At 41.0% G+C, this 115,343-nt stretch carries 104 protein-coding genes and 6 tRNA genes (1 of these 110 cut by a window edge); 71 read left to right on the forward strand and 39 right to left on the reverse strand.

Features of this window, described 5'->3' with window-relative positions:
* Positions 1 to 135: 135 nt before the first annotated feature.
* Positions 136 to 2,214, forward strand: a complete 2,079-nt coding sequence (locus HKX39_RS02730) for an AAA family ATPase (protein WP_171679764.1) — start codon at positions 136 to 138, stop codon at positions 2,212 to 2,214.
* On the opposite strand, the gene folK (HKX39_RS02735) is transcribed toward HKX39_RS02730, so the two are convergent.
* Entirely contained in the window at positions 2,207 to 2,722 is a 516-nt protein-coding gene (folK, locus tag HKX39_RS02735) for a 2-amino-4-hydroxy-6-hydroxymethyldihydropteridine diphosphokinase (protein ID WP_171679765.1), read from the reverse strand. The two genes, HKX39_RS02730 and folK (HKX39_RS02735), sit on opposite strands and share 8 nt — an antisense overlap.
* A 128-nt stretch (positions 2,723 to 2,850) precedes the next feature.
* Here folK (HKX39_RS02735) and HKX39_RS02740 point away from each other — a divergent pair, with 128 nt between their 5' ends.
* Together HKX39_RS02740 and HKX39_RS02745 are read left to right on the forward strand one after the other, a co-directional pair.
* Positions 2,851 to 3,111, forward strand: a complete 261-nt coding sequence (locus HKX39_RS02740) for a helix-turn-helix domain-containing protein (RefSeq protein WP_171679766.1) — start codon at positions 2,851 to 2,853, stop codon at positions 3,109 to 3,111.
* Positions 3,111 to 3,314: a HipA N-terminal domain-containing protein gene (locus HKX39_RS02745; RefSeq protein ID WP_246226003.1), complete on the forward strand. Its 204-nt coding sequence runs from the start codon at positions 3,111 to 3,113 to the stop codon at positions 3,312 to 3,314. Before HKX39_RS02740 ends, HKX39_RS02745 begins: the two co-directional genes overlap by 1 nt.
* Here the strand turns inward: HKX39_RS02745 and HKX39_RS10720 are convergent.
* A complete protein-coding gene (locus tag HKX39_RS10720) occupies positions 3,311 to 3,442 on the reverse strand; it encodes a hypothetical protein (protein WP_281356425.1) in 132 nt (43 codons plus the stop codon). The two genes, HKX39_RS02745 and HKX39_RS10720, sit on opposite strands and share 4 nt — an antisense overlap.
* A gap of 59 nt (positions 3,443 to 3,501) precedes the next feature.
* Here HKX39_RS10720 and HKX39_RS02750 point away from each other — a divergent pair, with 59 nt between their 5' ends.
* From HKX39_RS02750 to HKX39_RS02770, 5 genes are all read left to right on the forward strand, one after another.
* Positions 3,502 to 4,101 (forward strand): type IV secretion protein Rhs, encoded by a 600-nt coding sequence (locus tag HKX39_RS02750; RefSeq protein ID WP_171679768.1) that lies wholly within the window; start codon positions 3,502 to 3,504, stop codon positions 4,099 to 4,101.
* Entirely contained in the window at positions 4,094 to 4,600 is a 507-nt protein-coding gene (locus tag HKX39_RS02755; RefSeq protein ID WP_171679769.1) for a hypothetical protein, read from the forward strand. The genes HKX39_RS02750 and HKX39_RS02755 overlap by 8 nt, the downstream gene beginning before the upstream one ends.
* On the forward strand, positions 4,597 to 4,779 hold the full coding sequence (locus HKX39_RS02760; RefSeq protein ID WP_171679770.1) for a hypothetical protein: 183 nt from the start codon (positions 4,597 to 4,599) through the stop codon (positions 4,777 to 4,779). The genes HKX39_RS02755 and HKX39_RS02760 overlap by 4 nt, the downstream gene beginning before the upstream one ends.
* Positions 4,769 to 5,158, forward strand: a complete 390-nt coding sequence (locus tag HKX39_RS02765) for a hypothetical protein (RefSeq protein ID WP_171679771.1) — start codon at positions 4,769 to 4,771, stop codon at positions 5,156 to 5,158. The genes HKX39_RS02760 and HKX39_RS02765 overlap by 11 nt, the downstream gene beginning before the upstream one ends.
* 69 nt (positions 5,159 to 5,227) lie before the next feature.
* Complete coding sequence (locus HKX39_RS02770; RefSeq protein WP_171679772.1) at positions 5,228 to 5,704, forward strand: hypothetical protein; 477 nt, start codon at positions 5,228 to 5,230, stop codon at positions 5,702 to 5,704.
* Between the two features lie 170 nt (positions 5,705 to 5,874).
* On the opposite strand, the gene HKX39_RS02775 is transcribed toward HKX39_RS02770, so the two are convergent.
* A complete protein-coding gene (locus HKX39_RS02775) occupies positions 5,875 to 6,342 on the reverse strand; it encodes a hypothetical protein (protein WP_171679773.1) in 468 nt (155 codons plus the stop codon).
* Positions 6,343 to 6,353: 11 nt separating this feature from the next.
* Entirely contained in the window at positions 6,354 to 6,989 is a 636-nt protein-coding gene (locus tag HKX39_RS02780; protein WP_171679774.1) for a hypothetical protein, read from the reverse strand.
* Between HKX39_RS02780 and HKX39_RS02785 the strand changes: the two genes are divergently transcribed.
* Positions 6,989 to 7,129 (forward strand): hypothetical protein, encoded by a 141-nt coding sequence (locus tag HKX39_RS02785; RefSeq protein WP_171679775.1) that lies wholly within the window; start codon positions 6,989 to 6,991, stop codon positions 7,127 to 7,129. The genes HKX39_RS02780 and HKX39_RS02785 overlap by 1 nt on opposite strands.
* A 17-nt stretch (positions 7,130 to 7,146) precedes the next feature.
* Here the strand turns inward: HKX39_RS02785 and folK (HKX39_RS02790) are convergent, their stop codons facing one another.
* Positions 7,147 to 7,662 (reverse strand): 2-amino-4-hydroxy-6-hydroxymethyldihydropteridine diphosphokinase, encoded by a 516-nt coding sequence (folK, locus tag HKX39_RS02790; RefSeq protein WP_216605018.1) that lies wholly within the window; start codon positions 7,660 to 7,662, stop codon positions 7,147 to 7,149.
* Positions 7,663 to 7,791: 129 nt separating this feature from the next.
* On the opposite strand from folK (HKX39_RS02790), the gene HKX39_RS02795 reads away from it, so the two are divergent.
* Positions 7,792 to 8,769 (forward strand): 5'-nucleotidase, encoded by a 978-nt coding sequence (locus HKX39_RS02795; protein ID WP_171679776.1) that lies wholly within the window; start codon positions 7,792 to 7,794, stop codon positions 8,767 to 8,769.
* 83 nt (positions 8,770 to 8,852) lie between these two features.
* Here HKX39_RS02795 and pcnB read toward each other — a convergent pair whose 3' ends face one another.
* From pcnB to HKX39_RS02810, 3 genes are read right to left on the reverse strand one after another with little or no spacing between them, the layout of a single operon-like run.
* Positions 8,853 to 10,274 carry a polynucleotide adenylyltransferase PcnB gene (pcnB, locus tag HKX39_RS02800; protein WP_171679777.1) on the reverse strand — a complete coding sequence of 474 codons (1,422 nt, stop codon included), beginning with the start codon at positions 10,272 to 10,274 and terminating at the stop codon, positions 8,853 to 8,855.
* Positions 10,275 to 10,283: 9 nt separating this feature from the next.
* Entirely contained in the window at positions 10,284 to 10,958 is a 675-nt protein-coding gene (locus tag HKX39_RS02805) for an HAD family hydrolase (RefSeq protein WP_171679778.1), read from the reverse strand.
* Entirely contained in the window at positions 10,955 to 11,638 is a 684-nt protein-coding gene (locus HKX39_RS02810) for an HdaA/DnaA family protein (RefSeq protein WP_171679779.1), read from the reverse strand. The genes HKX39_RS02805 and HKX39_RS02810 overlap by 4 nt, the downstream gene beginning before the upstream one ends.
* Before the next feature lie 137 nt (positions 11,639 to 11,775).
* On the opposite strand from HKX39_RS02810, the gene purM reads away from it, so the two are divergent.
* Both purM and HKX39_RS02820 read left to right on the forward strand, forming a co-directional pair.
* The gene (gene purM, locus HKX39_RS02815) at positions 11,776 to 12,825 is read left to right on the forward strand and encodes a phosphoribosylformylglycinamidine cyclo-ligase (RefSeq protein ID WP_171679780.1); all 1,050 of its coding nucleotides are present in this window, start codon (positions 11,776 to 11,778) and stop codon (positions 12,823 to 12,825) included.
* 195 nt (positions 12,826 to 13,020) lie between these two features.
* Complete coding sequence (locus tag HKX39_RS02820; RefSeq protein ID WP_171679781.1) at positions 13,021 to 13,197, forward strand: antitoxin VbhA family protein; 177 nt, start codon at positions 13,021 to 13,023, stop codon at positions 13,195 to 13,197.
* Positions 13,198 to 13,681: 484 nt separating this feature from the next.
* On the opposite strand, the gene miaA is transcribed toward HKX39_RS02820, so the two are convergent.
* From miaA to HKX39_RS02845, 5 genes are all read right to left on the reverse strand, one after another.
* Entirely contained in the window at positions 13,682 to 14,638 is a 957-nt protein-coding gene (miaA, locus tag HKX39_RS02825; RefSeq protein ID WP_171679782.1) for a tRNA (adenosine(37)-N6)-dimethylallyltransferase MiaA, read from the reverse strand.
* Positions 14,638 to 16,554, reverse strand: a complete 1,917-nt coding sequence (gene mutL, locus HKX39_RS02830; RefSeq protein ID WP_171679783.1) for a DNA mismatch repair endonuclease MutL — start codon at positions 16,552 to 16,554, stop codon at positions 14,638 to 14,640. Before mutL ends, miaA begins: the two co-directional genes overlap by 1 nt.
* Positions 16,555 to 16,751: 197 nt before the next feature.
* Positions 16,752 to 18,086 carry an N-acetylmuramoyl-L-alanine amidase gene (locus HKX39_RS02835; RefSeq protein ID WP_171679784.1) on the reverse strand — a complete coding sequence of 445 codons (1,335 nt, stop codon included), beginning with the start codon at positions 18,084 to 18,086 and terminating at the stop codon, positions 16,752 to 16,754.
* Positions 18,038 to 18,613 carry a tRNA (adenosine(37)-N6)-threonylcarbamoyltransferase complex ATPase subunit type 1 TsaE gene (tsaE, locus tag HKX39_RS02840; protein ID WP_246225975.1) on the reverse strand — a complete coding sequence of 192 codons (576 nt, stop codon included), beginning with the start codon at positions 18,611 to 18,613 and terminating at the stop codon, positions 18,038 to 18,040. The genes HKX39_RS02835 and tsaE overlap by 49 nt, the downstream gene beginning before the upstream one ends.
* A gap of 110 nt (positions 18,614 to 18,723) precedes the next feature.
* Positions 18,724 to 19,641 carry an AEC family transporter gene (locus tag HKX39_RS02845; protein ID WP_171679785.1) on the reverse strand — a complete coding sequence of 306 codons (918 nt, stop codon included), beginning with the start codon at positions 19,639 to 19,641 and terminating at the stop codon, positions 18,724 to 18,726.
* Between the two features lie 62 nt (positions 19,642 to 19,703).
* On the opposite strand from HKX39_RS02845, the gene xerD reads away from it, so the two are divergent.
* The 3 genes from xerD (at position 19,704) to HKX39_RS02860 (ending at position 21,245) form a co-directional block, all read left to right on the forward strand.
* Positions 19,704 to 20,597, forward strand: coding sequence for a site-specific tyrosine recombinase XerD (gene xerD, locus HKX39_RS02850; protein ID WP_171679786.1), 894 nt, complete (start codon positions 19,704 to 19,706; stop codon positions 20,595 to 20,597).
* A gap of 27 nt (positions 20,598 to 20,624) precedes the next feature.
* On the forward strand, positions 20,625 to 21,116 hold the full coding sequence (gene ybaK / locus HKX39_RS02855) for a Cys-tRNA(Pro) deacylase (protein ID WP_171679787.1): 492 nt from the start codon (positions 20,625 to 20,627) through the stop codon (positions 21,114 to 21,116).
* A gap of 54 nt (positions 21,117 to 21,170) precedes the next feature.
* Positions 21,171 to 21,245, forward strand: a tRNA-Arg gene (locus tag HKX39_RS02860).
* 46 nt (positions 21,246 to 21,291) lie between these two features.
* Here the strand turns inward: HKX39_RS02860 and HKX39_RS02865 are convergent.
* Positions 21,292 to 22,134 carry a glycosyltransferase family A protein gene (locus tag HKX39_RS02865; RefSeq protein ID WP_216605019.1) on the reverse strand — a complete coding sequence of 281 codons (843 nt, stop codon included), beginning with the start codon at positions 22,132 to 22,134 and terminating at the stop codon, positions 21,292 to 21,294.
* A gap of 73 nt (positions 22,135 to 22,207) precedes the next feature.
* On the opposite strand from HKX39_RS02865, the gene HKX39_RS02870 reads away from it, so the two are divergent.
* The 6 genes from HKX39_RS02870 to HKX39_RS02895 all read left to right on the forward strand — a co-directional run bounded on the left by HKX39_RS02870 (position 22,208) and on the right by HKX39_RS02895 (position 27,881).
* Entirely contained in the window at positions 22,208 to 23,149 is a 942-nt protein-coding gene (locus HKX39_RS02870) for a CysB family HTH-type transcriptional regulator (protein WP_171679788.1), read from the forward strand.
* A 141-nt stretch (positions 23,150 to 23,290) separates the two neighbouring features.
* The gene (azu, locus tag HKX39_RS02875; RefSeq protein WP_171679789.1) at positions 23,291 to 23,743 is read left to right on the forward strand and encodes an azurin; all 453 of its coding nucleotides are present in this window, start codon (positions 23,291 to 23,293) and stop codon (positions 23,741 to 23,743) included.
* A gap of 252 nt (positions 23,744 to 23,995) precedes the next feature.
* Entirely contained in the window at positions 23,996 to 24,244 is a 249-nt protein-coding gene (locus tag HKX39_RS02880; protein WP_216605020.1) for an antitoxin, read from the forward strand.
* Positions 24,245 to 24,254: 10 nt separating this feature from the next.
* Positions 24,255 to 24,653: a PIN domain-containing protein gene (locus HKX39_RS02885; RefSeq protein WP_216605021.1), complete on the forward strand. Its 399-nt coding sequence runs from the start codon at positions 24,255 to 24,257 to the stop codon at positions 24,651 to 24,653.
* A 418-nt stretch (positions 24,654 to 25,071) separates the two neighbouring features.
* The gene (locus tag HKX39_RS02890; protein WP_171679792.1) at positions 25,072 to 26,307 is read left to right on the forward strand and encodes a porin; all 1,236 of its coding nucleotides are present in this window, start codon (positions 25,072 to 25,074) and stop codon (positions 26,305 to 26,307) included.
* 383 nt (positions 26,308 to 26,690) lie between these two features.
* Positions 26,691 to 27,881 (forward strand): porin, encoded by a 1,191-nt coding sequence (locus tag HKX39_RS02895; RefSeq protein ID WP_171679793.1) that lies wholly within the window; start codon positions 26,691 to 26,693, stop codon positions 27,879 to 27,881.
* A gap of 176 nt (positions 27,882 to 28,057) precedes the next feature.
* On the opposite strand, the gene HKX39_RS02900 is transcribed toward HKX39_RS02895, so the two are convergent.
* Positions 28,058 to 28,351 (reverse strand): addiction module antidote protein, encoded by a 294-nt coding sequence (locus HKX39_RS02900; protein WP_171679794.1) that lies wholly within the window; start codon positions 28,349 to 28,351, stop codon positions 28,058 to 28,060.
* 281 nt (positions 28,352 to 28,632) lie between these two features.
* On the opposite strand from HKX39_RS02900, the gene HKX39_RS02905 reads away from it, so the two are divergent.
* The 15 genes from HKX39_RS02905 to HKX39_RS02975 all read left to right on the forward strand — a co-directional run bounded on the left by HKX39_RS02905 (position 28,633) and on the right by HKX39_RS02975 (position 40,898).
* Complete coding sequence (locus HKX39_RS02905) at positions 28,633 to 29,955, forward strand: AAA family ATPase (RefSeq protein WP_171679795.1); 1,323 nt, start codon at positions 28,633 to 28,635, stop codon at positions 29,953 to 29,955.
* A 6-nt stretch (positions 29,956 to 29,961) separates the two neighbouring features.
* A complete protein-coding gene (locus HKX39_RS02910) occupies positions 29,962 to 30,600 on the forward strand; it encodes an RloB family protein (RefSeq protein WP_171679796.1) in 639 nt (212 codons plus the stop codon).
* 144 nt (positions 30,601 to 30,744) lie between these two features.
* Positions 30,745 to 31,719 carry a TRAP transporter substrate-binding protein gene (locus HKX39_RS02915; RefSeq protein ID WP_171679797.1) on the forward strand — a complete coding sequence of 325 codons (975 nt, stop codon included), beginning with the start codon at positions 30,745 to 30,747 and terminating at the stop codon, positions 31,717 to 31,719.
* A gap of 3 nt (positions 31,720 to 31,722) precedes the next feature.
* Positions 31,723 to 32,220 (forward strand): TRAP transporter small permease, encoded by a 498-nt coding sequence (locus HKX39_RS02920; protein WP_171679798.1) that lies wholly within the window; start codon positions 31,723 to 31,725, stop codon positions 32,218 to 32,220.
* 3 nt (positions 32,221 to 32,223) lie between these two features.
* Positions 32,224 to 33,531: a TRAP transporter large permease gene (locus HKX39_RS02925; RefSeq protein ID WP_171679799.1), complete on the forward strand. Its 1,308-nt coding sequence runs from the start codon at positions 32,224 to 32,226 to the stop codon at positions 33,529 to 33,531.
* Positions 33,532 to 33,801: 270 nt separating this feature from the next.
* The gene (aroG, locus tag HKX39_RS02930; protein ID WP_171679800.1) at positions 33,802 to 34,863 is read left to right on the forward strand and encodes a 3-deoxy-7-phosphoheptulonate synthase AroG; all 1,062 of its coding nucleotides are present in this window, start codon (positions 33,802 to 33,804) and stop codon (positions 34,861 to 34,863) included.
* A 160-nt stretch (positions 34,864 to 35,023) separates the two neighbouring features.
* Positions 35,024 to 36,124 (forward strand): tRNA 2-thiouridine(34) synthase MnmA, encoded by a 1,101-nt coding sequence (gene mnmA, locus HKX39_RS02935; protein WP_171679801.1) that lies wholly within the window; start codon positions 35,024 to 35,026, stop codon positions 36,122 to 36,124.
* Positions 36,125 to 36,145: 21 nt separating this feature from the next.
* Positions 36,146 to 37,525: an adenylosuccinate lyase gene (purB, locus tag HKX39_RS02940; RefSeq protein ID WP_171679802.1), complete on the forward strand. Its 1,380-nt coding sequence runs from the start codon at positions 36,146 to 36,148 to the stop codon at positions 37,523 to 37,525.
* 74 nt (positions 37,526 to 37,599) lie between these two features.
* Positions 37,600 to 38,043, forward strand: coding sequence for a c-type cytochrome (locus HKX39_RS02945; RefSeq protein ID WP_171679804.1), 444 nt, complete (start codon positions 37,600 to 37,602; stop codon positions 38,041 to 38,043).
* A 99-nt stretch (positions 38,044 to 38,142) separates the two neighbouring features.
* On the forward strand, positions 38,143 to 38,304 hold the full coding sequence (locus tag HKX39_RS02950; RefSeq protein ID WP_171679805.1) for a DUF1328 domain-containing protein: 162 nt from the start codon (positions 38,143 to 38,145) through the stop codon (positions 38,302 to 38,304).
* An 85-nt stretch (positions 38,305 to 38,389) separates the two neighbouring features.
* Positions 38,390 to 38,950, forward strand: a complete 561-nt coding sequence (locus tag HKX39_RS02955; RefSeq protein ID WP_171679806.1) for a carboxypeptidase regulatory-like domain-containing protein — start codon at positions 38,390 to 38,392, stop codon at positions 38,948 to 38,950.
* 111 nt (positions 38,951 to 39,061) lie between these two features.
* Positions 39,062 to 39,631 (forward strand): hypothetical protein, encoded by a 570-nt coding sequence (locus HKX39_RS02960; RefSeq protein ID WP_171679808.1) that lies wholly within the window; start codon positions 39,062 to 39,064, stop codon positions 39,629 to 39,631.
* A 294-nt stretch (positions 39,632 to 39,925) separates the two neighbouring features.
* Positions 39,926 to 40,225 carry a type II toxin-antitoxin system RelE/ParE family toxin gene (locus HKX39_RS02965; protein ID WP_171679809.1) on the forward strand — a complete coding sequence of 100 codons (300 nt, stop codon included), beginning with the start codon at positions 39,926 to 39,928 and terminating at the stop codon, positions 40,223 to 40,225.
* A 2-nt stretch (positions 40,226 to 40,227) separates the two neighbouring features.
* Positions 40,228 to 40,545, forward strand: a complete 318-nt coding sequence (locus HKX39_RS02970) for an addiction module antidote protein (protein ID WP_171679811.1) — start codon at positions 40,228 to 40,230, stop codon at positions 40,543 to 40,545.
* 86 nt (positions 40,546 to 40,631) lie between these two features.
* Positions 40,632 to 40,898, forward strand: a complete 267-nt coding sequence (locus HKX39_RS02975) for a DUF1902 domain-containing protein (protein ID WP_171679812.1) — start codon at positions 40,632 to 40,634, stop codon at positions 40,896 to 40,898.
* A 92-nt stretch (positions 40,899 to 40,990) separates the two neighbouring features.
* Here HKX39_RS02975 and HKX39_RS02980 read toward each other — a convergent pair.
* Positions 40,991 to 41,064, reverse strand: a tRNA-Cys gene (locus HKX39_RS02980).
* A 167-nt stretch (positions 41,065 to 41,231) separates the two neighbouring features.
* Between HKX39_RS02980 and HKX39_RS02985 the strand changes: the two genes are divergently transcribed.
* Both HKX39_RS02985 and HKX39_RS02990 read left to right on the forward strand, forming a co-directional pair.
* Complete coding sequence (locus HKX39_RS02985; RefSeq protein ID WP_171679813.1) at positions 41,232 to 41,807, forward strand: DNA-3-methyladenine glycosylase I; 576 nt, start codon at positions 41,232 to 41,234, stop codon at positions 41,805 to 41,807.
* 12 nt (positions 41,808 to 41,819) lie between these two features.
* Positions 41,820 to 42,818: a YeiH family protein gene (locus tag HKX39_RS02990; RefSeq protein WP_171679814.1), complete on the forward strand. Its 999-nt coding sequence runs from the start codon at positions 41,820 to 41,822 to the stop codon at positions 42,816 to 42,818.
* Between the two features lie 163 nt (positions 42,819 to 42,981).
* Here the strand turns inward: HKX39_RS02990 and HKX39_RS02995 are convergent, their stop codons facing one another.
* Entirely contained in the window at positions 42,982 to 43,887 is a 906-nt protein-coding gene (locus HKX39_RS02995; protein WP_171679815.1) for a Dyp-type peroxidase, read from the reverse strand.
* 79 nt (positions 43,888 to 43,966) lie between these two features.
* Entirely contained in the window at positions 43,967 to 45,172 is a 1,206-nt protein-coding gene (gene trpB / locus HKX39_RS03000) for a tryptophan synthase subunit beta (RefSeq protein WP_171679816.1), read from the reverse strand.
* A gap of 238 nt (positions 45,173 to 45,410) precedes the next feature.
* On the opposite strand from trpB, the gene HKX39_RS03005 reads away from it, so the two are divergent.
* The 3 genes from HKX39_RS03005 to HKX39_RS03015 all read left to right on the forward strand — a co-directional run bounded on the left by HKX39_RS03005 (position 45,411) and on the right by HKX39_RS03015 (position 50,402).
* Entirely contained in the window at positions 45,411 to 48,983 is a 3,573-nt protein-coding gene (locus HKX39_RS03005; protein ID WP_171679817.1) for a DEAD/DEAH box helicase, read from the forward strand.
* 138 nt (positions 48,984 to 49,121) lie between these two features.
* Entirely contained in the window at positions 49,122 to 50,249 is a 1,128-nt protein-coding gene (locus HKX39_RS03010) for a Fic family protein (protein ID WP_171679818.1), read from the forward strand.
* 9 nt (positions 50,250 to 50,258) lie between these two features.
* On the forward strand, positions 50,259 to 50,402 hold the full coding sequence (locus tag HKX39_RS03015; RefSeq protein ID WP_171679819.1) for a helix-turn-helix domain-containing protein: 144 nt from the start codon (positions 50,259 to 50,261) through the stop codon (positions 50,400 to 50,402).
* A gap of 67 nt (positions 50,403 to 50,469) precedes the next feature.
* On the opposite strand, the gene HKX39_RS03020 is transcribed toward HKX39_RS03015, so the two are convergent.
* From HKX39_RS03020 to HKX39_RS03040, 5 genes are all read right to left on the reverse strand, one after another.
* A complete protein-coding gene (locus HKX39_RS03020) occupies positions 50,470 to 51,681 on the reverse strand; it encodes an AAA family ATPase (protein WP_171679820.1) in 1,212 nt (403 codons plus the stop codon).
* 318 nt (positions 51,682 to 51,999) lie between these two features.
* The gene (locus tag HKX39_RS03025; RefSeq protein ID WP_171679821.1) at positions 52,000 to 53,214 is read right to left on the reverse strand and encodes an ATP-binding protein; all 1,215 of its coding nucleotides are present in this window, start codon (positions 53,212 to 53,214) and stop codon (positions 52,000 to 52,002) included.
* Between the two features lie 404 nt (positions 53,215 to 53,618).
* A tRNA-Gly gene (locus HKX39_RS03030) sits at positions 53,619 to 53,694 on the reverse strand.
* A 31-nt stretch (positions 53,695 to 53,725) separates the two neighbouring features.
* Positions 53,726 to 53,801, reverse strand: a tRNA-Gly gene (locus HKX39_RS03035).
* 32 nt (positions 53,802 to 53,833) lie between these two features.
* Positions 53,834 to 53,909, reverse strand: a tRNA-Gly gene (locus HKX39_RS03040).
* A 171-nt stretch (positions 53,910 to 54,080) separates the two neighbouring features.
* On the opposite strand from HKX39_RS03040, the gene murB reads away from it, so the two are divergent.
* Positions 54,081 to 55,172: a UDP-N-acetylmuramate dehydrogenase gene (murB, locus tag HKX39_RS03045; protein WP_343043407.1), complete on the forward strand. Its 1,092-nt coding sequence runs from the start codon at positions 54,081 to 54,083 to the stop codon at positions 55,170 to 55,172.
* Positions 55,173 to 55,263: 91 nt separating this feature from the next.
* On the opposite strand, the gene HKX39_RS03050 is transcribed toward murB, so the two are convergent.
* A complete protein-coding gene (locus HKX39_RS03050; RefSeq protein ID WP_171679822.1) occupies positions 55,264 to 56,574 on the reverse strand; it encodes a DUF3100 domain-containing protein in 1,311 nt (436 codons plus the stop codon).
* A 269-nt stretch (positions 56,575 to 56,843) separates the two neighbouring features.
* On the opposite strand from HKX39_RS03050, the gene HKX39_RS03055 reads away from it, so the two are divergent.
* Entirely contained in the window at positions 56,844 to 57,380 is a 537-nt protein-coding gene (locus HKX39_RS03055; RefSeq protein WP_171679823.1) for a TIGR00645 family protein, read from the forward strand.
* 82 nt (positions 57,381 to 57,462) lie between these two features.
* Here the strand turns inward: HKX39_RS03055 and dapB are convergent, their stop codons facing one another.
* Both dapB and HKX39_RS03065 read right to left on the reverse strand, forming a co-directional pair.
* Positions 57,463 to 58,254, reverse strand: a complete 792-nt coding sequence (gene dapB, locus HKX39_RS03060; protein WP_171679824.1) for a 4-hydroxy-tetrahydrodipicolinate reductase — start codon at positions 58,252 to 58,254, stop codon at positions 57,463 to 57,465.
* A 12-nt stretch (positions 58,255 to 58,266) separates the two neighbouring features.
* Positions 58,267 to 58,755, reverse strand: coding sequence for an outer membrane protein assembly factor BamE (locus HKX39_RS03065; protein WP_171679825.1), 489 nt, complete (start codon positions 58,753 to 58,755; stop codon positions 58,267 to 58,269).
* Positions 58,756 to 58,888: 133 nt separating this feature from the next.
* Here HKX39_RS03065 and fur point away from each other — a divergent pair, with 133 nt between their 5' ends.
* A complete protein-coding gene (gene fur, locus HKX39_RS03070) occupies positions 58,889 to 59,314 on the forward strand; it encodes a ferric iron uptake transcriptional regulator (RefSeq protein WP_171679826.1) in 426 nt (141 codons plus the stop codon).
* A 5-nt stretch (positions 59,315 to 59,319) separates the two neighbouring features.
* Here the strand turns inward: fur and recN are convergent, their stop codons facing one another.
* Entirely contained in the window at positions 59,320 to 60,963 is a 1,644-nt protein-coding gene (recN, locus tag HKX39_RS03075; RefSeq protein ID WP_171679827.1) for a DNA repair protein RecN, read from the reverse strand.
* Positions 60,964 to 61,024: 61 nt separating this feature from the next.
* Positions 61,025 to 61,924: an NAD kinase gene (locus HKX39_RS03080; RefSeq protein ID WP_171679828.1), complete on the reverse strand. Its 900-nt coding sequence runs from the start codon at positions 61,922 to 61,924 to the stop codon at positions 61,025 to 61,027.
* Between the two features lie 137 nt (positions 61,925 to 62,061).
* Between HKX39_RS03080 and hrcA the strand changes: the two genes are divergently transcribed.
* The 6 genes from hrcA (at position 62,062) to dnaJ (ending at position 68,576) form a co-directional block, all read left to right on the forward strand.
* Positions 62,062 to 63,057 carry a heat-inducible transcriptional repressor HrcA gene (hrcA, locus tag HKX39_RS03085; protein WP_171679829.1) on the forward strand — a complete coding sequence of 332 codons (996 nt, stop codon included), beginning with the start codon at positions 62,062 to 62,064 and terminating at the stop codon, positions 63,055 to 63,057.
* 8 nt (positions 63,058 to 63,065) lie between these two features.
* Entirely contained in the window at positions 63,066 to 64,043 is a 978-nt protein-coding gene (gene hemH, locus HKX39_RS03090) for a ferrochelatase (protein ID WP_171679830.1), read from the forward strand.
* 15 nt (positions 64,044 to 64,058) lie between these two features.
* A complete protein-coding gene (locus HKX39_RS03095; RefSeq protein ID WP_171679831.1) occupies positions 64,059 to 64,619 on the forward strand; it encodes a gamma carbonic anhydrase family protein in 561 nt (186 codons plus the stop codon).
* Positions 64,620 to 64,754: 135 nt separating this feature from the next.
* A complete protein-coding gene (gene grpE, locus HKX39_RS03100; RefSeq protein WP_171679832.1) occupies positions 64,755 to 65,318 on the forward strand; it encodes a nucleotide exchange factor GrpE in 564 nt (187 codons plus the stop codon).
* A 125-nt stretch (positions 65,319 to 65,443) separates the two neighbouring features.
* Positions 65,444 to 67,369: a molecular chaperone DnaK gene (gene dnaK / locus HKX39_RS03105; protein WP_171679833.1), complete on the forward strand. Its 1,926-nt coding sequence runs from the start codon at positions 65,444 to 65,446 to the stop codon at positions 67,367 to 67,369.
* 88 nt (positions 67,370 to 67,457) lie between these two features.
* Positions 67,458 to 68,576: a molecular chaperone DnaJ gene (gene dnaJ, locus HKX39_RS03110; protein ID WP_171679834.1), complete on the forward strand. Its 1,119-nt coding sequence runs from the start codon at positions 67,458 to 67,460 to the stop codon at positions 68,574 to 68,576.
* 313 nt (positions 68,577 to 68,889) lie between these two features.
* On the opposite strand, the gene HKX39_RS03115 is transcribed toward dnaJ, so the two are convergent.
* A tRNA-Val gene (locus HKX39_RS03115) sits at positions 68,890 to 68,966 on the reverse strand.
* 238 nt (positions 68,967 to 69,204) lie between these two features.
* Here HKX39_RS03115 and HKX39_RS03120 point away from each other — a divergent pair.
* A complete protein-coding gene (locus tag HKX39_RS03120; RefSeq protein ID WP_171679835.1) occupies positions 69,205 to 77,604 on the forward strand; it encodes a YadA-like family protein in 8,400 nt (2,799 codons plus the stop codon).
* Positions 77,605 to 77,673: 69 nt separating this feature from the next.
* Here HKX39_RS03120 and HKX39_RS03125 read toward each other — a convergent pair whose 3' ends face one another.
* Genes HKX39_RS03125 through HKX39_RS03140 form a run of 4 tightly spaced genes read right to left on the reverse strand, consistent with a single transcriptional unit; the run spans position 77,674 to position 82,898 of the window.
* Positions 77,674 to 80,373: a M16 family metallopeptidase gene (locus HKX39_RS03125; protein WP_171679836.1), complete on the reverse strand. Its 2,700-nt coding sequence runs from the start codon at positions 80,371 to 80,373 to the stop codon at positions 77,674 to 77,676.
* 3 nt (positions 80,374 to 80,376) lie between these two features.
* Positions 80,377 to 81,552, reverse strand: a complete 1,176-nt coding sequence (locus HKX39_RS03130) for a vWA domain-containing protein (protein WP_171679837.1) — start codon at positions 81,550 to 81,552, stop codon at positions 80,377 to 80,379.
* Positions 81,553 to 81,611: 59 nt separating this feature from the next.
* Positions 81,612 to 82,445, reverse strand: coding sequence for an AAA family ATPase (locus HKX39_RS03135; protein ID WP_171679838.1), 834 nt, complete (start codon positions 82,443 to 82,445; stop codon positions 81,612 to 81,614).
* A 30-nt stretch (positions 82,446 to 82,475) separates the two neighbouring features.
* A complete protein-coding gene (locus HKX39_RS03140) occupies positions 82,476 to 82,898 on the reverse strand; it encodes a DUF1841 family protein (RefSeq protein ID WP_171679839.1) in 423 nt (140 codons plus the stop codon).
* A 150-nt stretch (positions 82,899 to 83,048) separates the two neighbouring features.
* Here HKX39_RS03140 and icd point away from each other — a divergent pair, with 150 nt between their 5' ends.
* Entirely contained in the window at positions 83,049 to 84,311 is a 1,263-nt protein-coding gene (icd, locus tag HKX39_RS03145) for an NADP-dependent isocitrate dehydrogenase (RefSeq protein WP_171679840.1), read from the forward strand.
* A gap of 1 nt (position 84,312) precedes the next feature.
* Positions 84,313 to 85,338 (forward strand): oxygen-dependent tRNA uridine(34) hydroxylase TrhO, encoded by a 1,026-nt coding sequence (gene trhO, locus HKX39_RS03150; RefSeq protein WP_171679841.1) that lies wholly within the window; start codon positions 84,313 to 84,315, stop codon positions 85,336 to 85,338.
* 283 nt (positions 85,339 to 85,621) lie between these two features.
* Here the strand turns inward: trhO and HKX39_RS03155 are convergent, their stop codons facing one another.
* Genes HKX39_RS03155 through trxB form a run of 3 tightly spaced genes read right to left on the reverse strand, consistent with a single transcriptional unit; the run spans position 85,622 to position 87,745 of the window.
* Positions 85,622 to 86,083: a DUF441 domain-containing protein gene (locus HKX39_RS03155; protein ID WP_171679842.1), complete on the reverse strand. Its 462-nt coding sequence runs from the start codon at positions 86,081 to 86,083 to the stop codon at positions 85,622 to 85,624.
* A 20-nt stretch (positions 86,084 to 86,103) separates the two neighbouring features.
* A complete protein-coding gene (locus HKX39_RS03160) occupies positions 86,104 to 86,796 on the reverse strand; it encodes a Smr/MutS family protein (protein WP_171679843.1) in 693 nt (230 codons plus the stop codon).
* A complete protein-coding gene (gene trxB, locus HKX39_RS03165; protein ID WP_171679844.1) occupies positions 86,783 to 87,745 on the reverse strand; it encodes a thioredoxin-disulfide reductase in 963 nt (320 codons plus the stop codon). Before trxB ends, HKX39_RS03160 begins: the two co-directional genes overlap by 14 nt.
* Before the next feature lie 75 nt (positions 87,746 to 87,820).
* Here trxB and HKX39_RS03170 point away from each other — a divergent pair, with 75 nt between their 5' ends.
* The 8 genes from HKX39_RS03170 to HKX39_RS03205 all read left to right on the forward strand — a co-directional run bounded on the left by HKX39_RS03170 (position 87,821) and on the right by HKX39_RS03205 (position 100,567).
* The gene (locus HKX39_RS03170; RefSeq protein ID WP_171679845.1) at positions 87,821 to 90,223 is read left to right on the forward strand and encodes a DNA translocase FtsK; all 2,403 of its coding nucleotides are present in this window, start codon (positions 87,821 to 87,823) and stop codon (positions 90,221 to 90,223) included.
* 116 nt (positions 90,224 to 90,339) lie between these two features.
* Positions 90,340 to 91,065, forward strand: coding sequence for an outer membrane lipoprotein periplasmic chaperone LolA (gene lolA / locus HKX39_RS03175; protein ID WP_171679846.1), 726 nt, complete (start codon positions 90,340 to 90,342; stop codon positions 91,063 to 91,065).
* A gap of 33 nt (positions 91,066 to 91,098) precedes the next feature.
* Complete coding sequence (locus HKX39_RS03180; RefSeq protein ID WP_171679847.1) at positions 91,099 to 92,427, forward strand: replication-associated recombination protein A; 1,329 nt, start codon at positions 91,099 to 91,101, stop codon at positions 92,425 to 92,427.
* A 73-nt stretch (positions 92,428 to 92,500) separates the two neighbouring features.
* Positions 92,501 to 93,541: a threonine aldolase family protein gene (locus tag HKX39_RS03185; protein ID WP_171679848.1), complete on the forward strand. Its 1,041-nt coding sequence runs from the start codon at positions 92,501 to 92,503 to the stop codon at positions 93,539 to 93,541.
* A gap of 75 nt (positions 93,542 to 93,616) precedes the next feature.
* Positions 93,617 to 94,954 carry a serine--tRNA ligase gene (gene serS, locus HKX39_RS03190; protein WP_171679849.1) on the forward strand — a complete coding sequence of 446 codons (1,338 nt, stop codon included), beginning with the start codon at positions 93,617 to 93,619 and terminating at the stop codon, positions 94,952 to 94,954.
* 150 nt (positions 94,955 to 95,104) lie between these two features.
* Complete coding sequence (locus HKX39_RS03195; RefSeq protein WP_171679850.1) at positions 95,105 to 98,362, forward strand: YadA-like family protein; 3,258 nt, start codon at positions 95,105 to 95,107, stop codon at positions 98,360 to 98,362.
* Positions 98,363 to 98,457: 95 nt separating this feature from the next.
* Entirely contained in the window at positions 98,458 to 99,246 is a 789-nt protein-coding gene (gene yaaA, locus HKX39_RS03200; protein ID WP_171679851.1) for a peroxide stress protein YaaA, read from the forward strand.
* A 91-nt stretch (positions 99,247 to 99,337) separates the two neighbouring features.
* A complete protein-coding gene (locus tag HKX39_RS03205; RefSeq protein ID WP_171679852.1) occupies positions 99,338 to 100,567 on the forward strand; it encodes an MFS transporter in 1,230 nt (409 codons plus the stop codon).
* 6 nt (positions 100,568 to 100,573) lie between these two features.
* On the opposite strand, the gene HKX39_RS03210 is transcribed toward HKX39_RS03205, so the two are convergent.
* Positions 100,574 to 102,784: an FUSC family protein gene (locus tag HKX39_RS03210; RefSeq protein WP_171679853.1), complete on the reverse strand. Its 2,211-nt coding sequence runs from the start codon at positions 102,782 to 102,784 to the stop codon at positions 100,574 to 100,576.
* A 488-nt stretch (positions 102,785 to 103,272) separates the two neighbouring features.
* On the opposite strand from HKX39_RS03210, the gene ilvB reads away from it, so the two are divergent.
* The 7 genes from ilvB (at position 103,273) to HKX39_RS03245 (ending at position 111,168) form a co-directional block, all read left to right on the forward strand.
* Positions 103,273 to 104,994: a biosynthetic-type acetolactate synthase large subunit gene (ilvB, locus tag HKX39_RS03215; RefSeq protein ID WP_171679854.1), complete on the forward strand. Its 1,722-nt coding sequence runs from the start codon at positions 103,273 to 103,275 to the stop codon at positions 104,992 to 104,994.
* Between the two features lie 9 nt (positions 104,995 to 105,003).
* The gene (ilvN, locus tag HKX39_RS03220; protein ID WP_171679905.1) at positions 105,004 to 105,495 is read left to right on the forward strand and encodes an acetolactate synthase small subunit; all 492 of its coding nucleotides are present in this window, start codon (positions 105,004 to 105,006) and stop codon (positions 105,493 to 105,495) included.
* Between the two features lie 132 nt (positions 105,496 to 105,627).
* Positions 105,628 to 106,644 carry a ketol-acid reductoisomerase gene (gene ilvC, locus HKX39_RS03225; protein ID WP_171679855.1) on the forward strand — a complete coding sequence of 339 codons (1,017 nt, stop codon included), beginning with the start codon at positions 105,628 to 105,630 and terminating at the stop codon, positions 106,642 to 106,644.
* A 274-nt stretch (positions 106,645 to 106,918) separates the two neighbouring features.
* Positions 106,919 to 107,695 (forward strand): transporter substrate-binding domain-containing protein, encoded by a 777-nt coding sequence (locus HKX39_RS03230; protein WP_171679856.1) that lies wholly within the window; start codon positions 106,919 to 106,921, stop codon positions 107,693 to 107,695.
* A 78-nt stretch (positions 107,696 to 107,773) separates the two neighbouring features.
* Entirely contained in the window at positions 107,774 to 108,559 is a 786-nt protein-coding gene (locus HKX39_RS03235; protein WP_171679857.1) for a transporter substrate-binding domain-containing protein, read from the forward strand.
* A 1-nt stretch (position 108,560) separates the two neighbouring features.
* Positions 108,561 to 109,709, forward strand: coding sequence for a methionine aminotransferase (locus tag HKX39_RS03240; protein ID WP_171679858.1), 1,149 nt, complete (start codon positions 108,561 to 108,563; stop codon positions 109,707 to 109,709).
* A gap of 256 nt (positions 109,710 to 109,965) precedes the next feature.
* Complete coding sequence (locus tag HKX39_RS03245; RefSeq protein WP_216605022.1) at positions 109,966 to 111,168, forward strand: Fic family protein; 1,203 nt, start codon at positions 109,966 to 109,968, stop codon at positions 111,166 to 111,168.
* A 46-nt stretch (positions 111,169 to 111,214) separates the two neighbouring features.
* On the opposite strand, the gene HKX39_RS03250 is transcribed toward HKX39_RS03245, so the two are convergent.
* Positions 111,215 to 111,631 (reverse strand): YqaA family protein, encoded by a 417-nt coding sequence (locus HKX39_RS03250; protein ID WP_171679906.1) that lies wholly within the window; start codon positions 111,629 to 111,631, stop codon positions 111,215 to 111,217.
* Positions 111,632 to 111,745: 114 nt separating this feature from the next.
* Between HKX39_RS03250 and pssA the strand changes: the two genes are divergently transcribed.
* The gene (gene pssA, locus HKX39_RS03255) at positions 111,746 to 112,513 is read left to right on the forward strand and encodes a CDP-diacylglycerol--serine O-phosphatidyltransferase (RefSeq protein WP_171679860.1); all 768 of its coding nucleotides are present in this window, start codon (positions 111,746 to 111,748) and stop codon (positions 112,511 to 112,513) included.
* An 86-nt stretch (positions 112,514 to 112,599) separates the two neighbouring features.
* Here pssA and HKX39_RS03260 read toward each other — a convergent pair whose 3' ends face one another.
* Positions 112,600 to 113,130, reverse strand: a complete 531-nt coding sequence (locus HKX39_RS03260) for a hypothetical protein (RefSeq protein WP_171679861.1) — start codon at positions 113,128 to 113,130, stop codon at positions 112,600 to 112,602.
* 212 nt (positions 113,131 to 113,342) lie between these two features.
* Here HKX39_RS03260 and rpsO point away from each other — a divergent pair, with 212 nt between their 5' ends.
* Together rpsO and pnp are read left to right on the forward strand one after the other, a co-directional pair.
* A complete protein-coding gene (gene rpsO / locus HKX39_RS03265; RefSeq protein WP_171679862.1) occupies positions 113,343 to 113,612 on the forward strand; it encodes a 30S ribosomal protein S15 in 270 nt (89 codons plus the stop codon).
* A gap of 152 nt (positions 113,613 to 113,764) precedes the next feature.
* Positions 113,765 to 115,343, forward strand: the 5' portion of a protein-coding gene (pnp, locus tag HKX39_RS03270) for a polyribonucleotide nucleotidyltransferase (protein ID WP_171679863.1). The gene runs 602 nt beyond the window's last position; only the first 1,579 of its 2,181 coding nucleotides appear in the window; it begins with the start codon at positions 113,765 to 113,767; the stop codon falls past the right edge of the window.

The raw sequence follows: 115,343 nt of genomic DNA on the forward strand, positions 1-115,343 counted from the left end.
TATTTATCTATCAATGAGATAGATATTCGTGGATTTACTGATGGACACTTTTATCCTCTTTTTTATGCGTTATATTTTGACGTATAAACTAAGATAATAGAGATTATTCAATATATTTTCTTAAAGGAAATGCATATGTTTTTTTCAGTGGGCAAACAGAATTTATATCCATACAGTGAATGGTTAATCTTGCAAATGATATTTGAGTTACAGCAAACGAACGAGATTATTGAGAAAATTTCTAAAGAAGAGTATGTACTAAAAGCATTGGGTATTTTTCAACCTAAAAAACAGAGAAAGGATTTTTTTACGATTAAGTCCATACTAGAAAAACGTTATCTTTTTCTTAAAAAGAATGGTTACCAACATAATGAGCAAGTGAAAATTTTAGAGAGTAACATTCAACAGCTCAGTCAGTTTTTCTGTTTGAGTCATCTTGAATCAGCGATTCTGCGAGTATCTGTTTATACCGCCATTGATTCTATCCTAAAAGCGGTAAGTGATATGGTATCTATTAAATATGATAGAAGAATAGGTTGTGATGCGTTGGCACATTTACTAAGAGTGAAAGGGAAAGACATTGTTCGTTCATTAAAAGAAGAGTCATCACTTTGTCGATTTCAGTTAATTTCTTATACAGGAAGTAGACTGAGTTTTGGTGGGGACTTAACCAGCTTAACGGAGTGGGATAATCTTTTTGATATTCATAGTTTAGATAGTGAGTTAGTTAATTTTGATCATTGGCTGGTGAAATGTGTCCATCGACCTCATATAGTGAGTGAGCTGGCACTAGATAAGGATTTTGCGCATATTAGTGAGATGACAAAGGGACTCTTACATTATTTATCTTATGTGAATGAGACGAAGAAAAAAGGAAGTAATATTTTAATTTATGGTGCAGCAGGTACAGGGAAATCTGAGTTTGCTACGTTATTAGTACAACAACTGAATATGTCTGCGTACTTTGTTAATACGGCCAATGAGAATGGCGAACATATTAGTGCAGGTTTGCGTCTAAATAATCTATGTCTTGCACAGCATATGATGAATGGGCATCGAAACGTGATTATCTTTGATGAGGTTGAAGATGTGTTTCAAGATAGTGCTTTGCAGCATTCTTTAGGTCAGTCGCATAAGGGGTGGATTAATGAGTCTTTAGAACATAATAGCGTACCGGTTATTTGGATTTCCAATAATGTGAGGGATATGGATGTCGCATTTATTCGCCGTTTTGATGTTGTGTTAGAAATGCCTGATTTACCGCTAGATAATAAGCGTAAGTTAATTCAACGAATGGCACCAGAGCAATTACCAACCGAGGATATTAATCATTTAGCCAAGCAAAAAGAGATTACGCCAGCAATGTTGCAGAGAAGTTTTGCCGTGGCAAAAGTGATGTGTCCTCACAATGACTATTATAGTCAATATGTATATGATTTATTAAATCAAACATTAAAGGCAAGAGGGGAAAGAGAGATTATTCCTTTGGCAGCCACAAGAGATGAGCATATTTGTGCTTATTCCTTGGATTGGATAGCTTGCGATACCAATTTGCGTAAGCTGACAGACGGTTTGCGTCAACGCCCCAAAGCACGCATTTGTTGTTATGGTCCTCCAGGGACAGGAAAAACAGCATGGGCGAAGTGGTTAGGCGAACAATTGAATATGCCAGTATTGGTAAAACGAGCTTCAGATTTATTAGATCATTATGTTGGAAAAACTGAGCAAAATATTGCACGTGTTTTTGAGCAAGCGAGGCATTCTAAAAGTATTTTGGTATTGGATGAGGTAGATGGTTTTTTATATCATCGCGAAACAGCCACCCATCAGTGGGAACGCACGATGGTCAATGAAATGTTGACCCAGCTAGAGCGTTTCGATGGGGTATTTGTGGCTTCTACTAATTTGATGGGAGATATTGATGCGGCTGCATTAAGACGTTTTGATATTAAACTCAAATTTAATTATTTAAAACCTGAACAAGTATTGGCAATCGCACAACAACAGCTTTTATTATGGCAGTGGCCAGAGTTGGAAGGTGGTCAAGTCAGCCGTTTGCAGGCTATTAAAGGTCTTACTCCTGGAGATTTTGCGGCAGCAGCTAGACAGCATATCTTCAGTCCATTTGAAAGCGTAGATGAGTGGTTTGGTGCTTTAGAGCAAGAGAGTGCATTAAAGAAAGTTGAGCCGAAGAAGGCAATAGGTTTTATTTGATACGTTCAACGATTTGCCCAGCCCCTCGTGCCTCGGTGATATATTTTGACAAATCCCAAGGGATGGTGGGGTCTGTGGCAGTTTCTTGTGCCGGAAGTTGAGCACGTTGTTGAACCAGTTCTTGCAAAGGTTCTAAGACAAAAGCACGTAGGTGCATACGTGGGTGAGGTAAAGTCAGTACGGGGTCTTGGCTCACGTCATCATTAAAAAGTAATACATCTAAATCTAAGGTGCGTGGTGCGTTACGATAGGGGCGCTCGCGTCCATGGGCGAATTCTATTTTTTGTAAGAGTTGCAGTAACGCTATTGAGCTTAAGGTGGTCTCAATAAAAGCCACCGCATTGACATAATCAGGACCGCTACTATCGACAGGAGAGCTACGATAAAAACTTGAGCATTTCACCGTTGTGATGGTTTTTTCCTGGCGTAAGTCGTCAAGGGCAAGCGCTAAGAAATTCTCTGATTCGCCTAGATTGGAGCCTAGACCAATGTATGCTTTATTCGTCATGAAGATGTTCGCTTGAATTGTCGGAAGTCGACATTTTTCTTGAGTTAAAGAGGTATGTCAAGGAAATCATTGTTTTATCCTTTATATGGGATAATATGGTAATTATCCTCTAAAAGGTATAAGTTATTATGGTAGCGACAACCTCAAAAATGTTAGCTCATCTCATTAGAGAGTTTCGATATGAGAAAAATTTATCACAATCTGATTTGGCAGAAATTGCGGCTGTAAAGCAAGCGACAATCTCTGCATTCGAGAATAGTCCTGATAGCACTAAACTAGAAACATTCTTTAAGATTCTCTATGCGCTTGAGTTAGAGCTCGTTGTTCAACCTCGTCCCAAAGGGGGATTGCCCTCAGGATTAGATGAAAATGGAGAGGAGATTTGGTGATGAAGGATGTGTTACACGTTGCTATGAATGGTGAGCTTATTGGGCAGTGGTTTAAGTCTCGTGATGGTCACACGGAATTTCATTATGAGGATAGTTGGTTAGATAGTCCTCGTCGCCGTATGTTGTCGTTATCTTTGCTTTTGACCCAAAAAGTTCATCGCGGTGCGGTTGTTTATAATTTTTTAAATTACCGATGGGCTTAGTAGGGCAGTTTAGGCTTGCCGTTTTCACAGATAAAGTTACCGCCGATTTCACGGGGTAAGCCATAATTTTTTAAATAACTACCCCCTTCCCAAGGGGACTGTTGTAGTGCAAGCGCAGAAATTGCCATGTATGATTTGCCCATCAGTCAATGCCAAAGTCAGCCCACCTTACTCACCAGTTCGCTGATTGGCATTTCAAAGAAAATATTGCAACTTATTTTTGGTAAATATAAGAGGACTTACCGCAAATGAGCGTAAGCTTGTCATGCCGATATTTAATGACAGCATTGACTATGATAAAGTTAAGATTCATCATGGACGATTTATCCCAATCTTTCAACCCAGTCAAACTGCCATGACACCCTTTGGTACCATTCATTTCCCCAATGATATTTACGAAGAAGATTATGCAAATCCGACTCAGAATTTAATAAACCCCAATATAATCCAACATCTTTTTGTTCACGAAATGACCCATGTATGGCAATACCAATTGGGTTACTCGCCTTTTTTAAAGGGCATTATTATTGCACTCAAAGGGGGATATATAAACAATAAAGCTTATGAATATCTTTCCAAAGTTCAATCCAATCAAGATTTATCCGACTTTAATATGGAACAGCAAGCCTCTATCGTTGCAGATTATTTTATAGATACTACAAACAACTTTAGCTCTCCTAGTCCTCATCCATACACAAAAGGAATGCCCCTTATTGAGAGCATTTTAAAAGAATTTAAAAACAATCCTTTTAATAAACAACTACTTCCAAGGGATAATCATGTTTAAAATACTTTTTTATTTACTTTTATTGTTATTCTCTAGTTATGTTCATTCTGCATCAACTCTTGCTAAAGATGATGGCAAAATACTTATTGTCCTAAAAAATAATTATCCCTGCTTTTATTTGGTGGATAATGAGCCTATTTATCATATTGGATTGGCTTCTAGAGGAGTGGATGGTTATAAGTACAATTATTCACATAAAATTGGTGAAGAAAAATTTGGCTTTAGCAAAAGCACTTGTATTACTGCAAACCATCATACAAAATTTCCCTACAATACTCCATTTAGTGTGTATGTCGGTGGTTATAATAATGCCTATACACAAAACAGCCCAAATGACATACAAGGGAATAGAAGTAGTAGCCACCTTTATTCTACTACCAACTTTTGTATTTTAAAATCCCAAACAGAAAAAACACGACTGGTCAAAGCCAGAAAATCGCATTTTTGGGAAACTGGCGGTCAATTTAAATGCACCGATCAAGACTGGATACCAAAATGATGACTGCTTGTGGCGCCAAACTCATTGCCTCGCAATCACAGTTTGTGGTAGAAATAACAAAAGGTAAGGGCACTGCTCAAAAAGCTTCCGACAACACCGATTCTACCGCACCTTTGTTTGATGAACAGTTTGTCCTGCAAAGTGAAGATGGTACATTGCTGAACAGGCATGGTATATGAACTAAAATTTTCAGATGGCTCTATCATTAAGGGGGTAACTTGTGATGAGGGTTGTACAGAGCGCATACAGGCAGATACCGCTTTGGCATTGGTGGAAATCAGTTATCCTGTACTTATACCCCCTTTCCAAGGGGACTGTTGTAGTGCAAGCGCAGAAATTGCCATGTATGATTTGCCCATCAGTCAATACCAAAGTCAGCCCACCTTACTCACCAGTTCGCTGATTGGCATTTCAAAGAAAATATTGCAACTTATTTTTGGTAAATATAGAGGACTTACCGCAAATGAGCGTAAGCTTGTCATGCCGATATTTAAAGACAGCATTGACTATGATAAAGTTAAAATAGAAATTATATACATCATGATGGTTATCCAGTAGCCAATGCTTATGAGTATCTTTCTAAATTTGATAGGAATCCAAAAAATGCGGCACTTTTACCAAAACACAATGATGTATAAGTTTTTTATTATTTTAATGGCGCTATCTTCTCTTTCAATGGCTTATGCTAATTCATTTGTTAATCTTAGTAAAGAAGATGGCGAAGTGGTAATTTCTTTGGTGGATGATTATCCTTGTTTCAGCCTAAATGCTAATAAAAAAATCAGTAGTTTTTATCTTAGAGATATGGGGGGAGCAGACCCAAAATTACTGCCGTTACAAGAAAATAATTTTCATTATAATGGTTATTGTATCAGTTATGGCTATGATATTTCACATAAATTTATTTACAATTATCCCTATGAAATCTATATAAAAGTCGCCACCGAAGATATGAAAAAATACCCTTATCGTTATCACAAGGCAAGCTTTTGTGTCCTAAAATCCCAAACAGAAAAAACACGACTGGTCAAAGCCAGAAAATCGCATTTTTGGGAAACTGGCAGTCAATTTAAATGTACCAATCAAGACTGGATACCAAAATGATGATTGCTACTTTAAACTCATTGTTGTATCCAGTCCAATATTATTAATTTATGATAAGCAAATACAAGCGGTGGCTGCACCACGACTAAAGCCATAGACGTTGAAGCTGATACGATGAAATCGTTGATAAACAGTTCAAGTTTAACTTATTCACGCCACTTATTTCATCATTAGACACACGGACGTTTACGACCACGAGCGTCTTTGCAGGTGGGGTCGTATTTTTCATCCTGTTTCCATGTCTCTAGTTGTATTGCTGGTATGCGTGGGGTGCCACTTGTGCAATCAAAATGAATTAATCCCACAGGTAGCTGATACTTTTCCCAATAGGCACGCAGTTCTGCTTCGCTTCTAAACTCTTTGCCTTGACAGTCCTTGGGCAGTTTTGGGGTATCACCATCGCAGATAAAGTTACCGCCGATTTCACGGGGTAAGCCATACCTATCTAAAAACCCCAAACCTGAGATTTGTTCACCCTGACAACCCCATACATCACCCCCTCGAGCATTTTGAAGTCCACTGCGTTTGCTTCCACCTGCCCCTGCTTCTTGACCATAGCCCTTTAAGGGATCACAGGCGGTGAGGGTTAGGGAGGTTAATGCGATTATGATACTAAGACAGATATTAAATGGTTTCATAAGGTTACTCCTTAGCCTTGATAGACGGTTCGATAAAACTGGTTAGTTTGTGGATTGATTTGTGGCACGCTGACATAGGTGAGTAAAAGACTGGCTGAGTCTCTTTTCATGCTACTACACCAGTGTAGGTAGTCGTGATAGAGTATGTGTCTTAACGGTTGGTCTTTGATATCAACATAGCAGGTCATGGTGTGTTGGGCGTTATTGACAATATCACTACCGACAAAGTATTGGGTTTTGTTGGTTTTGTAGTCTTGGTATTTTTCCCAAGCTTTGCCAATCAATTCTTTTGAAAACTCTTGGAAATAAGGCTCTTTGATTGTATCAGCATGGTATGTATCCAGATTATAATTACGATTAACCCCAACCTCTGTCATGATATCAAGCATCAGCTTAGTGGCGATTTTGGGATAATCAGGTGAGAGGATTTTAATGCGACCTTCTGGATTCAAATGATGTCTTCTATTCACCTTAATTTTATCCATCGTTAAGACATCATCATCTCGCCAAATCTCATCAATCTCTTCGTTGCCATTTTTGACAAACCAACCTTGCTCTACCAAATCATTAATAATATCACCAAAATCGGCTTGTTGTAGATTCATCAAGGCTTTTTCCTCGGCTTGTACCACCTGAGAGAATATCAATGGCTCAATCTCATGTCACAAGCGGTATCGTCAACAAAATCAACCTCCTAAATAAACACAAGCAAGCTTTACTTAAGCAAATCCAAGATATCGATCAACAAATCAGTATTCTCACCCAAGCAGCTTACATCATATTTTAATGCTTGAGGATATACGTCTAGACAATACGCTCAACGTATTGCCCAGTCTCTCGTGCTTCGGTGATACACGCTGTCAAATCCCAAGGGATAAAGGGGTCTGTGGTTGTTTCTTGTGTAGGAAGTTGAGCACGTTGTTGAACCAGTTCTTGCAAAGGTTCTAAGACAAAAGCACGTAGGTGCATACGTGGGTGAGGTAAAGTCAGTACGGGGTCTTGGCTCACGTCATCATTAAAAAGTAATACATCTAAATCTAAGGTGCGTGGTGCGTTACGATAGGGGCGCTCGCGTCCATGCGCTAATTCTATTTTTTGTAAAAGTTGCAGTAACGCCATTGAGCTTAAGGTGGTCTCAATAAAAGCCACCGCATTGACATAATCAGGACCGCTACTATCGACGGGGGAGCTACGATAGAAGCTAGAGCATTGCACCGTTGTAATGGCAGTTGCTTGGCGTAAGTCGGCAAGGGCAAGTGCTAAGAAATTCTCTGATTCGCCTAGATTGGAGCCTAGACCAATGTATGCTTTGTTTATCATCTTATTAAGAGAAAATATGTTGTCGTGGGATTATCTATTGCGGGGGATGAATTGTATTTTATCCTTTATAAAGGATAAAAGCGATTGGATAATCGGTACTATGGTAGTAAAGCGTGTAGGGTGTTTCTTATGGCATATCAATTAGAAAATAGATTGGTCATCGGTGTAGCGTCAAGTGCAGTATTTGATTTAACGGAGTCGGATAAGGTATTTAGGGAAAAGGGTGAGGAGCAGTATAGACATTTTCAAGAAGAGCAGATGTCTAATCCTTTGCCTAAAGGGATAGCTTTTCCTTTTATTAAGCGATTGTTGTCACTTAATGATTTGGATTATAAAAATCCATTGGTTGAAGTTGTTTTATTATCGCAAAATGATCCTGATACAGGATTGCGAGTGATGGAATCTATTCAGCATTACAAATTAAATATTACCAGAGCTATTTTTACACAAGGGAAATCTCCCTATCATTACATTCCCGCTTTAAACATAGCGTTATTTTTGTCTGCAAATAAAGATGATGTTGATGCAGCAATAGCGAAAGGCTTTCCTGCTGGACATGTATTAAGATCTCAATTTAATGATGATGAAGATGATGTAGAGTTGAGGATTGCTTTTGACTTTGACGGTGTTTTAGCGAGTGATGAGTCAGAGATTGTTATGCAAACATCAGGTTTGGATAAGTTTCATGAGCATGAGATTAAGAATGTCATGCAGGCTCATGACCCTGGTCCTTTAAAAGAGTTACTGGTTCGTATTACTAAAATCCAGAAAGTAGAAGAGCAATATAAGAAAAAGAATCCTAATTATAAAAACCGTATCCGTGTGTCTGTGGTTACAGCACGTAATGCTCCCTCACATAAGCGAGCAATGAATACGTTAAAACAGTGGGGAGTGATGGTGAATGATGCTTTCTTCTTGGGTGGGATTGATAAGAAGAGAGTATTGAATGTTTTGAAACCGCATATCTTTTTTGATGATCAAACAGGTCATTTAAAATCGACAAGCGAAGTGGTGCCTTCAGTACATATTCCTTTTGGTATTACGAATAGAAATCAAAAAACAATCAGTCAGCCTCAAAAGAAAATAATAAAGAGAAGTAAGAAGTAGTTTATAGGAAGGTTCTTCAGAGGTTTGATGAGAGAAATAACTCCATAAAAAATCCTTTCTTTATGGAGTTATGATTTTAATCATTAAACTTTTTCTTTAATACTTGCGTCTACGGCATCTGCCCATTTCTTTTTACTCGAACGACGACGAGTACGACGTTTGCGTTTAGCTGGGCTATTTGAGTCTTCTGTATTGGCAGTGGGTCGTTTGCCTTTTGTGCCTGAACTCGCTTTACCTAATTCATTCACCATCGTGGCTTTTTCACCGTCTGATGCATTGGCGAGATCCATCCACCATTGGGCTAATACGCTATCGAATTCATGGCTAGCCGCACGGATTTGTAGAAAGTCGCAAGCGGCACGGAAATAAGGTTGCTCAATCATACGCCAGATAAAGCGAGGGCTGCGCTTGGCAAAACGAGGTTGCATTAACCATATCTCACGCATTTCGGCGCTATGACGTTTTTGTAGTGCTAGCTTTTGTACTTGCTCATCTAATACGCGATTCGTGGCATTTACAAGCGCAGGGACGGGAGGAATATCAGGATTTTTTCTGAATTCTTCTTTTTGATAAGCTTGTACCAGAGGCCATAGCAATGCGGCGTAGAGGAAGCTTGCGCTGACGTGTTTATTGCTACGAATACGGTGGTCTGTGCGTGCTAAGGTTAATTCAATGAACTCTTGACCACCGGCTTGTTTGAGAACAATATCTAATAGAGGTAATACTCCTTGATGCAAACCTTCGGCACGTAATTGCTGTAGGCATGTCATGGCATTGCCACACGTCAGCAATTTAAACGTTTCGTCAAAAAGACGTGAGTCGGGTACATTGGAAATCAAATGCGACAATGACTTGATAGGCAGATGAGTGTCTTTCTCGAGTGTGGCATCTAATTTTGAGGCAAAACGTACAGCGCGTAGCATACGCACAGGATCTTCACGATAACGTTTTTCAGCATCGCCAATGATGCGGACAATACGTCGGCGTAAATCATTGACACCATTATGATAGTCAATGACTTCTTGTTTAACAGGGTCATAATAAAGGGCATTGAGCGTAAAATCACGGCGTTCTGCATCGCTTTTTATATCGCCAAACACATTATCATTGAGAATGCGTCCTTGTTCATCCGTGATTTGTTCACCAGCCGCACGGAAAGTGGATGTTTCAATAATTTCTGAGCCAAAGACGACATGAACAAGACGGAAGCGTCTACCAATGATGCGCGCGCGACGGAAAAGTGAGCGCACTTTTTCGGGGGTGGCATTGGTCGCCACGTCAAAATCTTTGGGCTCGTGTCCTAAAATTAAATCGCGAACAGCACCGCCAACAATATAGGCTTGATAGCCTTTATCTTGAAGGACTTCGCAGACTTTAATCGCATTGCGAGAGACAAGACGTAAGTCAATTTGATGCTCTCGTTGCGTATAAACCTTAGGGCTTGTTGCAGACTTTTTTCCTGAGAATAGTCGAGCAACATATTGAGTAAAGGTTTTCTTTAACATAGTTTAAATTTAAAATAAATCAAGAATCGCCCAACCTTTTTCTTGAGCAATTTTACGTAATGAATCTTGAGGATTAGTCGCAACTGGATGAGTCACTTTTTCTAATAAAGGTAAGTCGTTAATCGAGTCGCTGTAGAAATAACTCTTTTCAAAATCATTTAAGCTTAAACCAAGAGTGGCAAGCCATTCTTGGACTCGAGTGATTTTCCCTTCTTTGTAAGAGGCTGTACCAACAAATTTACCTGTATAACGTCCATTGATAAACTCAGGTGTTGTGCCAATGATATTTTCAAAGGCAAATGCGCGTCCAATAGGGGTGATAACGAAAGTGTTGGTCGCACTGACTAAACAACATAAGTCGCCATTGCTGAGATGTTTATCAACTAAATCGGTAGCAACCTTTTTGATATTAGGGCGAATCACTTCTTGCATGTAGATTTCGTGATATTTAGCTAAGTCATAAGGGCTATGCATTTTTAAAAAGCCGAGCATCACGGCGGCGGATTCTTCAATGGTTAATGTACCTGCCTGATATTTAGCATAAAGCTCATCATTGCGGCGACGAACGGCCTCAGGATCTCCGGCAAGCTGATGACGGATGAGAAACTCGACCCATTCATGATCGCTATCGATAGGCAATAGCGTATGATCCAAGTCAAATAAGGCAAGATTTCGGCTTGTCATTGAAAAATCTCCTGAGATTGAATAAGTTGTTTAAGCAGAGGGATAGTAATCGCGCGTTGTTGACTTAATGAATATGCATCAAGTGCTTCTAAAAGCGCAAAGAGTGTACGGATATCACGAGGGCAATAGGTAAAAATCCATTGCAATACCTCTTTGCTCAGGCGCAGTCCTTTAGCTTGAGCGCGTTGTTCTAAGGCGTTTTTGCAGTCTTCGTCATTGAGTACTTGTACCTCATAGACTAAGCCCCACCCTAGACGATTACGTAAATCTTCGCGCATGGAGAGTTGCATAGGGGAGGCATTGGCGGTGGCGACAATAGAAAAAGCATTAGGAAGTAATTTTCTAGCCTGCCAATCGTTGTATAAATTAAAGAGAACGGCTTGCTGCTCTGGAGAAAAGAGATGAACATCATCGACTAATACAACAGTACGAGGAGGGAATTTAGGCAGTGCGCTCATCTCAGCAGGGAAGTTGTGTGGCCCATAGGGTTCATGTTCACCTGCTAATGCTTTAAGTATATGTGATTTACCTGTGCCAGCTTCTCCCCACAAAAAAATCGACAATCCTGCTTTTAGGTGAGTAAGTATCTCAAATACCTCTGTATTTTTGCCCACGATGAAGTTATCAAAACTCGGCGTGGGTTTTAAAATTAAATCCGCTAAAAATAATTGTTCTTTCATGGGGAAAACTGCAACGATTTTTTTCTATTCATCGTAAAATTATACTTTCTTCTCTCGTCGCAATGGCTAGAAACGACTTCTAGTTGGTTAAGACGATACCTTAATTAACGCTATTTTACATATTTTAGGCAGATTCCATGACTACGAATGAAAAAAACTCACTGACTTACCGTGATGCAGGTGTTGATATTGATGCGGGTGATGCTTTGGTGGATCGTATTAAACCGCTAGCCGCTAAGACAATGCGTGAAGGTGTAATGGCTGGTATTGGTGGTTTTGGTGCTTTATTTGAAGTGCCTAAAAAGTACAAAGAGCCAGTATTAGTATCAGGTACAGACGGTGTAGGTACAAAACTTCGTTTGGCATTTGAGTGGAATCGTCACGACACAGTAGGTATTGACCTTGTGGCAATGAGTGTGAATGATATTCTTGTTCAAGGTGCAGAACCACTATTTTTCTTAGACTATTTTGCTTGTGGCAAGTTAAGTGTCGATACTGCAGCGGCCGTTGTTGGCGGTATTGCTAAGGGTTGTGAGCTTTCAGGTTGTGCCTTAATTGGTGGCGAAACAGCAGAGATGCCGGGTATGTATCCAGAGGGTGAGTATGACTTAGCGGGTTTTGCCGTGGGTGCGGTTGAGAAATCAAAAATCATTAATGGTCAATCTATTAAAGTAGGCGATAAGATTATTGGCTTAGCATCGAGTGGTGCTCACTCTAATGGTTTCTCATTAATCCGTAAGATTATCGAGCGTGCAGGTGCTAAACCTACCGATGACTTCCATGGACAACCATTGGCTGATGTGGTGATGGCACCAACACGTCTTTATGTTAAACCTGTTTTAGCAGCATTGGCTAAACATGGCGAGGCGATTAAAGGTCTAGCGCATATCACCGGTGGTGGTTTGTTAGATAACGTACCTCGTATTTTACAAGCGGGTCTCACAGCAGAGATTAAACAATCGGCATGGACATTCCCGCCATTATTCCAATGGCTACAAGAGCAAGGTAATGTCGAGCAAGAAGAAATGTATCGTGTCTTTAACTGCGGTATCGGCATGGTGATTGTGGTTTCTGCAGAAGAAGAGGCAGCGATTACACAAACCTTAAAAGAGCAAGGCGAAACCGTTTATGCATTGGGTGAAATCGTTGCTCAGAAAGAGGGACAAGCGCAGACCGTTGTTATCTAATTGTCATTAGTGCTTTTGATGGATAAGCCACACTGTGCGATTGTGCAGTGTGGTTTTTTGTTGTGACTATTGCTTTGGCGAATAGGTGTTAGACTTATTGGTATATATCTGTTTGCTGTAGAGTTGAAATTAATGAAAAAAAATTCTTTTATATCATATAATTAAAAGATAGGGCTACACAGAATGGTGGGTATTATGCAGCTTACAGTACGAGAAAGAAAAGAGGCTGTTCAATTTGCAGTCGATAATAATCAGCTTGAAGGAATATTGATTGGTGAGGAAGCTTTAGCAATTTTTAATCGTTGGGCTGAGGGTGATATTTCCTTTCAAGAGGTCGAAGACCGTATTTATGAATTATGCAGAATCAGATGATTATCTAGATGATAATCATGTATTTATCAATAAATTTGGCATAAAAGATAAGAGTGAACTAGAAAAAGTTGAGATTGCGGAGAGACTACACCCTTTAGAAAAATAGCAAACCTTGTCGCTATTAGCATGCAAGGTTTGCCAAAGCACTTAAGGTTTGCGGAGACATTTCGATACACAAAGCGAGTTAGGCGAACGAAGTGAGGCTCTGTTCGAGCGACTGTGCGAAATGTGTAGCAGACCTGATGGTTATTTGCATTGACAACTGACCACACTGCAGACAGTTCACTATATATCGTCCTTACTGCAGAACTTGTGTATTGATTAGACCACACTGCAGACAGTTCACTATATATCGTCCTCACTGCAGAACTTGTGTATTCGCTCGGACAGCAAAGTGCGTCGCTATCGCTCGCCGTTTGCAAACTCGCTCGATACATCAAGTTCTCTCCGTAAGGACGACCATTAACTAGCACTATCATCTAGGTCAGTTTGTCGGAGAGTAAACAACATCTAGCAAACTTCTCACCTTTACGAGTACCTGTGCTGGCACATCAGCACTAAAACAATCAATCATTATTCGCTCAGGCTGACTACGCAGCCATGTAATTTGTCTTTTCGCTAATTGTCTTGTCGCGGCAATACCTTGTTCAATCGCAGTATCTAAATCCACCTCACCGGCAATATACGCCCATAGCTGACGGTAGCCGACACAACGAATAGAGGGGAGATTGATATGCAAATCGCCTCGCTCAAATAATCCACGTACCTCATCGACAAAACCTTTATCAATCATTTGCATAAAACGTTCAGCAATACGCGCATGCAGGTCAGCACGGTTCTCTGGTTCTAGACTAATCGTGACGAACTGGTAAGGTGATGCATTGTTTTTTTGTTCTGCAAAAAGTTGGGAAAGAGGCTTACCGGTTAAAGTGATGACCTCTAAGGCACGTTGAATACGTTGACTATCATTCGGGGAAAGCCGTTCTGCGGTGATAGCATCAAGTTCACGCAATCTCGCATGCATGGCTGGCCAACCTATGATGGCAGCTTCTTTTTCTAATTGCTCTCTTAGTGCCGCATCGGCGGCTGGTAAGTCATGTAAACCATCGCGTAAGGTTTTATAGTACATCATCGTACCACCAGCGAGGATGGGAATACGTCCACGCTGTTGAATATCTGCGATAAGCTTTAATGTATCGTCATAAAAGTCTGCTGCACTATAACTTTCTAAAGGATCTTTAATATCAAGTAAGTGCTGTGGTACGAGAGTTTGCTCTTCTGGACTGGGCTTTGCTGTACCAATATCCATACCACGATAAATGGTTGCTGAGTCAACATTAATAATCTCAATAGGCAGGTGTTCTGCTAGTGTGAGAACTGAGGCAGACTTACCAGCTGCAGTTGGACCTGCAATACAAATAATCGGTGAGGGCGTTGTCATTATTGACCTCGCATAAAGAGCTTATCTAAATCAGCTAAAGACCAACTAAACCAAGTGGGACGGCCATGATTGCATTGGTTGGCACGTTCGGTTTGTTCCATTTGACGTAGTAAAGTATTCATTTCAGTCAAACTTAGTAAACGATTCGCTCGCACAGAGCCATGGCATGCCATGGTGGCCAGTAGTTCATTGCGTTGTTCAGTCAATAAATGAGAAACGCCTACATTTTCTAAATCATGTAAGACTCGACGAACCATGGTTTCAATATCCCCTTTTGCCAATAGTGCAGGGACAGCACGTATAGCAATCGATTGTGGCCCAGCAGCACTTAGACTTAATCCTAGGCTTTGTAAGATGCTGGCGTATTCATCAATTAACGCAATTTGTTTTTCTGAGGCATGAAAGACCACGGGGACTAAAAGCGTTTGTGCGCTTAAGTCATGTTGATCAATACGAGTTTTTAATTGTTCATACAAAACGCGCTCATGGGCGGCATGCATATCAATAAGAATAAGTCCTTCTTTATTTTGAGCAAGGATATAGATGCCGTGAAGCTGACCAATGGCCATACCAAGGGGAAAGTCATCTGTATTCGATGTGGATATATTTACTTGAGCTTCACCTACAGCACCGCCAAAGGAACTACCAACAAAAGGTGCCGTTTCGGATAAAGAAGGGCTTGTGGTATTTAAGGGAGCATAGGCATGTTGCCAAGCTTCGCTTTGATTAATCGATAAGCTAGTTTGTATAGGTTTTTGATAGGTAACAGCGGGTTTAGCCCCAATAAATGGATTCGCTTGATTGAGAGTAGGTAATCCATTTGTTTTCGAGTTGATGGCAGTATCACCTGAAACAGCGGTATTGTCTTTGCTCGCAATAAAAGGAGGATTTGCATCAGCTTCATTTAACTGATGGACAGCCCCTTGACCGCCTAATTTTGCTAAGGCTTGTGAGACGCTATGCTGCATAAAGCGATGAATGGCCCCACTATCACGGAAGCGGATTTCGCTTTTGGCTGGATGTACATTCACATCGACTAAATTGGGATCAATGGATAAAAAGAGCACAAAAGCCGGTTGACGGTCACCGTGAAGTACATCAGCGTAAGCACTACGAATCGCATGGGAGACAGTACGGTCACGGATAAAGCGACCGTTGACATAGAAATATTGTTTATCGGCTTTTGCTCGAGCGGCACTAGGTTGTACGACCAGACCATGAATGCTACATACGGCACTACTATGATTGACTTCCAGTCCTGCGTCTAAAAATTCCTTACCTAATACATCACGAATACGTTGTAAGGTATCGGTGGCTTGCCATTGTTTGTAGGGCTTGTCATTGTGAAAAATACGAAAACTAATGCTAGGATACGCAAGTGCAATGCGTTCTATGGCATCGACACAATGAGAAAATTCGGTTTGTTCTGATTTTAAAAACTTACGGCGAGCAGGGATTTCATCAAATAATTGCTGTACATCCACGACGGTACCTATCAATCCAGCGGCAGGTTCAATCACGCCATGCTGACCATCAATAGACCAAGCGTGTTTTTGGGAAGCGGTACGAGAGGTGAGTGTCAGTCGTGCCACAGAAGCAATAGAGGCGAGTGCTTCACCACGAAACCCCATGGAATTGACAGACTCTAATTCGCTGAGAGAACGAATCTTGCTAGTAGCATGACGTGTAAGCGCGAGAGCTAACTCTTCTTTTGGAATCCCACTACCATTATCTATCACACATAAACGACGGATTCCTCCACCGTCTAGACGTAACTCAATCTGGGTTGAACCTGCATCAATCGCATTTTCGACTAATTCTTTGAGGACGGAGGCAGGACGCTCGATAACTTCACCAGCGGCAATTTGGCTGATAAGCTGATCGGGTAAAAGATGAATATGGCGACGCTCTGACATAGCAAGGATTACAGATAAAGCAATAAAGTTCTATTGTAATAGATAATGAGATGATATACATTGCTCAAGCAAAATCTATGGGGGAGCTAAAGACGAGAGAAACCTGTAAACTATCCGTAAGGGTACAAGCTAGCTCAAAGAAATACACCCTCAAGTTTTAGACTAAACTGGAGGGTGCATCGCATAGATGAAATGACTTAAGAGCGTGCGAGTGCCGGATTGGTCGCCAGATAGCCGTCTAAACCCGTCATAATGGCATTAGCGACGACACGATGATTGTCCGTGCTACGTAAGAAGTTTTCTTCTTGAGGGTTAGAAATAAAGGCGACCTCAATTAAGATAGAAGGAATATCAGGTGCTTTAAGTACGGCAAAACCCGCTTGTTCAACACGACGGCTTTGTAGACCATTAATGCGAGATAGGGCATCTAATACACGATGACCAATTTTGAGCGAGTCATTAATTTGAGCATTGGTCGACATATCTAACAATACACTAGCGGTATTACGATCATGAGCACCAATATCTAGCCCACCAATAGCGTCAGCCGCATTTTCCTTTTTAGCGAGATAACTTGCCGCGGCACTTGATGCTCCCTTGCGAGACAGCGCAAATACCGATGTGCCACGTGCGTTAGGATTGCTAAATGCATCCGCATGAATAGAGACAAAAATATCGGCCTTTACACGACGAGCTTTTTGTACACGAACACCTAGCGGAACAAAGAAATCAGCATCACGAGTCATGTACGCACGCATATTTGGGCGAGAATTAATGACATCACGTAATTGACGACCGATGGATAACACCACATCTTTTTCTCGTGTGCCACGAGGTCCAATAGCACCGGGGTCCTCACCACCATGACCCGGATCAATGGCAATAAGAATAGGTCTATTGGCATTGCTACGAGAGGGTGCTGTGGCTATTTGAGGTGGTTGTGGTGCAACTTGACCTTGTACTTTAGGGACAGCAGCTGTAGGACGATTAGAGTTAATTTGATTGAGAATACCCGCTAGCGGATCATCACCTGATTGTTGAGCTAAGGCAACAAGAGGGTCTTTAGCCACTTTAGGATAGAGGTCAAGTACCAGACGATACTTATAGTTGCCGACAGGTTTTAGGGTGAAGACCTGTGGCACAACCCCTTGTTTTAAATCCATCACAAGACGAACAACATCCGCACGGTTTTGAGCAACGCGGACACGTGCGATATAGGGGTCATTAGGTTTAATCTTAGAAATGAGGGAATTTAAGGCCTCACTCATACTGAGACCTTGAAGATCAACGACTAAACGATCAGGACCGTCAAGGGTGAAATGCTCGTGTTTAATAGGTGAACTTAACTCAAGCGTAACACGAGTATATTCATCAGCAGGCCAAGTACGAACAGCAAGGATTTGACTGCCTGCCGCCTGTGCAAACTTAGAGGTGACAGGTAAAGACAGCATAGCAATACCTGTTCCAAGAATTTGACGACGTGTTATGCGACGATGGTCAATGCTTGATGTGTTCTCAGTTGAGCGATCCATTTTTCCCCTTTATCCGAATATGCACTCAATTCAGCGATTCTACCCGTGTCATGATAGTGCAGATGTAATAGCACATCAGGTTTTGGGAGTGATTTATCCGCTTTTTCAGGCCATTCGATAAGAACGACCGCTTGCTCTAATAAATGCTCTCTAAAACCAGCTTCTTGCCACTCGGTAGATTCATTAAATCTATAAAAATCAAAGTGATATAAGTATAATCTAGAAACTTTATAGCTTTCAACTAGCGTATAGGTGGGGCTTTTTATTCGTCCTGTGACCCCAAGGGCCTGTAAAAAGGCTCGAGAAAAAGCGGTTTTACCTGCGCCTAAATCGCCTTGTAAGTGTAAATGATAAGCAGAGGATAAGCCATTTTCTTGGTTGTAACTAGTTGATATTTCATCATTTATTGGTTTTGCCATGGCTTGAGCCAGTATTGTGGTGGCTTCTTCGTCAGCTAAAAAAATTCGTAGTGTATGAGCGGTGAAATGAGACATAATTGGGGAAAAGTTAATAAAAAATTGAAACAAATAAATTGTAAATAATTATTAATTAAGGAATAACTTTACGTTGAAAGGGTTGATGTCTGAAGGTCTTATAGCGCTGTTTTGATAAATCCATATTCCGTGAGGTAGCTTGTTTATGGTGATGGCGTATCGAACATAAGGCGAGCAATATAAAGCCATAAAGGGATAGTCACCATCGCTATTACTGTGCTTAATGAAATAATCGCCGCTACTAGGCGTGCGTCCCCTCCCATGCGTACAGCGAGGATATAAGCGGCTGAGGCGGTAGGTAAAGCGGCAAAGAGCACCAATGTCTGTGCCGTCGTGGTGGGTAGCATAAATATCAATCCAAGGATAATAGCCACGATAGGCATAATCATTAATCGTACAGTCAACATCCAAGACAGTAAAACACCTTGTTGTGTGCCATTACGCAAGACAAGTGCAGCACCCACACACATTAGTCCTAGTGGAATAGTGCTACGAGAGAGTTTATCAAGTGTATTATCCACAAACTCAGGGAAATCAATGCCTACGAAATTTAAGAATAAGCCGACGATAGTGGAAATGACCAAAGGGTTTTTGAGGATTTCTTTAAAAGGATGATTGCCTTGTTGCTTTGCCATACTATTGACGGCGATAATATTAACGATGGGTACCGTAAATCCTACTAATACCGCCATAATGCTAACACTATCTGCGCCTGCTACCGCTGGAGCGAGAGATAAACCGATATACGTATTAAAGCGATAAGCACATTGACTACTAGAGTTTAGAGAAAGTGCGGGTGGTGTCTGGAACCATCGGATAGCATAACTTAAGCCCCAACCAATCAAAGAAAGCGCGAGACAGACAATAAACAGATGACCTGCTTTGGCTAAAGAAATAGGCGCTGCCATCAAGGATTTAATGAGGAGGGCAGGAAATAAGAAATAATAGACTAGCTTTTCAAGACCGCTAAAAAATTCAGGCGTGAAGTTTAGTTTATTCCTTAGGCACCAACCTAAAATAAGGAGTAAACAGTCAGGCAAGACGAGATGAACCAGTTGCATATTTCTTTTATTGCTAAATAAGTTTTACAATAGTATATCGTTTTTTATAGAGTGCTCGTGTAATGAGTAAAGAATATATTGATGCATTTTTAGATGCCTTATGGTTAGAAGATGGTTTATCTAAGAATACGTTAAGTGCTTATCGTCAGGATTTAAATAATTTACAAGAGTATTTAGAGGCACAGCGTCCTGCGTTAAGTTTAAAAGAGGTGGATGCGGATATTGCACGTGCATGGTTTATTGCGATGAGCCATGAGGTCAAAGCGAGTACGGCTAATCGTCGTTTGGCGAGTCTTAAGCGCTTTTCGATATGGGCACTGCGAATGGGATATTTTAGTGAGGATCCTACCATTGCGTTAAGCTCATCTAAACAAGGTATGCGGTTTCCTAAGACAGTGAGTGAGGCACAGGTTGAGGAGTTATTAAATGCCCCTGATTTAAACTCTTTAGCGGGTATGCGTGATCGTGCTATGTTAGAAACCCTTTATGCTACGGGCTTGCGAGTGACGGAGTTGGTGACATTAAAGACATTGCATCTTAATTTGGATGAGGGGGTTGTGCGTGTCATTATGGGTAAAGGCGGTAAAGATCGAATTGTCCCTATTGGTGAAGTCGCAGAGCAGTATCTGCGTGACTATATGCAGAAAGCACGACCGGAGCTATTGGGAAATAAAGTCAATGATGATTTATTTTTATCTCGCTTTGGGACGAGTATGACACGCCAAGCGTTTTGGCAATTGATTAAAAAATACGCGACCCAGACCAGTATTAAAATTCCTTTATCACCCCATGTATTACGCCATGCGTTTGCGACACATTTATTAAATCATGGGGCGGATTTGCGCGTCGTACAAATGTTATTAGGACATGCCGATATCTCTACTACACAGATTTATACCCATGTGGCGCGTGAACGCTTAAAACAATTACATCAAAAGCATCATCCACGTGCATAATAGGGGTTCTATTATTAGAGAAGCATTATGAGCAAACAAAAACACGTTTCTGAAACTCCCGCTACACAGTTTCTAAAAAAACATAAAGTAGCCTATGAAGAACATATTTATGATTATGTTGAGCATGGCGGTACTGGCGAGACAGCCAAACAATTAGGCGTTGATGAGCACCATGTGGTGAAAACCTTAATTTTTGAAGATGAACAAGGAAAACCGCATATTGTGCTGATGCATGGTGATTGTGAAGTATCGACTAAAAATCTGGCCCGTCAAATTAATACGAAAAAAATCCAAGCCGCCGCCGCCACCAATGCCCCTAAACATTCTGGTTATCAGATTGGCGGGACTTCTCCCTTTGGTACACGTAAAAAAATGCCTGTCTGGATAGAAAAGACAATTTTGGATTTAGATAAAATCTATATTAATGGTGGTCGCAGAGGATATATCTTAAGCATGAATCCACAGGTTATTGTGGAGTTGTTGGAGGCTAAGCCTGTCGAGGTAGCAAATCCACTCTAATATTATATAATAGACCGTTTGATGGTCGCCCATCATAGTAGTTAGTGTGTTTGCCTCCCCGTAGTTCAATGGATAGAATAAACCCCTCCTAAGGGTTAGATACAGGTTCGATTCTTGTCGGGGAGGCCAGTCCCCCATTTACAGCATATATTGCCCACCATTCATATTAATATCCTTATGATTGAGAGGGTAAAGTGTCCCACGGATATTGGTTGCCATGTAGTTGTAGATTGAGGTCATGCTTATTTTTGAGTACCAGAGCATAGGCCTCGAGAATTTGCTCCATGGGTAAAAGGTTTTCTAACGTTTGGATAAAGCCAGAGTCATATTTGGCTAAATCAATAACATAATTGACGGTAAATGACTTAGTGCAAACCCCTGTTTCATTGGACTGACGCAAAGTGTTAGCAATAATATAGTCATTCTTTTTATCATGTGTCCAATGGTGGGCAAGTTGTCGAGCCAAGGTGCGTTTTATGGCAAAACAGTTAGTATCAATATGATATTGATAGTGTTGATTGGTATACATGGGTAAATGTTGTCCATTAATCTGGAGTTCGTAATGGAAAGGGTTAGGTAGCCGATTCTGGTATGGTCCGATAGATTCTAAATTGTCAGGACAGACAAACCAGTCACGGGCAAGGTAAAGATTCCGTAAAGCAAAAGCATAACTTGCAGAGGGATTTTGTTGAAGTGCTTTTATGCATTGCTCGACATGGTTTGGGGTATACCAGTTATCATCATCTAAAAAGCACAGCACATCTTCTTTGACAAGGAATGGAGCCATCGCATTGATGTAGCTATTGGTCCATCCATCGGCACCTGTATTCATCGGTAAATAAGTGGCGATAACATCAGGATACTTATCTAAAATTTGCTTTGCCTCTGGCCAGAACCTTTCACCATCGACAAAAATATAGTGTTTACAAGGATAGGTTTGAGTCTGTACGCTTAAGATAGCCTCTTCTAAATGAGGTCTTCCAATGGTTGACGTAATGACAGCGACGGTATTCATCATATAAATATAACCAAAAAGAATATTAAATAAGTTCTTTATTTAATATAATAATATCGTTATTAAGAGGTATAGCATGAACTTACAACAATTCCGTTACATTCGCGAAACCATTCGCCGCAATTTCAATCTGACTGAAACCTCTCAGGCATTATATACCTCTCAACCAGGGGTGTCCAAGGCTATTATTGAGTTTGAAGATGAGTTAGGTCTGCAAATTTTTGAACGTCATGGTAAACGTATCAAAGGATTAACCAAACCCGGTCAGGCCGTCGCGGCGGTCATTGAACGGATTATGCGTGAAGTGGACAATCTAAAACGAGTCAGTGATGAATATGCCAGACAAGATGAAGGTGAATTAATTATTGGTTGTACCCATACGCAGGCACGTTATTTTTTACCTGAAATTATTCTGAATTTTAAAAAGCGTTTTCCTAAAGTGCGTGTTTCATTAGCCGAAGGTAGCCCTCAACAATTAGCTCAGATGGTGTTGTCTGAAGAAGCAGATGTAGCGGTGGCAACAGAGACTTTATCATTAGTCCCCGGACTGGTAACTTTCCCTTGTTATGAGTGGACGCATACGATAGTGGTTAAGCCTGACCATCCTCTGACAGAATTGACCTCTAGTCAGGCACGTAATATTAGCTTAGAACAAATTGCACAATATCCTATTATTACTTACGATAGTGCTTTCTCTGGGCGTAAGACGATTGACGCTTGTTTTGAAGAGGCCAATATTAAGCCAGACATTGTCTTAGAGGCGATTGATGCGGATGTGATTAAAACCTATGTCGATGTTGAATTAGGCGTAGGGATTATTGCTGGTATGGCATTTAATCCACGACGAGATTCCAATTTAGTCGGTATCCCTGTTGGGCATTTGTTTGGTAAACATATATCTAAGATTGGTTTGCGTAAAGGGGTGTTCGCCCGTGATTATGTGTATGAGTTTATTCAAATGTGTTCACCAAGTTATGATAGAGCACAAATAGAAGAGGAATTAAATCCAAGCAAATAGCCTCTTATAGCGTATGAAGGTCGTTCCGATGGAGCGACCTTTTTCTTTGTAACGAAAAGAAAACGAGGGTGTGTTGGGGGTTTTATCTATGTTATCCTTGTTGGTGAGTATTTTTTTGTTAACTCATAAGGAGTATCGAAAATGTCAATGAAACAATATGCATTAGCGGGTTTATTTACCTTAATGGCTGCACCTGCCATGGCGGCAGAGTGTTCAGTAGTGGTTGAGTCTACTGACCAAATGCAATTTAACACCAAAGAGATTGTAGTGAGCAAAGCGTGCTCTGCTGTTGAAGTCGAGTTAAAGCATGTAGGCCAAATTCCTAAAGCAGCCATGGGTCATAATATCGTTATTGCCAAGGCAGAGGATGCGGCTGGCGTGATTGCGGATAGTATGGCAGTGGGTGTGGATAAAGACTATGTTAAAGCGGACGATGCGCGTATTTTGGCGCATTCTGCGTTGATAGGTGGTGGTGAGTCAACTAAATTTAGTATTGATCCCGCTAAACTTGAAAAAGACGGTGCTTATGAGTTCTTTTGCACATTCCCAGGGCATGCTGCCATGATGAAAGGTGTGGTAAAAGTGACAGACTAATCACGCTATAACGTGATTTAGCACTCAGGCACATATTGAGTGCTTGTGTAGACCTCCATAGACTGAATTCAGTTTGTGGAGGTTTTTGTTTGTGGGGTAGGATAAAGTGATCCTAGGGAGATGTTAAAAGAGGGGGAGTTGTGGTAGATATATTGCTTATGTGGTTATTAAATAATAAATAACAGTAGATTAGACAGGAGGTGTTTTGAAGTATATACTTTTATGTATATATTCAATAAAAGGTGTATGCTGATGAGAACTAAACTATTTAAAAGTGGCAATAGTCAAGCAGTAAGAATTCCGGCTACTTACCGATTGGAGACAGAACTGGCAGAAATTGAGCAGCTAAGTACAGGTCAATTATTGATTACGCCTATCTATCAAGAGAAAGAAAATAGAGCAGATAGGCTAATAGCTGTGATGAGTGGATTCTCTGCGGATTTTGTTGAGCATCTTGAGCGAGATAGGTATCAACCAGTACAAGAAAGGGAGGAGTTTTAGTGTGATTTATATGTTAGACACTAATATTATTATTTATCTTTTAAAGGGATACCATAAGCAGATTGCTGAACGCATTCGATTGCTTGAAGATAAAGATAAACTGGTGATGAGTTTTGTAACGTATGCGGAGTTACTTTACGGAGCAAAAAAGAGTAGCCAACCCTCTGTTAATTTGACGAGAATTGAAGAGCTCAAAAGCATTATTCAGGTAGCGTATAACGTCAATTTTTCGCTATGTGATTATTATGCTGAATGGTTTTTTAAGCTAAAAAAACAAGGAATACTAATCGGCAATAATGATTTATGGATAGCCAGTCATGCATTAAGTGAGAAAGCTGTACTCGTGACAAACAATACACGAGAATTTGAAAGAATTACAACATTAACAATTGATAATTGGACGACTTAATAATCGCTAAGCAAAATAGCATCATGTCTGTCGTATCCTTACGACAGACATATATATATAACAGCATAAAGCTGAAATAAATACATACAGCCGACAAAAAAATCCCTATACTGAATACATAAGAAATCAAACTTAAAGTGATTTCTTAAGAATTTGAATGACAGATTGGCGTTGTTTTTAGATAGTCAGTAGGTGTATCAAAAGCCTAAAATGTGGTAATAAAACATCAAAAAGTGGTGTAAAAGCTACAAAATTAGGCATAAAAACCACAAATTGCAAACTTTCTTAACGATAATCCTAGTCAGTTGCTCAAAAATTTGTTGGAATAGCTATAACTTCCCTTTGTGGAAAATTTTCGAGAATGGTGAGCTTGGATAGACACTGTTCAGATTAATCAAATCTTACGGAGATTTAACAAATGAAAAAGACATTATTAGTTGCTGCTTTAGCTACTGGTTTCGCTGGTGTAGCTCACGCTGAATCATCAGTTACATTATATGGTATCGTTGACGGTGGTATCGGCTTTGAAAAACAATCTGTTAAGGCAGAAGGTGTGAAAGTATCTTCGAGCCGTACAGTTGGTGCTCGTGAAGGTATCCAAAACGGTAATCGTTGGGGTTTAAAAGGTACTGAAGACTTAGGTAACGGTACAGCAGCTATTTTCCAATTAGAATCAGGTTTTAATCTAGCTAATGGTAAAGCAAAACAAAACGGTGGTGTATTTAGCCGTAAAGCAATCATTGGTTTAACAGGTGATAGCTGGGGTACATTTACATTAGGTCGTCAGTTTACTGCATCAGATGACTTTGTGTCTGCTATTGATCCGTTTGGCACAGGTTTCTCTCAAGCGTCTGCTAACTCAACTTTTGGTGATTCAGTAGGCGCTCGTAAAGATGCTGTAATTAAATACTTGTCTCCAAACTTCGATGGTTTTGGTTTCGGTGTGAGCTTAACAACAGCTAATACTAAAACTTACAATGTAGACACTACAACAGCTTTAGTAGCTAATTCTGCAGGTGTTGTTAGTTCTGTAACAGGTTTAACATATCCGAATCAAACAGTTAAAACTAAAGACAATGGCGTTAGCGTAGCGCTAGGTTACAATAATGGTCCTTTGCAAGTTGCTGCGAACTTTGACTATGAGCGTGTGAAGAAAACAGTATCAAATCTTGCTAAACCTGTAACTGATTCAAAAGCGAAAGCATGGAACTTGGGTTTGGCATATGATTTCGACGTTGTGAAATTACACTTAATGTATGGTCAACAACGTGATGGTTTTGTAAATGGTTCTAGTGGTTTAGCTGGTGATTTAGTGGATGGCCTTAACTCAGTTAGAACTGCTACTAACCAAATTGGCTTTGATGCTCCTGGTTTACGTGCTCAAGCTTGGTTAGCAGGTCTTTCTGCTCCAGTGGGTGAGAACGGCAAAGTAATGTTCTCTTACCAAGGTGGTCGTGTTAAGAACTCAGAAGTTTATGAGAGTGCTCGCATCAATACACACGTATGGAGTCTAGGTTACCGTCAAGGATTGTCTAAACGTACATCAGTATATGCTTTAGCCTCTTACGGTTACTCTAAAGCTAAGGAAGATACAGGTTACCGTGCTAAACTTAAATCTACAGACGTAGCAGTTGGTTTAACTCACCGCTTCTAATTGTTACACAAGGCTCGACCTTGTATAACATAGTCTAGATAGACAACAAACCCTCTGGTTCGCCAGAGGGTTTTTGTATTTGAAGGTCTTTTTGTCGTGTTTAAAATTATTTAGCACGACTGTTTCTATTAAATCCCGAAAAACATCTTCTTATGCGCAGAGAAAGTGTATTAGAGCAGTTGATTTTTTTGATTTCTACAGAGCTATCCATATAAGAGGTATTTATACCCTTAATGCCTATAAACTATTTTTGGTTTTTCTAATAAATCATCGGTTTAAAATTTGATACAGAAACGACAAAATTCCTATTTTTGCTTGGTTGAAATATTGCAAATAATTTACAATTTATAACAATAATCAAAAATTTTTATGAGATGTTGTAGATGAACAAATCAATTTTATTGACTGCTTTATTAAGTACTGTTGCGACAGCTACACAAGCGGAAGAGACGTCTGTTACCCTTTATGGTGTAGCAGATGGTGGTTATGGTATCACTAGCCAATCTATTAAAGTTGATGGTGAAAAAGTATGGTCAAATCGTACAATCGGTGCTCGCTCTGGTGTTCAGGCGGGTAATCGCTGGGGATTAAAAGGCTCTCATGATTTAGGTAATGGGACGGCAGCGATTTTCCAATTGGAATCAGGTTTTGATTTAAATGACGGTACTTCTTTACAAGGCGGACGTTTATTTGGTCGCCGTGCTGTTGTGGGTCTTACTAGTAATAGTTGGGGTACAGTGACTATCGGTCGTCAGTATTCTGTGGCGGATGATTTTATCGCTAAATTAGATCCTTTTGGTATATCGTATTCACAAGCTTCTTTTACTCGTACCTTTGCAGATAGTGTAGGTGTACGCCGTGATAATGTGATTAAGTACTTATCGCCAAGTTTCTCTGGTTTCAGTTTTGGTGTGAGTCTTATCGCTGATGATACGCAGAATTATACGAGTACGACGAATGATGTAAAAACCCGTAATGCCGCCGTTGGTGTTGGTTTCGGCTATAAGAATGGTCCTATTATGTTAGGGGCAGCGTATGACTATGAGCGTAATAAGCAAACTGTCAATGGTATGACAAATCCTCGTTACAATAAGAGTATGTCGTCATGGGTACTCGGTGGTACGTATGATTTCGAAGTGGTGAAATTACACTTAATCTATGGTCAACAACATAACGGTGTGATTTCTGGTAATTTTGGTTTGGCAGGTACTTTGTTGAAAGAAACACCTCATTTTGCTGCTTATAATTTTAACTCTCAAAGGGTACGTACTCAGTCATGGTTATTGGGGCTATCGTCGAAAATCACTGCCTCTGATCGTGTGATGTTCTCTTATCAAGGTGGGCGTATTAAACATTCTAGCTTAGTTGTACCTAGTAATGCGATGGATGTTGGTGCTGTGCGAGTAAACTCACATATCTGGAGTTTAGCCTATGTGCATTCACTCTCTAAACGTACCTTATTCTATGGTATAGCATCTTACGGTCAGTTTAAAGCAAAGTTTGGTGCTAATAACACACAGCGTGCCAAGATGAAATCAACAGAGGTTGGTGTGGGTTTAACTCACCGCTTCTAATTGTTACACAAGGCTCGACCTTGTATAACATAGTCTAGATAGACAACAAGCCCTCTGATTTCACCAGAGATTTTTTGCATTTGGCGGTTTATAAACAGGTATGGATATTTATTAAACTTCTATAGGTGGTAATAATTGATTGCTCTCAATATGAGATAAGAGAAGAAATAGCCTGATTATTGCGACAAGGATTTGATCGATAAACTAAAACCTAATGCGGTTAAGACTTTTTGGATGGTTTCGAAACGAGGTTTTGCATTGGCAGAAAGTGATTTGTAAAGACTTTCTCTACTTAATCCCGTATTTTTAGCAATTTCAGACATACCACGCGCTTTTGCTATATCACCTAGCGTGGCTAATAATAGATTAAAATCATTTTCTTCAAGTATGGCTTGTAAATATTCTTTAATGGTTTCTTCATCGGTAAGATAATCAGAAATATCAAAGGGTGTGATTTCAAATTTATTCATTGTTGATATCCTTTAATTAAAAGTATTTTTAATTTCAGACCATACTTTTTTATAAAATACCTCTAACCTTTACATTGTATCTAATTGGATACAAAAGAACAATAATAAATTGATTTGTCTTGTAGGAGGAGATTATTTTGATTAGTGTGATACAAATTGATGAGATAAACAATTAGACAAAAATATCCTATTGTTGAGCAGTTGGAAAAATAGACTAAAAATGATTTTCATGTTATTTTAGGTGAAAAATTCCTAAAATGACACTTTATTTGGTGTTTCTAATGTTGATTCAATTTGCAGTTAAGAACTATCGTTCAATTAAGGAAGAGCAGACCTTGTCTTTGGTGCGTAGCAGTAGTCAAGAGATGAGTGATAACTATTTTGATAGTCAAGCTCTTGCGACACCTATTCTTTTAAATGCTGCCGTTATTTATGGTGCTAATGCGTCTGGTAAGTCTAATGTTATTAAGGCATTAGATTCCATGATCAGAATTATTGCTGATTCATTTAATAAAAAACCAAATGAGAGTATTGATGTTGAGCCTTTTCTTTTGGATGTCATCTCTCAAAAGTCTGCAACGTCTTATGATGTGAATTTTATAGTTAGTTTGATGAATGAACAGGGTGAAAAACATACTGTTCGAGTCAATTATGGGTTTATAGCTGATAAAAGAAAAGTATATGAAGAATGGTTAAGCGTCTATCCAAAAGGCAAAGAACAAAATTGGTTCCATCGAAAGTATGATGAGGAATCTTCAACTTATCAGTGGAAAATGTCTCCGTATTTTAAAGGTGAAAAGATAAGTTGGCAGAAGCAGACCCGCAATAATCAATTATTTCTATCCACAGCTACTCATTTGAATAGTGAGCAGATTAGACCTATTTATAAAGCTTTAACAGAAGATACGTATATTGTGAGAACTGATCGTATCAGTAATCATTTATCTAAGGAAATATGCAAAACATCTGATAGCGATAAAGAAATTTTTATAGGTCTATTACACTCAGCTGGCATTGAAGTTAATGATATTATCTTTAAAAAACCAGAAATTAAGTTTGCACAGATTCCTGAAGAAATTCCTATTGCATTGAGAGAAAAAATTATTCAAGAACTACAAGAAGATTTTATTGCGCAGAATGAGACTTTCTTTGTCTATAAAGATAATTTTGGGCAGGCACAGGAAATTAATTTAAGAGATGAGTCTGATGGTACGCAGAAACTATTTGAATTTGCGGGACTCATTCTGGCTGTTTTACATAGCGGGAAAACGTTAATTATTGATGAGTTAAACAAAAGTTTACATCCCGATTTAGTGCGTTTTTTAGTTCAACTTTTTAATTCAGGATTAAATAAAAAACATGCACAGTTAATTTTTACAACTCATGAAACATCTGTTTTAAGAAAGGATTTATTGCGACGAGATCAGATTTGGTTTTGTGAAAAGCAACAAGATAGATCGACAATTTTATATCCGTTGACAGACTTTAAGCCACATATTCGTCGAGAAGATATTGAGGAGTATTATCTTCATGGAAAATATGGGGCAAAGCCAATGATTCAAGAATTTTATTTGCCAGACAGTTTTTGGCAAAATGAGGAATAAATCATTATGACAAAACATAATAATCGTGATTTATCACGACGTGCACCAAGGAGAGAGCCATATAAAACAGTGCTTATTGTGTGTGAGGGGACAAAAACAGAAAAAAATTACTTTAATAACTTAGTTGCTTATGAACGCTTATCATCTGTAAATATTCGTGTGTTGCCGGGGCAAGGGACAGACCCTAGGTCTGTTGTTAAGACAGCGATTGACTACATGCAAAAGCAGGAAAAGTATTTAGCTTTTGATGAGGTATTTTGTGTCATTGACAGAGATAATCATCAAACATTTGATGATGCCACTCTTCTTGCCAGACAAAAGGGTATACAACTTATAGTATCGTATCCAAGTTTTGAGTATTGGTATCTATGTCATTTTCGATATTCTCGTGCACCTATTATTCGTAAGGGAAATAAGAGTGCGGGTGATCATTGTGAATCTTTATTGTCTGCTTGTTGGCAAGAGAAATTCAAAGAAAATTATAGTAAAGCCATGAAAGGCGTTTATGAAAAGTTGTTATCTTATTTGGATGAGGGTACAAAAAACGCTGTGCTTTCGTTAAATAGTGCGATAGCTGAGAGACAGTTTAATCCTTCTACGCAAGCACATGAGTTAGTAGCATTTTTAAAAGGTATTAGAACATAGTAGGTGTACGTGTATTTAAAATAAACCGCACCAATATTGTGCAATTTGTCGCTAATGGTAAACGCTAGGTTTACAGTAAGCACAGAAGTCGATAAATTGTTATTTTTATTAATGACAAAGCTTGTTGTTTAAGGAGTACTAAATATGTCAGGTAAAAAGGCATTAGTGGCTGGTTTGGCCGTGGTGGGTTTATGGGGTTCAACAGCATTCGCTCAAACCAAATGGGATTTTCCGACGGCATACCCAGAGGTAAATTTTCATACACAAAATATCCGTGCTTTTGCTGAGAATGTCGAAAAGCTCTCTAATGGTGAGTTGAGCTTTAATATTCATTCCAATGCATCGCTATTTAAGATGCCAGAGATTAAGCGTGCGGTTCAAGGTAATCAAGCACAAATCGGTGAGATTATCCTGACAGCCTATGCGAATGAGGATCCTATTTTTGAGTTGGATGGCGTACCATTTGTGGCATCGGGTTATGATGCTGCATGGAAGCTTTATCAAGCACAAAAACCATTCCTCGAGAAGAAACTTGAGTCTCAAGGGATGAAATTATTATTTACCGTGGCGTGGCCTCCACAAGGTATTTTTGTGAATAAGGAACTTAATTCAGTCGCAGACTTAAAAGGTCTTAAGTGGCGTGCTTATAGTCCTGTGACCTCAAAAATTGCACAATTAGTCGGTGCACAACCTGTGACGATTCAACAAGCTGAGTTAAGTCAAGCATTAGCAACGGGTGCGGTAAATGCTTTAATGACATCCAGTGCGACAGGCTACGATATTAAAATCAATGAGTATATTAAGTACTTCTATGACAATGAAGCATGGTTACCTAAGAATGCGGTGATTGTTAATAAGAAAGCCTTTGATAAACTGACAGAGTCACAACAAAAAGCCTTATTAGATGCCGCAACACAAGCAGAAAAAGCGGGTTGGGATTTGTCTCGTGAGAAAACTAACTTCTTTAAAGGTGAGTTAGAGAAAGCGGGTCTAAAGATGATTACACCGTCTGAGACATTACAAAAAGAGTTTGTTGATACAACAAAAGTGATGCTAGAAGATTGGACGAAAAAAGCGGGTGCTGACGGTGAGAAACTTTTAGAGGCTTATCGTAAATAAATCATGCGTAAGTTTTTAGATGGTTTATACAATGTAGCGGCGTATGCCGCTGCATTGTTTATGGTGAGCATTTTAGTTTGTGTGCTATTGCTGATTGTCGGTCGTCAGTTAGGCTGGTATATTCCCGGGCTTAATGCCTATGCGGGTTATTCCATGGCAGCGGCGAGCTTTTTAGCTTTAGCGCATACATTTAAACAAAATGAGCATATTCGTGTGACGCTAGTACTAAATGCTTTGCCCTCGACACCACGTCATATCCTTAATTTACTTTCTTTGGTTATTGCTTTAGGTTTGTCGGCGACGGTGGCGTACTATAGTGTCAATTTAGTGTTGGAATCTTATGCCTTTAATGATTTATCGGTAGAAGAGGACGCGACACCACTTTGGATCCCTCAATTAGCGATGGCAGTAGGCAGTATTATTTTTGCGATTGCTTTATTGGATGAGTTGGTACGTACATGGGTAACCAAAGAAGATATTATTATTTCTAATGCTGAGTAAAATATGGTAGAGGGTTTAGTTGTTATTGTATTGATTCTCGCCATTTTAGGTTTCTTGGCGAGTGGGGTATGGGTAGGGCTTGCGTTATCGGGTTCGGCATGGTTGGTGATGGAGTTGTTTTCTTCTCGACCTGCAGGCGATGCGATGGCGATTTCTATTTGGGGTGCTTCTTCGAGTTGGACATTGACGGCATTACCATTGTTTTTATGGATGGGTGAGATTTTATTTCGCACGCGTTTATCGAGCGATTTGTTTAAGGGACTTGCTCCGTGGTTAGATGCGATTCCAGGGCGCTTATTGCATACCAATATTGTGGGTTGTGCCATTTTCGCGGCGGTGTCAGGATCATCAGCAGCAACATGTGCCACCATTGGTAAGATGACGATTCCTGAGTTGCGTCAGCGTGGTTATCCAGATGCTTTAATCTTAGGAACTTTAGCGGGAGCAGGGACATTAGGTCTACTGATTCCTCCGTCAATCATTATGATTGTGTACGGTGTGTCTGCTAATGTATCAATCGCAAAGCTATTTATGGCGGGTGTTCTGCCGGGTCTTTTATTGGCGCTATTATTCATGGGCTATATCTTTATCTGGGGTTTACGTCATCCAGAACAGAATCGACCTAGTAGCACAGAGAAAACGAGTTTTATGCAAAAGCTTTATGCTTCGCGTACCTTAATTCCAGTGGTGTTATTAATTGCTGCGGTGTTGGGCTCTATTTATTCTGGTATGGCGACGGCAACAGAAGCGGCTGCTGTGGGGGTTGTCGGTGCCTTAGTGATTGCGACGTTGCAAGGCGATATGAGCCTTAAGGTCTTTAAAGAGTCCTTAATGGGGGCAACACGAATGTTTTGTATGATTGCCTTGATTCTTGCGGGTGCACAGTTTCTTACCTTAGCTATGGGATATATCGGATTACCTAATGCTTTGGCGCAATGGATTGCTTCTCTTGGCTTATCACAATTTGGGCTTATCATGGTATTGATGGTGTTCTTTATTGTGATGGGGTGTTTCCTAGATGGTATTTCACTCGTGGTATTGACGATGGGAGTATTATTACCGACAGTGGAGGCAGCAGGGATTGATCTTATTTGGTTTGGCATTTTCTTAATCTTTGTCATTGAGATGGCACAAATTACACCACCTGTAGGGTTTAATTTATTTGTGTTATCTGGAATGGCAAAGAAAGAGTTAAGCTATATCGCTAAAGTTTCCATTCCCATGTTCTTATTGATGATTATTGCTGTATTCCTGATTTACTACTTCCCAGGTATCGTCATGTGGTTGCCACAGAATGCGAGTGGTGTGTAGCGAGGATACAACGAGATGGTTTGTTTTTGTTTAAAAGACTTGGCAAACCATTTAGCTGTGATAGCATAGAACTTATGAATACGATTAAGCACTTAGTATCTTTTTTTTATTTTTGGTATTTTCAAAGCCTTTGCGCGGAGAGAAGGATACTGTGCAACTCGTAAAAATGCATACATACCAGAAAGCCGCCTAAGAAATAAGGCGGCTTTTTGTTTATCTAATTATTTGGTTTTTGATTTACTCGTTTTATGAGATTTTAGGAGATTTAACGTGTCGTACAATACTGATGATATTCGCATCCACGAAATTAGAGAATTAAGTCCACCTTCCCATCTGATGCGTGAATTTCCTATTTCGATTGAAGCCTCTAATGTAGTCTACCAGTCTCGTCAAGCTATTCATAAGGTATTAGCTGGTGAGGATGATCGCTTAGTGGTAGTCGTGGGACCTTGTTCTATTCATGATACTAAAGCAGCTTTAGAGTATGCAGACCGTTTAAAAGTCTTGCGTGACAAGTACAAAAATGAATTAGAAATTGTAATGCGTGTTTACTTTGAGAAACCACGTACGACAGTAGGCTGGAAAGGTCTGATTAATGACCCAGATTTAGATCATAGTTTCAATATTAATAAGGGTTTGCGTATTGCGCGTGAACTGCTACTGACAATCAATGAGAAAGGTTTACCGGCAGGTTGTGAGTATCTTGATATGATTACACCACAGTATATTGCTGACCTTGTCTCATGGGGTGCGATTGGTGCCCGTACGACAGAGAGCCAAGTGCATCGTGAGTTGGCCTCAGGTCTTTCTTGTCCGGTGGGTTTTAAAAATGGTACTGACGGTAATACGCGTATTGCGATTGATGCGATTAAAGCAGCTTCTTCACCGCATCATTTCTTATCCGTAACTAAGGGTGGTCACTCCGCCATTGTGAAAACAAAAGGGAATGAAGATTGCCATATTATTTTACGTGGTGGCAAGGTACCGAATTATGGTGCAGAGTTTGTGCAAGCAGCGAGTGAGGATTTAGCAAAGTCTGGTTTAGCACAGAAGATTATGATTGACTCAAGCCATGCGAATAGCTCTAAAAAACCAGAAAACCAACCAGCCGTATTAGAGGATGTGGCACAGCAAATGGAAGCTGGTGATTTACGTATTTTTGGTGTGATGATTGAGTCGCACTTAGTAGCTGGTCGCCAAGATCATGTAGAGGGACAACCATTGACATATGGTCAGAGTATTACCGATGGTTGTATTGGTTGGGATACGACTGAACAAGTCTTAGCTCGTCTTGCTCAAGCAGTGACAAACCGTCGTGCGAAGCTTGCTTAAGATAAATCTAGCGATATAAGGGAAAGCCAGTTTGTGATAAGCGAACTGGCTTTTTTATGGTTAAACAATTCTTTTTTATAAGCTTATTACCGTGCAGTTAGCGGTATAGGTAAGTAATTTCTTTTAGGAAATCGGTTACAATAGCGACATGAATACTACTATGAAAAAACCTCGTGTTGTGATTGGCTTATCTGGCGGCGTGGATTCGTCAGTAAGTGCGTGGCTGCTTAAAGAGCAAGGCTATGATGTTGTTGGTCTTTTTATGAAAAACTGGGAAGACGATGATGACTCTGAGTATTGTTCGACACGCCAAGATTGGATTGATGCGGCGAGTGTCGCTGATGTATTGGGTATTGATATTGAGGCGGTGAATTTTGCTGCTGAATACAAAGACCGTGTTTTTGCTGAGTTTTTACGCGAATATTCGGCAGGTCGTACGCCCAATCCTGATGTGTTGTGTAATGCAGAAATTAAGTTTAAAGCCTTTTTAGATCATGCAATGGGTTTGGGTGCGGATTATATTGCCACAGGGCATTATGCTCGTGTACGTTCAGTCAATGTCAATGGTAAAGAAGAATTTCAGTTACTCAAAGGACTGGATCCGGCAAAAGATCAGAGTTACTTTCTACATCGCTTGAATCAAGCACAATTGAGTAAAGCGATTTTCCCTTTGGGGGAAATTCATAAGACTGAGGTGCGTCAGATTGCTGAGAAATTGCAATTGCCTAATGCACGTAAAAAAGACTCAACAGGTATTTGTTTTATTGGTGAACGTCCTTTCCGTGAGTTTTTAAATCGCTACTTACCGGCAAAACCTGGTCCTATTCTGACGGATGAGGGTAAAGAAATTGGTCGTCATACGGGTTTGGCATTTTATACCTTGGGTCAGCGCAAGGGACTCGGTATTGGGGGTGTAAAAGGTTATCAGGCAGATGACGGTACGGCAGATGCATGGTATGTTGCGCGTAAAGATATTAAAGAAAATGCACTTTATGTGGTGAGTGGACATGATCATCCTTGGCTATTAAAGCCTGAATTGGCGGCTGAGGACGTGAGCTGGGTGGCAGGTTATGCCCCTGAGTTAGGGGAATATGGTGCTAAGACGCGTTATCGACAAGCGGATGCTGCCTGTCGTTTAACTGAGGTAGCCGATAAAACCTTAAAGCTAAATTTTAAAGAAGCACAATGGGCGGTGACCCCCGGTCAATCAGCCGTGCTTTATCAAGGTGATATTTGCCTTGGTGGTGGAATTATTTATTAATCCTTTACATGTGAACTAAAAATGAAAATTGCAAAAGAACTAACTGTATTAAATGCTGTTTCTCCATTGGATGGACGTTATGCTTCTCGCTGTGATGACTTACGTGCTTATTTATCAGAAGCAGGTTTTATGGCGCATCGTGTTGAAGTTGAAGTGGCGTGGTTAATCGCCTTGTCTGAGGCAGGCTTACCAGAATTGCCAAAATTCAGCGCAAAGTCGAAACAAGTATTAAATAAGATTGTGAGCAATTTTTCAGAAGAAGACGCTTTACGTATTAAAGAGATTGAACGCACGACAAATCACGACGTTAAAGCCGTTGAGTACTTTTTAAAAGAAAAGATTGCTAATGATAAGACCTTAGCTAAAGCGGCTGAATTTATCCATTTTGCATGTACGTCAGAAGATATTAATAATACTTCTCACGCTTTAATGTTAACGCGAGTACGTGATACAGTCATTGTGCCACGCTTAAATGAAATCTTGGCGCGTCTAACGGCGTATGCAAAAGAATTTGCTAATCAACCTTTATTGTCACGCACGCATGGTCAACCCGCTAGCCCAAGTACAATGGGTAAGGAATTTGCTAACGTAGCGGCTCGTCTTAAAAATGCCATTACTGCGATTGAAAAAGTAGAGCCTTTAGCAAAATTAAATGGTGCCACAGGTAACTATAATGCCCATATTAGTGCTTATCCAGAGATTAATTGGCCTACATTTAGTAAGAATGTGTTAAAAACTTTAGGTTTAAAACAAAACGAATATACGATTCAAATTGAACCGCATGATTGGATGGCGGCTTTATTTGATGCGATTGCACGTGCCAATACGATTCTTTTAGACTTTAATCGTGATGTTTGGGGTTATATTGCCTTAGGTTACTTTAAGCAAAAACTCAAAGCAGGTGAGGTAGGTTCTTCAACCATGCCACATAAAGTTAATCCAATCGATTTTGAAAACTCAGAGGGTAATATTGGTTTAGCAAATGCGGTATTACGTCATTTATCAGAGAAATTACCGGTATCGCGTTGGCAGCGTGATTTGACTGACTCAACGGTCTTACGTAATTTAGGTGTTGCTTTAGGTTATTGTCTAGTCGCATATGATTCACACTTAAAAGGTTTAGGTAAGTTAGAGCTAAATGCCGCTGCGATTGATGCCGATATTGATGCTTGCTGGGAAGTCTTAGCTGAACCAGTACAAACAGTGATGCGTCGTTATGGTTTACCTCAACCGTATGAGCAATTAAAAGCATTAACACGTGGACGTGGTATTACAGAAGAAGCGTTACGTGAGTTTATTGAAGGTTTGGATTTACCAAAAGAACCTAAACAACGTTTATTGAAAATGACGCCACGTGCTTACATTGGTCAGGCAGCTAAATTAGCCAAGGCTTTTAAATAAGCGTGTTGTATATTAAAGGTGGCTTATCTGGTGGTGTACCAGATAAGCCTACGAATTTTATTTAGGAGATTATGATGAAAAAAATATTAGGTGCTGCCTGTATGGTGTTAGCAGCTTCATCAGTACAAGCTCAGAGCTTTCAAAGTACGGATGATGCGATTGCTTACCGTCAAGGTGCTTTTCAAGTATTAGCGGCGCATGTCGGTCGTTTACGTCCGGTGGTACGTGGTCAAGTACCGTACAATGCTGAGGCAGTGGAAGATGTGGTTGAACTCATCGAGACATTGGCTGAGTTGCCATGGGCGGGTTTTGGTCCAGGTACTGAGGGTGGTAATTCTAAAAAGGATATTTGGGCAAATAATAAAGCCTTTGAAGATACACGTACTCAATTTATCGTTAATGTAAAAGCATTAAAAGAAGCTGCTGACAAAGGCGATTTAGAACTTGTGAAGAAGAGCTTTAATGAGGTAGGACAGTCTTGTCGTACCTGTCATGATAATTTTAGACATAAGCGCTAATTTTTTCACTCTATGATTAAGAGTATTTCGCTACTGAGGGAAATCTGTTAGATAGGGAAATACATAATCAGCTTATGTTTCTGTAATAAAGGAGAATCTATGTTACATTATGCGGTTGTATTTTTAGTGATTGCGTTAATTGCGGGCGTATTAGGATTTGGCGGTATTGCTGGTACGGCAGTAGGGATTGCTAAGATACTGTTTGTTGTCTTTTTAGTGATGGCTGTTTTGTCTTTCGTTTTTGGTCGAGGCAGAAGGTAGCTAGTGCGTAGACATTGAGTATTGAATACGCGAGGGCGGCGGGGTATATCGCTGCCCTTATTTTGTCGTGAATAAGGTTTATAGAATGTTTAAATATGCACGTATAGTGACTTTGGCTGTATCAGTAACGGGTTTAGTGGCTTGTGGAACCGTCACTCAACATCGTTATCAATCCATTGCACACCCCAAACGGCCACAGGTTGATCGTGTCGCATTTAATCCTGCTGATCTTAAAAAAGGTGCGGGTGTGGCACATGTGGTCGGGCGTGCCTATTTATTGAATACTCGTGCTTTTCAGGAGCGTGTTGCCAATTTTGCTGATGTCGTATTAAATCCCGTATCTGCGGCAAGTACCCAGTGGTTTACGGAGGTTTGTCGCCGTGGCAAAGTATTAAAAGGTGAGGCCAATCCTTTATATGAACATGCAATGTTTATGACAAAAACCAATAGTTATGGTCAATTTGCCTTTCCAAATGTCCCGGCGGGTGATTACTATTTAAGTACCAAGCTCTATTGGATGGATACAGCCCCACGTTCAGGTCCTGTTGAGTATGGTGGGCTATTAGCAAAGAAAGTGACTTTAGTAGCAGGGGCGGTATCCGTGGATTTAAGTCAGAAAGATCGTTGCCCTGGATATTTTCATTAACGAGAATTTACAAATTTTTTCTTAAAAAACAAATATTTTTGATGACTATTTAAGGTAATTTCTATATAGTTGTGGGAATTATCTTTATTTCATCGATTTTTAAGGTTAGTTATGAAAAATATTACTCGTGTTTTAATGTGTTCAGCCGTTGCTTTTGGTTTAAGTGGTTGTTTTGCAACAGCATCACAAAACTCTACAGCTCAATCAGCAGCGACACCAGCTCCTGTGATTGTTAAAGCGAATAAAAGCCAAGCAGCTAATGCAAATACTTTTAACTTATATGTTGGTTCTACTCAAAAAGGTGAAGTAAAAACTACATCTAAGAAAGGTAAAAGAAAACAAACAACAACCATTAAGCAAGATGTACCTGTACAGGTAGGTAATGTGACTTATTATACATCAGGTGCTATTGTGGCTAACGAAGATGTCCGTAATGCCTTTGTTGCAAAAACAATCTCAGGCGAGCCTGCATTAGGTATTCGTTTAAGTGATGTGGCTAACAGCCGTTTAAGCACAGCATTAGCTGCTAATAATTCAGGTACGGTATTAGCGAGTCTAAATAGCTCAGTGTTCTCTAAAGTAAATAATGCCGGTGCAAAATTACAAGACGGTGTATTATTGTTGCCTATGGCTTCATTAAACCAAGCGCGTGACGTTGCTGATTTATTACGTAAGAAATAATCTATTGAGAGTGTAGATACTTAAAGGGTCGCTTCGGCGACCTTTTTTTGTTTGTTTGATTTTTTGTGAAAAAAGTATTTTTTTGAACTGATATGAATTTTCTGGACAGATAAAAGTGCTCAATAGACCATAGGTGCGTTTTTCGGTAACTAACCTAGGCAATACCCAGCCTTTATTGTATATTGAGTTTTTATACAGTATATTGCTTAGTTTTTTGGGAATGCTTGGAGATTATTTTTTATTGTGTATGTGTGAACAATCGTTTACAATAAATTAAATCTTAAGGGTCTGACTATGTACACCATTAACCAAACTGAAGATTTTTCTAATTGGGTTTCAAACATTAAGGATAACAAGGCAAAAGCAGCCATTTCATTAAGATTAAGGCGTGCCATGTTAGGCAATCTAGGGACGGTTAAAAGTCTTAATGAGGGTGTTTTTGAAATGAAAATAGACGTAGGTGCTGGTTATCGTTTGTATTATGGACAAGAGGGTAAGCATATCTATTTAATGTTTTGGGGTGGTGATAAATCCACTCAAGAGAAAGATATTAAGATAGCCCGCAAATTGTGGAAAGAAATTAAAGGAGCTTGATAATGAGTTCAGCGGTAAAGATTAAACCTGTCGATATTGCAGAATATTTAGATAATGAAGAGGTTATAGAAGAATATCTAAAGCAAGCGATAGAAGAGGGTGACCAAACCTTGCTACTTCATGCGTTATCTGATGTAGCAAAAGCTCGTGGAATGTCTGAGGTGGCTAAGAAATCAGGTTTAAGCCGAGAGGGATTGTACAAGGCGTTATCTAGTGACGCTAAACCTCGATACGAAACACTTCAAAAAGTATTAGGAGCGTTAGGCTTTGGCTTATCTATTAAGCCATTATCAGAAATAGAAAGCCGTCAGCACGCCTAAGAAAAGTGTATACCCAAAGCAACATTAAAATACTCATGCAATGAATGCCGTTAGTCTTTTTAGTTCATGCTTTTAAAGGAATAACCATGTTTAAATATCGTGTAGGCTTTCCGTTCTGGCGTGAGTTCGCTCGCATGGGTGCGACATTATCGGTTATTGTTGAGGTCTTGTATGATGAAGAGGCTAACGTGTTTGTGGCAACAAGTCCAAATCTTCATGGATTAGTGGTAGAGGCGCAAGACGTGAAAGCCTTATTAAGTGAAATTAATTCTTCTATTGATGAATTGTTATATGAGGAATTGCACTGTAAAGTAAATGCACAAACGACATTTGCGGGATTCTCTCTTGCATGAATGGCTATTATGAAAAAGTCATTAAAGCGCTTAGGGTGCATGGTTACGAAAAACCGCACTTTATATCCATGCAATGCATAGAAATGAATGGGTGGAGGCGCAGAGCGGAGTCGAACCGCTCTAGACGGATTTGCAATCCGCTGCATAACCGCTTTGCTACTGCGCCTCATGCAACACTTATATAAGTGCTAAGCTTTAAATATTAGCACAACTAACTACAGAGCGCAAGTTTAATCTTTAAGTCCATGTAGCAAAATTTATTTTGATGATAGCATCTTGTATAGCAGGTGGGTGACGTATAATGTGGGCTACATGAACAATGGGGTGAGTGTGATGAGTTATTGTTGTTTTGCTAATGCCTTACCAAGCGATACGATAGATCCTAATAAGCACTATCATGATACGCAATATGGTTTGCCTATTGATGATGATAATGCGTTATTTGGGCGCTTATTGTTGGAGATTAATCAGGCAGGGTTAAGTTGGACCTTAATGTTAAAAAAAGCCGATAATTTTTATCATGCTTATGCTGGTTTTGATATTGCTAAGGTCGCCGCCTTTACTGAGCAGGATAGAGAGCGTTTATTGCAAGATGTGGGTATTGTGCGTAATCGTCTTAAAGTTAATGCGGCTATTGTTAATGCCCAACGTATTTTGGCTATTCAAAAAGAGTATGGCTCCTTTAAACAGTGGTTAGAAGCACATCATCCTCTGACGTTAGCTGAATGGATAAAGTTGTTTAAAAAGCATTTTAAATTTGTAGGAGGCGAAATCGTAAATGAATTTTTGATGAGTATCGGTTATTTAAACGGCGCTCATCAAGAGGATTGTCCTACCTATCAAAAGGTATTAGCGAGTCACCCAGCATGGGCTCGTCCCACTAAAGATTTAAAAACTCAAGGCGAATAAGAAAGGATAGGAATGAAAGCGTATTTACCAGGTATCGCGATAGTGAGTATGGTATCAGTAATAGCTATATTATTGGTGCGGCTTGGTGTGGGAGCAAATATCGGCTTTAGTTCTTTAAGTTTTGCGCTTTTTATCGGTTTGTTGCTTGGTAATATGGTTTATCCAAAAATATCGTCTCAAGCGGATAAGGGGGTGGGTTTTGCGAAAAGTAAATTATTACGCTTAGGGATTATTCTCTATGGCTGTCGGTTAACATTAATGCAAGTAGCAGATCTTGGTTGGGTGATTATTTTTATGGATATTTTTATGGTGATATCCACATTTTTAATAACGTATTTTTTAGGGATACGTTTATTAAAAATGGACCGAAATATGGTGATGCTGACGGGGGCAGGGTGTAGTATTTGCGGTGCTTCTGCCATTATGGCAACATCGCCTATTCTCAAAGCGAAAGCAAGTGAGGTAACGCAGGCATTAACGGTCGTCGTATTATTTGGTACCGTTGCGCTCTTTCTTTATCCTTGGATTTACCATACATGGTTTTTACCAGAGCAGGCACTCGACTTTGGCGTGGTGGTAGGGGCTGCCGTACATGAAGTGGCACAAGTTGTTGCTATTGGTCGTCAGGTTGGCGAAGGGGCGATGGATTTAGCGGTGCTAACAAAAATGGTGCGCGTAATGCTATTAGTCCCTTTTTTATTCATTTTATTGTGTTTTTTGGGTAAGAATAAAAATAGTAGTGGCGAAACTCAGGAGTTTGCTGTGCCTTGGTTTGCTGTAGGTTTTCTAGCGATGATTGCATTGAATTCTTTTGTGGATATTCCGAGTGAATTAAAGCAAATCATGATTATGGTGGGGCAGATAGCATTGACGATGGCGATGGCTGCTTTAGGGTTAACGACGCAGTTTGCCAACTTTAAAAAAGCAGGGCCTAAAGCGTTTATTCTGGGTTTTGGTGTTTTTATCTGGTTACTTGTAGCCGGTTTTGGCTCTTATGCTTTATTGATGTAATCAGTCAATAAGGGAGAAATCAGGGTAATGCTGATTAGCTTGCTGTGATCAGTCAACTATAAAAAGGCGCTTCGATAAAATCATCGAAACGCCTTTTTGCTGAAGGGGAATAGCTTTGATGCTTTATTATTGGGTATCTCAGCCACTCAGCCCTATTGTTGATTTAAAGTGCTTTTAAACGTTCGATACTTGGGGCAAAATAATAAGCACCTGAAATGGCTTTACTTAGGTGAGTCAGGAGTAAGTCTGTCTTGCCATCTGTTTCGCCAAACATACTGAGTAGTTGCGTTTCAATATTGTGTAAGCAATGGCAATAAGCACAAAATAATAAACCATGTTCACCAGAGGCAGTCCCAAAGGGTAGGCTACGACGAACAATTTCTAATGTCTTGCCATTTTCTTTGAGATTGACGCGCCCAAGATGAGAGTCAGGGAGACGCACGGCTTTATCGAATTCAATATTGTCTTGTTTTGAACGACCTACGCAGGCTTCTTGTTGTTGTAAGTTGACTTTATTCCATTTTTTAAGATCATGTAGGTATTTCTGAATAAGAATATATGTACCACCTGCATCGACTTTATCATTAGCAATTACACCTACTTTTTGGATGTTTTCGCCAGTAGGGTTTTCTGTGCCATCGACAAACCCTTCAATCCCACGTTCTTCAATCCAGCGGAAGCCATGCGTTTCATTTAGCACCTGAATATCATCTCCAAAAAGGGCTAAGAGATTGAGAGCAAGTGCAAAGCTGACATCATGTCGCATAGATTGAATGTGGATAAGTAGGTCGTGTTGTGTCGCTGGTGCTAAACCATTGCCAAGTGGGCGGAAAGGTTTTAGGTCTGTACCTTCTTCGGGGTGATTGAATAGTCGCCATGCTTTATCACCAAAACCGATAGTTAGTGCGACATCCGCCTCTGGAAATTGTTGTTGTAGTTTGCTTAGTTCGTCGAGACTAGCAGCACAGGCTTTTTTGATATTGTCCAGAGCGCTTGCTTGAAAGTCTGCTTCAATAAAAATCCCAGACTTCGCATGGTCAGGAATAATACCGCTTTGTGGATGAGACATAAAAATCCTTTATTCACTTAAAAAGTATGTGTTACGTCACAATAGGTGAACGAATTTCTCTTGGGAGAGAGTTATCTGGCTATAGATTGATTTTACCTAAAACATAATCAATATCTTTATCGCCACGACCAGAAAGATTTACCAGTAAACGTTTGCTAGCATCCAGCTGAGCGGCACGGCGTAAAGCATAGGCAACAGCATGAGATGACTCTAACGCAGGAATAATACCTTCTTCGCGTGATAAGGCTAGGAAGGCATCAAGACACTCTTCGTCTGTTGCTGTTTCATAACGAGCACGACCAATGTCTTTGAGGTAGCAGTGTTGTGGTCCTACTCCGGGATAATCTAGACCTGAGGCGATAGAGTGTACTGCAGAGGGTGTGCCGTCTTCTTCTTGTAAGTAGTAACAGTTAAAGCCTTGAATATTACCAAACTTACCGAGAGTCATCGTAGCGGCATGGCGACCGGGTTTATCTAAGCCCTCGCCAGCAGGCTCTACACCGACAAGTTCAACATGTTGATCATCTAGGAACGCATTAAATAGTCCTAGAGCATTTGAGCCACCACCAACGCAAGCAATCACTTCATCAGGCTGACCGCCATACATACTATCGAATTGTTCACGTGCTTCGTGTCCTACGATTGATTGGAAGTAAGCAACCATTTCAGGGTAGGGAGCAGGACCCACGACAGAACCAATAGCAAACATACTGTCTTCAACTTGTCCTATATAGGATTCAAAAGCACTATCGACCGCTTCTTTGAGCGTACCGGCACCAGCAGAGACAGGTACAAGTTTGGCACCAAGGATTTTCATGCGGGAGACATTGGGGTGTTCTTTAGCAATATCCACTACACCCATATGAATTTCACATTCAAGACCGAGAAGCGCTGCTGCTGTAGCCAATGCAACACCATGCTGTCCAGCACCTGTTTCGGCAATCACTTTCTTTTTGCCCATCTTTTTGGCAAGTAGTACTTCACCGATACAGTGATTAATCTTATGCGCACCTGTATGGTTTAAGTCTTCGCGTTTAAGGAAAATTTGAGCGCCACGCGTCGATAAGGTACGAGCATGATAAATAGGGCTAGGACGACCTATAAAAGTCGCTTGTAGACGTTTCATTTCGGCGATAAATTCCGTATCACCGATAATGCTATGAAAGCCTTTTTCGAGCTCCTCAAGTGCTTTAGCAAGTGCTGGATGTCCAATCTTGCCACCATGTTGACCAAAATTACCATTGCTATCTGGAGTAACTAGGCTGTTTAATTTCTCTTGTGCCATGATTTTTCCCAAAGAATGAAATCAAAAAGATTCTTTTATTATAGAAGAATTGATAGATAATGGGATAGAGGGTGGGCTGTAGGAGCAAAGAGAAAAACAGTTAAAAGATTAGCAGGTTAAGATAAAGAAAGTTTATCGGATATGATGGGGGTGAATGATTAAAAGGGTATTTAATGTATTATTGAGTAAGATATGGGTAATGCATAAAACATTTACTGATTGGGACTGGAGTTAAGAGATGATGAATGCGTCTAGTAATCGCGAACTATCTATTTTGTCATTTTGGCATACATTAGAGTTTTTTACCCCTTTTGATGTCAAACAAAAAATAGAGACAGCGCAAGAAGAAGGAGGATACCGTTCATTTTCTATAGATGAACTGCAAGAACTATCCAAGGAAAAATCAATATTTGAGCATATTCAGGGAATTCCGTCTGATAAAGAATATCTTGGCGCAACGATTTATCTCAACTTATTTAGTAATAGCAAAATCAGTAAGACGATACAAGATATTTTGCAAGAAGAATTAACAGAAGAAGAAAAATATGCACAAGAAATTATGGATACAGATGACGGTATTACTTGTTATGCGAGTTTGGAGGTGGATCAAAATAATGCCTTAGATATACAAAAAATTCAGCTCTCTACTTTACCTTGGGCATTGGGTTTAAGTAGTAAAGAGGGATTTTCTGCATTAAATTCGGAACGATTTAAACAAGACTGTCAATTATTAAAAGAACGTTTAAGTAGCATTAATCAATGGTATCGAGATACCTCTGTATTGGAAGACAATGAGTCTGTTGATGAGAATGAATTATCACCCGCTGTACTGTTAGAGATTATTGATTCTTTGAATCAATGGTCATATGCTTATAATGCTAATGATTTTAGTTATCCCATTATTGGTATTTGTCTGAGATGGAAAAAGAAAAGTGCTCATCAAGAAAAGTCAAAAGATAAAAATGCTTTAAAAGCCTATCGTAAAGATGGCGGTGATAGTCAAGAAGAGGATGATTCCATACTTGATGAAATTGGTATTTTAAATAGCTTTTATGCTCAAGATATTCATCGCATTATAAGTAAAATTGGTCAAGGGTATGCTAATGAAGCTTTAAGCTCTTATTTAAAAATGAAACCTAATAAGGTGTGTAAAGATTTATATAGTGAGCAAGGGGATGAGTTAATTTGGCAGGTATTGCGTCCAAAATATTGGAATAGAGGGCGCTGGTTAAGTGAGCCTGCTCATGGTCTAAGTTTAATGCAGCAATTTGCGGTAAATGTTTTTTTTAAAGAACGTGAGCAAGCTGTATTTTCGGTAAATGGTCCGCCCGGGACTGGAAAAACGACATTATTACGCGATATTTTTGCTGAAAATATTGTTCAGCGCGCAATGAAATTAGCAGAGCTATCTACTCCTGAAGAGGCGTTAGTAAAAAATTTATCTAATGGTATTTATACCTTAAAACCTGAGCTAACCGGTTTTGAGATGGTGGTGGCTTCTTCAAATAATGCGGCAGTAGAAAATATTTCTCGAGATTTACCTAAACAGCAATCTTTGGGGAAAATGTATCAAGAGGGTAGTTATACCTATTTGCAAACAGTAGCCAGAAATTTAGTCACTCAACAATCACAGAAAAATATCATGCCTTCCTCTGGTGAGGATGTGTGGGGATTATTTTCATGTGCATTAGGTAAAAAAGCCAATCGTAATAAAGTCGTTTCGGGTTTATATTTTCGTTCCAAAAATATTCATAAAGATGAGGAAAGTTTCTATGATAGTTTACGGACATGGAGGGATAATTATCATGGAGTGTCTTTTATTCAAGCAAAAAAAGCCTTTCATAAACAGTTAGAATTGGTGGAGCAAAGATTAAGCTTGTTGGATGACTGTTTTGATTTGCATGAAAGAGTAGTGTTGAAAAATAACATTAAGCAATTGCAGCAGCAGTACGATGAATATAAGGAAAATCTTCAGTATATTGAGAAAGAGATTGGGATAGCACAAGAGCAACTTAATCAAGCTACGCAAATTGAAATTGCTACTATTCAAATTGATGATAGATTTGCTACTACGATTTTAAATGCGGAAAATCATATACAGCGTTATCAAGCATTTCTTGAAGACTGTGATGTGCAAAAAAAGCATTGGGAACACAAAATTAAATCAGAAGAGTGTAAGAAGCCTGGTTTCTTTGCAAAGTTGTTTCGGACACAAGACTATAAAGCGTATCAACAAAGCTTGGGAGAATATCATCATCAATTAGCACAGCTTTATCAGAAGGAAAGCGAATGTAAAGTGAGCTTACAGCGATATAAGCAAGAGTTACAGTCAGCGCAACATGGACAGCAGCAAGAAAAAGAACGTCTTTATAAACAAGCGGTGAATACGGCCAAGTCTTATCTAAACGCTTATAAACAGCAATATAGTGATTGCGAACAAAATCTTGATAGAGTTACAAAGGATTTAGAGCAAGCGGAAGAAGAGCGACAGGAGTATAAGAGTCTTCTGAGCCAATTTCCTGAGCTTAAATTGCCTGCAAGCTATGATGAATTGCGTCAAAATGATTTTCAAATCTCAGGATTATGGAAAGACGAGAGACTGAATCATGAACGGAGTAGTTTATTTGGTTGCGCGCTACAGTTGCATGAGGCATGGTTGGCTGAGGTAAGTAAAAAAAATGGGAAGTTTGCCGGTAATCTAGCGAAGTTAAGTGGTTTTTTACAAGGGAGTGCTAAGTTAACTAATGAGCAGATTTTATCTTTATGGCAAAGTCTTTTTATGATTGTGCCGGTGGTGTCTAGCACGTTTGCATCGTTTGCTAATCAATTTCAAGGTTTAGATGCAGGGAGTTTAGGTTATCTATTTATTGATGAGGCTGGTCAAGCGGTACCACAAGCGGCAGTGGGGGCAATATGGCGAGCTAAACGCGTGATGGTGGTGGGGGATCCTATACAGATTGAACCTGTTTTTACCGCACCAATACCGTTAGTACGTCACTTAGAGAAAATTGCACGTTTTACAGAAGACGTAACAGCTTCTCCACTGGATGTATCTGTACAAGTACTTGCGGATAAGTGCAATGACTATGGAGCCAATATCACACAAGAGGGTGAGGCTAAGTGGATTGGTAGTCCTTTGCGCGTACATAGACGTTGTCTAGAACCGATGTTTAAGATTGCTAATAAAATAGCTTATGAAGAGAAGATGATTTTATCTGAAACCGACCCAAGTAAACAATGGCCTGATAAAAAAGATGATTTCCATTTAGGGGATAGTGCTTGGGTACAAGTTGAAGGTCAAACGGTATCTCGTCAGTTTGTGCCAGAGCAAGCAGAGGTCGTTATCAATATGTTAATTAATATTGTTAATGTTACGGGTAAGCTTCCTGAGTTGTACATTATTACTCCTTTTAAACAAATCAAGCATAAGCTGATTGAGCAAGTTCTTGCAAGTGTGGATTTAAAAGGAGTTAAAGGATTATGCCAGTGGTGTAATACCCGTATTGGTACTGTTCATACTTTTCAAGGTAAGGAAGAAAAAATGGTTTGGTTTGTACTTGGATGCGATAAGACGACAGAAGGGGCGGCCCAATGGGCAGCTAGCAAGCCTAATTTGCTTAATGTTGCCTTGACTCGTGCAAAGCGATATGTATTCCTTATTGGTGATCAAAAGATTTGGTCAAATAAACCTTATTTTAAGGATGCAGCAAAAGAGTTGCCTCAAATTAGTATAGATGAATTTTTGTTACGGCTTAATCCACTCACAGAAAAATTGAGTGAAGAAAGACATTTGGCGGTCAGATCACTTTGATGTCTTTTTATTTATTGGCACGAAAAACAATAGGGTAAAGCATGCCAATTTTGCGGTGATTGATGTTATTATCCACCGCATATTTTGCGGAGAATATGCGGTATAATTACCGCATATGAGGCAAAATTGAGAATAGTGATGGTTGATACGTTTATTCATGAATATCCAAATTGGACAGATTGGCAGCTTGATGAGGGGCAGCTACTCCCCTTTGTTGCTCGCATTCGTCTGCTTCAGGGGCGCTTGTTAGGGCAGATGGAAAGCCTTGGGTTTGATTTACCACTTGAAGTTTGTCTTGAGGCATTGACATTGGAGGTGGTTAAGACATCGGAGATTGAGGGTGAGTATCTAAGTACAGAACAGGTACGCTCTTCGGTTGCTCGGAACTTAGGTATTGAAGCGCTGTATCAGCATCAGCTTGTTACGCCAAGCTATGAAGTGGAAGCGATTGTTGAAATGATGCTTAAAGCAACTTCAGGATTTGACTTACCATTAACCTTAGATGAAGTTTGTCGTTGGCATCATGCGCTATTTCCACAAGGGCTAAGTGGTATGTATGACATTAATGTGGGTGCATTACGAGATGATGCCAATGGTCTGATGCAGGTGGTCTCAGGTGCCTATGGCAAAGCCAAAGTACACTTTGAAGCACCAAAGGCTGATAGATTGCCCGATGAGCTTGAGCGATTTTTTCGGTGGTATAACGATAATGAGACGGGACTTGATTTGACAATTAAGGCAGGGCTTGCACACCTGTGGTTTGTTACGCTGCACCCATTTGATGATGGTAACGGTCGCCTAACTCGTGCACTCACTGAACGGATGCTTGCCAAAAGCGATGGCAGTCCGCTGCGATTTTATAGTATGTCCGCACAAATTCTTGCTAATCGTCGTGAGTATTATCACATACTTGAACAAACTCAAAAGGGTTTAGCGTCAGCCACCGAATGGCTAATTTGGTTTTTAACCAATCTGGAAGCGGCTTTGATACAAGCACTCGCTCAGTCACAAAAGGTTGTCGCTAAGTCACAGTTTTGGCATACATATCGCCACACATCACTCAATCCACGGCAGGTAGTGATGATCAATAAGCTTTGGGATGGTTTTTATGACAAGCTCACCACCAAAAAATGGGCAAATATTACAAAAGTATCCACAGATACCGCCCTAAGAGACATCAATGATTTGGTTGAAAAAGGAATTTTGGTGAAGTCACTAGCTTCTGGGCGTAGTCAGAGTTATGAGCTGAGTTGTCTTGTAGAGTAGCTACAAAATTTGACCGCCAAACAAGTGTCTAATGAGCTTGGCATCTCAGACAGTACCGCTTGTAAGCTACTCAATGAACTTGAGAGCATGGGATTGGCAACCACTGTGCGTAATGGTCGTGGTAAGGGGTATTTGTTGGTGAAGCGGGATTGATGTTGCCTTTAAGTGCTTTAATTAAAGGCATGTTTTGCATAGTTTGAGATTTTGGTGTACCGGTGCATCATCCACCCAAAATCTCTCTCAAAAATGCCCTCAAACTCAAACACTGTATCCCTTCAAAAGTATTGCCGTCAAATTCGTCCATTGTCACCACATATTTCGGGTAGTTGTCTTGGATTTTCAGCAGGTTGCCAAATTCTCGCTCAAGCGTTTTTTCTTCATTAATGGTCAGCGTGGCCTGCACATAAATACGTTCGCCATTCTTCTCTGCTACAAAGTCAATTTCTTGGCTATTTAAACCGCCGATTTTGACATCATAACCTGCGATTTGAAGATGATTGAATATGCAGTTTTCAAGCAATTTGCCACGATCTTGTACCCGATAGCCAATCAGGGCGTTTCGCAAACCTAAATCTTCAAAATAGTATTTCTCACCAATCTCAAAAATACGTTTTCCCTCTATATCATAACGAGGCACTTTGTGAATCAAAAAGGCATTAGCAAGGTATTCTGCATAGTTTTGTACTTGCGTACTTGATGTTGTGATTTTCTGCGATTTTAAAAAATCAGAGATTTTTTTGGCGGAAAACAGATTGCCAATATTGCTTGCTAAAAATTGCGTAAGCTGCTCTAAAAATTGCACATTTCGTAACGCATAGCGGTTCACAATATCCCGAATGGCAATGGTGGAATAGATATTCCTCAGATATTCAAACACGATGTTGTCTTGCAACGGCAAGTCTTTCAAATAAGGCAAACCGCCATATTTCAAAAATAGCGACATCGATTTATCGCTATCGTCCAGTTTCATAAATTCAAGAAATTCAAAATAGGACAGGGAATGGACATTAATTTCAATCGCTCGCCCACTCAGGCTGCCTGCAATATCCCGTGAAAGCAACTGAGCATTGCTACCCGTGCAATACAAATCCAATTCGTCATCTAATAAAAGTGAACGCAACGCTTGTTCAAAATCTGTAATTTCTTGAATTTCATCGATAAAAATGTAATTTTTTTGACCGCTCTTTTTCTGCTCTTGCACAAAATCATTCAGGTTCTCTGCGGTTGTAATGTGACTAAATGCCAAGTCTTCTTTGTTGATATAAATAATGTGGGCATTTTCATCCACTGTTTGAATCTCTTGCATAATCTGAAACAGCAAATAGCTTTTACCCACACGGCGTTGCCCAGTAAACACTTTAATCAAACGTTTTCCGATAAACGGGCGTACCGTTTCAAGGTATTTTTGGCGATAAACTAAATCTTTTTTCACGGTAAAATCCTAAAACTATAATTGCTATTTTACCTTAATATAGAAAAGTTTCAATTATACTTGAAATTTTTTCTATATATAAAAAAGTTTTAAGTATAAAATAATTATCCAATGGTAAATTGTATGGAATGATTTGGGGCAAATCGATGGATTGTTTCTTTAAATTTTCATCGCTACGCACATGATCTAGGGTATGTAATACGCTACTAGCAAATTTAGATAATTTACGGCAAATTGCGATGAAGTTGTCTAAGCCTCCCACTTTATTGGAGCTGGAAATGAGGAATTAGTGTACCACTACACGCTTTGACTGCTTTATTATGAATTACCCAACAAAAACTCACCAATATGCTGATGCACGACCCCATCAATATTTTCCTGCCAAAAATCATCCATTGTAATCACATATTTTGGATAATTATCCGCAATGGCCTGCAAAGGCGAGAATTCCCGCTGGACGGTTTGTTCGCTTTCTAATTTATACGCTACTTGGATATAGATTTTCTCGCTTTGCTTTTGGGCGATAAAATCAATTTCTTGTGTACCCAATTTGCCAATATACACTTGATAGCCACGGCGTTTGAGTTCTAAATAAACCAGATTTTCCAAAATACCTGAAATTAGGCTTGTGCGAAAACCCATTGTGGCATAAAGTAAGGACACATCGCCTAAATAGAACTTTTCTTGTGTTTTCAAAATCTCTTTACCTTTAATATCAAACCGCTCAACACGGTGTAAAATAAAGGCACTTTCTAAGGCTTTTAAGTAGTTATAAACGGTGTTTAAATCCACTTTTCGCTGGTGGCTTTTGAAATAATCCGCTACATTTTTGCCTGAAAATGTGTTGCCGATATTGTCAAAAGCATATTTAACGATACGTTCGAGCAGCTCCACATCACGAATTTTGTGACGTTGCACCGTATCTCGCAAAATCACAGATGCATAAATATCTTGCACGATTTTATAGACAGTTTCCTGCTCATAATCTGCCGTATGCACCATCGGAAAACCGCCTTTGCGTAGATATTCATTAAAAAGTGTTGTGGAATTTTGCATAGTCTGCTGTGTGTAGCCTGCCTTAAAATCCAAAAATTCTTGATACGATAAGGTAAAAATCGGTATTTCTACATAACGCCCAGCAAGATAAGTTGCCAATTCAGACGACAATAAATGCGAGTTTGAACCTGTGATATAAAGGTCAAGATTGAAATCCACCATAAAGGCATTAACAGCTTTTTCCCAATTAGCCACTTCCTGAATTTCATCAAGCAAAAGGTAGTATTTTTCAGCGGTCTGAATTTTATCTTTAACAAGGGTGTAAAGCTTGTCTGCAGTTTTAAAATCAGCATAGGCAAAACTTTCAAAATTAATATGAATAATTTGTTGCTCGGCAATGCCTTGTGCCAATAATTGTGCTTGCAACAGCTTGATAACCGTTGATTTTCCTGAACGGCGAATGCCTGTAATCACTTTGATTAAAGGCATATCGATAAAGGGTTTTAGTTGCTTGAGATAGTTTGGGCGGTTAATCATCTTGAATCACTTTTTGGTTGTATCCTTAATATTAAGGTGATTTTATCATTTATTTATGGATATAACCATAAAAACTTTAATTTTTTGTGTGTTATTAGGGTTGTAACAAGAAAAAAGCATCTTTACGTATTCTTCTTTTGAAATAGCTCAAGACTGATTTAATTCAGTTTAGCACTGCGTACCCAATAGTTCGATTATCCCACTCATATATTGCAATATTTTATATGACAAGCTTTGCCATTCTCAGCTTATACTCGATACTGTGCTGCTGACACTGTTTGTCATGAGAGAATACTCTCCTAACTTGGGGTATAAGCTTTTATGGGGTGTCTAGGAATGTTGTGCCAGTTCATTTTGAACAACAAAAAAGCCCAAACCGTTCGATTTGGGCTTTTTAAAAATTCTGGAGCGGGAAACGAGTCTCGAACTCGCGACCTCAACCTTGGCAAGGTTGCGCTCTACCAACTGAGCTATTCCCGCGTGGAGATACAAGCATGAACCTAAAATAGAGTGGAGCGGGAAACGAGTCTCGAACTCGCGACCTCAACCTTGGCAAGGTTGCGCTCTACCAACTGAGCTATTCCCGCATCTAGGTAATGCTAATTTTTACGAAATAAGTTGGAGCGGGAAACGAGTCTCGAACTCGCGACCTCAACCTTGGCAAGGTTGCGCTCTACCAACTGAGCTATTCCCGCATTCGTAAAGAACGTTATATTACACTACTAAAAAAGGATTTGTCAAGGCAAAAGAGAAGATTCCTGACGGTGGAAATGTTGTTTTTTTGTTGATTTTTACGGTTGTGATATTCAATAAATGCTATCGTCAAGCATCCATATTGGGTATTAAAATGTATAGAGACTTCTCTGGTGGACGATGTTTTACGGCATGAGGGGGTAAATTTTGATACTATTGAGTTTTTCTTGGGTTCTTTATCCGTTTTTTCTCGTCCCTCTACTTTATTCTGTAATATGACTTCACTGACTTCACTTAATACGTTTGGTTTGATTTCTCAAGCTGAGGATTTTTTTAGTTTGACCGCAGAAACTCAACTTTCCGCGTTATTGGAACGTGTTAAACAGGTCTCAGCGTATTTTGTGCTGGGAGGGGGCAGTAATGTGGTACTAAATGAGCGTATTAATAAGCTTATCATCCATAATCAATTAAAGGGTATTCGGCAAGTTAGCGAAACGGATGATACTGTTTTTGTAGAGGCAGCAGCGGGAGAGGTTTGGCATGATTTTGTCGCTTACTGTATTCAACAAGGTTGGTATGGTTTAGAGAATTTGGCTTTAATTCCCGGTACGGTGGGAGCGAGTCCTGTACAAAATATTGGTGCTTATGGAAAAGAGGTTAAGGATTATTTGTGGGAAGTCAGGGCGATTCATTTATTGACAGGCGAGCAGCATGTTTTTAGTAAAGATGAATGTCGTTTTGCTTACCGTGATAGTATTTTTAAACATGAAGCAAAGGATTATTTGATTCTTAGTGTTGTTTTTGCTTTTCCTAAAAAGTGGCAAGCCTCTTTGAATTATGCAGATTTAAAAAAATATCCGGGTCTGACAGAACAAAGTACGGCTCAAGATATTTTTGATGCGGTAGTCGCAATCCGTCAGCAAAAATTACCCGATCCCAAGGTATTAGGTAATGCAGGAAGTTTCTTTAAAAATCCTATCGTGTCACCTACAAAATACACAGAGTTAGTGGCTCAGTTTGATGGCTTAGTCGCTTATCCTCAAGAAAATGGTATGTATAAACTAGCGGCGGGTTGGTTAATTGATCAATGTGGCTGGAAAGGTAAATCGCTAGGACCTGTTGGGGTTCATGATAGACAGGCTTTGGTCTTGGTGAATCGTGGAGGAGCAACAGCAGCGGATATTCGTCAGATAGCTGAGGCGATTCAGGCGGATGTAGCAAAACGCTATGGTGTGGAGATTGAGCCTGAACCGATTTTTGTGTAAAACACTTATGTAAGAAAAGAAATGCCCTATACCGTTAATGGATATAGGGCATTGTGCTAATTTATCTTGTCAAGTTGAGTTGTTTAGTAGCTTATAACATCACTTGCGCAATAATGACTGAACCAACATAAGTGCCAGTAAAGGCAAGTAATGCTACAAGAGCAATTTTAAAACCAGCCGCTTTAAAGAGTTTGATTTCCATTTTTGAAATAGCAAGACCAGCATAAGCTAAGACTGGTGTTAATAGGGGTAAGAAACCTACTTTAGCAGTGTATTCAGCCACTTGTGCGCTAAATGGGAACTGTGGTAATGAAATAATAATCGCCACGGTGGAAATCCAAGCAACAGCAGGAACGCCAATTTTGACAAATTTATAAATCACTAGACCAATGAGGCTACATCCCCAGAAAATTGCCATACCCGGTAGTGCCGTTAGAATATCGTTGGCTGGTGTATTAACCCAGTTGACAATTAAGCCGACAAAGCTGGATAGAATGAGTGCAAGTGCTGTCTCTGTGATAGAGAGAGAAACCTCTTTTTCTTCGGTGTAATCCGCACCGTTTTGAGCCGTCAGTTGGGCGAGTTCTGAGTGTTCCTCGCCTTTACCTTTGCTAAAGGATTTGAGCAGTTTATATAGGGCTTCTGTAAAAGGTAACGCAACAAACACGCTGACAAATAAGCCCGTTGCATAGGTTAATAGGTTAGAAGAAGCAGCAAAAGCAGCAATATCCTCTTTGAATTGAGGAAGCACTTCACCTAATGCGGCTGAGCAAGCGCCCATCATACTACCACTACCCACACCGCAAGCCATGGCTAATGCACGGTAATCGAATAAATCCCAAGAGGCAAATAGACCAGCCATGATAGAAAAGTAAATGGTTCCAAAAAGCGTTCCCATTACATACACGCCCATAACACCTACGCCTTCGGCACTTTTTAAACCATATTTGTCGGCAACAAGGGCAATATTAGGTTCTCGAGCAATAGAATGTGTGGCACCAATAGCCTCGCGACCCATTTTAAAGAGCAATACAGCAACAGGTAAGGCAAAAAGAGCCGTAGCAACGTTACCAATTTCTTGTAGCAGTAGTGCTGGGCCTGCTGCAATGATTTTGTCTATATTTGGGCCAATACCTACCCCAAATTTGGCGATGAAAGGCATGATACCAATTAATACCCATTGACTAGCGATATGACTAGAATGTTGGCCTAAATGCTTGCCTACACTAGGTACTACATTCTCATTAAATGCTAGTGCCATGATAAAAGCATAGAGTAATGGTAAAAATAAAATCACGCCAATGCCAGTTGTAAAGCGTGTAATACCGATTAGTTCGGCGATTACAGACAATACGATTGCAAGAGCATGGACTTTCCAATTAAGCAGTGCTTTTTTATCCATGATTAAAACTCCCTGTTTATAAAAATATCTAAGCGCATTAAGAAATGCTTGGTCTACAAGTATAAATTAAGGGTAGAGTGTAGAGCAATGCTAAAGTTTATATGTGAACTATTTTCATTGTTGTGTTGTAAAAAATGATTATTTGAAGAAAGGGGGAGTATCCGTTTATTCTGGAAGAAGGATTTAGCAAGGAGAACAAATAAGGACTTATGTTATATAAAAAATTGCTAAAATCCCAATGCTTATTAGTTTTTACTATGGAAAATTTTATGGAAACGAAAGCAGATATTGCTTTAAAACAAAATATTTTTAGCAAGATTATTTTTGCTAGCCGTTGGTTGCAATTGCCTATTTATCTGGGGTTGATTGTTGTACAAATTATTTATGCCTATAAATTCTTAAAGTCTTTATGGAATTTAGTGGTTAACCTAGGTACGATGGATGAAAATACGATTATGCTTACCGTACTAGGTTTAATCGATGTGGTGATGATTGCCAATCTATTGATTATGGTTATTGTAGGTGGCTATGAGACGTTTGTATCAAGATTAAATGTGGATGATCATCCAGACCAACCTGAGTGGTTGAATCACGTTAATGCGTCAGTATTAAAAGTAAAACTATCGATGGCGATTATTAGTATTTCGTCGATTCATTTGTTGCAAACATTTATTAATGCGTCGCGTTTAAGTAGCGAAACAATGATGTGGCAATTGTTTATTCATTTAGGATTTACGGTATCTGCCATAGGTATCGCGTATACTGACAAAGTATTAAGTGCAGCTCATCATGATGTGAAGCACTAAATAAGGTTATCAGTCAATAAAAATGGGGTGTCTCTTGATTGAGATACCCCATTTTTTATGAATAGTCTATCAGAGCAGTCTATTAGGCTGAAATGACATCATTCATGCTGTAAAGACCTTTTGCTTTGTCTTGCAAGAATAAAGCCGCACGGCAGCTTCCTTGGGCATAAGTAGAGCGACTAGACGATTTATGCGAGATTTCAATACGCTCACCTGTACCGCAGAACATCACGGTATGATCACCAATAATATCTCCGCCGCGGACAACAGAGAAACCAATTTGTCCGTCTTTACGAGCACCAGTATGTCCATGGCGAGCCCAATCAGCAATATCGTCTAGTTTATGTCCCCATTCTTTGGCAATGACTTCACCCATAATAAGGGCTGTACCTGACGGTGCATCGACTTTATGTTTATGGTGTGCCTCAAAGACTTCGACATCGTATCCAGTATTTAAGAGTTGTGCAGCTAATGCTAATAATTTGAGTGTGGCATTTACCCCAACGCTCATATTAGGAGCAAAGACAATTGCAATATCTTTGGAGGCATTTTCGATAGCTTTTTTACCTTCATCATCAAAACCTGTCGTGCCAATCACAAGCTTGGTGCCAAATTGTTGGCAAGCTTTAAGATGAGTAAGTGTTCCCTCTGGACGAGTAAAATCAATTAAGCAATCAGCATTTTTTAGCTCGTTTACATCCGAACTAATCATCACGCCTGTCGTTTGACCTAAAAAAGCCCCAGCGTCTTGACCTAATGCCGTACTTGTACTGTGGTCAAGTGCGACCGTTAATGAGAGTTCGGGATGATTAAGGACAGCTTCGATAAGCATGCGTCCCATACGTCCATTAGCACCTGAAATAGCAATGCGCATAATCACCTCAGATTACTGTAATGGGGTGGTTTGGACACCAGTATCTGGAAGGGCAGGAGTGGCTTCTTGAAGAGATTTTTCTGCCTCTTGAGGTGCTTGACGACCATCCCAGCGTTGTTGGGTAGCATAATCAGAGGGTTGGAAATTAGGTTGTTCATCACCTTCCCAACGCGCTAACAAACCATTATTGTCAAACCATACCACGAATTTACGGAGTACAGGCTCACCATAACCTGGTTTGAAGTAGTAAGGGTAGTCCCAACGATTTGGGTGGAAAACATTGGTTAATGTAGGTGTCCCTAATGCGAAGCGTACTTGTTCAGCGGTCATGCCCACTTGTAGCAGAGATACTTGTTCTGCAGTAACCCAGTTACCTTGTTGCACGGGTGCACGGTAAGGGAAACCCCATTTGCCTGATGAGCATGCTGTTAATGCGGTTACCGCAAACAATGTAGCGATAAGACTTTTGCGTAAACGCAATGCAGAGAATTGGTTATTCATAAGCTGTATGTATTCCAGATAAAATCTCAGAAAAAAGTTATCATATGTCGATAAGGATAATTATAGAGTCCTTTTTGGATAAAATATAATCTTGGATAGTGTAATTAATAAATTTTTGTAAAAGGTAGCTTTTATGAGTGATCAGAGTGAATTACAGAGTATGGGGCTTAAGGCGACATATCCTCGTTTAAAAATTCTCGATATTTTCCGTAATGCAGAAACACGTCATTTGAGTGCGGAAGATGTTTATCGCTTATTATTAAACGAAAACATCGAGATTGGTTTAGCTACTGTGTATCGTGTCTTAACTCAATTTGAACAGGCGGGTATTCTTTCTCGCAGTCAGTTTGATAATGGTAAAGCGATTTTCGAGCTAGATGAGGGGGATCATCACGATCATCTCGTATGCAATGCTTGCGGAAAAGTAGAGGAATTTATTGATGAAACGATTGAGTCTCGCCAGCATGAAATCGCTGAAGCAAAGGGCTTTACTTTAGCGAGTCATGCCATGGTGCTATATGGTATTTGTGGTGATTGTGCTAAAAAGAGCAAGAAATAAATCCTTTAAGCATTATTCAACATCTCTTCGGCATGATGACGGCTCGTGTCCGTGATATTCATGCCGCCTAGCATACGTGCAATTTCCTCAATTCGTTCAGCATGGCTTAAGGCGAGAATTTGTGAGCGTGTTTCGCCATTGTCTTGCTTTTTACTGACTTCAAAGTGATGGTGGCCACAAGCCGCTACTTGAGGTAAATGCGTCACACATAGTACTTGGTGGCTTTCCCCTAATTGACGTAATAATTGACCAACAACTTCAGCGACTGCCCCACCAATACCCGTATCGACCTCGTCAAAAATCAGCGTAGGTACTTGATGAGCTTTGTTTGCCATCACCGATAGCGCCAGAGAAATACGGGCTAATTCACCACCAGAGGCGACTTTGGCTAAGGCACGGGGTGTTGTGCCAGCGTGACCTGCTACATTAAACTGTACCGTTTCTAAGCCGTAAGCACTTGGTGCTGTTTCTTGCAATTCAATTTCAAATTTTCCGCCTTGCATGGCGAGTGTTTGCATCGCGTCTGTTACGGCTTCACTCAGTGTTAAGGCTGTTTTTTGACGAGCCGTTGAGAGTTGTTTTGCATTGGTTAAATAGATATTTTCTAAACGAGAGCATTCTTTTTGAAGAGCTTCGATATCAATTGCTTGATTAAGGGTGTGTAATTCTTCTTCTAAGCTATGTTGCTTGTCATAAAGCATTTCAGGTTCGATTTTAAACTTTTTCGCTAAATCGAACATAGCGCGCATACGTTGTTCTGTTTGTTCTAGACGTTGAGGGTCAAGTTCTACCTTGTCGAGGTAAGAGGCTAAGTCTGAGGCTGCTTCTACACAGGCGATACGCGCTGATTCAAGCGTTTCATAAATGCCTGTCAGCTGAGGGTCTTTATTCATTAACTGTGCGATACGAGCACTAGCATGTGATAGAGCCGTGCATAATGAGTGTTGATCATTATCGAGCTCATTTAAGGTTTGAGCCGCACCTTCTAGCAGGCTAGAGGCATGAGCGAGTCGATTATATTCACTATCAATTTGTTCCCACTCATTTTTGCCAGGTTTGAGTTGTTTTAATTCGCTTAATTGCCAGCTTAAACGTTCGCGTAGTGCATCCTGTTGTTCTCGATTCAGATCAGCTTGTTTAAGTGCTTCTAATGCTTTTTGCCATACTTTCCAATCTTGTTGTACTGTTTTGACCAGATGCTGGTGTCCACCGTGAGCATCTAACATCGCACGTTGTGCACTCGCTTTGAGCAATTGTTGATGTGCATGTTGTCCATGAATATCAATGACTAATTCTGCGATTTCTCTGAGTTGTGTTAGTGTGGCTGGTGTACCGTTAATAAAGCCTCGGCTCTTGCCTTGGCGATCAATAGTGCGCCGAAGAATGAGTTCTTCGGCTTCAATATCTTGTTGTTCGAGCCATGCTTTAACGGCATCGTTTATGGTAAAGATGGCGCTGATATCGGCTTTTTCGGCACCTTCTCGAATAAAGTGAGGTTCGCTACGTTGTCCGAGGGTGAGTGATAAGGCATCAATAAGAATGGATTTGCCTGCACCTGTTTCGCCAGAGAAGACGGTAAAGCCTTCTTGAAAATGAATGTCAGATTTTTCTACTATCACAAAATCGCGAATATGTAGGGATAACAACATAGCTAAAAATCACTAATAAAAAATCAGAAAAATGACGGTGAGTGTGAATGGACGAATAGACTTATTTAATACTGTTTTCGTCATTCGGCATAATATTCCAATGCAGTTTCTTACGTAGGGTAGAGAAATAGCTATAGCCCACGGGATGTAAAAACTGTACTTTATGCGAGGCTTTCTTAATCATAATCTTATCACCAGCTTGTAAATCAGACCATGTTTGCATATCAAAGTGAACACTTGCGCCACTACCTGCTCGACTAACATTGGATAATGTCAGGGTTAAAGTACCTGAAGAGGGAACCGCAATAGGACGATGCGAAAGTGTTTGTGGTGCAACCGGCACGAGTAAAAAAGCATCGACCATAGGATGGATAATCGGTCCATTGGCCGATAATGCATAAGCGGTAGAGCCCGTTGGTGTGGAGACGATAAGACCGTCTGTGCGTTGGCTATACATATAGGCGCCGTCATAATCGACGGAAATCTCAATCATACCACCACGTCCTGAACGGTTTAGCACGATATCATTAAGCGCTAAATCAGTAGTGAGCACTTTACGGTCTCGAATAACAGAACCTTCGAGTAAGGAGCGTTTTTCAATCGTAAATTTACCCTCTAATACTGCCTTAACCGCATTGATAGAATCATGTACTGGAATATCAGTAATAAAGCCTAAGCGACCATGGTTAATCCCTAGGAGAGGAATAGCATATTTACAGAGTGTACGAGCAGCGCCCAACATCGTACCGTCACCCCCCATCACAATGGCTAAATCGGCAATTTGCCCAATTTGTTCTAGGGAACCTGTATGGTATTCTCTCACTCCGGTATTTTTGGCGGTGTCTTTTTCAATGATGACTTTGATATTTGCTTGCGTAAGTACTGACGCTAGCTCCCGTAATGGAGCATCCATGCCAGAGTCTTCGTAACGACCAATAAGGGCAACTATTGAAAAATGCATAGGTAAACCATATAAAATAATAGGGTGGATGCGAATATCCACGAAGGTAAATGTATTTATAAGTATTATTGTACTTATTCTTTTGCATTTTGCATAAGAGCTAGGATAAAAAAGACATATTAAAATATTGAGTGTGTATGGACGAGCGTGCGAATCATTTATTGACAGCTCTTATTGAACGCTATATTCAAGAAGGGCAGCCTGTTGGCTCAAAAGCATTGGCAAGTATGTTTCAATTGTCACCGGCAACAATCCGCAATGTCATGGCAGACTTAGAGGCTCAGGGGCTTGTTCAAAGTCCACACACTTCTGCTGGACGTATTCCCACACCGAAAGGTTATCGTCTTTTTGTGGATAGATTATTAGCCGTAAAATCATTTCAAGCTCAACCTTATGAAGGTTTAGAACAAGCCTTTGAGTATAGTACACCTACACAGGCCTTGAATACAGCAGCCTCTTTAATGTCTAAACTGACACGTTTTGCGGGTGTTGTGGTGACACCTCAGCGCTCTCAGGTATTTCGTCAAATAGAGTTTATTCGTTTATCTGAAAAACGAATTTTATTGATTATTGTGACGCCTGAGGGGGATGTACAAAATCGTATTTTATTAATGAATAAGGATTATACGGAGTCAGAGTTAATTCAAGCAGCCAATTTTTTTAATCAACATTTCTCGGGTAAGTCTTTTCAGGCGGTGCGAGAGGAATTGGTTTTACAGTTGCAAGTTTTAAAAGAAGATATTTCTAAGTTGATGCAAGCGACTGTGGATTATGTGGGTGAAATATGTTCAGAAGATGTGTATGTTTCGGGTGAAAAACATTTGTTGGATGTGACAGATATTGCCTCTGATATGAATCGTTTACGTCAGACTTTTTCGCTTTTTGAGCAAAAAACGGAGTTGATGCAATTGTTGGATGCCTCTTCTAACTCTCAAGGCGTACAGATTTTTATTGGGGGTGACTCTCACCTTGTGCCATTGGATGATTTATCTGTGGTGAGTGCACCTTATCAGGTTGATGGTAAAATAGTCGGTTCATTAGGCGTAATAGGGCCGAGTCGAATGTCTTATGATAAAGTCATTCCTATTGTGGATATTACCGCTCGGTTATTATCCAATGCCTTGAGTAAGTAGAGAGTGTTATGAGTCAACCTATCGGTGTTTTATTGGTCAATTTAGGTACGCCTGCGAGTTATCAGGTCGCAGATATCCGACGTTATTTGAATGAATTTTTATCGGATACGCGAGTTGTTGAGTTACCTAAGTTTTTATGGCAATTCATTTTAAAAGGGGTTGTATTACCTTTTCGTGCTCCTAAATTAGTTGAAAAATACAAAGAAATTTGGATGGACGGAGGCTCGCCTTTGTTGGTTTATACGCAGGCACAAGGGGAGGCACTTGCCCACAAGTTCGCTGATGAGAATATCATCGTTGAGATTGCTATGCGTTATGGTGAGCCTGATTTAGAAAAGGCTATATTGGGTCTACGAGAAAAAGGATGTGAACGTATTTTGGTGGTGCCTATGTATCCGCAGTACGCCGCAAGTACCACGGCAACACTTTTTGATCGTGTGGCACAGATATCTAAAAAAATGCGTGACCAGCCAGATTATCGTTTTATTAAGCGTTATGCAGAGCATCCTGCGTATATTGCCAGTCTTGCTCATAAGGTTGAGGAGTTTTGGCGGCTCAATGGAGTGCCACAACGCTTATTATTAAGCTTTCATGGTCTTCCTCAGCGAAGCGTGGATTTGGGTGATCCTTATTATGATGATTGCCATAAGACAGCGGCATTGTTAAGAGAGGCTTTAAAAACGTATAATGTTGAGATTGAGGTAAGTTTCCAAAGTCAATTTGGTAAAGCGAAATGGATTAGTCCTGCTACACAAACGGTTTTAGAGCGGTATCCGAGTCAAGGTGTGCATAATGTCGATGTGATGTGTCCGGGATTCGCAGCGGATTGTTTGGAAACCCTCGAAGAAATTCAGCTTGGATGTGCAGAAGCCTTTAAAGCAAAAGGCGGAAAGCAATTTCGTTATATCCCTTGTTTAAATGCTGATCCGATGTGGATTGATGCTTTAGCACAAATTGTTAAAGATCGCCTTGGTTCGTGGTCATAGAAAAGAGAGAGAGTTATGCTAAGAAAAAACCCTCGTGGTGATTATCCAGAAGTCCATGAGACAGCCTTTGTTGATCCAACGGCTATTTTATGTGGTTTAGTAAAAGTGGGTCCCAATGTGTTTATCGGCCCTTATGCAGTTATTCGTGCGGATGAAGTTGACGAGGATGGCAATCTAGATCCCATCATTATCGGCGCTAATTCCAATATTCAAGACGGTGTGGTGATTCACTCTAAAGATGGGGCAGCAGTAACCATTGGGGAGAATACCTCTATTGCACATCGCTCGATTGTGCATGGCCCTTGCGAAGTTGGGAATAATGTTTTTATCGGTTTTAATTCGGTGTTGTTTAATACTAAGGTGGGTGATAAGGCCGTTGTGCGCCATAACTGCGTGGTAGATGGGCATGATATTCCAGAGTCGTTTTATTTACCGTCCGCAACTGTTGTGAGTAAGGCAACGGATTTGAATTTATTAGAAACTGTACCAGAAGAAGCGCGTGAGTTTTCTGAATCAGTGATGTTGACTAATGTGAGTTTTGCTTCGGCTTATCGTAAGGTACAAAATACCTTCTAATCGATTTTTGCCTAATAATGAAATCCGTATGATGTGCTAAGTTGATTTAGCCATGATGCGGATTTTTTATTTTCTCTCTTGAAATGGGGGCATTTGACCTCATATAGCGGAAAAATCATTTTTATAGAGGGAAATATGTCTCAAGAATCAACAACACCCGAAACAAACTCTGAGCAAGAACTCGATACACAATCTCCTGTTAATTCTGAAGTAACCGAGGAGGTTACTCAAGACGAGGGTTCAGAAGAGCAAAAGCTAATCGGCGAGCTTCAGCAACAGGTGCTTGATTTAAAAGATCAGGTATTGCGTGCTCATGCAGAAATGGAAAATATTCGTCGTCGCTCTCAAGAAGAGGTATCAAAAGCACGTAAGTTTGGTACAGAGTCTTTTGCAGAAAGTCTTATCCCTGTTAAGGATAGTTTAGAGGCGGCATTGGCTGTAGAAAATCAAGCATTAGAAACGTTAAAAGAAGGTATGGAAACGACGTTGCGTCAATTAGTGTCTGCGTTTGAACGTAATCAGCTTAAAGAGATTGCGCCAGCAACAGGCGATAAGTTTGATCCAAATGTCCATCAAGCTATTTCATCTGTGCTTAATGCTGAAGTGGAAGCGAATGCGGTAGTTCAAACATTACAAAAGGGTTATACCATTGCCGAGCGTGTGTTACGTCCAGCATTAGTGATTGTTTCGGCAGGATAGTAAAAATTTCATTTAATCCCTCTTGAAAAGTGAATAAGTGAGCTTATATAGAGGGTATAGAAGAAAATAAGCAAATTTAATGTTTATTTTCACAAATGATTAAGAATATTTGAAGGTAAAATAAAATGGCTAAAATTATTGGTATTGACTTAGGTACAACAAATAGCTGTGTGGCCGTATTAGACGGTGACCAAGTAAAAATTATTGAAAACTCAGAGGGTGCACGTACAACACCATCTATCGTGGCATATGCGCAAGACGGCGAAGTATTAGTGGGTGCTCCAGCTAAGCGTCAAGCGGTAACTAATCCTAAAAATACAATTTTCGCTGTTAAGCGTTTAATTGGTCGTAAATTTACAGATAAAGAAGTTCAAAAAGACTTAGATTTAATGCCTTATGGTATTGTTGCTGCAGATAATGGCGATGCATGGGTAGAGGCTCAAGGTAAGAAACTTGCTCCTCAACAAGTCTCTGCAGACATTCTTCGTAAGATGAAGAAAACAGCAGAGGACTTCTTAGGTGAGGAAGTGACTGAGGCAGTTATTACTGTACCCGCTTACTTTAATGACAGCCAACGTCAAGCGACTAAAGATGCAGGTAAGATTGCTGGTTTAGAAGTTAAACGTATTATTAACGAACCGACAGCAGCAGCTTTAGCATTTGGTCTAGATAAATCAGATAAAGCTGATCGTAAGATTGCGGTATTTGACTTGGGTGGTGGTACATTTGACGTATCTATCATCGAGATTGCGGACGTTGACGGTGATAAACAATTTGAAGTGTTATCAACCAATGGTGATACTTTCTTAGGTGGTGAAGACTTTGACCAACGCATCATTGACTACATCATTGATGAGTTTAAGAAAGAACAAGGTACAGACTTATCTAAAGATGTACTCGCTTTACAACGCCTAAAAGAAGCGGCTGAAAAAGCGAAAATTGAACTTTCTTCTAGCTCACAAACAGAAATCAACTTACCTTATATTACAGCGGATGCGTCAGGTCCTAAACACCTTAACTTAAAAATTACACGCGCTAAGTTAGAGGCCTTAGTTGAGGATTTAATTGAGCGTACTATTGAGCCTTGCCGTGTTGCCGTAAAAGACGCTGGCATTAAGATTACCGATATTGATGACGTTATCTTAGTGGGTGGTATGACTCGTATGCCAAAAGTACAAGAGAAAGTGAAAGAGTACTTTGGTAAAGACCCTCGTAAAGACGTTAACCCTGATGAGGCGGTGGCGTTTGGTGCTGCTATCCAAGGTTCTGTACTATCAGGTGATCGTAAAGACGTATTATTGTTAGACGTGACTCCACTATCTCTCGGTATTGAGACACTAGGTGGCGTGATGACGAAGATGATTAAAAAGAACACGACAATTCCTACGAAGTTCTCACAAGTGTTCTCTACAGCTGAAGATAATCAACCTGCGGTAACCATTAAAGTGTACCAAGGTGAGCGTGAGATGGCTGTTCATAACAAGACATTGGGTGAGTTCAATCTAGAAGGTATCCCACCAGCACCACGTGGTTTACCACAAATTGAAGTAACTTTTGACATCGACGCTAACGGTATCTTACATGTATCGGCAAAAGACAAAGGTACAGGTAAAGAGAATAAGATTACTATTAAGGCAAACTCAGGTCTGTCTGATGAGGAAATCGAACGTATGGTGAAAGACGCTGAAGCGAATGCAGCAGAAGACAAACGTTTAGCTGAACTTGCACAAGCACGCAACCAAGCAGACTCACTTGTACATGCTACTCGCAAATCATTAACAGAATATGGTGATAAGCTAGAAGCTGCTGAGAAAGAAGCTATCGAAGCTGCTATTAAAGAGGTCGAAGAAGCGATCAAAGGCGATGATAAAGCAGCTATCGATGCTAAAGTTGAAGCACTTGGTACAGCCTCACAAAAACTCGGCGAGAAAATGTATGCTGATATGCAAGCACAAGCAGCAGCACAACAAGGCGCAGCAGGTGCAGAGCAACCACAAGCGGCAGATGACAATGTAGTCGATGCTGAATTCAAAGAAGTTAAACGTGACTAATTTGATATTCACGCATTAAACAAATCTTCGGCGTGCGGTCTTCATTGTGAGGGGCGCACGCCAAAACATTTTATAAAATTTCATACCTATGGCAAAAAGAGATTATTACGAGGTATTAGGATTAAGCAAAGGTGCTAGCGAGGATGAGCTAAAAAAAGCTTATCGTAAATTAGCTATGAAGTACCATCCTGATCGTAATCCTGATAGTAAAGAAGCTGAAGAAAAGTTTAAAGAAGTCAAAGAGGCTTACGAAACTTTATCTGACCCAGCCAAACGTCAAGCGTATGATCAATTCGGTCATGCGGGTGTTGATCCTAATCAAGGCATGGGTGGAATGGGTGGTGGTGCTCATTTCGGTGATATGTTCGGTGATATTTTTGGTGATATCTTTGGTGGTGGTCGTCGCTCAAGTGGTCCTCAAGTCTATCGTGGAGCAGACCTTAAATACAGTTTAGAAATTACCTTAGAACAAGCGGCAGAAGGATATAAGACAGAGATTCGTATCCCGAGCTATGAGTCTTGTACTACTTGTAATGGTTCAGGTGCTAAACCGGGTACAGAACCTATTACTTGTCGAACCTGTAACGGTAGTGGGCAGGTTTTTATGTCACAAGGTTTTTTCCGTGTTCAGCAGACTTGTCATACGTGTCACGGTACAGGTAAAGAGATTAAAGAGCCTTGCTCAAGCTGTCATGGTGAAGGACGTATTCGTAAAACCAAAACCTTGGAAGTTAAAATTCCAGCAGGTATTGATGACGGTATGCGTATTCGTTCGGCGGGCAATGGTGAGCCGGGTGTTAATGGTGGTCCACAAGGTGATTTATATGTGGAAATCCGTATTAAGAAGCACTCGATTTTTGAACGTGATGGTGACGACTTACATTGCGAAGTACCGCTACCGTTTGTAACAGCTGCCTTGGGTGGTAAATTGGAAATCCCAACGTTAAACGGTCAGGGCGAAATTGATATCCCAGAAGGTACGCAGACAGGTAAGGTATTCCGTTTGCGAGGCAAGGGTATCAAAGGCGTTCATTCTGCTTATCCTGGGGATTTATACTGCCATGTATTTATCGAAACACCGGTGAAATTAACCAATAAGCAAAAAGACTTATTGCGAGAGTTCCAAGAGTCCGTTAATGCAGACGCAGGTAAACACTCGCCACAGAATAAGAGCTTTGCAGATAAGGTTAAAGACTTTTTTAAATAAAGTCCATAAACGAAGAGAGGATATATTTTCCTCTCTTTTTTATGTTCGAGCGAGTTGGATGTAAATGACTTCTCCACCATGTACGGCACAAACTCTGTTCGTAGTAGTATTGGCGATTGATTGCGCCTCTTCATTTGGAAGATTGGCGATTTCTATTTTTTTAGCGTCTCAATTACTGTACTTGCTTCTGTAAGTGGAGTAAAAAGCGGTAAACCGTGGTAGGTAGCGGTTTTAAATAGGCAATAAAAAAGCCGTTAAACGAGTAACGGCGCGGCTTTTGCGGGTAATCTTGGGAAACTATTGTATAGGGAATTGGTAGGCGATACTGGATTCGAACCAGCGACCTCTACGATGTCAACGTAGCGCTCTAACCAACTGAGCTAACCGCCTGCAACTATAAGATTGCAAATTATAAAGGCACTATATTTTTTTTGTCAAGAGAAACGTAAACATCGAAGTTGATTTACAAACGTAACGTTATGTCTGAAAAAAACGACAAAATCCTTTTGAATTTGTAAAGGAGAGTAAAGGTAAGCATAAATTAGCAGCATGTGGGGAGAATGATTGTTAGAATCAAGGGAAAGTAAGATTGGGGATTTCCCTATTCTGGAATTTAGGAATATTAGCAATGAATAAAATATTTAAGGTCATTTGGAATCACAGTGCTCAATGCTGGGTAGCAGTTTCGGAGCTTTCAAAAACAAGAGGCAAGTGCTCATCAAGCACGGATAAAAGAAAAGCATCAGCAGTATTAGCCGTGGGAGCAGGTGCGTTGATTAGCGGTAGTGCCTTTGCAGCGGTGGTTACAACGGGAACGGTAGCGATTGATGTAGCAGGTGGGACGCCGGATGGTTTAAGTGTCGGTGGTTTGAATGGTGGTATGCTCATACACAGTAATGCAAGTGCTAACAACATTAATAGCTCTGTGTACTTTGGTAGTGAACTAGACGGCATAGCTTTTGCTAATGCGACCACCTTTGGTTCGAATATTTCGTTTAATAGTACGATTACCGATGGCAACAAGGTAAATCCAACGCTTATTGGTTCAAATATTGTTGTTAATGGTTTTGCGAATACGGGTAAAACTGGCTCACCGTTGGATGCTTCAAATAATACCGCATTGGGTTCAAATATCACGGTAAATGCGTGGAATTCTACAGTTGTCGGTGCGCATGCTTCTGCAAACGTTCGTGATGGTACGGTTGTTGGTATGAGTGCCAAATCTATGGAGATGAGTACAGCGATTGGATTTGGTAGCCAAGCACTAGGGTCTGAGTCTGTGACGATTGGCTGGAATGCTTTGGGAACTAGCGGCTCCTCTCATGTTGTCGCTATTGGTCGTATGGCAGAGTCGTTGGCAGGTAGTGCTACTGTTTTAGGAAGTACGGCGAGATCAGCAAATAACGTGACAGTTGTCGTTGGCGCGAATACTCGCGCTATGGGCTATGGTGATGTTGCTATTGGTCATCGTGCTGTCGGTGCTGGCGGTAATGCAACCGCTGTAGGTCGTTTAGCTTATGCGGCAGGTAAACAAAATATCGCATTAGGTTATCAAGCTTTAGCTGGTATCGATAATTTTGCTAATGGTGCCAATACAACTTTTAGTGCTCGTGCAACAGCGTTGCTTAATGCTAAAAAAGCATTAGCTTTAGACCCAACGAATACAACCTTACAGACAGCGTATGATACAGCCTTAGCAAATTACAATAATTTTACACTCTATGAAAATGCGACATCGATTGGTTTTGGCGCGATTGCGGCAAAAAATAATACGATTGCATTTGGTACATCAGCTGTTGCTACAAGAGAAAATGCAACTGCATTCGGTTCTCTTGCCAATGCTTCAAGTGTAAATGCGACCGCATTTGGTACTTTAGCAGCGGCTTCACGCGAAAATTCGATAGCTATGGGTACTTCGGCAAATGCTTCTAATATTAATGCTACTGCAATTGGTACTTTAGCAAATGCAAGTACGATTAACTCTATTGCAATGGGTAATAATGCAACAGTAAAAGGTCGTGCAGGAGGCTCTATTGCTATTGGTGCCAATGCGATTGTGAATGATACCACCAATGGTATTGCGATTGGTAATGGGGCGCAGTTAATTCGTACTGAAGGCGATACTAGTCGCATGTCGATCGTTATTGGTGGAGATGCGATTATCCGTAATACGGATACTTCACAAGGACGAAGCGCAACAGTTATTGGGGGTAATGCGTTAGCTGGATTTTTAACACCAAGTGGTGGTAGTGGAACTACGACTGATGACGCAGATTATGCAACAGCAACGGGTTTACTTGACTCCGGACGCTTAATGTATCGTGCAGGTATCACCAATCACCAAGGCAATGTTGATAATGGTGCTACAACAATTACTAACTTCTTACGTTCAAATGAAGCAACAGCAATCGGTGCAGATGCTCGAGCGATTGGTGACCAATCTATTGCTATTGGTGCTCAAGCGGTATCTGGTCATGCTTCCGTAGCGATTGGTGGTAATGATTTTGATGCTATCGCAGGTTATGGTTCAACCTACAAAGATATTGTTGGGGCAGCGATGCCCGTAAGCCGAGTGCCAGACCCTGTTTATAAGAAAGCTGATGGTAGTACGCCAGATAATTTCTATGAAACCACCTATGCTAAATCCGGCTCTGTGGCGATTGGTTTGAAAACCTTTTCAAATGAAGTAATGGGGACTGCTCTTGGTTTGGCCGCACAGGTGCAAGAAGGTGCTGAATTAGGTACAGCGATTGGTGCTGGTGCACGCGTGGGGAATCAGACCTCAGCAGCTGGTGCAAACATGACTTCAACCTCACAAAAATCGACCAAAGGCGGTGTGGCCATTGCTGCCGGTTCTGTGGCTGAAGGTGATTACACAACCGCCATCGGTACAAGTGCAAAAGCCCTTGAAAATAATTCTACAGCAATTTCTTATAAAGCCTTGGCAAATAATACCAATGCAACAGCGATTGGTGCGCTTTCTCAAGCAACAGGCGTAGATGCTTTAGCCATTGGTTCAGGTGCAATTGCCAGCGGAAAAGAATCTATTTCTATTGGTAAAGGCAATAATGTATCAGGCAGCCATTCTGGGGCAATTGGTGATCCGTCTTATATAACAGGAAGTGGCTCATACTCTTTCGGTAATAACAATACCATTACGACAGATAATACCTTTGTATTTGGTAGCGGCATTAACCGTAATACAGATTTAACCACAAACGGCACTCTAGGGACTGTGGCTAACTCGGTTTATTTGGGTAATGAGTCAGAGGTTACTGGTGGAGCTAGTAGTGTATCTGGTGGTGTGGGTACATTAAAAACCTTAGATTCTAATCAATTAAATACGACAGGAACAGCAACTACAGCGGGTGCAATTGGCTCGGTTGAAAATGCGACTGTCGGTAATGTGACTTATGGTAACTTCCAAGGTGCTAAAGCAATTGGTGCAGTATCTGTAGGTGCTTCAGGTATGGAGCGTCGCATTCAAAATGTTGCTGCAGGTGAAATTTCAAGCACATCTACTGATGCGATTAACGGTTCACAACTTTACTATGTGGCTGAACAAGCAGCGAAGCCATTAACCTTTGAAGCGAACACCAACGCAGCGGGTGCTACGAATGATGCAGGTTTAACACGTAAATTAGGTGAAACTTTAAGCATTATTGGTGCTGCAACGAAAGTAGATGGTATCGTACGTGATACGGTGGCACCAGTAACAGGTGCTTACAGCGCGAAGAACATTCAAACGATTGTGACCAATGACGGCGTTCAAATCCAAATGGCGGAGAACCCAGAATTTGCAAGTGTGACAGCGAAAGATGCGAACGGCAACGTAACCAAGTTGGCACCGACGGGATTAACGACGACGGACGGTACGAATACAACGACCGTAGGTCCGAACAGCATCACCGTGGGTGATACAACGGCTGCGGATGACAAACCGGTGGTAATTACCTCGGGACCGAACGGTGGTACGATTAGCAACCTAACGACGACGATTGCGGCACCGGCGACAGAAGTGGCAGCGGCAGACAAACCGACAGCGAACTTGACGAATGCAGCGACGTTGGGCGATGTATTGAATGCGGGCTGGAACTTAAAAGAGAACGGTACAGCGAAAGACGTTGTAACACCATACGATACTGTTAATTTTGTAAATGGTACAGGTACCACAGTTAGCATCGCAACGAACAATAATGTTAGCGAAGTTAAAGTAAATATTAATACCACAAGTGTTAATACGACACCTACAGATACTGCAGATGCTAGCAATGTGACGATTGCGACAAATGGTACTGTAGTGGCACCAACGACAGAGGCTGCGAAGAACAGTTTCTTGACAGCGGGTGATGTAGCTAATGTTATTAACAACTCAGGCTTTACTGTAAAAACGGATAAAGTTGGTACAGGAGAGAGCACTACTGAAGACCCATTGAAAACAGCTGGTGAGTTAATCAACCCAGGTGATACCGTAACGTTTGTAGCGGGTGACAATCTTGAAGTTAAACAAGAAGCAGGCAAGATTACTTACAAGACCAAAGAGAACGTGACATTTGCGAATGCGAATGTGACAGGAAACTTAACGGTAGGTACAGGTGATACAGCGACGACGATTACTTCAGGCACGGACGGCTTAAAAGTGGCGAAACCGGATGGTTCAGCAACGAAGATTACCAACGTAGCAGTAGGTTCTGCTGATACTGATGCGGTGAATGTTAGCCAATTGAAAGAAGTTCAAGCAGCGGCAGCCTTACCACTTACCTTTGAAGCGAATACCAACGCAGCAGGTGATGCAGGTAATGTAGGTTTAACGCGCAAATTAGGTCAGACTTTAAGCATTATTGGTGCTACAACGAAAGTAGATGGTATCGCACGTGATACGGTGGCGCCGGTTGCAGGCACTTACAGCGCGAAGAACATTCAAACGATTGTGACCAATGACGGCGTTCAAATCCAAATGGCGGAGAACCCAGAATTTGCAAGTGTGACAGCGAAAGATGCGAACGGCAACGTAACCAAGTTGGCACCGACGGGATTAACGACGACGGACGGTACGAATACAACGACCGTAGGTCCGAACAGCATCACCGTGGGTGATACAACGGCTGCGGATGACAAACCGGTGGTAATTACCTCGGGACCGAACGGTGGTACGATTAGCAACCTAACGACGACGATTGCGGCACCGGCGACAGAAGTGGCAGCGGCAGACAAACCGACAGCGAACTTGACGAATGCAGCGACGTTGGGCGATGTATTGAATGCGGGCTGGAACTTAAAAGAGAACGGTACAGCGAAAGACGTTGTAACACCATACGATACTGTTAATTTTGTAAATGGTACAGGTACCACAGTTAGCATCGCAACGAACAATAATGTTAGCGAAGTTAAAGTAAATATTAATACCACAAGTGTTAATACGACACCTACAGATACTGCAGATGCTAGCAATGTGACGATTGCGACAAATGGTACTGTAGTGGCACCAACGACAGAGGCTGCGAAGAACAGTTTCTTGACAGCGGGTGATGTAGCTAATGTTATTAACAACTCAGGCTTTACTGTAAAAACGGATAAAGTTGGTACAGGAGAGAGCACTACTGAAGACCCATTGAAAACAGCTGGTGAGTTAATCAACCCAGGTGATACCGTAACGTTTGTAGCGGGTGACAATCTTGAAGTTAAACAAGAAGCAGGCAAGATTACTTACAAGACCAAAGAGAACGTGACATTTGCGAATGCGAATGTGACAGGAAACTTAACGGTAGGTACAGGTGATACAGCGACGACGATTACTTCAGGCACGGACGGCTTAAAAGTGGCGAAACCGGATGGTTCAGCAACGAAGATTACCAACGTAGAAGCAGGTTCTGCTGATACCGATGCGGTGAATGTTAGCCAATTGAAAGAAGTTCAAGCAGCGGCAGCCTTACCACTTACCTTTGAAGCGAATACCAACGCAGCAGGTGATGCAGGTAATGTCGGTTTAACACGTCAATTAGGTCAGACTTTAAGCATTATTGGTGCTACAACGAAAGTAGATGGTATCGTACGTGATACGGTAGCACCAGTAACAGGCACTTACAGCGCGAAGAACATTCAAACGATTGTGACCAATGACGGCGTTCAAATCCAAATGGCGGAGAACCCAGAGTTTGCAAGTGTGACAGCGAAAGACGGTGATAATGTCACAAAACTTGCACCGACGGGATTAACGACGACGGACGGTACGAATACGACGACGGTAGGTCCGAACAGTATCACCGTAGGTGATACAACGGCTGCGGATGACAAACCGGTGGTAATTACCTCTGGTCCAAACGGTGGTACGATTAGCAACTTAACGACGACGATTGCGGCACCGGCGACAGAGGTTGCAGCGGCAGACAAACCGACAGCGAACTTGACGAATGCGGCGACGTTGGGCGATGTATTGAATGCAGGCTGGAACTTACAAGAAAACGGTACAGCGAAAGACGTGGTGACAGCGTATGACACCGTGAACTTTGTGAATGGTACGGGTACTGTTGTAAACATCATAACGACAGACAACAATGTGAGCAAAGTACAGATTGATGTCAATACAAGTGCATTAACTCAAAATATCACGACAACCGATGGTAAAGCGGGATTGCCAACAACAGGCACGCCTGATGGTAACAAACTCGCGACAGCAAGCGATGTTATCAATGCAATCAATAATTCAGGTTGGAATACGAATTCAACTACAGCGACGGGTACCGCAACAAATACATTGGTGAAACCGGGTGCTGCAGTGAATTTTGAAGCAGGAACCAACATGGAGGTCGTGCAAAAAGTTGAAAATGGTAATGTGAGCTATACATACCAAACTAAAGAAAATGTGACATTTGCGAATGCGAATGTGACAGGAAACTTAACGGTAGGTACAGGTGATACAGCGACGACGATTACTTCAGGTGCGGACGGCTTAAAAGTAGCGAAGCCAGATGGTTCAGCGACGAAGATTACCAACGTAGCCAACGGTACGGTCTCTGCAGATAGCAAAGATGCTGTAAACGGTAGCCAGTTATATGCGGCAGGTAATGCGACAGCCAATGTACTTGGTGGTACAACAACGGTGAATAGTACAACAGGTGCGCCAGAGGGCTTTACATTTAATGTAACAGATGCTGCGGGCAACACACCAGCTAACTTACAAGCAACGAATGTGACAGGTGCTTTAAGCAACTTGAATACGTATATTAATCAAGGTTGGATTGTAGGTAACAATGCTGGTACTGAAGTGGCACGTATTGCACCAAATGAGCAAGTGAATTTTGTTGATAGTGATACTATCAGCGCTACTGTTCAAGCTAACGATAAAGGTGGTGCGAATATCAGCTTTAGCGTGAAATCAGGCTCTGTTTCTGGTGGTGGTAATGGTTCTACTACCGGTTCAGGTGGTTTTGTAACAGGCTCACAAGTTGCGGAAGCGATTAATCAATCTGGTTGGAGCTTAGCCGCAGATGGTACAGCGGGTTCTGAACTCATTAATCCATCTGAGACGGTGACCTTTAAAGCCGGTAACAACATGGAAGTCGTACGTGATGGAGCCAACATCACCTACAAAACGAAAGAAAACGTCACCTTTACCAATGTGAATGCAACAAATGTAGCAGCAGATACGGTAACAGTTGGACCTGTGACAATCAGTAAAACCGATGGCATTAATGCGGGTGATAAGAAAGTTACAGGTGTTGCAGCCGGTGATATTAGCCCAACAAGTACGGATGCTGTCAATGGTGCTCAAATTTTTGCCTTAACAGGTGGTCAAACGACTAATGTGACCAATATTACGGTGAAAAATCCTGATGGCACAGAAACAACCTATAACAATGTGGTTGTTGATGAGAATGGTAATCCAGCGCTCATTACGTATAACGTAGATGGACGTGGTGAATATATTACTAACTCAGTCATTACTGCTGTGAATAATATGAACCAACAAGGTATTAAGTTCTTCCATACTAACAATAGCACTAACCGTGTTACTTCGATGGATCAACGTACAAATGGTGAAGACTCACAGGCTGGTGGTGCTTATGCAACAGCGATTGGCTATAAAGCGATTGCACAAGGCGATAGCGCTTTAGCAATGGGTAATAGTGCTACAGCGACAGGCGAAAATGCGATTGCGATTGGTATTAACGCTCAAGCTACTGCAAAAAACAGTATCAGTGTTGGTAATGGAAACATTGTGGAAGGTAAATCTTCAGGTGCATTCGGTGACCCTAACTATGTGATGGGAACAGATGTAAACAATGTTGCAGTAGAAGGCAGCTATGCTATTGGTAATGACAACGTAATTAACTCAAGCAATACTTTTGTATTGGGCAACAATGTCAACAACAGTGGAACTGTTGGTGCTAATGGCAAACCTGTTGCGCAAGGCAATACCGTTCAAAATTCTGTTTACTTAGGCAATAACACAACGGCAACGGCAGGTAATGGTAGCCAAACTGGTAGCTTGAGTAATTTGAAAACAGATGGTACAGCAGGTAGTACGACAACGGCAGGTTCAACAGGTACAGTGTCATCGGCAACGGTGAATGGTATTACCTATGGTGGTTTTGCTGGTGCAACGGCAAATGGTGTGGTATCTGTAGGTGCGGCTGGTGATGAGCGTCGTATTCAAAATGTGGCCGCAGGTGAGATTTCTGCAACCTCAACTGATGCGATTAATGGTAGCCAGTTGTATGCAGTGGCAAGCCGTATCAATAACGGTGTAGATCAAAAATTGGGAGATATCTATAATAAGATGAATGCCAATGATAAAGATTTACGAGCTGGTGTTGCTGGTTCTAATGCTGCAGCATCATTACCTCAAGTCACTTTACCTGGTAAATCAATGGTTGCGGCCGCAGCAGGTACATATCGTGGTCAGCAAGCATTGGCGGTTGGTTATTCGCGTTTAAGTGATAATGGTAAAATTATCATTAAAGGACAAGCGAATACGAATACACGTGGTCAATATGGTGCTGGTGTAGGTATTGGTTACCAGTGGTAATTCGTTAAATTATAGATGAACAAACCCCCATAAGTAGGAGACTACTTATGGGGGTTTTAACTGTTATGTTTAAAAATCCCCAGCGAATGCCATACTCATTTTCTCAATAGTGAGATACTTTCTTGTGACTCGGTTAATCTCAGTCAGGGTAAGTGCTTTCACTTTTTCCTCAAATGCTTTATTCCACGTAAAATCGCGACCGCTTTCTAAGTAGCGTAGCCATGTTGAACTCAAGACATTGTCTTGTGCTCTAGCAAGTGCACGTAGATTAATAATCGCTGCAATACCCTTATCCAATTCTTCTTGGGTAAAGCCGTCATCCACAACTTGTTTTACGGTATCTATCACAATTTTTTTGACGATTTCTCGGTTAGCAGGGGAATAAATGGCTTGAATTGTCCATTCTGCAGAGGGTTCAAAAGAAGAGGCGTTTATGCCGCTATTGACACTATACGATAAGCCTTTATCTGCACGTACGGCTTGGAAAAGGCGAGAGGCCTCACTACCGCCTAATAAGTGATTAGCTACTACTAATGCGGGGAAATCCATATCGTTATTTTGAATAGGTAAGAGCAGCTTTCCAATCAAAATTGCATTGGCTTTTTCTGGGGTTTTGATAACAAATTCTTTGGGAGCATATTCACCATAAGGGTCAGCAATATAGCGATATGTTGGCGCTTTTTTCCATTGACTAATTTCTTGACGTAAGGTTTGGATGATTTGCTCTGGCTCAAAAGCACCGACAATAGATACATCGATATTACCTGCGGCAAAATTTTTACGATTAAAGGCAAGGAGCTTATCTTGGGTGATATGCTCAATCGCTTTTAATTGCTCTTCGGGGTTAGCAACATAACGGAAATCATTTGGTTTGAAGTTACTCAAATAATGATTAAGTGCATGAGCTGCTTTAGATGCGGGTTCTTCACTATTGGCTTTAATCGCACGACGGACTTGTGTAATAAAGTTAGTAAGCTCTTGTTCTGGGTAATTGGCTTTTTGGATTAAGGATAGACTAAAAGAGAGTAACTCAGATAGGTATTCTTGGGTTGTCGATAGTGAGACGACAAGCTGATTGCCACTAATATGATAGCTGAGAGAGCCATTCAGTTCGTCCACTTTATCTTGGATATCTTGTTGTGAAAGTTCATCTGTACCACTACTAATCAAACTCGCTGCAAAGCTAGATAATGTCGCTTGATTTGATAACTGATTAAGTTCAGAAAATTTAATACGATAGTTAGCAAATACACGATTGCCACGAGTAGGTTTGGGTAGTAAAGCATATTGGATAGTACCATTATCTAAGGTGATACTTCCTTGGCGTGTTTGTGTCTGAATATTGTCTGCAGAGGTATCAAAAGCCTCGATTAATTGATGGCTTGAGTCACCTTTATAGTCGGCAAAGAGTTGTGTTAGGTTTGGACGCTCTATCTTGGGGGCACGAGGCGTTTTCTCAGTAGGAATATACTGTCCGCTGATACGATTACTAGGGACAAAATAATGTTCTGCAGTTTGTTGAACCTCAACAAGACTGACATTTTTGACATAATCACGCTCAAGGAAAAAGAGTCGCCAATCACCCGCCGCAATAGCCTCACTTAAACCGATGCCTAGATGTTCTGTATTGGCATAGAGTTTTTGCCATTGATTGAGCCAATAGGTGCGCGCGCGTTGTAGTTCATCCTCACTAATGGGATGTGTAGCTAAATCTTCTAAAAGTGTATTGAGTTGTTTTGAGGCTTGATCAATATCCTTGTTGTCGGAAAGTTGGGCACCAAAGAAAGCTAGACCGCTATGGTATTGTGTATGAACAAGTCCAAAGGTATTCGCAGCAATTTTTTGATCTTGAACTAATTGGCGGTAGAGTAAACCAGAGGGTCTGTCGCTTAGAATATTGACCGCCATATCTAGGGCGACATAATCTGGATGAGCCGCACTAGGAATGTGGTAAGCATTTGCTACAAAGGGCATATTGCCAGTTTGACGTAAGATGATATTGCGTTCTCCGTCTTGGACGGGTTCAAGCGTCGGTGGTTCCTCCAGTGTGCGGGCAGGTTTTGGAATGCTAGAAAAAACCTCTTCGATAAATTCTAGTGTTTGTGCTTCGTCGAAGCTCCCTGCAATCACTAGGGTAGCGTTATCAGGTTGGTAGTAAGTGTGATAAAAGCGTTGTAATTCACTCGCTTGCATGGCTTTTAAATCATCGGGTGAACCGATAATGGGTGTTCCAGCATTGCTCCAATGATAGGCACTTGACTTTATTCGCTCAAATAATACTTGCATAGGATTATTTTGTGAGCGTTCACGTTCGTTAAGAACAATGTCGACTTCTTTTTTTAAATCCTCTGAGGAAATGTGTAGGTTTTGCATTACATCGGCTTGCCAGCGTAGATACCATTTTAATGTATCAGCATCAGCCGAGAAAATAGCATAGTAATTGGTTCTATCGGTATTCGTACTACCGTTAGCATTGAGTCCTTTTTCTGAAAATTGTTGTAAAGCATCAGGATAACGTTCTGTCCCACGGAAGACCAGATGCTCGAGAAGATGTGCCATTCCGGTATGACCATAACGTTCATGACGAGAACCAACACGGTAAGTCATATTAACCGTAGTGCTTGGTTTAGAAGCATCGGGAACGAGAAGGATTTGCAAGCCATTGTTGAGTTGGTATTCGGTGATACCTTCGATAGATTGGATTTTAGTAAAGGCTTGACTTAATGTGGACAGCATAAATAAAACAGAAATAAGAAAAAGTTTAAACATACATTATTTGGCAAGAAAGCGCATGCCTTCTTCAATGCCATCTACAGTGGTGGGGTACATACGAGATTGCATTATTTGTTGAATAAGCGCAATGGATTGTCGGTATTGCCAATAGCGTAATGGCTCAGGATTAAGCCAAATGGTTTTAGGCCATGTCTCTATAATACGTTGTAACCACGTTGCGCCACTTTCTTGGTTATAGTGTTCAACTGATCCCCCGGGAAAGTTAATTTCGTAAGGGCTCATGGTAGCATCACCGACAAGAATGACACGCCAGTCTTCATTATACTTGCGTAATAAATCCCATGTCTCAATATATTCACGTTGTTGCTGAGGAGAGTAACGCCAAACACGTTCATAGATACAATTGTGGAAGTAGTAGACTTCTAAATGCTGAAATTCACTACTAGCGGCCGAAAAGAGCTCTTGCATTTGTTGAATATGATCGTCCATACTACCGCCAACATCTAAGAGCATAAGAACCTTAACGGTATTACGTCTTTCTGCTCGCATACGGATATCGAGAAATCCAGCGTTTTTAGCAGTATGTGCAATGGTATTATCTAAATCAAATTCACTAGGCCGACCTTCTCGAGCAAAGCGACGTAAACGTCTAAGGGCTATTTTAAAATTACGGGTACCGAGTTCTTGATCACTATCATAGGCACGAAATTTACGCTCATCCCATACTTTAACCGCGGTACGGTGACCTGCACTTTCTCCACCTACACGAATACCTTCTGGATGATAGCCACTATTGCCAAAGGCTGAGGTACCACCGGTACCAATCCACTTATTGCCTCCGGCATGACGACCTTTTTGCTCTTCTAAACGTTGTTTAAAGAGCTCCATCAGTTTATCCCAACCATGTTTAGCAATAGCAGCTTTTTCTTCTTCACTAAGGTGCTTTTGGAACTCTTTGATAAGCCACTCCATCGGGATTTCTTTTTGTAAACCAGACATTTTTGCTTCCACACCTTTGGCAAAGAGAGCAAAGGCTTGATCAAATTTATCAAAAAGCGTTTCATCTTTGACGAGTGTTAGGCGAGCTAATTGGTAGAAGTCCTCTAGTGTTGGCGCCATAATAGGTTGGCGTAATGCTTCTAAGAGAGTCAAAAACTCCTTGATAGAAACAGGGACTTTATGATGACGTAAATGATAAAAAAAGTCTATTAACATAGGCACTGACCATTAACAGATGAATATCAAAGCATTAAGTGTATGAATGCGTGAATAAATTAACGGTGGCTCATTTGTATAAGGCGCTCAAGTAAAGCTAAATCCTGCTCGTTTTTTAGTAGAGCACCATTGAGTGTAGGTAGCCCATTATTACGTTGGAGTTGTTGTGCAGATAACCCTTGTGCATTTAATAAAGCTATCCAATCAATAAATTCGGATGTGGATGGTTTTTTCTTCAGTCCGGGTATTTCACGTAAACGGAAAAACTGTGCCATTGCTGCTTGTAATAAATCCTCTTGCAGAGTTGGGAAGTGAACTTTCACAATTGCCTTTAATGTCTCTGCGTCTGGGAATTGGATATAGTGAAAGAAACAGCGACGTAAGAACGCGTCGGGTAAGTCTTTTTCATTATTAGACGTGATAATCACTAATGGACGGTGTTTGGCTTTAATCAGTTGTTGGGTTTCGTAGACAAAGAACTCCATTTGGTCGAGTTCACGTAATAAATCATTGGGAAACTCAATATCTGCTTTGTCAATTTCATCAATAAGAACCACACAAGGCGTATCAGCACTAAAGGCTTGCCATAAAACACCTTGTTTGATGTAATTCTCAATATGATGAACTTTATCATCACCGAGTTGTGAGTCTCGTAAACGAGAGACAGCATCATATTCATAAAGCCCTTGATGCGCTTTAGTGGTGGATTTGATATGCCATTGCAAAAGAGGGCGACCTAGCGATTTGGCAACTTCCTCGGCGAGGAGGGTTTTTCCTGTGCCAGGCTCACCTTTAATCAGTAGTGGGCGTTGTAATAAAAGTGCCGCATTAACCGCCATGGTTAAATCAGGGGTGGCAATATAGTTATCTGTTCCTGTAAATTGTACTTGCATGGTGTCTCCGCAAATCAAGGGTGTCAGTTATTATGCTAAACGTTTTTGTAGTAAATCCATATAAAGCTCATTATTGAGTGGTGTACCTAGTCGTTGTGATTCCCAAATCACTTGACCTAGACATTCCATAATTTCGTGCATGGCATCGTGTGGATTGCGACGTTGGCTAAGTTGCTCAAAAATTGCTTTAATGCCCGGTGGGCTATTAATAGAAACTTGCTCTTCAATGGCCAAATGCATAGAAAGGTGTAAGAAAGGATTGACTTGTCCTCCACTAACCGTGAAGTCTTGTTGTTTGGCTTCTGCTGAGGAAAGTAGAGCATGGTATTCTGGATGTTCTAGAATCCATTTAAGCGCAGTAGCTTCGATAGGTGAAAGCACACTTTTCTCAAGGTGTTTTTGCCAAGTTGTCATAAAAAATTCTCGAACTTGGTCTCGTGTTGGATTAAACATAATTGGTTAATACTTAAAAATAGAGCGTCAATAAAGAGAAATAATATCAGGAGGCTATAAGAGGATATGCTAAGTGCCGTCGTTGCATACTATTATAGAGGAAAGTTCTGTATAATTTTTAAGAATTAATTATCTTCCTTTGGGGGCTATATGGCATATCAACACATTCAAATACCAGCAGGTGGTAGTGCGATTACGATTAACGCAGATCAAACGTTAAATGTACCGCTACAACCTATCATTCCTTTTATTGAGGGAGATGGGGTAGGTGTTGATGTCACACCTGTTATGCGGCAGGTGGTCGATGCCGCCGTTGCAAGGGCTTATGGTGGGACACGTAAAATCCATTGGATGGAGATTTATGCGGGTGAGAAATCCACTAAGGTATATGGTGAGGGACAATACCTCCCTACAGAAACTATTGAGGCAATGCGTGAGTATGTGGTGTCTATTAAAGGCCCGCTTAATACTCCTGTAGGTGGTGGTATCCGCTCATTAAGTGTGGCGATGCGTCAGGCATTGGATTTATATGTTTGTTTGCGTCCTGTGCGTTATTTTAAAGGTGTGCCCTCACCATTGCGTCACCCTGAAAAAACGGATATGGTTATTTTTCGCGAAAACTCTGAAGATATTTATGCTGGTATTGAGTTTGAGGCAGGTAGTGAACAGGCCGCTAAACTTATCGCATTTCTGACGAATGAGTTAGGAGTGAATAAAGTTCGTTTCCCTAAAACATCGGGTTTGGGGATTAAGCCTGTTTCTCAAGAGGGTACAGAGCGTTTAGTACGTCAAGCTATTCAGTATGCGATTGACTTTGATAAGCCAAGTGTCACTTTAGTGCATAAAGGCAATATTATGAAATTTACCGAAGGTAGTTTCCGTGACTGGGGTTATGCTTTGGCTCGTCGTGAGTTTGGGGCAGAGTTAATTGATGATGGCCCATGGTGTCGCCTTAAAAATCCTAAAACAGGTCGTGAAATTATCATTAAGGATGCGATTGCTGATGCATTCTTGCAGCAAGTGTTATTGCGCCCAAGAGAGTTTTCAGTCATTGCGACAATGAACCTCAATGGGGATTATATTTCCGATGCTTTAGCAGCACAGGTGGGTGGTATTGGTATTGCACCGAGTGCTAACTTATCTGAAAGATCGGCCATTTTTGAAGCAACACATGGTACTGCACCACGTTATGCTGGCAAAGATTATGTCAATCCAGGGTCGTTGATTTTATCGGCAGAAATGATGTTAAGACATATCGGTTGGTCTGAAGCAGCGGATTTAATTATTGAATCGATGGAAAAGGCGATTTTGTCTAAAAAAGTGACCTATGATTTTGCTCGCTTAATGGAAGGGGCTGCACAGGTTAGCTGCTCTGGTTTTGGTCAAGTCATGATTAATCAAATGGATAAATAATATGTCGAGTTTTACGATTGCGGCTTTGTATAAATTTGTGGATTTGCCTGATTTTGAGGCATTACAAGCGCCTATCCAAAAGGTTGCAGATGAAAATGATATCAAAGGCATTTTATTATTAGCGCGTGAGGGAATTAATGGCACGATTGCTGGCTCACGTGAGGGAATTGATAAAATGTTGGCCTACTTACGTAGTGATGCGCGCTTGGCTGATTTAGTGCATAAGGAATCCGCTTCAGATGATAAAGCACCTTTTCATCGTTTGCGTGTACGTCTTAAAAAAGAAATTGTGACGATGGGTCAGCCGAATGTTAATGCCTTAAATGCGGGTATTTATGTTAAGCCAGAGGATTGGAATGCCTTGATTTCTGATCCTGACGTGGTGGTGGTCGATACACGTAATGATTATGAGGTAGGGATTGGTACATTTAAGGGGGCAATTAATCCGCATACGGAGAGCTTTCGTCAATTTCCTGATTGGGTACAAGAGCAATCCAAAACGGGTGGACTCTTAGATAAACAAAAAACTAAAAAAGTGGCGATGTTCTGTACTGGGGGGATTCGTTGTGAGAAATCAACGGCTTATATGAAGTCGCAAGGTTTTGACGAGGTTTATCATTTAGAAGGGGGAATCCTAAAATATTTGGAAACAATTCCTCAGGAGAAAAGCCTATGGGAAGGGCAGTGCTTTGTTTTTGATGACCGTGTATCGGTGGGGCATCAATTGATTCCTGGTTCTTATGTACAATGCCGAGCTTGTCGTCATCCTTTAAGTGAAGAGGATACGCAATCTATTCATTATGTTCGAGGAGAGAGTTGCCCTTACTGTTATGATAAGGTGACGGATGAGCAAAGAGCGCGTTTCCGTGAGCGTCAGAAACAGGTCGATTTAGCTAAGGCTCGTTCAGAGACACACTTGGGTGCGGATATGCAAGAGCAAATTCAACAACGTCGCCTAGAAAAAGAGGCAGTAAAAGAGCGACTACGTGCCTTGAATCGTCAAAAAACGGCGGTGGCAACTAAGTAATAACCATATCAGGGAAATACCTAGGTGCAAATAGTTACGCTTTGTTGCATAATAAAACCATGCAGTGAAGGAGACACCTGCATATATAGCAGAGAAAATCAGTAGCAGTACCTGACAGCCCTTAGTGGGTTGTACAAATAAAACAAAGACAAACACAAAAGCCACTCTTTGGAGTGGCTTTTGTGTTTTTGTGGTTATTATCGATACTGAGTGGATTGCTTGACTATGGCGTCTGTGGATTGGCACCGTGCCGTAAAGCGCTATCCCCTAAGGCGAGGAAACTTTAATCTGTCACACTAAGTACTAAACCTAGAATGCCCGCAGCAATCAGAGGACCCACAGGTACGCCTTTAAAAAAGGCTACACCGATAACCGTACCAATTAATAAACCTGTTACAAGAGCTGGTTGTAAGGTCATTAAACTGACACCTTTACCGCCTAGCCAAGCGACAAATATCCCGACGACAATAGCGGCGATGAGTTTCCAATTGGTCAGTAGTTCGCTAAATTCAGGAAGTTGAATTTTGCCTGATACTAAGGGACTGAGTACACCAATGGTGAGAATAATAATGCCCACATTAATCCCATTTCTTACTACCCACGGCAAGTAATTGGCGAGAATAGTTTGCTGCATAATTAGCAATACACAAGCGGCAATCGTAATAGCATTATTGTGACTAATAATACCGAGCGCAATGAGGACAAGGAGTAGTCCGGCGACCGTATCAAAATGAAGATTAAACATAAATAATGGTCTTTATTAAATTATGATCCTTTGCCAAGAATAATGAGGGCTCCCTCACCCCCCATACTTTCAGGAGCAGGTATAAAGGCAGCAATTTGATCTAAATCACGAAGCCAAGAGATAACGCGTTGTTTTAATACGGTTTTACCGTCTTTAGAGCCGTAACCTTTACCATGAATAATCATAAAGCACTTTACATTATGCTCAAAACAAGTTATGACAAAGCGGTCAAAACGAATGGTGGCTTGTTCTAAGGTCGCACCATGTAAGTCTAAAGTGGCCTCAATGGGCCAGACTAATTGTTTGAGTTTGCTGAGAACATCTTTGCCAATGCCTTCAGCGAGGTAGGTATATTCATCTTGTGGCTGAATGTGACTAGGCTTGACGGGGCGAGTCGCTGGTGCTTTGGTGCGTTTGGGCATTAATAAATGCGGTTCTCCCTCTGCCTGTTCGCGTTTGGCACGATAGAATTCAGGATTTTTTAAAGGGGCTGCTTTTTTATCAATACGGTTGGTATCGGTTAACGGTGTTACGCCACGTAGAGTTTGATGAAAAAGTTGAATATCATCCTGACTAAGTGGAGGCACTTTACCTTGAGCAAGAGCAGACTGTTTTTTTTGCTCAAAAGCCTGTTTTTCTAATTTGTTTTTTTCTTGGACAAATTGTTTTTGCAGTTTTTTGAGCGCTTGCAATTCACCTTTAATTGCTTTCATGCTCTTCTAACCAACGTTGAGCATCTAAAGCCGCCATACAACCCGTACCCGCACTGGTAATGGCTTGTCGATAAATCGTATCTTGTACATCACCAGCAGCAAAGACACCGGGAACAGAGGTCATTGTGGCTAAACCTTCATGACCAGATTTCGTAATGATGTAACCATCTTTCATGGCGAGCTGCCCCTCAAAAATACCTGTATTTGGTGAGTGACCAATCGCAATAAATGTACCTGTTACGGCGATGTTTTCTGTTGCGCCAGTATCCACGTTTTTAATGCGGACGCCATTAACACCCGTACTGTCGCCCAGTACCTCATCAAGTACCGCATTAAGGCGAAGTTCCATATTACCGTTTTGGACTTTATCCATCATTTTGTCAATCATAATAGGTTCTGCACGGAACTTATCACGACGATGGATAACGTAAACCTTACGAGCAATATTCGACAGATAAAGCGCTTCTTCGACAGCAGTATTACCACCGCCCACAACGATAACATCTTGATTTCTATAGAAAAAACCATCGCATGTTGCGCAAGCAGAAACACCTTTGCCCATAAAAGCTTCTTCGCTAGGTAAACCTAGATAACGTGCAGACGCACCTGTGGCAATAATCAAGCTGTCGCAGGTATAGGTATTACCCATATCAGATTCAAGCGTAAAAGGACGTTTTGATAAATCCACTTTACTGATTTGATCAAAGACAACGTTGGTATCAAATCGTTGAACGTGTTTTAGAAAACGATCCATGAGTTCAGGACCCTGTACACCATCTACATCAGCTGGCCAGTTATCGATTTCTGTGGTGGTCATTAATTGACCGCCCTGAGCCATACCAGTGATTAACATCGGTTTTAAATTAGCACGTGCTGCGTAGAGGGCGGCCGTGTAGCCAGCAGGACCTGAACCTAAAATAATAACTTTAGCGTGTTGAGAGGTACTCATGGAATATTCACTCCTGAGAATGTTTTACATTCTTTCGTGGTTGTTTGGTTTTATAATAGCAAGATGTAATTATAAATGAGTTTTATGGCACGTACTAAAAATACTTCAGAAAAACGCTACTCGCGTATTAGCAGAACAGAACAACCCGAAACTCCCCAAGAAGAAAGTAATCGTTTGGTTTCTATGTTTGTAGAAGCCAAAGGATTGATTTATCTTGGCATTACGGTTGCATTAGCAGTTCTTTTATTTTCTTGGCACGCTACTGACCCAGGCTGGGTAAGCACATCTAGTGATGGTGAGGTACGCAATTTATTGGGTAAGTTAGGCGCTTATACAGCGAATATTCTTTATTATTTAGCTGGTGCTTCTGCTTGGTGGTTGGTGGTTCTTATTGCGCAGCGCACATATGTCGCTTTTAAGCGTGTTATTAAATCTGTGGTGATTGACCCAGAGTTAGCCTTGCCACGTGTGCAATGGGAAGTGTGGATTGGTTTTATCCTAGTTTTCCTAGGTTCGATGGGGATAGAAGCTACGCAAAATCGTCTTTTTGACTTTGGCTTACCTGGTGGGGCTGGGGGAGTTCTTGGCAATTTATTGGCTAGCCAATTACAAACTTACATTGGTATTGGACCGGCAGCGATGGTTTTACTATTGGTGTTTGGTTTGGGTTTAAGTTTGTTCTTTAATTTTTCTTGGTTGGGTCTTGCTGAGAAAATCGGGACAGTTATCCAAAAGAGCATTAGTTTTGTCATTAATTTGCGCGAAGAAAAAGAAGATCGCAAAATTGGTGAGCAAGCTTCAGAGGTTCGTGCCACCCTTGTTGAAACTCAAAAAGAACAGTTGCCTGCTCATGAAGATCCTATTCGTATTGAGCCTGCGGTAACACAAGTTAAATTGGCTCCAAAAGTTGAACAACAAGTCAAACAGCAGAAATTATTTACAACACCTGTAGATGATAGCGAGCGAGCAGAGCGTAGCCAAAGTCAATTACCTACATTGGATTTATTAAATCCAGCACCAGAAATGATTGAAACGGTTTCTGTGGATGCGATTGAGTTTAACTCTCGTATGATTGAGAAAAAACTTCAGGACTATGGTGTTGAGGTTAAAGTGGTTGCTGCACAAGCGGGTCCAGTGATTACGCGTTATGAAATTGAGCCGGCTAAGGGAACACGAGGTTCTAAAATTGTTGAACTTGGTCGTGATTTGGCACGTGCATTAAGTTTAGTGCGTTTACGTGTGGTAGAAACCATTCCCGGCAAGGATGTGATGGGTATTGAGTTGCCTAACCCTCGTCGTCAAATGGTAAGTTTGAGCGAAATTATTGGTTCTGAGCATTATCATAAGAGTAGCTCTTTGCTCACGATGGTTCTGGGTAAAGACATTGCCGGTAATCCAGTGGTTGCTGATTTGGCCAAAATGCCGCACTTATTGGTTGCCGGTACGACAGGTTCAGGTAAGTCTGTGGGTATCAATGCGATGATTCTATCGCTTCTCTATAAAGCTCATCCTGATGAGGTCAAATTGATTATGATTGACCCTAAGATGTTAGAGATGAGTGTTTATGAAGGTATTCGTCATTTATTAGCACCTGTTGTGACAGATATGCGACAAGCCTCTAATGCCCTCAATTGGTGTGTGGCGGAGATGGAGCGACGTTACAAATTGATGAGTAAATTAGGGGTTCGTAATATTGCTGGCTATAATGCCAAGATTAAAGAAGCCGAAAAGCAAGGCGAGAAAATTTATAACCCATTTTCTTTAACGCCTGAAAATCCAGAGCCATTAAGTACATTGCCACTTATCGTTGTGTTTATTGATGAGTTAGCAGACTTGATGATGGTCGTGGGCAAGAAAATTGAAGAGTTAATTGCTCGATTAGCGCAAAAAGCACGAGCAGCAGGTATTCACTTGGTTTTAGCGACGCAGCGTCCTGATAGAACCGTGATTACTGGCTTGATTAAGGCCAACGTTCCAACACGAATTTCTTTCCAAGTATCGACCAATACCAATTCTCGCATTATTTTGGATCAGGGTGGTGCTGAGTCTTTGTTAGGTCAGGGTGATATGCTGTATATGGCACCCGGTGCAGGTGTGCCGTTACGTGTTCATGGCGCTTTTGTGGCGGATGAGGAGGTTCATCGTGTGGTTGAGTTCTTACGTGCACAAGGTGAACCGGAATATATTGAAGGTATCCTTGAAGGCGGTGTTGCAAGTGCCGAAGAGGGTGTTGGCGGTGTCTTTGGGGGCGGTGGTGATGCCGAAAAAGATGAGCTGTATGATCAAGCGGTTGATGTAGTTTTGCGTAGTCGTAAAGCCTCGATTTCGTTGGTTCAACGTCGATTACGTATCGGTTACAACCGAGCAGCGACGTTATTAGAACAAATGGAAGCAGCAGGTATTGTGTCACCAATGAATGCGAATAACAATCGAGAAATTCTTGTACCAGAGCTACAAGGGTTAGAGGATAATGATTAATGTAGTCTAAAACGTTAATTATTTCCAAGCTGTAATGAGTTTTACGCTTTGTTTAATACAAGGCGTAAAAAATACGGTAAAACAATATATCAATGATTTCTCGATAGGGAAGAAAAATGAAAAAAATCACACAAATAGTTTTGTTAAGCATAGTCGCGATGGCGTCTCAAGCTTATGCTCAGGAGTTCAACGTTAATAATGATTTGCTGGGTAATGAGGCAACTTTTCAGACGGATTTAGGAAAGGTTACGTTTTCTGAAATTCCTAAAGTGGAAAACAAAGTTAAAAGCGATGCTCGCCAACAATTAAGCGATTTTGTTAAAAACATTAAATCTGCTACCGGTCAGTTTGCTCAAGCAACAACGGGCGGTAAAGCAAAACCTGCACAATCGGGTACATTTGCTTTTGAGCGTCCGGGTAAGTTCTCTTGGAAAGTGACTAAACCATTTGAGCAAAGTGTGATTTCTGACGGTAAGCTGGTTTACCAATATGACCCCGATTTAGCACAGGTTACTGAGCGATTAGTAAAGGATGCAGTAGGTGCCTCACCAGCCTCCATTCTTTTTGGTACGGGTAGTTTAGAGCAGAACTTTACGGTCAAAACCTTACCCGAAAAAGATGGTATGGTATGGTTGCGTGCGACCCCTAAGGTAGCAGATGCTGGCATGAGCCATATTGATATTGCTTTTGCTAATAATTTACCAGCAGAGTTAAGAATTTTAGATTCGTTTGGTCAGACAACCACCATTAAACTACGTAATTTTAAATCGAATGCAGCTGTTTCTGCGGCTACGTTCCATTTTACAGCACCAGCTGGTGTGGATCGTGTTCGTCTAAACTAAGTTTGACGAAATATCTGTGAGGGCGATGACGACATGCAGCAAGGTGATGATTTATTCACACAAGCTTTATTAAATGCACCATTAGCAGAGCGTCTTCGTCCTCGTTCCTTAGATGAGGTAGTTGGTCAAACGCATTTATTAGCAGAGGGCAAGCCTTTGCGAGTAGCTTTCCAATCGGGACGTCCACATTCTATGATTTTCTGGGGTCCACCTGGTGTGGGCAAGACAACCTTAGCACGCTTGATGGCTAATGGTTTTGATGCACATTTTATTGCTATCTCTGCGGTATTAGGTGGTGTTAAAGATATTCGTGATGCTGTGCAATCGGCACAAATTGCCCAATCCCAAGGACGTAAAACCATTTTATTTGTCGATGAAGTTCATCGGTTTAATAAAGCACAACAAGACGCTTTTTTACCCTATGTAGAAAGTGGGTTGTTTACCTTTATTGGAGCGACGACGGAGAATCCATCTTTTGAAGTTAATTCGGCTTTACTTTCAAGAGCACGTGTGTATGTGCTGGAGTCATTAAAGCCAGAGGAATTGAATATTTTACTGGACCGAGCGTTGACTGTCGTTAATGAAGCGCACCCAGATACACCGTTTACCTTAGATGAGGATGTACGTGAGCATTTAGCACAATGGGCTGACGGTGACGGTCGTCGTCTGGTGAATGCGATTGAAATTGTATTGGAGTCTGCGCTTGCAGTAGGGCAATATACCATTGATATGGCGTGGTTAGAGCGGTTTTTACCTCAAAACTTACGACGATTTGATAAGGGAGGCGATGCTTTTTATGATCAAATTAGTGCCTTACATAAATCTGTTCGCGGCTCGAATCCTGATGCGGCATTGTACTGGCTAACGCGGATGTTAGACGGAGGGGCAGATCCTAAGTATTTATCGCGTCGTATTGTCCGCATGGCATGGGAGGATATTGGTCTAGCAGATCCTCGAGCGATGCAAATTGCCAATGATGCGGCAGCCACTTATGAGCGATTAGGCAGTCCGGAGGGTGAGTTAGCCTTGGCACAAGCCGTTATTTATTTGGCGATTGCAGCAAAAAGTAATGCAGGCTATATGGCCTACAATCAAGCAAGAGCATTTGTGCAAAAGGATAAATCTCGTCCTGTACCAATGCATTTACGTAATGCACCGACTAAGCTGATGAAAGAGCTAGGTTATGGGAAAACCTATCGTTATGCACATGATGAACCTCATGCTTATGCTGCAGGAGAAAGCTATTTGCCGGATGGCATGGAAGATCCTCACTGGTATCAACCCGTCCCTCGAGGTTTAGAAATTAAAATTGCTGAAAAAATGGCATTTTTGCGCGAATTAGATGAAGAAGCAAATTCTTAAGGTGCAATAGGATAGCACTGCGCAAGAGTGTTACAATAGACCTTTATTTTAAGTCTTAAAATTAAGGTTCAGAATGAACGAACAGCAGTTTGCTAGCGATAATTATGCTGGCGTTTGCCCCGAAGCTTGGGAGGCTATGCAAAAAGCCAATCAAGGATCGGCTGTCGCTTATGGTGATGATGAGTGGACGGCATTAGCATCAGATGGCTTTCGTCGATTGTTTAATATTGATTGTGAAGTTTTTTTTGTTTTTAATGGTACAGCCGCTAACTCATTAGCGTTGGCTTCACTCTGTCAGTCTTATCATAGTGTGATTTGTAGTGCAGCAGCACATATCGAAACTGATGAGTGTGGAGCACCAGAGTTTTTCTCCAATGGCTCCAAACTATTAGTTGCACCAGCAGTAGATGGTAAGCTTACGCCTGAAGCCATTCGTACATTGGCGCTTAGTCGGACGGATATTCATTTCCCTAAACCTCGTGTCGTGACAATTACCCAGCCAACCGAAACAGGGTTGGTCTATTCCATTGATGAAATTAAAGCGATTTCTGCTGTTTGCAAAGAGTTTAATTTAAAATTGCATATGGACGGTGCTCGCTTTGCCCATGCTTGTGAGTTTTTAGCTTGCGAGCCTGCGGATATTAGTTGGAAAGCGGGTGTTGATGTGCTATGTTTTGGTGGTACCAAAAATGGAATGGCTGTTGGTGAGGCTGTTTTATTTTTTGATAAAGCCTTGGCAGAGGATTTTGATTATCGCTGTAAACAAGCGGGTCAGCTAGCATCGAAAATGCGCTTTTTAGCGGCTCCTTGGGTGGGGATGTTAGAGAGTGGAGCATGGTTAAAAAATGCTCAGCATGCGAATCGAGCAGCACGCTTTTTGGCAGAGCAGTTAAGCACTATAGCAGAGGTAAAATTAATGTTTCCTGTCCAAGCTAATGGTGTTTTCTTGCAAGCCGAAACATCCGTCTTAGATAACTTAAGGGCTAAAGGTTGGCGTTTTTACACCTTTATTGGTGGTGGTGCTCGGTTTATGTTTGCTTGGGATGCTGATTTGGCACGAGTGCAACAATTAGCGGATGATATTAAAGCCGCGGTATCGGAACAAGCCGTTTAGCTTCATTATCTTGAAATAGTGAATGATTAGAACTTATTAAATGAATTAAATTAATTAAAGTGTTGGATAAATAACATGTTAGATCCTGTATTATTGCGTAAAGATATTGATTTTGTCATCGCTCAATTAGCTCGTCGTGGTTTGTCTTTTGATGTAGAGCGTTTTAATAAATTGGAAGCAGCACGTAAAGAAATTCAAGTAGAAACAGAAAATCTTCAAGCCAGTCGTAATGCCTTAGCCAAAGAAATTGGTAAATTAAAATCACAGGGTCAAGATGCCTCTGCGGTCATGGCGCAAGCCGCTCAAATTCCAGAGCAACTTAAGCAATTAGAAGAAAAATTATCAGGCATTAAAAATGAATTAGATAGCTGGTTAATGACCATCCCTAATTTGCCACATGAGTCTGTCCCGTTTGGGAAAGATAGTGATGAAAATGTGGAGCAACGACGTTGGTTCCCTGAAGTAGGTTATAAAGCAGATATGGAGCCTGCTGCACTAGGATTTGAGGTACAAGACCATGTGTCATTAGGCGAAAAATTAGGTTTAGAGTTTGATACGGCGGTGAAGCTATCAGGTTCTCGTTTTTCATTTATGCGTGGTGGTGTGGCGCGTCTACATCGTGCATTGGCACAGTTTATGTTGGACACGCATACGGCAGAGCATGGATATACAGAGTGCTATACCCCTTATATTGTCAATAGTTCAACTTTATTTGGTACAGGTCAATTACCTAAGTTTAAAGACGATATGTTCTGGGTCACCAAAGGTGGGGATGATGTTGATGAAAATGGTCAAGTGATTCCTAAAGAAGAGCTTTATCTGATTTCTACCGCAGAGATTACCTTAACCAGTACGGTGAAAGACAGTATTGTGCCTGCTGCAGAATTACCTTTACGTTTAACAGCACATAGCCCTTGTTTCCGCTCAGAGGCAGGTAGCGGTGGTCGTGATACACGCGGTATGATTCGTCAGCACCAATTTGACAAGGTGGAAATGGTGCAAATTGTCAAGCCTGAAACCTCTTATGAGGCTTTGGAGCAGATGACGGCTCATGCAGAAAAAATCCTTCAATTATTGAAGTTGCCTTATCGTGTGATGCTCTTGTGCTCTGGTGATATGGGCTTTGGTTCAAGCAAAACGTATGACTTAGAAGTATGGATTCCTTCACAAAATACATGGCGAGAAATCTCTTCTGTATCTAACTGTGAAGCTTTCCAAGCCCGTCGTATGGGTGCTCGTTTTAAAAATGAACAAGGCAAAAATGAATATGTGCACACATTAAATGGGTCTGGTTTAGCCGTGGGTCGTGCTTTAGTCGCTGTGATGGAAAACTATCAACAAGCTGATGGTAGTATTGTCGTACCTGAGGTATTGCGTCCATATATGGGGGGACTTGCTTGCCTAACACCTTAAATTAGACAGGGGAGGGGGTGTAAATCCCTATTGAAACTTGTTGAAATATTTCTTAGAATATAACGTTAAGTTATTTAGACAACTGGGAAAGAAATATGACGCCGTATGTACCCCCCCCCCCCTAAAAATAAACTTCGCTATGGCGGTTTAATGATGTTTAAACCCCATATTCTTGCCCTATATCTCGGAATTTCGCCAGTCGCCTTGGCAACATTACCCGAGGGAATTACCGCAGGGATTCAAAATATCGCCTTAGGTGAGGGAAGTTTTGCGAGTGGTACTTCCTCTCAAGCGGTGGGTCAGGGGGCTGTGGCGACTGGGGGCAATATTACCCCAGAAGCCTTTGCTCAAGCGTATGCGCAGTATACAGATTTAATCGCGCAGATTAACAACTTACGCCAAGAGATAGCTGGGGTAGAGCGTCAGCAAGGAATTAAGCAACTCGAAGAGCAGGATATTCAGCAACAATTAACCCAACTAGAAACCCTTATTGCCGCAGCACAGCTCAAACTGGATAAGCAAGCAGAGATTGCCTTACAAAAACAAGGGCAAGAGACGCTACGTCAACAAATGCAGGGTGAGCTTGATACGCTACAACAGACCTTTAATAGTAATAGCTTTAATGTGCCTGGCGATAAAAAGACGGTTTATAATAATTTTATTTCCGTATTAAATGCATTGGATTGGGAAAAACTTAAGCAAGCTGGCGGACGTGATGCTCTTGTTCAAGATTTAAAAACAGGGATTGAGCGAGACTTCGGATCCAGTGTTAATTTTCCTATTGAGAAATATAATCAATTGATTGATGGTTATATTAATATACAAGGCAATATTACCTTTTTAGAAGAGCCTTTTAAGCAGCGTCTGTTTAATGATTTTAAATCAGGCAGTTTTCGCAATACCCTATTAAGCAACACAGGGCTTGGTGTTGGTCATTATTATGAGAATCCAACGTCTTATAGCTACGTGGGATTTGGTGAACATTATCTTTTACAAGAAGGAATTCGCGTCGATCGCCGAGATGAATCGGCGGACGAGTTGCTATCACGGGTAGTGGATCCTAAACAAGGCGATTTTAGTGGACGGCCAACATTTGATCTTCCTAATCCCCCTATGGGGACGCCTGAGGAAGAAGAGTGGCTTCGATTGGAAAGAGAATGGAATCAAAAAGTGTATAGACCATGGTATAACACGCATATTGCTCCTCTAGATATGGGAAATAGCTTAGCAAAATCGGCTCTGCAACGCACAGTGCGTCTATTGGCGGCAGATTCTACGAGTAAAGTGGCCAAATTACTTGCACAGTATAATAGTCGTCCCGCTAACCTAGGTAGCAGCAGTATATTATCTCTGTTGTTAGCCCCAGTATTAACGCGATCGCTCAATACCTCCGAAGCATCGATGGTGGTTGATGCTTTTTTAGTCAGAAATGGGGGTAGTTTATTTGAAAATTCTTCTTCTTCGGCTATAAGCTTAGCAGACTTACAAAGATTAGAAGTCTGGCATCAAGGACAACGGACATTATTGTCATTGGTGGACTATAACTCTGATGATTGGCTCTTTGATAAAGAAGAGCATCGCCAATTTGTAGAGGATAAGGTCAAGCCTTTTCTCACAAAAGTTGAGCAATTTACCCGTACCATGCGCCGTTTAGAGGATACTTCTCTCACGCAAGAAGAGCGTGATGCGATTGCCGCTGAGGTGATTGAGCAGCGAAAGCAATTAGCGCTTATTTATAAGGAACCACAAAATTATTTAACAGGGTTTAGACCCACGAAGTGGATTGATGAGTCTTTAAAGAATCTAATGGTGGAGTCACGAGATTTAATGCTAGCTTATCAAGATGAGGCGGTACGGACATTATTACCGTATTCTTCAACGGATAGCTTGATTTTGGCTGCGAAACTAGCGGTTGATCAGCAATTACAAGCCCTAGCAGATAAGCAAACAGCGATTACCCAAGTCGATAACCAAATTGCGGCTTTGCAAGCCGAGTGGGACAGCTATCGTCTGACGCTAGACGAACAAGAGGCAGCCACTCAAAAAGTCGAATGGGAGAGACGTCTTGCCGATAAGCAACAAGAGCTTCAAGCCTTGGCAGACCAATTAAAAACTCAGCGCGATACCTTATTAGGTTTAAATACCCAAGTGGATAACTCTCCTTTGGGTGGTCAAGGACAAAATGCCATCGCTCAAGGGACCGATGCCTTTGCTTCTGGTGCGGATAGTATGGCGATTGGCACTAAGGCGCTCGCCATCGGCGATAAGAGTATCGCTCAGGGGGCGGAGGCTGTGGCTAAAGGGGAGCATAGTATTGCCCTAGGCACACAAGCACAAGCCCTTAAGGCACGGGCGATTGCGATAGGACATCAAGCCATTGCCAATGCAGAAGGGGCAGTCGCGATGGGCGATCGTGCTGGCGTGGGTGAAAAAGGTATCAATGCCATTGCCATCGGAACCGAGAGCCTCGTCGATGCGGAGAATGCCGTCGGCATCGGTACCCGGGTAAAAGTAACAGGTAAAGACGCTGTGGCGGTGGGCGCTGCTAGCATCGTGACGGGCAATCAGGCAGTGAGTGTAGGTGCCAATAATACGGTAACCGGTAATACCGCCGTAAGTATCGGCAGTGGTAACCAAGTGCTGCATGATAAGGCAATTGCCATCGGCGCAAATATCACCGAAACTGCCGCCAATTCCGTCAATCTCGGACATGAGTCAGTCGCCGTCGTCACGCCTAATGAGCAAACAGCGGGTATGGCAAGTTATGCTTATTCTCCTTTGCTCAGTGAGGTCTATCAATTTGCCGCCAGCCAGCCAGCAGGGGTGGTGACGATTGGGGCAAAAGGCAGTGAGCGTCGTTTACAAAATGTTGCTGCTGGCTTTATTGCGCCAACCAGTACGGATGCGATTAATGGTAGCCAACTCTATAGCGTGATTAAGGCGGTCGATGAGGGGCAGATTGGTATCGTCCGTCAGGATCGTAAAACCGGTGAGATTGGTATTGCGACGCATTTATCGGGTAGTGTGGTGAACATCAGTAACAATCAAGGCATGGCGCGTCAACTCAGTGGAGTCGCTGATGGAGTGGCACCGACCGATGCCGTGAATATGCGTCAGTTTAACCGTGAGGTAGGGCGCTTAGATGGGCGAGTCGATAAGGTCGAGCGTGATGTCAAATCCATCAAAGGTTCGGTCGCCAATGCGGTTGCCATGGCAAGTATGCCAGCTGCATCTATGCCAGGTCAAAGCTTATTGAGTATCGGTACAGGACATGCAGTGAATACCGCAGCGGTTGCCGTTGGTTATAGTCATATGAGTGATTCAGGTAAAGTCTCTTATAAGCTGAATAGTAGCCTTTCTAATCGAGGTAGTTTTGCCGTTGGTGCGGGTGTCGGTTTTGCTTGGTAAAAAAGAGCACCGATGATTTGTAAGCTAGGTAGTCGTAGATTGCCTAGCTTTTTTTCTATGCTAATATAAACAGATTATATTTTTTGAGTTTTATTATGCTATTTCTATTATCACCCGCAAAAAAATTAGATTATGACACGCCATTACAGGTGCAAAAGTATACGCAGCCTTTATTTGTAAAAGAGGCGGAAAGTTTAATTAATATTTTACGTACAAAATCAGTTCAAGAGATTGCGGAGTTGATGGACTTAAGTCAAGCTTTATCGGAACTCAATGTCGCCCGTTATGCAGAATGGGAGCCGACTTTTTCGCTAGAAAATTCTCGTCAAGCCCTGTTAGCGTTTAATGGTGATGTCTATGAGGGATTGGAAGCACATACCTTAAATGCAAAGCAACTGGACTGGGCGCAAGAGCATGTGGCGATTTTGAGTGGACTGTATGGTGTATTACGCCCATTAGATTTAATGCAAGCTTATCGCTTAGAGATGGGGACTCGTCTAGAAAACCCAGCAGGTAAGACGTTATACGCTTATTGGGGCTCGACTATTGCAACTTATCTCAATGAGCGTTTAGAGGCGGACAAAGCACCGATTATCATTAACTTAGCCTCAGAAGAATACTTTAAATCGGTAGACTTAAAGACCTTAAAAGCACGTGTCGTGCAATGTGTTTTCCAAGAATATAAAAATGGGACGTATAAGGTCATTAGTTTTAATGCTAAACGTGCACGTGGTTTGATGGCAAGATTTGCGATTGAACATCAGGCAAAAACACCAGAAGATTTATTATCTTTTGATGTTGAGGGCTATCATTATGACGCTGAGGTATCAAGTAAGGATAAACTTGTGTTTCGTCGCAAACTAGATAAGTCATTAATTAAATAGTTTACACTTAAATAAGTGCATGCTTAAAAATCCTCAGAGAGGGTGTATCTGCACCTTGATAGGCTTGGTGTAGGATACAAGGAGACATTGTATGAAAGACAGCACAGGCATAAAAATTTTCTTTCTATTTGCATTTGCCTATTTTATTTCTAATTTATTTAGAGGCGTTAATGTTGCCTTTGCTCCATTTCTGATTGAAGAACTCCAACTGTCTGCAACCAGTTTAGGTTTATTAACGAGCATTTATTTTATTGCTTTTGCCTTATTCCAATTACCAGCAGGATTGGCATTAGATAAATGGGGGCCTAAGTGTACCCATGCCTTCTTATTGTGTATTTGTGCGATAGGTGGTCTGATTTATGCTTTAGCCGACAGTTTTACGGGCTTGCTAGTAGGACGTATTTTCATTGGGATTGGTATTGCCGTTGGTTTGGCGGGTAGTATTTTAATCTATACGCAAAACTTTCCTCTAGCACGATTACCTATGCTGACAGGTTTAACTGTTGCTATTGGTGGTTTAGGGGGAGTTGTTGTTGGTGCGCCGTTAACCTTTGCACTAGAGTATTTTCATTGGTCCACGATTACCATTGTTATTTCTATGGTCACCGCTGTTATTGCGGTAAGTATTTGGGTCTTATTGCCTGATACACATACTTCACACCAACTTAGTTTTAAAGCACAATGCCAAGGGACGATTAAGATTTTTAAAACACCGACCTTTTGGCGCTGGGTATCATTACCCGCGACAACAGGGGGGATGTTCTATGCAGCGCATACGCTTTGGGTACGTCATTATATGGCAGAGGTATTGCAATATAGTCCTGCGGAAATTGCTGGGTATGTCTCGTTGATTGGTATTTCGATGGTATTGGGGACAGCCTCGACGGGGCTATTGGCGCGTCGTGTAGAGGCATTAGGGATTAGTCTGCATTATTTTAGTGGGATTGGTATGCTGAGTTTTATGCTTATCCAGTTCTTACTGATTTTAGAAGTTCCTGTACCAGCAGTGATAACATGGTTTGTCTTTGGTTTTGCTGGCTCCAGTTGGACCGTTAATTTTGCCTCAGGGGCGGAGATTTTTCCTGCACATATTTTGGGGCGTGTTACCACGTCTTATAATGTGGTGTTTTTTTCGTCTATTTTCCTCACACAATTATTGATTGGTTATATTGTGGATATGTGGGATAAATTACCCAATGGACAATATCCTGCTATTGCGCATATGACGGCATGGTCATTTTTCTTAGCGATACAGACCATCACCGCCATTATTTTCTTTTGGCCTAGACCTTTAAAAGTTGACCCCCAACGGTTTGATTAGCCCTTTTTAGTCATTTTTTAATACTTGGATTTCTTGTCGAATAGTTTGTGCTGCCTTTTGCATTTGTTTAACGGGTAGCATAAAAGGTTGATTCTCTGGGGTATTGTCTAAATGGGCTGGTGGCTCAGGGATAATGGTCTCTGGTGAGGGAGGTTCTAATAGTGTCAGAATATAGTCAAATTGTTTGGATAGGTCAGGTCCGAGCGTTTTTAATGCTACTAATAAAGGTCCTAGCGAATTAATCTGGCTGGTCATCGTATTTAATGACATGATGAGACGGTTTAAGCTACCAATATTAATATGATGTGATTTTGGTTCACTCAGCATACGTGCATAGCTATCTGCAAAAGCGGCATAAGCATTATGAATGTCACGACGAGCAAGCTGTAAATCAATATAGAGTGGATTATGCGCAAAGGTGGCTGCTGAGTAGTTATCACCACCCATACCTTTCGTCAATACAGAGTCAATAAACATTAACTCTTTTTGCAGATATTGCTGACTTGCTTGGATAGTACGCTCTGCTAATTTAATAATTTGGTTTTCTTCCCACCATGGGAAAGCAAAACTACAAGCAAAAGCGATAATACTGGCAATCACCGTATCTAAAGCTCGCTCACCGATGATGGTAAAAATATCGGGGCTAATAAAATGAAAGCCAATCAGTACATAGATAGTGATAAACATGGAGCCAGAGCGGAAATGATTCACGATAAGTGCTTGCCCTAGAATCATCGCAATTAGCATGGTTACGGTGAGGAAAATGGCATTACCACTAATACTAAATAAGCCTAGCGTGAGTAAACAACCGACAACCGTCCCTTGTAGACGCATCATGGTGCGCTGACGGGTGAGTGCAAAACCGGGGCGCATGGTGAGTAAAATGGTAATCGTCACCCAATGACTATGGGTAATCAATTTACTTACTAAGGCATTATCTGGGTAAAAAATAATAATGGTATTGGTAATGGCTTGAACAATAGTAATTGCCAAGGTAACACGTAAGGCATATCTAAAGATAGCCGAACCCATGTGCATATTATCGAGAATAGGTTGTAGACGTAAGGATTGATGGGTACGAAATTGGAGTAAAGATTTATCACGGCGTAAGGCATCAAGAGGTTTTACCTCGCCTTCGCGAAGATTGTCCGCAATAATATCGACGTAGCGAGCCGCATTACGTAAGCGACGCAATACTTGTACAACGAGAGCATAGATTTCAGGCTCATCTTTTACTATCCCTTCTGCTTTAAAACGTTCTAACTCATATTCAATGGCGCGTAGTTCGGCTTTGACGCTATTGCGATAATTTACCGAGGAATTATGGGCGAGTTTGAGTGCGCAACGTTGTAATGTTCGGCTTAGTTTAATTAAGGTATCACGCATAAAGAGCATGACATCATGATTTTGGAAGCGTTGACGGAGCACTTCATAGTCGGTTTGTGTCGCCACCATGGTATCTAATAAGGCAATCATTTCAATAAAGACATTCCACAATACGATACGTTGTCGTTGGTGATCTTTGTGGTCTTCGGGAAGATTACGCAATACATTATCACGAGCGGCTTGGTGAGCATCTGTCATGGTAATCATATAGGGCAGAAGCTTACGAAAGCAGGTATCTAAGTCGTTATTGATATCATAAAAGGCTGCTCTAGCACGCATATAGTCAGCGGTGGCATAGACTGCACTCGCTAGCGTAAGGCGTTCTTCATGTAGACGAAAAAAATGACTGATGGTGATGCTAAATAAAAAGTAATACGTACTACCTGCAAGTGTAATTAAACTGTAGAAAAAGATATCGGTTCCTTGAGCGTCTAAACTTAGTGATAGTAGCATCATCAGTAGACAAGCAAAGCCAACAATACCTCCTCGTTTGCCGAACACAGAGAGCATGGAAAATAAAAATACTTGTGCTGCAATGACTACCCAGATAATCGATGGGAATGGACGTGTTAGACCCGTAATGAGCACGGCTAAGTTCCCAGCAATCAAACCAAAAAGCATTTCTTTTATGCGGAAACGTTTGGTGCCACCGGGTTGGTCAATAATCGCAATCGCGAGTGCACCTGCAGAAAAGGCAAATCCAAAGTGATACTCTTTTAGAAAACCAATTAAGATAATAATAGGAAGTAGCACACCAATCCCTTGTCGTAATGCAAAAAAGGGATGTGGACCAGAGATGATACGATTGAATTTGCCTGTCGAAATATACATAGTGCAATAATGCAGAAAATGATTTAGTGGAGATTTTATCACGCACGAAAGTGATAAATCATATGGGAAAGTCATAAAAAGAATACGTCTTACGGCACGATATTATGATAAGTTGTTGGAAAATTTTCAAAAACGCAAGTGCGAGTTTGCATTATTTTTTGCAATGCGTTAAAGTTTATATTCTTCTTATACCCCAAGAAGTTGTTGGTAAGCAGAAAAGCTAGCTACCCGCTAGCGATTGATTGCGCCTCTTTATATAGAAAAATCGTTGTTATATTGACCATAAGTTGGTATAGCGACCTCCGTTTCGAACTCATTGCGTGCTACACGCTATTTGCGCTGACTGGTTGATTCTTAAGCGTTGAGTGAGTAAGGTTTGCAGGTGGATAGTCTTTGTGAGATTTGAAACGCTGTGAGTTTTATCACTTCACCTAAGTACCCTAAAACCAAATCAATCCGGTTGGGCTAGTTATGAAAGGACATAAAAAATGGAACTTATAGGCGCTGATATTGTCGTGCGTTGCCTTGCCGAACAGGGCGTTAAACATATATTCGGATACCCAGGTGGTGCAGTATTATATATCTACGATGCCATCTATAAACAAAAAGATTTTGAACATATTCTTGTTCGCCATGAGCAGGCGGCTGTCCATGCCGCTGATGCATATTCTCGTTCTTCCAAGGAAGTTGGTGTTTGTCTTGTGACGAGTGGTCCCGGTTTGACCAATGCGGTTACTGGTATTGCGACGGCCTACATGGATTCTATTCCCATGGTGATTATTAGTGGTCAAGTACCTTCTAGAGCTATAGGTGAAGATGCTTTCCAAGAGTGTGATGCTGTTGGTATTACACGTCCTTGTGTTAAGCATAATTTCCTTGTACGAGATGTTAAAGACTTAGCTGATACGATGCGTAAGGCGTTTTATATTGCCAAAACAGGTCGTCCAGGTCCAGTATTGGTGGATATCCCTAAAGATGTATCGATGGCGATGTGTAAGTACACACCGCCTAAAGCTGAAGTAAAGATGCGCTCCTATGCGCCTACAACGAAAGGGCATAGTGGTCAGATTAAAAAAGCTGCTCAGATGTTAGCTGCAGCGCAACGCCCCATGGTGTATGTGGGTGGTGGCGCTATTCTCGCCAATGCTTCAGAAGAGCTCAAAGAATTCGTCCACCTAGTTGGTGCGCCTTGTACAACGACCTTAATGGCGTTGGGTGCGCTGAGTGCGTCTGATGAGCATTATGTCGGTATGCCAGGTATGCATGGTACGTATGAAGCGAATATGGCGATGCAACATAGTGATGTATTAATTGCTATCGGTGCTCGTTTTGATGATCGTGTTGTAGGTAATACAAAACACTTTATGTCACAACCGCGCAAAATTATTCATATTGATATTGATCCATCGTCTATTTCTAAACGTGTTCGTGCTGATGTTCCTATTGTTGGTAGTGTGAAGGAAGTATTAGAGGAGCTTAATACTGTTATTCGAGAGTTGGGCGATCCTCGCGAAAAACAAGCAAAAGCCTTAAAGGCTTGGTGGGAGCAGGTGAATACTTGGAGATCACGTCAATGCTTAGCTTATGATACGGAAGCAGATGTGATTAAACCGCAATTTGTGGTGCAGAAACTTTGGGAAGTGACGGGGGGTGATGCCTTTGTGACCTCCGATGTGGGGCAACACCAAATGTGGGCAGCGCAATACTATCGTTTTAATCAACCGCGTCGTTGGATTAACTCGGGCGGTCTAGGTACGATGGGTGTAGGTTTGCCATATGCGATGGGTGTTCAAAAAGCTAATCCTGATGCCCAAGTTGCTGTGATTACAGGTGAAGGGTCTATCCAAATGAATATTCAAGAATTGGCGACATGTAAACAATACGGTTTTACGCCAAAAATTTTATGTTTGAATAATCGTTATTTGGGTATGGTTCGCCAATGGCAAGAGCTTGACTACGAAAAACGTTATTCTGAATCTTATATGGATTCTATTCCTGATTTTGTGAAATTAGTGGAAAGCTATGGTCATATAGGCATTCAAGTTGAGCGTAAGGAAGATGTGGAACCCGCTATTCGTGATGCCTTTGGTAAATATAAAGATCGTCTGGTGTTCTTAAATATCATTACGGATCGTGAAGAAAATGTGTGGCCAATGGTAAAAGCAGGTAAGGGTCTTACTGAAATGCTTTTAGGTCCAGATGATAAATAGGAGCGCATGATGAAACATATTCTTTCTGTATTATTAGAGAATGCCCCCGGTGCTTTATCACGCGTAGTAGGTTTATTTTCTGCACGAGGCTATAACATTGAAACATTGACGGTAGCTCCGACAGAGGATCAAACCTTGTCACGGATGACGATTATGACAACAGGCTCTGATGAGATGATTGAGCAGATTACTAAGCATCTCAATCGTTTAGTGGATGTGGTCAAAGTAGTTGATTTAACAGAGGGCGAGCACGTTGAGCGTGAACTGATGATGATTAAGGTGCGCGCTGTGGGTAAAGAGCGTGAAGAACTTATGCGCTTGACAGAGATTTTCCGTGGGCATATCGTGGATGTGACGGACAAGACCTACACCATTGAATTAACAGGCGATCAAGCAAAGATTCAAGCCTTTATTAATACCCTTGAGAAAAGTTCGATTTTAGAAACCGTTCGTACAGGTGTATCAGGCATTGGTCGCGCAGAGCGTATTTTAAAAGTTTAAGTATGATGAATAGCTTATCTAGTGGTAATGGATAGGTGTTTCATACAAAATTTGTAGTAATAGATTCCTTTTTGAATCAAAAATTTTTTCAAATTTAGCCGTTTTATAGTTTTTTATTTTGAGGTATTTTCAATGAAAGTTTTTTACGATAAAGATAGCGATTTAAGTTTAATTAAAGGTAAGCAAGTTGCGATTATTGGTTATGGTTCACAGGGTCATGCACATGCACTTAACTTACATGATTCTGGTGTAAAAGTGACAGTAGGTCTACGTAAAGGTGGTGCTTCGTGGAATAAAGCCGTCAATGCCGGTTTACAAGTTGCTGAAGTGGCTGATGCTGTGAAAAATGCTGATGTGGTGATGATTCTTTTACCAGACGAGAATATCGCTGAAGTGTACAAAAACCACGTTGGTCCAAATATGAAAGCAGGTGCTGCATTAGCGTTTGCTCACGGCTTTAACGTACATTATGGTCAAGTGGTACCTCGTGAAGATGTTGACGTAATCATGGTGGCGCCAAAAGCACCGGGTCACACAGTACGTGGTACGTATACACAAGGTGGTGGTGTGCCAGCATTAATCGCTGTTCACCAAGACAAATCAGGTGCTGCGCGTGATATCGCTTTATCTTATGCAAGTGCGATTGGTAGTGGTCGTGCGGGTATTATCGAAACGAACTTCCGTGAAGAAACAGAAACTGACTTATTCGGTGAGCAAGCCGTTCTTTGCGGTGGTGCCGTTGAGTTAATCAAATGTGGTTTTGAGACATTAGTTGAAGCGGGTTATGCTCCAGAAATGGCTTACTTTGAGTGCTTACACGAGTTAAAACTTATCGTAGACTTAATTTACGAAGGTGGTATCGCTAACATGAATTACTCAATCTCTAATAATGCGGAGTATGGTGAGTATGTCACAGGTCCTCGTGTGGTAACGGCACAGACTAAAGAAGCGATGCGCCAATGCTTGAAAGATATTCAAACAGGTGAATATGCGAAGAGCTTTATCCTAGAAAATGCAGCGGGTGCACCGACATTGACGTCTCGTCGTCGTATCAATGCAGAGCATGAGATTGAGCAAGTGGGTGCTAAGTTACGTGCGATGATGCCTTGGATTGCGAAAAACAAATTAGTGGACCAAAGCAAAAACTAATTTTAATCGCTTTTATTAAGAGATTAAGAGCAAGCCTGCATGTGCGTGAGGTAATCCTGAAAAGGAGGCTCGTTAATAAACCCCTGTTCAAATTGAGCAGGGGTTTTGCTTTAAACGTATATATGTTGATTTAATATTTTGCACAAAAACAGTGCATAAAATAGGCTAAAATTTTATTATCTGTAGGATAAACAACAGAAAGTTGATTTAAGTTTGAACTAGGCGTAGGCTTACGTTCGAGGACGTTAATAAAGTGAAATATTAGGGAGTAGAGATGATCAAAAAACTATGTTTAGCTATCGCATTATCATTCGGTGCTTTAACGAGTGTCGCCGCACAAGAAGAAACCTTAAAAATTGGTGTGGAAGCGATGTATCCACCTTTTGAAAGTAAAGATGAGAGTGGTAAGCTGGTTGGCTTTGATATTGAATTGGCCGATGCGGTATGCGCTAAATTAAAAGCAAAGTGCGAATGGGTAGAGTCAAGTTTTGATGGTCTGATTCCTGCGTTAAATGCCCGTAAATTTGATTTTATTAATTCCAATATGCACATCACAGAGCAACGCTTAAAGGTGATTAATTTTACAACGCCGATTTATGACGTGCCTTCTCAGTTAATCGTGGCAAAGGATATTGACCTAAATGATTTAAGTGCCGAAAGTCTCAAAGCGAAAAATATCGCTGTGGGCGTATTACAAGGCTCTTCTCAAGAGCGTTATGCTAAAAAACATTGGCAAGCTAATGGTGTCAAAGTGGTTTCTTACCCAAACCAAGATCAGGTATATGCTGATTTAGAAAATAAACGTATTCAGGGTGCATTCCAGAACTCAGCTTCTAGCTTATTTGAAAAAAATGCTGGGGCTAATTTTAAACATATCGCGCAGTTTGCCGAAGACAAAGAAGTGTTGGGCGTAGGTATTGGCTTTGGTGTGCGCAAAAAGGATACTGAGCTCAAAGAGCGTTTAGATAAGGCGATTGATGAGTTGAAAAAAGAGGGTTTTATTAAAGAGCTTTCAATGAAGTATTTCCAAGCCGATTGGACAGCGAAGTAGTTAATCGTATCGCGTTGATAAAGAGCGTTAGTCCAGTCGTATTTACGGCAAAATTTTATTAAACAAAAGGAAGTAAGTATGAAAAAATTATGCATGGCATTGACCTTAGCTTTAGGGGCGTTCACTGGCTTGAGTGCTACTGCACAAGCAGAAACCTTAAAAATCGGTGTAGAGGCGATGTACCCTCCATTTGAAAGTAAAGATGCAAGTGGTAAATTAGTTGGCTTTGATATTGAGCTAGGCGAGGCAGTATGCGCCAAAATGAATGTTAAATGTGAATGGGTTGAATCAAGTTTTGATGGTTTGATTCCAGCCTTAAATGCGCGTAAGTTTGACTTTATTAATTCGGCGATGAATATCACAGAGCCACGTCAGCGCGTGATTAATTTTACTGTGCCTATTTATGATGTACCTTCTCAATTAATTGCACATAAAGATGCCCAAATTGGTTTGACAGCGGATAGCCTAAAAGACGTGACGGTTGGTGTTTTACAAGGTTCGGCACAAGAGAGCTTTGCGAAAAAACATTGGCAAGCGAAGGGCGTAAAAGTGGTGTCTTATCAAAACCAAGATCAGGTGTATGCGGACTTAGCGAGTAACCGTATTCAGGCAGCTTTACAAAAAACACCGAGCGCTCGTGCGACATTTTTAGATAAGCCAGAAGGTAAAGACTTTAAATTAGTCGATGGTTTTGCCGATGATCCTAGCGTATTAGGTGTGGGTACAGGTTTTGGTGTGCGTAAAGACGATAAAGCCTTAAAAGAGCGTCTAGATACAGCGATTGAAGCATTGAAGAAAGAGGGATTTATCTCTGAGCTTTCTAAGAAATATTTCAATGCAGACTGGGTAGCGAAATCTCACTAATATGATTAATATCACTTCGAAGTTGCCTAGTGTGGGCACGACTATTTTCACCGTCATGGCGGATTTGTTAGCGCAATATCCGGATGTCGTCGGTTTATCACAAGGGGCGCCTAATTTTATGTTGGCACCTGAAATGATTGATGATGTTCATCGAGCGATGCAAGCAGGACATAATCAATATGCACCGATGATTGGCTTGGAAAGTTTGCGTCAGCGTATGGTCGATAAAATTGAAAAACTTTATGGACACCGCTATGACCTCGAAAATGAAATCACCATTATGCCAAGTGCCAGCGAGGCAATTTATGCCAGTATTGCTGGACTGGTGCATAGTGGTGACGAAGTGATTTATTTTGAGCCTGGGTTTGATAGCTATGCACCCATTGTACGATTACAAGGTGCCAAACCTGTTGCCGTTGAATTGCTTGCCCCTGATTTTGCGATTGATTGGGAGAGAGTGAAACAGTTAATCAATGAGAAGACAAGGATGATTATCCTTAATTCTCCGCATAATCCTACGGGTCGTATCTTAACGGAAGACGATATTACCGCTTTAAAAGAGCTGACCAAAGACACGGATATGATTATTCTCTCGGACGAAGTGTATGAACATATGGTCTTTGATGGGGAGATTCATCGCTCTATGTCGCGCTATCCCGAGTTAGCAGAGCGTTCGATTGTGATTACGTCTTTTGGTAAAACCTATCAAGTGACTGGGTGGCGAGTGGGGTGTTGTGTGGCACCGGCTAATTTAATGGAGCAGGTGAGATTAGTTCATCAGTTCTTGATGTTTAGTGCAAACACACCGATTCAGTATGCCTTAGCCGAGGTATTGCTCAAGCCAGAATACTATTTAACGTTAAACCGCATTTTTGAGACTAAACGTAATATTCTTCGCGAGGGGTTAGCGGCTTCTCGTTTTGACGTATTACCTTGCCGAGGTGGCTTTTTCCAATTAGTGCGATTTAATCATTTTAATAGCGGTAGCGATATGGAAATGGTGAAGCATCTAATAGCTGATATCGGAGTGGGGGGTATTCCTACCGGAGCTTTTTATGCTGAGCCAAAAGATACGGGTTTAATTCGTTTTACCTTTGCCAGAGATGATGAGACGCTGCGTAAAGCGGCGGAACGTTTAAAACGTGTGTGATAGCAAGGAGACCGAGGGTCTCCTTTTTTGATGAAGGGGTTAGTAGCCTTTTTGATTTAGTCTACGATAGTTGTCGCAGCCATCTTGATTGCCATTGTCGCAGGCTTTTTATACCAGTTTAAACTAAACTGAGTAGAGTTATAAAGAGTGAAAAAGAGTTTAAATAATTCAATCTGTAAATTTAGAAAGAGTATCTTATCGTTATTTATTTAACGTATACTTAGGTGAGATGCGTCCATATAAGTGTAGAGTTAGTTTGAGTAAAGGTAAATTAGAGCGTGGTTACTATATTCGTAGACATACTAGTACTGTGAGAGCAAAAGGCTATGACGAGCAAGAATTATTAGGGTTAGCAAATAAAATTCCTTTCGATGATCGGTATAATCAAGTTGCAACCTTGGAAGATTTGGAAGCTCACTTAATCAGAGAGTTTCTTGTTGAGGTCAAAAGTGGATTAGCTGATGATGCACAGAATTTATCTGTGCAGACATTGGGTAAGCGAATGAATATTGTAGGAGGATTGGAAGAGGCGCTCTTTCCGAAGAATGTAGGATTATTGTTTTTTAATAGTAATCCTGAATATTTTTTTCCTGCTACTCAAATTGATGTAGTGTATTTCCCTGATGGTACGGGTGGTGATATTATTGAAGAAAAAATTTTTAAAGGTCCACTAGGTAGAATTACACAAGCAGCATTAACGTATATTGAAAATCGCTATCTTCGGGAGGTTGTGATTAAACATCCTAATCAAGCACGAGCTGAACGTTTTTTCAATTTTCCATTAGCAGCGATTGAAGAGGCTGTAGTTAATGCTGTATATCATCGTTCTTACGAAACTCGTGAACCTATTGAAATTCGTATTACTTCAGAAGAATTAGCCGTTCTTAGTTTCCCTGGTCCGGAAAGATCTATTAAGATGGATGATTTACAATCAGGTAAGGCAGTTAGTCGTCGTTATCGCAATCGTCGTATTGGTGAGTTTTTAAAAGAGTTGGACTTAACAGAGGGGAGATCAACAGGTATACCTAAGATTCTACGCGCGATGTATGAAAATGGATCACCAGTACCGATTTTTGAAACAGATGATGAACGTACTTTTTTCTTGACTAGGTTACCAATTCATACTGGTTTTATTTCGGAGTATCGCACGCAAGTTACCCCCCAAGTTACCCCCCAAGTTACCCCCCAAGTTACCCCTCAAGTTACCCCCCAAGTAAGAGAGGTAATGTTGTTACTCAAAAGATTAAATAACCCGTTGAGTAAATTAGAAATGATGACTCAACTGCAATTAAAAGATAGTAAATATTTTAGACAGTTTTACCTATCACCTGCTATGGAGCAAGGGGTAATTGAGATGACTATCTCTGATAAACCACGTAGTCGAAATCAAAAGTATCGCTTAACGAATCAGGCTCTTGCTTTATTGCAGATGGAAGAGTTCGAGGACCATATTCAATAAATTTTGATAATTTGGTAGTTAGAGGAGGCATAATATGTCTCCTTTTTTATACCATTAAATACACCAACCAATACCGTACAAATTTTGCCACGGTGACTAATATCAGAAACTTCCAAAATTTCTCTTTAAGTACGCCGCTGACGAGGGTGATTGGATCACCGATAATCGGTAACCAACTAAAGAGTAGCAGAAGGGAACCGTGATTGGCATACATCGCTTGTGCTTTACTTAGGTTTTTCTCTGAGACAGGGAACCATTTTCTATCTTTGTAGCGTTCTAAGCGTGTGCCTAGCCACCAGTTCACGCAGGAGCCTAAGGCATTGCCTATGGTAGCGACAATGAGCAACGCTGTAGGTGAGCGCTCGCCAGTCATTATCAATCCAGCTAGCAAGGCTTCGGATTGAAAAGGAAAGAGGGTTGCTGCACCAAAAGCACTAATAAATAATAAGAAGTATGAAAACATCAAGGGTGATAAACAACGATTGAAAGAAAATGATACCTTTATTTGGGATTGTCTAGTGCGAAATTCAAGAAAAATAGTAAAATGTAGGATTACTCATCATATAGGGACGAGCTCATGACTGCTCAAAAACCACATCGTGGATTTTATTTATTGCCCAATGCGTTTACGACGGGTAATTTATTTGCCGGTGTATTTGCGATTATGTTGGCGATGAATGGTCGCTTTGAGATGGCAGCGACAGCGATTTTTGTAGCGATGCTATTGGACGGTATGGATGGTCGTGTAGCTCGCTTGACCAATACACAGTCTGCTTTTGGTGAGCAATATGACTCTATGGCGGATATGGTGTCATTTGGAGTGGCACCAGCGTTAGTGATGTATTCTTATGCCTTAGATAGCTTAGGTCGTGTTGGTTTAATCGCGACATTTATTTATGTGGCAGGTGCGGCATTACGTCTTGCGCGTTTTAATACGAATATCGCCATTGTAGATAGTCGTTTTTTCCAAGGTTTACCGAGTCCGTCTGCGGCTGCTTTATTAGCGGGATTTGTCTGGTTGAGCGCTGAGAATCGTATTCCGACAACGGATTTTATGCAGTGGATTGCTTTTGTGCTAACCGTCTATGCGGGTTTGACGATGATTTCTACTGCACCTTTCTTTAGTGGCAAGTCTATGCTTAAGCGTAAAGAGGGCGATGTTGGTAAGAAACCACCGGTTTGGTTGTTGCTGACTTTGGTGCTTACTTTTGCAATTATTGCGCTTGATCCGGCAATTATGCTCTTTTTGTTATTTGTGGTGTATGCTCTTTCTGGGTGGGTGGTTTTCTTTATTCGTTGGAAAAGAGCAAGAGCGCTCGCCGATATTCGCCATAAAGAAGATTAAATCTGCTGCGTTTTTATTAAAATAACCTCCATGTCTATTGGAGGTATTTTTTATCTGACTTAAGCTACCTATAGAACAGAGTCGTTTTAGTCAAAGAAAAAAGGTAACTCAACCTCATAACGCGGATCAGGGCCAGAGTGGTAATGTGTCACTTGCTCACCATGTCTACCAAAGTATACATACATGACATTGTTCCAATAGTTGGCTTGTTTATAACGATAAGTCCAAACGACTTCATTTTTTTCACCAAGACCTGTGCGTCCTGTTTCAGCAGGAGGGCCAAATTCACAGACAACGGCTTGTTGTGTCCATATTCCCTCATTTAATCGGCGAAAATGACTTTCGGTGAGTAAAGCGCTTACTTTATCTGCAATACCTTCTTTAGAAATGGTTGTTCCATAAGCGTATTGTCCGCTTGGTTGTGTTGACCAAATCAAACGACGACTTCCATCAGGTAATTGGCATTGATGTGTCGGGCATCCCATTTTAGAGAGAACAAGTTGTTCTGGACTATTGGCTGGAATATCACGATAAGTGCTACAAGCACTTAAAAGAACGGCTAATAACGGAACTGCATAGCGAGCGAGTGTTTTGTTGTGAATACGCGAAGGTTTCATGATATTTTTGTATGAAAAGGGTTGGAGTCTGTCTTTTTAGTCAAAACTCATATATAATGCTAGCTTAAGTCAAAACTTTAGAAGTAGTGGCTTACTCTAGCTAGTTTACTGCTAAATAGTAGAAATGAGTAGAGAAATTGTTGGGTTTTTAACCTATTTTTAACATCACGTCAGCAACTATTCACCGCTGACGCTAGTAAAAGGAATAAATTATGTCAGTAGCAGACATCAAGAAAGCGGATATCGTAAGTCAATTTGCTCGTACACCGGGTGACACTGGTTCTCCAGAAGTTCAAGTGGCTTTATTAACTGCTCATATTAACGAGCTAACAGAACACTTCAAAACACACAAGAAAGATCACCACTCTCGTCGTGGTTTATTGCGTATGGTTAGCCGTCGTCGTAAGTTATTAGACTATTTAAAAGGTCGTAACCCAGAAGCTTACACAGCTCTAATTGCTAAATTAGGTTTACGTAAGTAATCATTGTACCCTTGTGGTAATATTAGGGTTCAAGACCGTGCACAGCGCTTAGGTTCTGTGTGCGGTTTTTTATTGTTAAATTTGCCTAAATACATAGCATCATGGTGTATTTTGTAGTGGATAAAGGCAAAATCTTAAAAGGAAGAACATCAATGTTCAATAAAGTTAGTAAATCGTTCCAGTATGGTGCTCACACAGTTGTTTTAGAGACAGGTGAGATTGCTCGTCAAGCTTCAGGTGCTGTGGTGGCATCTATGGGTGATACTGTGGTATTAGCCACAGTGGTGGCCGCAAAACAAGCCAAAGCAGGACAGGATTTTTTCCCACTAACCGTGGATTATGTTGAAAAAACGTATGCAGCAGGTCGTATTCCTGGTGGTTTTTTCAAACGCGAAGGTAAACCAAGCGAAAAAGAGACATTAACGTCTCGTTTAATTGACCGTCCATTGCGTCCATTATTCCCAGAAGGTTTTTATAACGAAGTACAAGTGATTGTGCATGTATTGTCTGTTGATCCAGAAATCGATCCAGATATCGTGTCAATGATTGGTACGTCAGCGGCGTTAGCGATTTCAGGTGTGCCATTTAATGGTCCAATCGGTGCTGCGCGTGTAGGCTATATCAATGGTCAGTATGTGTTAAACCCAACAGTTAGCCAAGTGGCTGAGTCTGCGATGGACTTAGTGGTAGCGGGTACTGAGACAGCAGTATTAATGGTTGAATCTGAAGCGAATCAACTGAGCGAAGACGTGATGCTAGGCGGCGTGGTATATGGTCACGAGCAAATGCAAGCCGCTATTAATGCGATTCATGCATTAGTGGCAGAAGCGGGTAAACCGGAGTGGGATTGGCAAGCTGAACCTAAGAATGAATCTTTAATCGCTGCGGTAAAAGCCGTTGCAGAAGAAGGTTTAAAAGCGGCTTATCAAATTCGTCAAAAACAAGAGCGTTCTAGCAAATTAAAAGAAGTTGCTGCTCAAGCGAAAGAGGCATTAGCGACACAAGCGGCAGAGCGTGGTGAAGAGGCTCCTGATGAAGTCGCTGTCGATAATATTATCTTTGAACTAGAATCAGCGATTGTTCGCGGTCAAATTCTAAATGGTGAGCCACGTATTGATGGTCGTGATACACGTACAGTACGTCCTATCTCTATCCGTTTAGGCGTATTACCTCGCACGCATGGTAGCGTGTTATTCACACGCGGTGAGACACAGGCTTTAGTAGTAGCGACATTAGGTACGAAATCTGATGAACAAATCATTGATTCTGTACTCGGTGAAACACGTGATCGCTTTATGCTTCACTACAATATGCCTCCATTTGCGACTGGTGAGTGTGGTCGTTTTGGAACGCCAAAACGCCGCGAAATTGGTCATGGTCGTTTAGCTAAGCGTTCGCTTGTACCGACATTACCTAAACATGATGATTTCCAATACACCATCCGTTTGGTTTCTGAAATTACAGAATCTAACGGTTCTTCATCAATGGCGTCAGTATGTGGTGGTTCGTTAGCGATGATGGACGCAGGTGTGCCAGTGAGTGATCACGTTGCTGGTGTAGCGATGGGTCTTATCAAAGAAGGTAATAAGTTTGCGGTACTCACCGATATTCTTGGTGATGAGGATCATCTAGGTGATATGGACTTTAAAGTAGCGGGTACTGAAAACGGTATTACAGCACTTCAAATGGATATCAAAATCCAAGGTATTACTAAGGAAATCATGCAAGTGG

It is taken from the genome of Pelistega suis, from assembly GCF_013133795.1.
GTDB classification, from domain to species: Bacteria; Pseudomonadota; Gammaproteobacteria; order Burkholderiales; family Burkholderiaceae_B; genus Taylorella; species Taylorella suis.

Excerpts from the sequence above, each read along its gene's own strand:
- HKX39_RS02730 (WP_171679764.1), top strand. The coding sequence starts at position 136 with ATGTTTTTTTCAGTGGGCAAACAGAATTTATATCCATACAGTGAATGG.
- folK (WP_171679765.1), bottom strand. The coding sequence starts at position 2,722 with ATGACGAATAAAGCATACATTGGTCTAGGCTCCAATCTAGGCGAATCA.
- HKX39_RS02740 (WP_171679766.1), top strand. The coding sequence starts at position 2,851 with ATGGTAGCGACAACCTCAAAAATGTTAGCTCATCTCATTAGAGAGTTT.
- HKX39_RS02745 (WP_246226003.1), top strand. The coding sequence starts at position 3,111 with ATGAAGGATGTGTTACACGTTGCTATGAATGGTGAGCTTATTGGGCAG.
- HKX39_RS10720 (WP_281356425.1), bottom strand. The coding sequence starts at position 3,442 with ATGGCAATTTCTGCGCTTGCACTACAACAGTCCCCTTGGGAAGGGGGT.
- HKX39_RS02755 (WP_171679769.1), top strand. The coding sequence starts at position 4,094 with ATGTTTAAAATACTTTTTTATTTACTTTTATTGTTATTCTCTAGTTAT.
- HKX39_RS02760 (WP_171679770.1), top strand. The coding sequence starts at position 4,597 with ATGATGACTGCTTGTGGCGCCAAACTCATTGCCTCGCAATCACAGTTT.
- HKX39_RS02765 (WP_171679771.1), top strand. The coding sequence starts at position 4,769 with ATGGTATATGAACTAAAATTTTCAGATGGCTCTATCATTAAGGGGGTA.
- HKX39_RS02770 (WP_171679772.1), top strand. The coding sequence starts at position 5,228 with ATGATGTATAAGTTTTTTATTATTTTAATGGCGCTATCTTCTCTTTCA.
- HKX39_RS02775 (WP_171679773.1), bottom strand. The coding sequence starts at position 6,342 with ATGAAACCATTTAATATCTGTCTTAGTATCATAATCGCATTAACCTCC.
- HKX39_RS02785 (WP_171679775.1), top strand. The coding sequence starts at position 6,989 with ATGGCTCAATCTCATGTCACAAGCGGTATCGTCAACAAAATCAACCTC.
- folK (WP_216605018.1), bottom strand. The coding sequence starts at position 7,662 with ATGATAAACAAAGCATACATTGGTCTAGGCTCCAATCTAGGCGAATCA.
- HKX39_RS02795 (WP_171679776.1), top strand. The coding sequence starts at position 7,792 with ATGGCATATCAATTAGAAAATAGATTGGTCATCGGTGTAGCGTCAAGT.
- pcnB (WP_171679777.1), bottom strand. The coding sequence starts at position 10,274 with ATGTTAAAGAAAACCTTTACTCAATATGTTGCTCGACTATTCTCAGGA.
- HKX39_RS02805 (WP_171679778.1), bottom strand. The coding sequence starts at position 10,958 with ATGACAAGCCGAAATCTTGCCTTATTTGACTTGGATCATACGCTATTG.
- HKX39_RS02810 (WP_171679779.1), bottom strand. The coding sequence starts at position 11,638 with ATGAAAGAACAATTATTTTTAGCGGATTTAATTTTAAAACCCACGCCG.
- purM (WP_171679780.1), top strand. The coding sequence starts at position 11,776 with ATGACTACGAATGAAAAAAACTCACTGACTTACCGTGATGCAGGTGTT.
- HKX39_RS02820 (WP_171679781.1), top strand. The coding sequence starts at position 13,021 with ATGCAGCTTACAGTACGAGAAAGAAAAGAGGCTGTTCAATTTGCAGTC.
- miaA (WP_171679782.1), bottom strand. The coding sequence starts at position 14,638 with ATGACAACGCCCTCACCGATTATTTGTATTGCAGGTCCAACTGCAGCT.
- mutL (WP_171679783.1), bottom strand. The coding sequence starts at position 16,554 with ATGTCAGAGCGTCGCCATATTCATCTTTTACCCGATCAGCTTATCAGC.
- HKX39_RS02835 (WP_171679784.1), bottom strand. The coding sequence starts at position 18,086 with ATGGATCGCTCAACTGAGAACACATCAAGCATTGACCATCGTCGCATA.
- HKX39_RS02845 (WP_171679785.1), bottom strand. The coding sequence starts at position 19,641 with ATGCAACTGGTTCATCTCGTCTTGCCTGACTGTTTACTCCTTATTTTA.
- xerD (WP_171679786.1), top strand. The coding sequence starts at position 19,704 with ATGAGTAAAGAATATATTGATGCATTTTTAGATGCCTTATGGTTAGAA.
- ybaK (WP_171679787.1), top strand. The coding sequence starts at position 20,625 with ATGAGCAAACAAAAACACGTTTCTGAAACTCCCGCTACACAGTTTCTA.
- HKX39_RS02865 (WP_216605019.1), bottom strand. The coding sequence starts at position 22,134 with ATGATGAATACCGTCGCTGTCATTACGTCAACCATTGGAAGACCTCAT.
- HKX39_RS02870 (WP_171679788.1), top strand. The coding sequence starts at position 22,208 with ATGAACTTACAACAATTCCGTTACATTCGCGAAACCATTCGCCGCAAT.
- azu (WP_171679789.1), top strand. The coding sequence starts at position 23,291 with ATGTCAATGAAACAATATGCATTAGCGGGTTTATTTACCTTAATGGCT.
- HKX39_RS02880 (WP_216605020.1), top strand. The coding sequence starts at position 23,996 with ATGAGAACTAAACTATTTAAAAGTGGCAATAGTCAAGCAGTAAGAATT.
- HKX39_RS02885 (WP_216605021.1), top strand. The coding sequence starts at position 24,255 with ATGTTAGACACTAATATTATTATTTATCTTTTAAAGGGATACCATAAG.
- HKX39_RS02890 (WP_171679792.1), top strand. The coding sequence starts at position 25,072 with ATGAAAAAGACATTATTAGTTGCTGCTTTAGCTACTGGTTTCGCTGGT.
- HKX39_RS02895 (WP_171679793.1), top strand. The coding sequence starts at position 26,691 with ATGAACAAATCAATTTTATTGACTGCTTTATTAAGTACTGTTGCGACA.
- HKX39_RS02900 (WP_171679794.1), bottom strand. The coding sequence starts at position 28,351 with ATGAATAAATTTGAAATCACACCCTTTGATATTTCTGATTATCTTACC.
- HKX39_RS02905 (WP_171679795.1), top strand. The coding sequence starts at position 28,633 with ATGTTGATTCAATTTGCAGTTAAGAACTATCGTTCAATTAAGGAAGAG.
- HKX39_RS02910 (WP_171679796.1), top strand. The coding sequence starts at position 29,962 with ATGACAAAACATAATAATCGTGATTTATCACGACGTGCACCAAGGAGA.
- HKX39_RS02915 (WP_171679797.1), top strand. The coding sequence starts at position 30,745 with ATGTCAGGTAAAAAGGCATTAGTGGCTGGTTTGGCCGTGGTGGGTTTA.
- HKX39_RS02920 (WP_171679798.1), top strand. The coding sequence starts at position 31,723 with ATGCGTAAGTTTTTAGATGGTTTATACAATGTAGCGGCGTATGCCGCT.
- HKX39_RS02925 (WP_171679799.1), top strand. The coding sequence starts at position 32,224 with ATGGTAGAGGGTTTAGTTGTTATTGTATTGATTCTCGCCATTTTAGGT.
- mnmA (WP_171679801.1), top strand. The coding sequence starts at position 35,024 with ATGAAAAAACCTCGTGTTGTGATTGGCTTATCTGGCGGCGTGGATTCG.
- purB (WP_171679802.1), top strand. The coding sequence starts at position 36,146 with ATGAAAATTGCAAAAGAACTAACTGTATTAAATGCTGTTTCTCCATTG.
- HKX39_RS02945 (WP_171679804.1), top strand. The coding sequence starts at position 37,600 with ATGAAAAAAATATTAGGTGCTGCCTGTATGGTGTTAGCAGCTTCATCA.
- HKX39_RS02950 (WP_171679805.1), top strand. The coding sequence starts at position 38,143 with ATGTTACATTATGCGGTTGTATTTTTAGTGATTGCGTTAATTGCGGGC.
- HKX39_RS02955 (WP_171679806.1), top strand. The coding sequence starts at position 38,390 with ATGTTTAAATATGCACGTATAGTGACTTTGGCTGTATCAGTAACGGGT.
- HKX39_RS02960 (WP_171679808.1), top strand. The coding sequence starts at position 39,062 with ATGAAAAATATTACTCGTGTTTTAATGTGTTCAGCCGTTGCTTTTGGT.
- HKX39_RS02965 (WP_171679809.1), top strand. The coding sequence starts at position 39,926 with ATGTACACCATTAACCAAACTGAAGATTTTTCTAATTGGGTTTCAAAC.
- HKX39_RS02970 (WP_171679811.1), top strand. The coding sequence starts at position 40,228 with ATGAGTTCAGCGGTAAAGATTAAACCTGTCGATATTGCAGAATATTTA.
- HKX39_RS02975 (WP_171679812.1), top strand. The coding sequence starts at position 40,632 with ATGTTTAAATATCGTGTAGGCTTTCCGTTCTGGCGTGAGTTCGCTCGC.
- HKX39_RS02985 (WP_171679813.1), top strand. The coding sequence starts at position 41,232 with ATGAGTTATTGTTGTTTTGCTAATGCCTTACCAAGCGATACGATAGAT.
- HKX39_RS02990 (WP_171679814.1), top strand. The coding sequence starts at position 41,820 with ATGAAAGCGTATTTACCAGGTATCGCGATAGTGAGTATGGTATCAGTA.
- HKX39_RS02995 (WP_171679815.1), bottom strand. The coding sequence starts at position 43,887 with ATGTCTCATCCACAAAGCGGTATTATTCCTGACCATGCGAAGTCTGGG.
- trpB (WP_171679816.1), bottom strand. The coding sequence starts at position 45,172 with ATGGCACAAGAGAAATTAAACAGCCTAGTTACTCCAGATAGCAATGGT.
- HKX39_RS03005 (WP_171679817.1), top strand. The coding sequence starts at position 45,411 with ATGATGAATGCGTCTAGTAATCGCGAACTATCTATTTTGTCATTTTGG.
- HKX39_RS03010 (WP_171679818.1), top strand. The coding sequence starts at position 49,122 with ATGGTTGATACGTTTATTCATGAATATCCAAATTGGACAGATTGGCAG.
- HKX39_RS03025 (WP_171679821.1), bottom strand. The coding sequence starts at position 53,214 with ATGATTAACCGCCCAAACTATCTCAAGCAACTAAAACCCTTTATCGAT.
- HKX39_RS03050 (WP_171679822.1), bottom strand. The coding sequence starts at position 56,574 with ATGGATAAAAAAGCACTGCTTAATTGGAAAGTCCATGCTCTTGCAATC.
- HKX39_RS03055 (WP_171679823.1), top strand. The coding sequence starts at position 56,844 with ATGGAAACGAAAGCAGATATTGCTTTAAAACAAAATATTTTTAGCAAG.
- dapB (WP_171679824.1), bottom strand. The coding sequence starts at position 58,254 with ATGCGCATTGCTATTTCAGGTGCTAATGGACGTATGGGACGCATGCTT.
- HKX39_RS03065 (WP_171679825.1), bottom strand. The coding sequence starts at position 58,755 with ATGAATAACCAATTCTCTGCATTGCGTTTACGCAAAAGTCTTATCGCT.
- fur (WP_171679826.1), top strand. The coding sequence starts at position 58,889 with ATGAGTGATCAGAGTGAATTACAGAGTATGGGGCTTAAGGCGACATAT.
- recN (WP_171679827.1), bottom strand. The coding sequence starts at position 60,963 with ATGTTGTTATCCCTACATATTCGCGATTTTGTGATAGTAGAAAAATCT.
- HKX39_RS03080 (WP_171679828.1), bottom strand. The coding sequence starts at position 61,924 with ATGCATTTTTCAATAGTTGCCCTTATTGGTCGTTACGAAGACTCTGGC.
- hrcA (WP_171679829.1), top strand. The coding sequence starts at position 62,062 with ATGGACGAGCGTGCGAATCATTTATTGACAGCTCTTATTGAACGCTAT.
- hemH (WP_171679830.1), top strand. The coding sequence starts at position 63,066 with ATGAGTCAACCTATCGGTGTTTTATTGGTCAATTTAGGTACGCCTGCG.
- HKX39_RS03095 (WP_171679831.1), top strand. The coding sequence starts at position 64,059 with ATGCTAAGAAAAAACCCTCGTGGTGATTATCCAGAAGTCCATGAGACA.
- grpE (WP_171679832.1), top strand. The coding sequence starts at position 64,755 with ATGTCTCAAGAATCAACAACACCCGAAACAAACTCTGAGCAAGAACTC.
- dnaK (WP_171679833.1), top strand. The coding sequence starts at position 65,444 with ATGGCTAAAATTATTGGTATTGACTTAGGTACAACAAATAGCTGTGTG.
- dnaJ (WP_171679834.1), top strand. The coding sequence starts at position 67,458 with ATGGCAAAAAGAGATTATTACGAGGTATTAGGATTAAGCAAAGGTGCT.
- HKX39_RS03120 (WP_171679835.1), top strand. The coding sequence starts at position 69,205 with ATGAATAAAATATTTAAGGTCATTTGGAATCACAGTGCTCAATGCTGG.
- HKX39_RS03125 (WP_171679836.1), bottom strand. The coding sequence starts at position 80,373 with ATGTTTAAACTTTTTCTTATTTCTGTTTTATTTATGCTGTCCACATTA.
- HKX39_RS03130 (WP_171679837.1), bottom strand. The coding sequence starts at position 81,552 with ATGTTAATAGACTTTTTTTATCATTTACGTCATCATAAAGTCCCTGTT.
- HKX39_RS03135 (WP_171679838.1), bottom strand. The coding sequence starts at position 82,445 with ATGCAAGTACAATTTACAGGAACAGATAACTATATTGCCACCCCTGAT.
- HKX39_RS03140 (WP_171679839.1), bottom strand. The coding sequence starts at position 82,898 with ATGTTTAATCCAACACGAGACCAAGTTCGAGAATTTTTTATGACAACT.
- icd (WP_171679840.1), top strand. The coding sequence starts at position 83,049 with ATGGCATATCAACACATTCAAATACCAGCAGGTGGTAGTGCGATTACG.
- trhO (WP_171679841.1), top strand. The coding sequence starts at position 84,313 with ATGTCGAGTTTTACGATTGCGGCTTTGTATAAATTTGTGGATTTGCCT.
- HKX39_RS03155 (WP_171679842.1), bottom strand. The coding sequence starts at position 86,083 with ATGTTTAATCTTCATTTTGATACGGTCGCCGGACTACTCCTTGTCCTC.
- HKX39_RS03160 (WP_171679843.1), bottom strand. The coding sequence starts at position 86,796 with ATGAAAGCAATTAAAGGTGAATTGCAAGCGCTCAAAAAACTGCAAAAA.
- trxB (WP_171679844.1), bottom strand. The coding sequence starts at position 87,745 with ATGAGTACCTCTCAACACGCTAAAGTTATTATTTTAGGTTCAGGTCCT.
- HKX39_RS03170 (WP_171679845.1), top strand. The coding sequence starts at position 87,821 with ATGAGTTTTATGGCACGTACTAAAAATACTTCAGAAAAACGCTACTCG.
- lolA (WP_171679846.1), top strand. The coding sequence starts at position 90,340 with ATGAAAAAAATCACACAAATAGTTTTGTTAAGCATAGTCGCGATGGCG.
- HKX39_RS03180 (WP_171679847.1), top strand. The coding sequence starts at position 91,099 with ATGCAGCAAGGTGATGATTTATTCACACAAGCTTTATTAAATGCACCA.
- HKX39_RS03185 (WP_171679848.1), top strand. The coding sequence starts at position 92,501 with ATGAACGAACAGCAGTTTGCTAGCGATAATTATGCTGGCGTTTGCCCC.
- serS (WP_171679849.1), top strand. The coding sequence starts at position 93,617 with ATGTTAGATCCTGTATTATTGCGTAAAGATATTGATTTTGTCATCGCT.
- HKX39_RS03195 (WP_171679850.1), top strand. The coding sequence starts at position 95,105 with ATGATGTTTAAACCCCATATTCTTGCCCTATATCTCGGAATTTCGCCA.
- yaaA (WP_171679851.1), top strand. The coding sequence starts at position 98,458 with ATGCTATTTCTATTATCACCCGCAAAAAAATTAGATTATGACACGCCA.
- HKX39_RS03205 (WP_171679852.1), top strand. The coding sequence starts at position 99,338 with ATGAAAGACAGCACAGGCATAAAAATTTTCTTTCTATTTGCATTTGCC.
- HKX39_RS03210 (WP_171679853.1), bottom strand. The coding sequence starts at position 102,784 with ATGTATATTTCGACAGGCAAATTCAATCGTATCATCTCTGGTCCACAT.
- ilvB (WP_171679854.1), top strand. The coding sequence starts at position 103,273 with ATGGAACTTATAGGCGCTGATATTGTCGTGCGTTGCCTTGCCGAACAG.
- ilvN (WP_171679905.1), top strand. The coding sequence starts at position 105,004 with ATGAAACATATTCTTTCTGTATTATTAGAGAATGCCCCCGGTGCTTTA.
- ilvC (WP_171679855.1), top strand. The coding sequence starts at position 105,628 with ATGAAAGTTTTTTACGATAAAGATAGCGATTTAAGTTTAATTAAAGGT.
- HKX39_RS03230 (WP_171679856.1), top strand. The coding sequence starts at position 106,919 with ATGATCAAAAAACTATGTTTAGCTATCGCATTATCATTCGGTGCTTTA.
- HKX39_RS03235 (WP_171679857.1), top strand. The coding sequence starts at position 107,774 with ATGAAAAAATTATGCATGGCATTGACCTTAGCTTTAGGGGCGTTCACT.
- HKX39_RS03240 (WP_171679858.1), top strand. The coding sequence starts at position 108,561 with ATGATTAATATCACTTCGAAGTTGCCTAGTGTGGGCACGACTATTTTC.
- HKX39_RS03250 (WP_171679906.1), bottom strand. The coding sequence starts at position 111,631 with ATGTTTTCATACTTCTTATTATTTATTAGTGCTTTTGGTGCAGCAACC.
- pssA (WP_171679860.1), top strand. The coding sequence starts at position 111,746 with ATGACTGCTCAAAAACCACATCGTGGATTTTATTTATTGCCCAATGCG.
- HKX39_RS03260 (WP_171679861.1), bottom strand. The coding sequence starts at position 113,130 with ATGAAACCTTCGCGTATTCACAACAAAACACTCGCTCGCTATGCAGTT.
- rpsO (WP_171679862.1), top strand. The coding sequence starts at position 113,343 with ATGTCAGTAGCAGACATCAAGAAAGCGGATATCGTAAGTCAATTTGCT.